The organism is Luteimonas sp. KH_071, from assembly GCF_057838005.1.
Genome location: NZ_CM174458.1, coordinates 3351032 through 3464490 on the forward strand (window position 1 = coordinate 3351032; position 113459 = coordinate 3464490).

At 69.3% G+C, this 113459-nt stretch carries 104 protein-coding genes, 1 pseudogene and 1 riboswitch (2 of these 106 running past the window's edge); of the genes and pseudogenes, 54 read left to right on the plus strand and 51 right to left on the minus strand.

Annotated elements, in window-relative coordinates; all coding sequences use genetic code 11:
• The 3 genes from AC3IRM_RS15435 to AC3IRM_RS15445 form a co-directional block, all read left to right on the plus strand.
• Nucleotides 1-642: the 3' end of a methyl-accepting chemotaxis protein gene (locus AC3IRM_RS15435; protein WP_489203967.1), read on the plus strand. It extends 1497 nt beyond the left edge of the window; 642 of the gene's 2139 nt are visible here — the last part of the coding sequence; the start codon falls outside the window, past its left edge; the stop codon is at nt 640-642.
• 32 nt (nt 643-674) lie between these two features.
• Nucleotides 675-1838, plus strand: a complete 1164-nt coding sequence (locus AC3IRM_RS15440; protein ID WP_489203968.1) for an OprO/OprP family phosphate-selective porin — start codon at nt 675-677, stop codon at nt 1836-1838.
• 148 nt (nt 1839-1986) lie between these two features.
• A complete protein-coding gene (locus tag AC3IRM_RS15445) occupies nt 1987-4632 on the plus strand; it encodes a hybrid sensor histidine kinase/response regulator (protein ID WP_489203969.1) in 2646 nt (881 codons plus the stop codon).
• A 45-nt stretch (nt 4633-4677) separates the two neighbouring features.
• Here AC3IRM_RS15445 and AC3IRM_RS15450 read toward each other — a convergent pair whose 3' ends face one another.
• The gene (locus AC3IRM_RS15450; protein ID WP_489203970.1) at nt 4678-5319 is read right to left on the minus strand and encodes a LuxR C-terminal-related transcriptional regulator; all 642 of its coding nucleotides are present in this window, start codon (nt 5317-5319) and stop codon (nt 4678-4680) included.
• A gap of 88 nt (nt 5320-5407) precedes the next feature.
• On the opposite strand from AC3IRM_RS15450, the gene AC3IRM_RS15455 reads away from it, so the two are divergent.
• Nucleotides 5408-8593 carry a diguanylate cyclase domain-containing protein gene (locus tag AC3IRM_RS15455; protein ID WP_489203971.1) on the plus strand — a complete coding sequence of 1062 codons (3186 nt, stop codon included), beginning with the start codon at nt 5408-5410 and terminating at the stop codon, nt 8591-8593.
• A 134-nt stretch (nt 8594-8727) separates the two neighbouring features.
• Here AC3IRM_RS15455 and AC3IRM_RS15460 read toward each other — a convergent pair whose 3' ends face one another.
• Both AC3IRM_RS15460 and rsgA read right to left on the minus strand, forming a co-directional pair.
• The gene (locus AC3IRM_RS15460; protein WP_489203972.1) at nt 8728-9954 is read right to left on the minus strand and encodes a peptidase MATCAP family protein; all 1227 of its coding nucleotides are present in this window, start codon (nt 9952-9954) and stop codon (nt 8728-8730) included.
• A 284-nt stretch (nt 9955-10238) separates the two neighbouring features.
• Nucleotides 10239-11393, minus strand: coding sequence for a ribosome small subunit-dependent GTPase A (gene rsgA, locus AC3IRM_RS15465; protein ID WP_489203973.1), 1155 nt, complete (start codon nt 11391-11393; stop codon nt 10239-10241).
• Between the two features lie 150 nt (nt 11394-11543).
• On the opposite strand from rsgA, the gene AC3IRM_RS15470 reads away from it, so the two are divergent.
• Genes AC3IRM_RS15470 through AC3IRM_RS15485 form a run of 4 tightly spaced genes read left to right on the plus strand, consistent with a single transcriptional unit; the run spans nt 11544 to nt 14675 of the window.
• Entirely contained in the window at nt 11544-12812 is a 1269-nt protein-coding gene (locus tag AC3IRM_RS15470) for an aminotransferase class I/II-fold pyridoxal phosphate-dependent enzyme (RefSeq protein WP_489203974.1), read from the plus strand.
• Entirely contained in the window at nt 12809-13429 is a 621-nt protein-coding gene (locus AC3IRM_RS15475; protein WP_489203975.1) for an SGNH/GDSL hydrolase family protein, read from the plus strand. The genes AC3IRM_RS15470 and AC3IRM_RS15475 overlap by 4 nt, the downstream gene beginning before the upstream one ends.
• Nucleotides 13426-14142, plus strand: coding sequence for a class I SAM-dependent methyltransferase (locus AC3IRM_RS15480; RefSeq protein WP_489203976.1), 717 nt, complete (start codon nt 13426-13428; stop codon nt 14140-14142). Before AC3IRM_RS15475 ends, AC3IRM_RS15480 begins: the two co-directional genes overlap by 4 nt.
• Nucleotides 14139-14675 (plus strand): hypothetical protein, encoded by a 537-nt coding sequence (locus AC3IRM_RS15485; RefSeq protein ID WP_489203977.1) that lies wholly within the window; start codon nt 14139-14141, stop codon nt 14673-14675. The genes AC3IRM_RS15480 and AC3IRM_RS15485 overlap by 4 nt, the downstream gene beginning before the upstream one ends.
• Before the next feature lie 214 nt (nt 14676-14889).
• Here the strand turns inward: AC3IRM_RS15485 and AC3IRM_RS15490 are convergent, their stop codons facing one another.
• The gene (locus tag AC3IRM_RS15490) at nt 14890-15654 is read right to left on the minus strand and encodes a polysaccharide deacetylase family protein (protein WP_489203978.1); all 765 of its coding nucleotides are present in this window, start codon (nt 15652-15654) and stop codon (nt 14890-14892) included.
• Nucleotides 15655-15780: 126 nt separating this feature from the next.
• Here AC3IRM_RS15490 and grxD point away from each other — a divergent pair, with 126 nt between their 5' ends.
• The 7 genes from grxD to AC3IRM_RS15525 all read left to right on the plus strand — a co-directional run bounded on the left by grxD (nt 15781) and on the right by AC3IRM_RS15525 (nt 25061).
• Nucleotides 15781-16710, plus strand: coding sequence for a Grx4 family monothiol glutaredoxin (gene grxD, locus AC3IRM_RS15495; RefSeq protein ID WP_489203979.1), 930 nt, complete (start codon nt 15781-15783; stop codon nt 16708-16710).
• Between the two features lie 345 nt (nt 16711-17055).
• Nucleotides 17056-18561 (plus strand): GGDEF domain-containing protein, encoded by a 1506-nt coding sequence (locus tag AC3IRM_RS15500; RefSeq protein WP_489203980.1) that lies wholly within the window; start codon nt 17056-17058, stop codon nt 18559-18561.
• 85 nt (nt 18562-18646) lie between these two features.
• Nucleotides 18647-22099 (plus strand): hybrid sensor histidine kinase/response regulator, encoded by a 3453-nt coding sequence (locus AC3IRM_RS15505; RefSeq protein ID WP_489203981.1) that lies wholly within the window; start codon nt 18647-18649, stop codon nt 22097-22099.
• 116 nt (nt 22100-22215) lie between these two features.
• Entirely contained in the window at nt 22216-22356 is a 141-nt protein-coding gene (locus tag AC3IRM_RS15510) for a hypothetical protein (protein ID WP_489203982.1), read from the plus strand.
• Between the two features lie 329 nt (nt 22357-22685).
• Entirely contained in the window at nt 22686-23624 is a 939-nt protein-coding gene (locus AC3IRM_RS15515; RefSeq protein WP_489203983.1) for a DegV family protein, read from the plus strand.
• Between the two features lie 407 nt (nt 23625-24031).
• Nucleotides 24032-24373 (plus strand): hypothetical protein, encoded by a 342-nt coding sequence (locus tag AC3IRM_RS15520; protein ID WP_489203984.1) that lies wholly within the window; start codon nt 24032-24034, stop codon nt 24371-24373.
• Between the two features lies 1 nt (nt 24374).
• A complete protein-coding gene (locus AC3IRM_RS15525; RefSeq protein WP_489203985.1) occupies nt 24375-25061 on the plus strand; it encodes a Dph6-related ATP pyrophosphatase in 687 nt (228 codons plus the stop codon).
• A 10-nt stretch (nt 25062-25071) separates the two neighbouring features.
• Here the strand turns inward: AC3IRM_RS15525 and AC3IRM_RS15530 are convergent, their stop codons facing one another.
• From AC3IRM_RS15530 to AC3IRM_RS15570, 9 genes are all read right to left on the minus strand, one after another.
• Nucleotides 25072-26115, minus strand: a complete 1044-nt coding sequence (locus AC3IRM_RS15530; RefSeq protein WP_489203986.1) for a L,D-transpeptidase — start codon at nt 26113-26115, stop codon at nt 25072-25074.
• Nucleotides 26116-26206: 91 nt separating this feature from the next.
• Nucleotides 26207-27043: an S-formylglutathione hydrolase gene (gene fghA / locus AC3IRM_RS15535; RefSeq protein WP_489203987.1), complete on the minus strand. Its 837-nt coding sequence runs from the start codon at nt 27041-27043 to the stop codon at nt 26207-26209.
• Between the two features lies 1 nt (nt 27044).
• Nucleotides 27045-27383, minus strand: a complete 339-nt coding sequence (locus AC3IRM_RS15540; protein WP_489203988.1) for a DUF3658 domain-containing protein — start codon at nt 27381-27383, stop codon at nt 27045-27047.
• The gene (locus AC3IRM_RS15545; RefSeq protein WP_489203989.1) at nt 27383-28492 is read right to left on the minus strand and encodes an S-(hydroxymethyl)glutathione dehydrogenase/class III alcohol dehydrogenase; all 1110 of its coding nucleotides are present in this window, start codon (nt 28490-28492) and stop codon (nt 27383-27385) included. The genes AC3IRM_RS15540 and AC3IRM_RS15545 overlap by 1 nt, the downstream gene beginning before the upstream one ends.
• A 22-nt stretch (nt 28493-28514) precedes the next feature.
• Nucleotides 28515-28790, minus strand: coding sequence for a formaldehyde-responsive transcriptional repressor FrmR (frmR, locus tag AC3IRM_RS15550; protein WP_489203990.1), 276 nt, complete (start codon nt 28788-28790; stop codon nt 28515-28517).
• 165 nt (nt 28791-28955) lie between these two features.
• Nucleotides 28956-29588, minus strand: a complete 633-nt coding sequence (locus AC3IRM_RS15555; protein ID WP_489203991.1) for a glutathione S-transferase family protein — start codon at nt 29586-29588, stop codon at nt 28956-28958.
• Nucleotides 29589-29661: 73 nt separating this feature from the next.
• Entirely contained in the window at nt 29662-30207 is a 546-nt protein-coding gene (locus AC3IRM_RS15560; RefSeq protein ID WP_489203992.1) for an NUDIX domain-containing protein, read from the minus strand.
• A gap of 73 nt (nt 30208-30280) precedes the next feature.
• On the minus strand, nt 30281-33004 hold the full coding sequence (gene ppc, locus AC3IRM_RS15565; protein WP_489203993.1) for a phosphoenolpyruvate carboxylase: 2724 nt from the start codon (nt 33002-33004) through the stop codon (nt 30281-30283).
• A 47-nt stretch (nt 33005-33051) separates the two neighbouring features.
• Nucleotides 33052-34416 carry a glutamate--cysteine ligase gene (locus AC3IRM_RS15570; protein ID WP_489203994.1) on the minus strand — a complete coding sequence of 455 codons (1365 nt, stop codon included), beginning with the start codon at nt 34414-34416 and terminating at the stop codon, nt 33052-33054.
• 171 nt (nt 34417-34587) lie between these two features.
• On the opposite strand from AC3IRM_RS15570, the gene AC3IRM_RS15575 reads away from it, so the two are divergent.
• The gene (locus tag AC3IRM_RS15575) at nt 34588-35298 is read left to right on the plus strand and encodes a VIT1/CCC1 transporter family protein (protein WP_489203995.1); all 711 of its coding nucleotides are present in this window, start codon (nt 34588-34590) and stop codon (nt 35296-35298) included.
• Between the two features lie 16 nt (nt 35299-35314).
• Here the strand turns inward: AC3IRM_RS15575 and yihA are convergent, their stop codons facing one another.
• Nucleotides 35315-35947, minus strand: a complete 633-nt coding sequence (yihA, locus tag AC3IRM_RS15580; RefSeq protein ID WP_489203996.1) for a ribosome biogenesis GTP-binding protein YihA/YsxC — start codon at nt 35945-35947, stop codon at nt 35315-35317.
• Between the two features lie 130 nt (nt 35948-36077).
• On the opposite strand from yihA, the gene AC3IRM_RS15585 reads away from it, so the two are divergent.
• The 4 genes from AC3IRM_RS15585 (at nt 36078) to AC3IRM_RS15600 (ending at nt 39432) form a co-directional block, all read left to right on the plus strand.
• Nucleotides 36078-36992, plus strand: a complete 915-nt coding sequence (locus AC3IRM_RS15585) for a c-type cytochrome (protein WP_489203997.1) — start codon at nt 36078-36080, stop codon at nt 36990-36992.
• A gap of 143 nt (nt 36993-37135) precedes the next feature.
• Nucleotides 37136-37795: a thiol:disulfide interchange protein DsbA/DsbL gene (locus AC3IRM_RS15590; RefSeq protein WP_489203998.1), complete on the plus strand. Its 660-nt coding sequence runs from the start codon at nt 37136-37138 to the stop codon at nt 37793-37795.
• 41 nt (nt 37796-37836) lie between these two features.
• Nucleotides 37837-38631 (plus strand): thiol:disulfide interchange protein DsbA/DsbL, encoded by a 795-nt coding sequence (locus tag AC3IRM_RS15595; protein ID WP_489203999.1) that lies wholly within the window; start codon nt 37837-37839, stop codon nt 38629-38631.
• A 27-nt stretch (nt 38632-38658) separates the two neighbouring features.
• Entirely contained in the window at nt 38659-39432 is a 774-nt protein-coding gene (locus AC3IRM_RS15600) for an endonuclease/exonuclease/phosphatase family protein (RefSeq protein ID WP_489205947.1), read from the plus strand.
• A gap of 336 nt (nt 39433-39768) precedes the next feature.
• On the opposite strand, the gene AC3IRM_RS15605 is transcribed toward AC3IRM_RS15600, so the two are convergent.
• The 5 genes from AC3IRM_RS15605 to purT form a co-directional block, all read right to left on the minus strand.
• Nucleotides 39769-42687 carry a TonB-dependent receptor plug domain-containing protein gene (locus AC3IRM_RS15605; RefSeq protein ID WP_489204000.1) on the minus strand — a complete coding sequence of 973 codons (2919 nt, stop codon included), beginning with the start codon at nt 42685-42687 and terminating at the stop codon, nt 39769-39771.
• 116 nt (nt 42688-42803) lie between these two features.
• Nucleotides 42804-43919 carry a PLP-dependent cysteine synthase family protein gene (locus AC3IRM_RS15610; RefSeq protein ID WP_489204001.1) on the minus strand — a complete coding sequence of 372 codons (1116 nt, stop codon included), beginning with the start codon at nt 43917-43919 and terminating at the stop codon, nt 42804-42806.
• 248 nt (nt 43920-44167) lie between these two features.
• Nucleotides 44168-45346 (minus strand): amidohydrolase, encoded by a 1179-nt coding sequence (locus AC3IRM_RS15615; protein WP_489204002.1) that lies wholly within the window; start codon nt 45344-45346, stop codon nt 44168-44170.
• 28 nt (nt 45347-45374) lie between these two features.
• Nucleotides 45375-46172, minus strand: a complete 798-nt coding sequence (locus AC3IRM_RS15620) for a sulfite exporter TauE/SafE family protein (protein WP_489204003.1) — start codon at nt 46170-46172, stop codon at nt 45375-45377.
• Nucleotides 46173-46528: 356 nt separating this feature from the next.
• A complete protein-coding gene (purT, locus tag AC3IRM_RS15625) occupies nt 46529-47722 on the minus strand; it encodes a formate-dependent phosphoribosylglycinamide formyltransferase (protein WP_489204004.1) in 1194 nt (397 codons plus the stop codon).
• 124 nt (nt 47723-47846) lie between these two features.
• Here purT and AC3IRM_RS15630 point away from each other — a divergent pair, with 124 nt between their 5' ends.
• Nucleotides 47847-49832 (plus strand): lytic transglycosylase domain-containing protein, encoded by a 1986-nt coding sequence (locus tag AC3IRM_RS15630; protein WP_489204005.1) that lies wholly within the window; start codon nt 47847-47849, stop codon nt 49830-49832.
• 7 nt (nt 49833-49839) lie between these two features.
• Here the strand turns inward: AC3IRM_RS15630 and AC3IRM_RS15635 are convergent, their stop codons facing one another.
• The gene (locus AC3IRM_RS15635; RefSeq protein ID WP_489204006.1) at nt 49840-51033 is read right to left on the minus strand and encodes a hemolysin family protein; all 1194 of its coding nucleotides are present in this window, start codon (nt 51031-51033) and stop codon (nt 49840-49842) included.
• A gap of 67 nt (nt 51034-51100) precedes the next feature.
• Between AC3IRM_RS15635 and AC3IRM_RS15640 the strand changes: the two genes are divergently transcribed.
• Both AC3IRM_RS15640 and bla read left to right on the plus strand, forming a co-directional pair.
• Nucleotides 51101-52324, plus strand: a complete 1224-nt coding sequence (locus AC3IRM_RS15640) for a multifunctional CCA addition/repair protein (protein WP_489204007.1) — start codon at nt 51101-51103, stop codon at nt 52322-52324.
• Between the two features lie 85 nt (nt 52325-52409).
• The gene (gene bla / locus AC3IRM_RS15645; protein ID WP_489204008.1) at nt 52410-53294 is read left to right on the plus strand and encodes a class A beta-lactamase; all 885 of its coding nucleotides are present in this window, start codon (nt 52410-52412) and stop codon (nt 53292-53294) included.
• A gap of 28 nt (nt 53295-53322) precedes the next feature.
• Here the strand turns inward: bla and AC3IRM_RS15650 are convergent, their stop codons facing one another.
• The 5 genes from AC3IRM_RS15650 to AC3IRM_RS15670 are packed head-to-tail and all read right to left on the minus strand — an operon-like array spanning nt 53323 to nt 57257.
• Nucleotides 53323-54162: a DUF72 domain-containing protein gene (locus tag AC3IRM_RS15650; RefSeq protein WP_489204009.1), complete on the minus strand. Its 840-nt coding sequence runs from the start codon at nt 54160-54162 to the stop codon at nt 53323-53325.
• A 26-nt stretch (nt 54163-54188) separates the two neighbouring features.
• Nucleotides 54189-54542, minus strand: a complete 354-nt coding sequence (locus AC3IRM_RS15655; RefSeq protein ID WP_489204010.1) for a bleomycin resistance protein — start codon at nt 54540-54542, stop codon at nt 54189-54191.
• A gap of 18 nt (nt 54543-54560) precedes the next feature.
• Nucleotides 54561-55586 carry an aminoglycoside phosphotransferase family protein gene (locus tag AC3IRM_RS15660; protein ID WP_489204011.1) on the minus strand — a complete coding sequence of 342 codons (1026 nt, stop codon included), beginning with the start codon at nt 55584-55586 and terminating at the stop codon, nt 54561-54563.
• Nucleotides 55587-55636: 50 nt separating this feature from the next.
• Entirely contained in the window at nt 55637-56062 is a 426-nt protein-coding gene (locus tag AC3IRM_RS15665; RefSeq protein WP_489204012.1) for a VanZ family protein, read from the minus strand.
• Nucleotides 56063-56072: 10 nt separating this feature from the next.
• Nucleotides 56073-57257: a class I SAM-dependent methyltransferase gene (locus tag AC3IRM_RS15670; RefSeq protein WP_489204013.1), complete on the minus strand. Its 1185-nt coding sequence runs from the start codon at nt 57255-57257 to the stop codon at nt 56073-56075.
• A gap of 196 nt (nt 57258-57453) precedes the next feature.
• Here AC3IRM_RS15670 and AC3IRM_RS15675 point away from each other — a divergent pair, with 196 nt between their 5' ends.
• A complete protein-coding gene (locus AC3IRM_RS15675) occupies nt 57454-58191 on the plus strand; it encodes a pteridine reductase (protein WP_489204014.1) in 738 nt (245 codons plus the stop codon).
• 117 nt (nt 58192-58308) lie between these two features.
• Here AC3IRM_RS15675 and AC3IRM_RS15680 read toward each other — a convergent pair whose 3' ends face one another.
• The 11 genes from AC3IRM_RS15680 to tsaD form a co-directional block, all read right to left on the minus strand.
• Nucleotides 58309-59142 carry a DUF6159 family protein gene (locus tag AC3IRM_RS15680; protein ID WP_489204015.1) on the minus strand — a complete coding sequence of 278 codons (834 nt, stop codon included), beginning with the start codon at nt 59140-59142 and terminating at the stop codon, nt 58309-58311.
• A 109-nt stretch (nt 59143-59251) separates the two neighbouring features.
• A complete protein-coding gene (locus AC3IRM_RS15685) occupies nt 59252-60514 on the minus strand; it encodes a glycosyltransferase (protein ID WP_489204016.1) in 1263 nt (420 codons plus the stop codon).
• Entirely contained in the window at nt 60499-61089 is a 591-nt protein-coding gene (locus AC3IRM_RS15690; RefSeq protein WP_489204017.1) for a hypothetical protein, read from the minus strand. The genes AC3IRM_RS15685 and AC3IRM_RS15690 overlap by 16 nt, the downstream gene beginning before the upstream one ends.
• A complete protein-coding gene (locus AC3IRM_RS15695) occupies nt 61070-62233 on the minus strand; it encodes a glycosyltransferase (RefSeq protein ID WP_489204018.1) in 1164 nt (387 codons plus the stop codon). Before AC3IRM_RS15695 ends, AC3IRM_RS15690 begins: the two co-directional genes overlap by 20 nt.
• Complete coding sequence (locus tag AC3IRM_RS15700; RefSeq protein ID WP_489204019.1) at nt 62221-63177, minus strand: NAD-dependent epimerase/dehydratase family protein; 957 nt, start codon at nt 63175-63177, stop codon at nt 62221-62223. Before AC3IRM_RS15700 ends, AC3IRM_RS15695 begins: the two co-directional genes overlap by 13 nt.
• Entirely contained in the window at nt 63162-64028 is an 867-nt protein-coding gene (locus AC3IRM_RS15705; protein WP_489204020.1) for an MBL fold metallo-hydrolase, read from the minus strand. Before AC3IRM_RS15705 ends, AC3IRM_RS15700 begins: the two co-directional genes overlap by 16 nt.
• Before the next feature lies 1 nt (nt 64029).
• Nucleotides 64030-65034: a 3-oxoacyl-[acyl-carrier-protein] synthase III C-terminal domain-containing protein gene (locus tag AC3IRM_RS15710; protein WP_489204021.1), complete on the minus strand. Its 1005-nt coding sequence runs from the start codon at nt 65032-65034 to the stop codon at nt 64030-64032.
• A complete protein-coding gene (gene folK / locus AC3IRM_RS15715; RefSeq protein WP_489204022.1) occupies nt 65034-65525 on the minus strand; it encodes a 2-amino-4-hydroxy-6-hydroxymethyldihydropteridine diphosphokinase in 492 nt (163 codons plus the stop codon). Before folK ends, AC3IRM_RS15710 begins: the two co-directional genes overlap by 1 nt.
• Nucleotides 65526-65592: 67 nt before the next feature.
• Nucleotides 65593-66915, minus strand: coding sequence for a mechanosensitive ion channel family protein (locus tag AC3IRM_RS15720; protein ID WP_489204023.1), 1323 nt, complete (start codon nt 66913-66915; stop codon nt 65593-65595).
• A gap of 56 nt (nt 66916-66971) precedes the next feature.
• Nucleotides 66972-67328, minus strand: a complete 357-nt coding sequence (folB, locus tag AC3IRM_RS15725) for a dihydroneopterin aldolase (RefSeq protein WP_489204024.1) — start codon at nt 67326-67328, stop codon at nt 66972-66974.
• Nucleotides 67329-67396: 68 nt separating this feature from the next.
• Nucleotides 67397-68431, minus strand: a complete 1035-nt coding sequence (gene tsaD, locus AC3IRM_RS15730) for a tRNA (adenosine(37)-N6)-threonylcarbamoyltransferase complex transferase subunit TsaD (protein ID WP_489204025.1) — start codon at nt 68429-68431, stop codon at nt 67397-67399.
• A 181-nt stretch (nt 68432-68612) separates the two neighbouring features.
• On the opposite strand from tsaD, the gene rpsU reads away from it, so the two are divergent.
• From rpsU to AC3IRM_RS15765, 7 genes are all read left to right on the plus strand, one after another.
• Complete coding sequence (gene rpsU / locus AC3IRM_RS15735) at nt 68613-68828, plus strand: 30S ribosomal protein S21 (protein ID WP_101926061.1); 216 nt, start codon at nt 68613-68615, stop codon at nt 68826-68828.
• Between the two features lie 144 nt (nt 68829-68972).
• Nucleotides 68973-69419, plus strand: a complete 447-nt coding sequence (locus AC3IRM_RS15740; protein ID WP_489204026.1) for a GatB/YqeY domain-containing protein — start codon at nt 68973-68975, stop codon at nt 69417-69419.
• Entirely contained in the window at nt 69419-69919 is a 501-nt protein-coding gene (locus tag AC3IRM_RS15745; protein ID WP_489204027.1) for a GNAT family N-acetyltransferase, read from the plus strand. The genes AC3IRM_RS15740 and AC3IRM_RS15745 overlap by 1 nt, the downstream gene beginning before the upstream one ends.
• A gap of 105 nt (nt 69920-70024) precedes the next feature.
• A complete protein-coding gene (locus AC3IRM_RS15750) occupies nt 70025-71008 on the plus strand; it encodes a YihY/virulence factor BrkB family protein (protein WP_489204028.1) in 984 nt (327 codons plus the stop codon).
• Between the two features lie 130 nt (nt 71009-71138).
• Nucleotides 71139-72869: a DNA primase gene (dnaG, locus tag AC3IRM_RS15755; RefSeq protein WP_489204029.1), complete on the plus strand. Its 1731-nt coding sequence runs from the start codon at nt 71139-71141 to the stop codon at nt 72867-72869.
• Between the two features lie 218 nt (nt 72870-73087).
• Nucleotides 73088-73723, plus strand: coding sequence for a hypothetical protein (locus tag AC3IRM_RS15760; RefSeq protein ID WP_489204030.1), 636 nt, complete (start codon nt 73088-73090; stop codon nt 73721-73723).
• Nucleotides 73724-73734: 11 nt separating this feature from the next.
• Nucleotides 73735-74025 (plus strand): hypothetical protein, encoded by a 291-nt coding sequence (locus tag AC3IRM_RS15765; protein WP_489204031.1) that lies wholly within the window; start codon nt 73735-73737, stop codon nt 74023-74025.
• A gap of 50 nt (nt 74026-74075) precedes the next feature.
• Here AC3IRM_RS15765 and cyoE read toward each other — a convergent pair whose 3' ends face one another.
• The 4 genes from cyoE to AC3IRM_RS15785 are packed head-to-tail and all read right to left on the minus strand — an operon-like array spanning nt 74076 to nt 77539.
• Nucleotides 74076-75011 carry a heme o synthase gene (cyoE, locus tag AC3IRM_RS15770; protein ID WP_489204032.1) on the minus strand — a complete coding sequence of 312 codons (936 nt, stop codon included), beginning with the start codon at nt 75009-75011 and terminating at the stop codon, nt 74076-74078.
• Nucleotide 75012: 1 nt separating this feature from the next.
• Nucleotides 75013-76212 carry a COX15/CtaA family protein gene (locus AC3IRM_RS15775; RefSeq protein WP_489204033.1) on the minus strand — a complete coding sequence of 400 codons (1200 nt, stop codon included), beginning with the start codon at nt 76210-76212 and terminating at the stop codon, nt 75013-75015.
• Nucleotides 76212-76808 carry a hypothetical protein gene (locus AC3IRM_RS15780; RefSeq protein WP_489204034.1) on the minus strand — a complete coding sequence of 199 codons (597 nt, stop codon included), beginning with the start codon at nt 76806-76808 and terminating at the stop codon, nt 76212-76214. Before AC3IRM_RS15780 ends, AC3IRM_RS15775 begins: the two co-directional genes overlap by 1 nt.
• Nucleotides 76805-77539 carry an SURF1 family protein gene (locus AC3IRM_RS15785; RefSeq protein WP_489204035.1) on the minus strand — a complete coding sequence of 245 codons (735 nt, stop codon included), beginning with the start codon at nt 77537-77539 and terminating at the stop codon, nt 76805-76807. Before AC3IRM_RS15785 ends, AC3IRM_RS15780 begins: the two co-directional genes overlap by 4 nt.
• Nucleotides 77540-77604: 65 nt before the next feature.
• Between AC3IRM_RS15785 and AC3IRM_RS15790 the strand changes: the two genes are divergently transcribed.
• Nucleotides 77605-77823, plus strand: coding sequence for a twin transmembrane helix small protein (locus AC3IRM_RS15790; protein WP_489205948.1), 219 nt, complete (start codon nt 77605-77607; stop codon nt 77821-77823).
• 54 nt (nt 77824-77877) lie between these two features.
• Here the strand turns inward: AC3IRM_RS15790 and AC3IRM_RS15795 are convergent, their stop codons facing one another.
• Genes AC3IRM_RS15795 through coxB form a run of 5 tightly spaced genes read right to left on the minus strand, consistent with a single transcriptional unit; the run spans nt 77878 to nt 82125 of the window.
• Nucleotides 77878-78759, minus strand: coding sequence for a cytochrome c oxidase subunit 3 (locus AC3IRM_RS15795; RefSeq protein ID WP_489204036.1), 882 nt, complete (start codon nt 78757-78759; stop codon nt 77878-77880).
• A gap of 48 nt (nt 78760-78807) precedes the next feature.
• Nucleotides 78808-79422 (minus strand): cytochrome c oxidase assembly protein, encoded by a 615-nt coding sequence (locus AC3IRM_RS15800; RefSeq protein WP_489205949.1) that lies wholly within the window; start codon nt 79420-79422, stop codon nt 78808-78810.
• Nucleotides 79423-79430: 8 nt separating this feature from the next.
• Complete coding sequence (locus AC3IRM_RS15805; protein WP_489204037.1) at nt 79431-79562, minus strand: hypothetical protein; 132 nt, start codon at nt 79560-79562, stop codon at nt 79431-79433.
• An 11-nt stretch (nt 79563-79573) separates the two neighbouring features.
• Complete coding sequence (gene ctaD, locus AC3IRM_RS15810; protein ID WP_489204038.1) at nt 79574-81199, minus strand: cytochrome c oxidase subunit I; 1626 nt, start codon at nt 81197-81199, stop codon at nt 79574-79576.
• 20 nt (nt 81200-81219) lie between these two features.
• The gene (gene coxB / locus AC3IRM_RS15815) at nt 81220-82125 is read right to left on the minus strand and encodes a cytochrome c oxidase subunit II (RefSeq protein WP_489204039.1); all 906 of its coding nucleotides are present in this window, start codon (nt 82123-82125) and stop codon (nt 81220-81222) included.
• 519 nt (nt 82126-82644) lie between these two features.
• Between coxB and putA the strand changes: the two genes are divergently transcribed.
• A complete protein-coding gene (gene putA, locus AC3IRM_RS15820) occupies nt 82645-85824 on the plus strand; it encodes a bifunctional proline dehydrogenase/L-glutamate gamma-semialdehyde dehydrogenase PutA (protein ID WP_489204040.1) in 3180 nt (1059 codons plus the stop codon).
• Nucleotides 85825-85942: 118 nt separating this feature from the next.
• The gene (locus AC3IRM_RS15825; RefSeq protein ID WP_489204041.1) at nt 85943-86857 is read left to right on the plus strand and encodes an AEC family transporter; all 915 of its coding nucleotides are present in this window, start codon (nt 85943-85945) and stop codon (nt 86855-86857) included.
• A 166-nt stretch (nt 86858-87023) separates the two neighbouring features.
• On the opposite strand, the gene AC3IRM_RS15830 is transcribed toward AC3IRM_RS15825, so the two are convergent.
• On the minus strand, nt 87024-88370 hold the full coding sequence (locus AC3IRM_RS15830) for an OmpP1/FadL family transporter (protein ID WP_489204042.1): 1347 nt from the start codon (nt 88368-88370) through the stop codon (nt 87024-87026).
• Nucleotides 88371-88594: 224 nt separating this feature from the next.
• Here AC3IRM_RS15830 and AC3IRM_RS15835 point away from each other — a divergent pair, with 224 nt between their 5' ends.
• The 8 genes from AC3IRM_RS15835 to AC3IRM_RS15870 all read left to right on the plus strand — a co-directional run bounded on the left by AC3IRM_RS15835 (nt 88595) and on the right by AC3IRM_RS15870 (nt 98801).
• Nucleotides 88595-89293, plus strand: a complete 699-nt coding sequence (locus AC3IRM_RS15835; RefSeq protein WP_489204043.1) for a rhomboid family intramembrane serine protease — start codon at nt 88595-88597, stop codon at nt 89291-89293.
• Nucleotides 89294-89398: 105 nt separating this feature from the next.
• Entirely contained in the window at nt 89399-89722 is a 324-nt protein-coding gene (locus AC3IRM_RS15840) for a DUF1820 family protein (protein WP_489204044.1), read from the plus strand.
• A 125-nt stretch (nt 89723-89847) separates the two neighbouring features.
• Complete coding sequence (locus AC3IRM_RS15845) at nt 89848-91533, plus strand: electron transfer flavoprotein-ubiquinone oxidoreductase (protein WP_489204045.1); 1686 nt, start codon at nt 89848-89850, stop codon at nt 91531-91533.
• Between the two features lie 98 nt (nt 91534-91631).
• Nucleotides 91632-92147 (plus strand): c-type cytochrome, encoded by a 516-nt coding sequence (locus AC3IRM_RS15850; RefSeq protein WP_489204046.1) that lies wholly within the window; start codon nt 91632-91634, stop codon nt 92145-92147.
• A 90-nt stretch (nt 92148-92237) separates the two neighbouring features.
• Entirely contained in the window at nt 92238-93980 is a 1743-nt protein-coding gene (locus AC3IRM_RS15855; RefSeq protein ID WP_489204047.1) for an ExeM/NucH family extracellular endonuclease, read from the plus strand.
• A gap of 318 nt (nt 93981-94298) precedes the next feature.
• Nucleotides 94299-94967 carry an alpha/beta hydrolase gene (locus AC3IRM_RS15860; RefSeq protein WP_489204048.1) on the plus strand — a complete coding sequence of 223 codons (669 nt, stop codon included), beginning with the start codon at nt 94299-94301 and terminating at the stop codon, nt 94965-94967.
• A 46-nt stretch (nt 94968-95013) separates the two neighbouring features.
• On the plus strand, nt 95014-96204 hold the full coding sequence (gene zapE, locus AC3IRM_RS15865; RefSeq protein WP_489204049.1) for a cell division protein ZapE: 1191 nt from the start codon (nt 95014-95016) through the stop codon (nt 96202-96204).
• 131 nt (nt 96205-96335) lie between these two features.
• On the plus strand, nt 96336-98801 hold the full coding sequence (locus tag AC3IRM_RS15870; RefSeq protein ID WP_489204050.1) for a mechanosensitive ion channel family protein: 2466 nt from the start codon (nt 96336-96338) through the stop codon (nt 98799-98801).
• A 13-nt stretch (nt 98802-98814) separates the two neighbouring features.
• On the opposite strand, the gene AC3IRM_RS15875 is transcribed toward AC3IRM_RS15870, so the two are convergent.
• Complete coding sequence (locus tag AC3IRM_RS15875) at nt 98815-99606, minus strand: hypothetical protein (protein WP_489204051.1); 792 nt, start codon at nt 99604-99606, stop codon at nt 98815-98817.
• Nucleotides 99607-100074: 468 nt separating this feature from the next.
• Nucleotides 100075-100287, plus strand: a riboswitch (cobalamin riboswitch).
• A gap of 185 nt (nt 100288-100472) precedes the next feature.
• Between AC3IRM_RS15875 and AC3IRM_RS15880 the strand changes: the two genes are divergently transcribed.
• The 8 genes and pseudogenes from AC3IRM_RS15880 to mntR all read left to right on the plus strand — a co-directional run bounded on the left by AC3IRM_RS15880 (nt 100473) and on the right by mntR (nt 107273).
• A complete protein-coding gene (locus AC3IRM_RS15880) occupies nt 100473-102977 on the plus strand; it encodes a ribonucleoside-diphosphate reductase subunit alpha (protein ID WP_489204052.1) in 2505 nt (834 codons plus the stop codon).
• Between the two features lie 223 nt (nt 102978-103200).
• The gene (locus AC3IRM_RS15885; protein WP_489204053.1) at nt 103201-104250 is read left to right on the plus strand and encodes a ribonucleotide-diphosphate reductase subunit beta; all 1050 of its coding nucleotides are present in this window, start codon (nt 103201-103203) and stop codon (nt 104248-104250) included.
• A 63-nt stretch (nt 104251-104313) separates the two neighbouring features.
• Nucleotides 104314-105324, plus strand: coding sequence for a TIGR02391 family protein (locus AC3IRM_RS15890; protein WP_489204054.1), 1011 nt, complete (start codon nt 104314-104316; stop codon nt 105322-105324).
• Between the two features lie 45 nt (nt 105325-105369).
• A pseudogene (locus AC3IRM_RS15895) lies at nt 105370-105863 on the plus strand (flavodoxin).
• A complete protein-coding gene (locus tag AC3IRM_RS15900) occupies nt 105835-106176 on the plus strand; it encodes a thioredoxin family protein (RefSeq protein ID WP_489204055.1) in 342 nt (113 codons plus the stop codon). Before AC3IRM_RS15895 ends, AC3IRM_RS15900 begins: the two are co-directional and overlap by 29 nt.
• Nucleotide 106177: 1 nt before the next feature.
• Nucleotides 106178-106618: an acyl-CoA thioesterase gene (locus AC3IRM_RS15905; RefSeq protein ID WP_489204056.1), complete on the plus strand. Its 441-nt coding sequence runs from the start codon at nt 106178-106180 to the stop codon at nt 106616-106618.
• Nucleotides 106615-106710: an MICOS complex subunit MIC10 gene (locus tag AC3IRM_RS15910; protein WP_236551074.1), complete on the plus strand. Its 96-nt coding sequence runs from the start codon at nt 106615-106617 to the stop codon at nt 106708-106710. The genes AC3IRM_RS15905 and AC3IRM_RS15910 overlap by 4 nt, the downstream gene beginning before the upstream one ends.
• A 77-nt stretch (nt 106711-106787) precedes the next feature.
• Nucleotides 106788-107273, plus strand: coding sequence for a manganese-binding transcriptional regulator MntR (gene mntR, locus AC3IRM_RS15915; protein WP_489204057.1), 486 nt, complete (start codon nt 106788-106790; stop codon nt 107271-107273).
• A 4-nt stretch (nt 107274-107277) separates the two neighbouring features.
• Here mntR and AC3IRM_RS15920 read toward each other — a convergent pair whose 3' ends face one another.
• Together AC3IRM_RS15920 and AC3IRM_RS15925 are read right to left on the minus strand one after the other, a co-directional pair.
• Nucleotides 107278-108090, minus strand: a complete 813-nt coding sequence (locus AC3IRM_RS15920; RefSeq protein WP_489204058.1) for a MipA/OmpV family protein — start codon at nt 108088-108090, stop codon at nt 107278-107280.
• Nucleotides 108091-108197: 107 nt separating this feature from the next.
• Nucleotides 108198-109091, minus strand: a complete 894-nt coding sequence (locus AC3IRM_RS15925) for a fructose bisphosphate aldolase (protein ID WP_489204059.1) — start codon at nt 109089-109091, stop codon at nt 108198-108200.
• A 175-nt stretch (nt 109092-109266) separates the two neighbouring features.
• Here AC3IRM_RS15925 and AC3IRM_RS15930 point away from each other — a divergent pair, with 175 nt between their 5' ends.
• From AC3IRM_RS15930 to AC3IRM_RS15945, 4 genes are all read left to right on the plus strand, one after another.
• The gene (locus AC3IRM_RS15930; RefSeq protein WP_489204060.1) at nt 109267-110274 is read left to right on the plus strand and encodes a methionine ABC transporter ATP-binding protein; all 1008 of its coding nucleotides are present in this window, start codon (nt 109267-109269) and stop codon (nt 110272-110274) included.
• Entirely contained in the window at nt 110271-110948 is a 678-nt protein-coding gene (locus AC3IRM_RS15935) for a methionine ABC transporter permease (protein ID WP_489204061.1), read from the plus strand. The genes AC3IRM_RS15930 and AC3IRM_RS15935 overlap by 4 nt, the downstream gene beginning before the upstream one ends.
• 235 nt (nt 110949-111183) lie before the next feature.
• Complete coding sequence (locus tag AC3IRM_RS15940; RefSeq protein WP_489204062.1) at nt 111184-111987, plus strand: MetQ/NlpA family ABC transporter substrate-binding protein; 804 nt, start codon at nt 111184-111186, stop codon at nt 111985-111987.
• A 113-nt stretch (nt 111988-112100) separates the two neighbouring features.
• Nucleotides 112101-112817 carry a superoxide dismutase gene (locus AC3IRM_RS15945; RefSeq protein WP_489204063.1) on the plus strand — a complete coding sequence of 239 codons (717 nt, stop codon included), beginning with the start codon at nt 112101-112103 and terminating at the stop codon, nt 112815-112817.
• 165 nt (nt 112818-112982) lie between these two features.
• Here the strand turns inward: AC3IRM_RS15945 and AC3IRM_RS15950 are convergent, their stop codons facing one another.
• Nucleotides 112983-113156: an oxidoreductase-like domain-containing protein gene (locus tag AC3IRM_RS15950; RefSeq protein ID WP_489204064.1), complete on the minus strand. Its 174-nt coding sequence runs from the start codon at nt 113154-113156 to the stop codon at nt 112983-112985.
• Between the two features lie 2 nt (nt 113157-113158).
• Nucleotides 113159-113459, minus strand: the 3' end of a protein-coding gene (locus AC3IRM_RS15955; RefSeq protein ID WP_489204065.1) for an acid phosphatase. It continues 566 nt past the right edge of the window; 301 of the gene's 867 nt are visible here — the last part of the coding sequence; its start codon lies beyond the right edge, outside the window; the stop codon is at nt 113159-113161.

A 113459-nucleotide genomic window follows, 5' to 3' on the forward strand; every position in this document is an offset into this window, starting at 1 on the left:
CAGAACGCCGACCATGCGCGCCAGGCCAACGAGCTGGCACGCAGCGCGGCCGACGTCGCCGGCCAGGGCGGCCGCGCGGTCGAGGAGGTCGTCGCGACGATGGCCTCGATCGATGCCTCGTCGGCACGCATCGGCGCGATCATCGGCGTCATCGACGGCATCGCGTTCCAGACCAACATCCTTGCGCTCAACGCGGCGGTCGAAGCCGCACGCGCCGGTGAGCAGGGCCGCGGCTTTGCGGTCGTGGCCAGCGAAGTGCGTACGCTGGCCCAGCGCTCGGCCGACGCCGCGCGCGAGATCAAGCAGCTGATCGGAGAATCGGTCAGCCGCGTGCGCGAAGGCTCCAGCCAGGTCGCCGTGGCGGGATCGACGATGTCGCAGGTCCTGACGTCGGTGGGTCGGGTGACGGAAATCATGGCCGAGATCAGCGCGGCCTCGCAGGAGCAGTCCTCGGGCATCGACCAGGTGAACCAGACGGTGATCCAGCTCGACGAGACCACGCAGCAGAACGCGGCCCTGGTGGAGGAAGCCACCGCCGCGGCGCGCAGCCTCGCCGACCAGGCCCAGCAGCTCACCCGCGCCGTCGCCACCTTCCGCCTGGCGCCCGCCCCGGCCGTCCACGCCTTCGCCGTGCCGGCATGACCGCGCGCCGCGCCACACAGGATTCCACCCCCATGCGTCTGATCACCGGTTGTTTCGCACTCTGGGCAGCGGCGTCGCCCGCCCTGGCCTACGACATCGAACAGTGGCCCATCAAGACCACGCTGTCCGACGGCACCGAGCTGGCGCTGACCGGCAACTTCGCCTGGGACACCGTGGATTTCAGCGGCGATCCACGCCTGGCCGACGACGAGGGCATGCGCCGCCGCGAATTCGGCGCCACGGTGAAGAAGGCCGGCGTCTGGGACGCGATGGTCTATTTCGACTTCGAGTCCAAGGCCTGGCTGGACGTCTTCGTGCGCTTCGACAGCAAGCACTTTCTCGGCACCGATGTCGGCAAGCTGCGCGTGGGCTACATCAAGGTGCCGGTCGGTCTGGAAGGCGTGACCAGTTCGCGTGCCGGCACGTTCATGGAACTGGCCGCGCCGATCCAGGCGATCTATCAGGGACGCCGTACCGGTGCGGAGTGGACGCTGGAGCGGCCGCGCGGCCTGGTCCAGCTGGGCGGCTACGGCGGCCAGGATCTGCAGGGTGACAACCCTGGCCAGACCTGGGCGGCGCGTGGCGTGTGGACGCCGCGCAAGGCTGCGGGCGACGTGCTGCACCTGGGCCTGGCGCTGTCGCAGGAACACCCGCAGGGCTGGACCGACGGCCGCGGCGTCGACTTCGCGCCGACCGCGCGCCTGCGTGCGCGTCCCGGCGCCGGACTCACGCCCGTGCGCCTGGTCGATTCCGGCAGCCTGGCCCCGGTCGACCACATCCGCCGCACGGGTCTGGAGGGCATCTGGATCCAGGGGCCGGTGTCGTTGCAGGGCGAGCTGCTGCGCGCCGACATCGCCCGCGAGGGCGGCCGCCCCGACTACAGCGCCGACGGCGGTTATCTCGCGGCCAGCTGGCTGCTGACCGGCGAAAGCCGCCCCTATTCGGCCGGCAACGTCGCCAACCCCAAGCCGGCGAACGGCTACGGCGCGGTGGAAGTGGCGGCGCGCTACAGCACGCTCGATCTCGACGACAGCCCGGTGGCCGGCGGCCGCCAGCACGACTGGACCTTCGGCGCGAACTGGTACCTGACCTCGCACTTCAAGCTGCAGGCCAACTACGTCCACGCAAATGCCACCCGCAACGGCGTGACCACACGCCCCGACGCGGTGGAACTGCGCGCGCAGGTGCAATTCTGAACCACGCTGCTGGTGATGCTCGCGATCGCTGCCGCGCTGTCCGGCTGTCGCGGCGACACCGAGCGCGGTGCAGCAGCGGCGATGCCGCATCGCGCGCGGACGCCGCCTCCACGCGGCGTCAACCACACGACACACCTACACTGGCGTGATGCGCACCCGACCGCGCCTGCGACGTCTTCTGCTCACCGTGCTCATCGCCTGCGGTGGTCTCGTGCTGGTCGCGGCGCTCGGCTATCGCGAAGGCGGACGGCGCGCGCTCGACGCGCAGTCGGTGCAGGCCGCGCAGCAGCTCGACCTGCAGGCCCAGGCGCTCGACCAGCGCATCGAACGCTACCGGGCCCTGCCGCAGGTGCTGGCGCTGGATCCCGACCTGCGCGCATCCGTCGCCGCGCCGGTCGACGCCGCCACCCGGGCGCGCCTCAACCGCCGCCTCGAAGATGCCAACCGCACCACGCGCGCCTCGACGCTGACGCTGATCGACGCGCGCGGCGTCGCGATCGCCGCGAGCAACTGGCGTGATCCCGGCAGCAATGTCGGCGAGGACTACGCGTTCCGTCCCTACGTGCAGCAGGCGCTGCGCGAAGGTCGCGGCCGTTTCTACGGCATCGGCGTGACCACCGCCGTGCCCGGTTACTTCCTGTCCGAAGCGCTGCGCGACGATGCCGGCCGCGCGGTCGGCGTGATCGTGATCAAGATCGAACTGGCCGCGATCGAACGCACCTGGCCCGACGACGGCGACCTGGTGCTGGCCAGCGATGCCCACGACGTGGTGTTCCTGGCCAGTCGCGCCGCGTGGCGCTATCGCGTGCTCGCACCGCTCGATGCGCAAGCGCGTCAGGAACTCGCTGCCACCCGGCAGTACGAGGGCCAGCAGCTGCGCGCGTATGCGGGGCAGGTGCAGCGCCGCGCCGATCCGCATGGCGCGGTGGTGCGCATCGACATGCCGGCGATGCCGGGCCAGTGGCTGTGGCAGCGTGTACCGGTCGCCGATACCGACTGGACCCTGCATCTGCTGCAGGACACCGCACCGGTCGCGGCCGCCAGTCGCGAGTGGGCCACGATCGCCGGCGCGACCTGGGCCGCACTGGTGTTCCTGACCCTGTTCCTGCAACAGCGCGTGCGCCTGGGGGCGCTGCGCCGGCGCAGCCGCGACGAACTGGAAACGCTGGTCCGCCACCACGCCGAGGAACTGCGCAGCGCGCGCGACGGTCTGGTGGCCGCGGCGCAGGAAGCCGACACCGGCCTGAGCCGGCGGCTGGCCCATCTGCCGCAGGGCGTGGTGATCATCGATGCGGACCAGCGCATCGTCGCGTGGAACGCGCGCTACATCGAACTGTTCCGGTTCCCGCCGGATCTGGTGCGCGTGGGCACGCCGATCGAGGAGATCTTCCGCTACAACGCGCGGCGCGGCCTGCTCGGACCGGGGCCGGTGGAAGAGGCGATCGAACGCCGGCTCGAACACCTGCGCAGCGGCAAGCCGCACATGCGCGAGAGCGAGAAGACCGACGGCACGGTGCTGGAGATCCGCGGCAACCCGCTGCCCGACGGCGGCTTCGTCACCAGCTACGCCGACATCACGACCTACAAGACCACCGCGCGCGAACTGCGCACGCTGGCCGACGCGCTGGAACAGCGCATCGCCGAGCGCACCGCCGACCTCGAACAGGCACGTGCCGAGGCCGAGGCCGCGAACCGCTACAAGGGTCGCTTCGCCGCCGCCGCGGTGCATGACCTGCTGCAGCCGCTCAATGCCGCGCGCATGTTCGCCGCCGGCCTGCGCGCGCGCCTGCGCGACGAGGAGACGCGGCGGATCGCCGACAACATCGACGGCGCGCTGTCGGCGCAGGACGGCATTCTCGCCAGCCTGCTCGACATCTCGCGGCTCGAGACCGGCACGCTGCGGACCGACATCCGCGAAGTCGCGCTGGGGCCGCTGCTCGAAGGCCTGGCGCGCGAGACCGGCGTGCTCGCGCAGGCGCGCGGCCTGCGCTTCGACCACGTGCCCACACGCGCCTGGGTGCGCAGCGATGCGACGCTGCTGCGGCGTCTGGTGCAGAACTTCCTGTCGAACGCGGTGCGCTACACCGCGCGCGGACGCATCGTGCTCGGCGTGCGCCGCGACGGCGACCGCCTGTGGATCGAAGTGCACGACACCGGGCCGGGCATTCCACCGAACCGCCAGCGCGAGATCTTCGAAGAATTCCGCCGCCTCGATGACGGCAATACCGGGGATCGCGGCGCGGGCCTCGGGCTCGCCATCGTCGACCGCATCGCGCGCCTTCTGGGCCATCGCATCGACCTGCGCTCGCGGCCCGGCGCCGGCAGCGTGTTCCGGGTGTCGGTACCGCTGACGGACGCGCCCGCACACCCATCTGCCGCAACCGTGACGCCCCACGCACCTGCGCAGGACGACGCACCGCTCCGCGGCTGTCGCGTCTGGGTGGTCGACGACGACCCGCAGGCGTGTGCCGCGACCCGGCAGCTGCTGCAGCGCTGGGACTGCGAGGTCCTGCTCGCGGACGGCCCGCACGCCGCGCTCGCCGCCGCCGTGCGCGGCGAAGCGCCGGACATCGTGCTGCTCGACGTGCGCGAGGGCGCACACCCCGGCCCGGGCCTGTTCGACACCCTGTGCGACCGCTGGAGCGCGGTGCCACTGGCGATCCTGGTCACCGCCGGATCCGACCCGGCACTGCGCGCACAGGCGCGTGACGCGGGCCAGGGCTTTCTGTCCAAGCCAGTGCGCCCGCCGGCACTGCGCGCCCTGATGATGCAGATGCGGCTGCGGGGGTACTGAGGCGGAAATACGCCCGGCCCCGCGTGCGGGGCGGGCTGGAAAAAACTACGCCTCGTCCTCCCGCTCCAACGCCTTCACCAGCACCGCCGCCTGCGTACGGCTGTGGCATTCGAGCTTCTTGAGGATCGCGGTCACGTGCACCTTGACGGTGTTCTCCGCCAGTCCGAGCTGATGCGCGATCTGCTTGTTGAGCAGACCGTCGGCGATGCCCAGCAGCACGCGGAACTGTTGCGGGGTGAGCTGGGCCAGGCGCGCGGCGAGTTGCGCATCCTCTTCCGAACGTTCGGCGGTCAGCGGCGGGAACCAGCTGCCGCCGTCGAGCACGTTCGCCACGGCCTGGCCGATGGAGTCTGCCGGCGCCGATTTCGAGATGAACCCCGACGCGCCGAACTGCTGCACACGGCGCACGGTGCGCGGGTGGTCGTTCGACGAGATCACCACGACCGGCAACTCCGGACGTTCGCCGCGCAGCCAGACCAGTGACGACAGTCCGCGTGCACCGGGCATCGTCAGGTCGAGCAGGACGAGTTCGATCTCCGGATGCGCGTCGAGCGCGGGCGCAAGTGCCGAGGCCGTCGCAGCTTCGATCACGCGGATCTGGCCGAGGCTGTCGCGCAGTGCATGCAGCACTGCGGCCCGCAGCAACGGGTGATCGTCGGCGACGAGAATGGTAGGCGCGGCGTCCATCTGTGCAGTCTGGCACGGACGGCGGAATGCAAACGCGGTCACGTTGGCATGGAATTCGCAGGCACACTATGCAAAGGGGGAAGACCAATTGCGCAACAGAGCCGTCGCCAGCGCGCACCTCGAGTGCCAGCCCGTGTGGGTCGCTGCATGCCGCGTCGGCAGGTTCGACCGCGCGCGCAGCGTGGCGAAGCGCCTGCTGGCCGGGACCCTGCTGGCGTGCGCGTCGTTCACGGTCTCGGCGCAGGTGCCCGACCCGGTCGACGATCCGCCCTTGAGCCTGGAGATGTACGGCCTCGATGAAGGCCTATCGCAGCTCACGGTCTCGGCGATGAGCGGCGACGACCAGGGCTTCTTGTGGGTGGCCACCCAGGATGGTCTGAACCGCTTCGACGGCCACCGGTTCCGTGCCTACCGCAACGCACCCGACCAGCCGGTCGGTGGCGCGAATCTGGTCAGCAGCAGTATCGACAGCCTGGCATTCGAGCCGGCGCGCACGCGCATGTGGCTGGGCACGAACGATGTGGGCCTGGAAGTGGTGCACCTGCCGACGTGGACGCAGCGTCGGCTCGACGTCGCCGACGGGCTGTCGCACGCCCGCGTGGCGCGCATCCTGCTCGACCCCGCGGGCGGTGCGTGGCTGGGCACCGAGGCAGGCGTGGACCATGTGGATGCCGAGATCCGCAGCGTGCGGACGCTGGGAGCGACCGGGGAGATCATCGGGCTGGTGTGGTCGGCGGCGCGCGGTCGGCCGATCGCGCTCGATGCGAGGTGCAGGCTGTGGTCGGTCGAGGCCGACAGGCTGGTCCTGCTGCCGACGCTGCCTGCCGCGCGGCGTTGCGTGTCGTTGCAGGCCGGTCGGGAAGGTCTGTGGGTGCTCGCTGCCGATGCCGGCCTGTTCCGGCTGGATACGGCAGGCCGCGTGCAGCGGCACTGGTCATTGGCCACGCTCGGCGTGGCACCGGCCGACGCGACCGCGATGATCCGGCTCGACGACGGGCGCGTGCTGACCGGCTACGGCAACGGCGCGGTGGTGCAGCTCGCTCCCGGCAGCGAACGACCGCGACGCCTGCGTTTCGACAATCCGCCGCGCAGTGCGATCACCAGTTTCCATCAGGGCGCGACGGGCGCGTGGTGGATCGGCACCTACACGTCCGGCCTGTACCGCGTGCGGCCGCTGGCCTCGGTGATCCGCTACGACGGCGCCGGCGTCGGCGCGATGGCCGACTGGGACAGCCACAGCATCCGCGCGATCCGCCGCGACGGCGCGCGCATGTTGATCGGCACCGACAGCGGCCTGCGGATGCGCGACGACCCGCGGGCCGCCTGGCGCGCGGTGCCGGGTCTGGTGGACATGTCGGTCCGCGCGATCGAACCGGCGCGCGACGGCGGCTGGTGGATCGGCACCCAGGTCGGACTGCGCAGGCTGCACGCCGATGGTCGCGTCGAGCGCTTCGACGGCCTGCGCGATGCGCGCATCGATGCACTGCTGGTCGAAGACGACATGCTGTGGGTGGGCACGCGCAGCGGCGTGCAGCGCCTGCTCGACGGCCGTTTCGACCCCGACCCGCGCTTCGCGCCGCTGGCCGGCACCATGATCACGGTGCTGTATCGCGACAGCGACGGCAGCTTGTGGATCGGCACCAACTCGCGCGGGTTGTGGCGTCTGCACGACGACGTGCTCGCCCAGGTCGCGCCATCCGGCGCGGGCATGCACCGTTCGGTGTGGGCCATCCACGGCGATGCGGACGCGATCTGGGTCGGTGCGTTCGCCGCCGGCCTCTACCGTATCGACCGCGCGACCGGCATGTCGTCGGTGCTGACCGAGCGCGACGGCCTGACCAACAACGTCGTCTACCGGATCCTGACCGACGCCGGGGGGCGCCTGTGGCTGAGCACCAATCTCGGCCTGAGTGTCTATGACCCCGGGACCGGCATCGTGCAGAACCTCGGCCGTCGCGACGGTCTGCGCAACCAGGAATACAACAGCGGCTCGGCCTTTGCCGGCAGTGACGGCCTGCTGTACTTCGGCGGCACGATGGGCGTGGACGTGATCGCGCCGATGCAGCTGCCGCGGCGCAGCGCACCCGCGCATCCGGTGCTGACCAGCCTGCAGTTGCTCAGCCGCCAGTCCGACAGCGACGCGCGCAGCAGCACCGAGACCGACATCGTCTACAGCACCGGCATCGACCTGGACGACGAGGACAGCGTCTTCACGATCGGCATGACGGCGATCGATTTCCTCGCCCCGGCCGCCGCGCAGTTGCGCTACCGCGTCGACGGCCTGCATACCGGCTGGATCTATCCGCACCAGGCGCGCACCGAGTTCTCGCTCAATCATCTGCCGGCGGGCCGCTACCGGCTGGAAGTGCAGGCTGCGGGACGCGACGGCCAGTTCGGCGAATCGCGCGTGCTGAAGATCGTGATGCCCCCGCCGCCGTGGCGGCATCCGCTGGCCTACGCGCTCTATGCGCTGATTGCGGTGCTGCTGGTGGCCTATTACGTGCGCCGCACGCGGCGCGCCGTGCAACGTGCACGCGAACGCGCGGAGTTGCTCGACCGTACCGTCGCCGAGCGTACCGCGCAGCTGGAACATGCCAACCGCCAGCTGCAGCAGAGCAATGCGCAACTGGATGTAGCCACACGCCTTGATCCACTGACCCAGGTGCCCAACCGCCGCGAACTTCAGGCATGGCTGGCCCGCGAAGCGGTGCGTGCACCGGGCCGGCGCGGCTCGGACGCGCTGTTTTTCTTCATGCTCGACATCGATGCCTTCAAACGCATCAACGACCGGCACGGCCATCAGGCCGGCGACGAAGCGCTGGTGCAGTTCGCTGGACGCATGCAGGCGCTGACCCGCGACGGCGACCTGCTGCTGCGCTGGGGCGGCGAAGAATTCATGCTGGTCGCGCGCCTCGACGACGCCGACGCTGCGGCCGGTCTGGCCGAACGCATGCGCAGCACCATCGCCGATACCCCGATCGCGCTCGCCCATGGCGCCACCCTGCGCATGACCTGTTCGATCGGGTTCGCGCCCTGGCCGTTCTCGTCGGCATGGCCGACGCTCGGCGACTGGCAGCAGACCATCGCGCTTGCCGACCGCTGCCTCTACGCCGCAAAGGACGCCGGCCGCGATGCGTGGGTGGGGCTGGTACCCGGTCTGGATGCGGATCGTCCGCAACTGCAGGCACTGCTGTCGGGCGCGGACCCGGTGATGCTGGGCGATGCGGTGCGGCTGCTGCATTCGACGGCCATGCCGCCGCGTTTCGAACGGTGAGGCAAACGCCTGGACGGGTTTCGCGTTGCGCGATCCGGTTGCGCATGCAGGCGCGCGCTTGCGCGCGATGGGCGTCACGGGGAACGCCATTTCGCGCGCAGGCGCGCGGCTGCATGTGACGCGTGGCCCGGTGGCTACAGCTGATCGATCCGGATCCGGTTGGCGAACAGCGAGAACGCCAGCATCCCGGCGAGCCCGCCGGTGCGCTCCATCCACGGCGGCAACCAGCGCGGGGCTGCGAGCGTGCCGTCGTCGAACAGCGGCGCAAGACGGCGCACGTCGTCGAGCGTCATCTTGCCGGCGAACAGGTGCCGGCACAGCGGCAGGCGATGCGCGGCCAGAGCCTGGCGGAAGAAGGTGTGCACGTCGATCAGCCCGCGCAGATACACCGCATCCTTGGTGAACGCATGGCCGCCGCCGAGCGGCACGCCACGGAACACGCGCTGCGCGGAGGCGAAGCTTTCCGCAGCCGGTTGTCCTGCCTCGTGGAAGTAGTCGAAGACCTGCAGAAAATCCGCACCGTCCAGCGCCCGCGCAATCGCTTCGATGCGCAGGCTCACGCGTTTCATCCGGCCGATGTCGATGCTGCCGGTAATCTGTTCGGCGAGCACGGCCAGCCCCTCCTGCGTACAGGTGGTCCGCGGCGAGGACATCGCGAGACTCGGCAACACCGCCTGCTCGCGGCCGTTGAGCGCGGTCAGCGAATGCACGAAGGCTTCGTGCTGCAGCAGCTGACCGCGGTCGTGGATCGAGTAGCGCGCGTCACTGCGCAGACGCAATCGATACGCGCCGGCCGCGGCCTTGGCGATCATGCCCGGATCGAGCTCGACCGCGACCACGCGCGTGCCGAAGTACGCGTCCAGATCGCCCTGCAACTGCGCCTGCAGAGTGGGCGCGTCGATCGTCGGATGTTCGACATCGGCGAGCAGGCCGGGATCGAGTTCGTCGGCGATGTGGATGAAATGCCGCGCGGCATCGCAGGTCGTCAGCGCGCCGCCGGGCAGGGCCGCATCGGGCCGGCCGTAGAGCGCGATCGCGTGGCCGCTGGCCGCCGCGGTGCCGAGCGATTCGAGCAGCTGCGCGGTCGCATCCCAGGCGCGGGTGGATTCGATGAGGTAGACGCCGAGCGGATGGTCGCGATCGGCATCGCTTGCGATGGAAGCGAGTGCGCGGCGGGTGTCGGTGAAATCCAGAACGGGATACGCGATCTCCGGCATCTCGCGCCGCCCGGCGGCGAACGCGGACAGGAACCGGTGCTGCGACTCGGGTGGCCAGCTCGCGAGACTCAGTACACGGAGCCCGCGCGCGGCGGCGACCATGCGCGCATCGAGCGCAGCGTGATGGGCGATGGCGTCGGGCATCGACGACTCCGGCGGGCGGTGCGGTCACGCTAGCGGATTGGGGCGGGGACTCAAAGCGGTGGACGGGCGGCGCGCCACTGCGCTGTGGATCGGGCGGGCTTGCGGTGGGTTGCCCGTGACCGGCTGCCCTCACCCCAACCCCTCTCCCGGAGGGAGAGGGGCTCGGAGTACGCGAGCGCCTGCTTCTTGAGCCCCTCTCCCCCTGGGAGAGGGGTTGGGGTGAGGGATGACGGTCGCAGCGATGTTTAAAAGAGCGAGACCCCAAGACGCTCCTGATTGAGCCCCTACTCCTCCAGCGTCCAGTCCGACCCACGCTTCGCCGGTTTCACCCCCGGACGCCCGCCCGTCTTCGCCGCCGGCTTGCCGGACGGCCGGCTTTCCACCTTCTGGGCCATACGCGTCGCGAGCTGACCCGCCGCGCCGGCGAGTTCGTCGCGCAGTTTCAGATAGCTGCCCAGGCGCCCCGGATCGAGCGTGCCCGCGTCGACCGCCTCCCACACCGCGCAGCCCGGCTCGTCGCCGTGCGTGCAGTCGCGGAACCGGCATTGCGCGGCGATGGCTTCGACATCGGCGAATCCGCCGCCCGACAGATCCTCCTCGCCGGTCGGCTTGAGTTCGCGCATGCCGGGCGTGTCGATCAGGCAGGCGCCCGATGGCAGTGGAATCAGTGCGCGATGCGTGGTGGTGTGGCGGCCGCGGTCGTCGGTCTCGCGCACCGCGGCGGTCTTCATGCGCTCGGTGCCGAGCAGGCTGTTGGTCAGCGTGGATTTGCCCGCGCCCGAACTGCCGACCAGCACCGCGGTCATGCCCGGCCCGAGCCAGCGGTGCAGCACCGCGGCGCTGCCCGGGTCACGCGCGTTCACCGGCACCACGGCGACGCCGAGCCCGGCGATTTCGGTCAATGCGGCCACGGCGGCGGCGATGTCGGCCTCGGGCTTGTCGGCCTTGGTCAGCACGATCACCGGCGTGCCACCGCCCTGCACCAGCAGCAGGTAGCGCTCGATGCGGCGCGGATTGAAGTCGGCATCCAGCCCGCAGACCACCAGCACGGTGTCGATGTTCGCCGCGATCAGCTGCTGCTTGTAATGCTCGCCGGCCGCGGCGCGCTTGATCGCACTGCGCCGGGGCAGCATCGCGACGATGCGCTTGCCGTCCTCGACCAGCACCCAGTCACCGACTGCGGCGCGGTCCTCCGGCGCGATCGTGCCCTTGCGGTAGCCGCTGCGGCGCAGCCAGTCAGGCAGGGATTCGACCGCGATCGCCTCGCCGGGTGCGCTGGCGACGAGATACCCGGAGCGGTGCTGCTCGACCACCCGCATCGGCAGCGCCTGCGGATGTTCGGCCATCGCGTCGCCCCAGGCGCCCGAGGGGGCGCCGTCGAAGGGCCAGCCGATCGCGCGCAGCGCGAGGTCGGCGGCGGTCGGGTCGGCGGGGTTCAAGCGCAGTGTCGGGCGATCGTCATGCGGCGGATTCTACGGGCGCCGGCCCCGCGCGCGTGAGCCGGACATCTGCGCCACTCATCGGCCCGGGCCGCATTCACCCGGTGTTTCCGCTAGCATCGGGCGACATTCCCGCGCCGAGCGCCGCTGATGTCAGCCCCTCTGAAGACCCGTGAACGCCTGACCGAAGTCCGGTACGAAATCCGTGGCGAGCTCGCGCGGCGTGCGCGGGAACTCGAAGGCCAGGGCCGCACGCTGATCAAGCTCAATATCGGCAACCCCGGCGCGTTCGGGTTCCGTGCGCCGGATCATCTGCAGCGGGCGATCGCCGAGCGCATCCACGACACCGATCCCTATACCCATCAGCAGGGCCTGCCGGCTGCGCGCGAGACGATCGCCGCATTCCATGCCGCGCGCGGCACGCAGGACGTCTCGGCCGAGCGTGTGTTCGTCGGCAACGGGGTCAGCGAGCTGATCGACATCGCCCTGCGTGCGCTGCTCAATCCCGGCGACGAAGTGCTGGTGCCCTCGCCCGACTATCCGCTGTGGTCGGCGGCGACGATCCTCAATGACGGGCGGCCGGTGTTCTACCAGTGCAAGGCGGGCAACGGCTTCCTGCCCGATCCCGACGAACTCGAAGCGCTGGTGTCGCCGCGCACGCGCGCGATCGTGCTGATCAATCCGAACAACCCGACCGGCGCGGTGTATCCGCGTGCGCTGCTCGAGCGCATCGTGGCGATCGCCGCCAAACATGATTTGCTGCTGCTGTGCGACGAGATCTACGACGGCATCACCTACGACGATGCGCCGTTCGAACCGATCGCGCCGATCGCAGGCCCCGTGCCCTGCGTGTCCTTCGGCGGCCTGTCGAAGGTGCACCGCGCCTGCGGCTGGCGCGTGGGCTGGGCGGTGCTGTCGGGCAACGAGGCGCGCAGCCGCGATTTCCGCAATGCGATGGATCTGCTCGGTGCGCTGCGCCTGTGCGCGAACGTGCCGGGGCAGTTCGCGATCGAGGCCGCCCTGACCGGCGTCGACACGATCAGCGCCCTGTGTGCGCCCGGCGGCCGTCTGCACGAGGCGCGCCGCGCGGTGATCGAAGCCTGCGACTCGAGCCCTTACCTGCAACTCGTCGCGCCGGCCGGTGCGCTGTACGCGTTCCCCGGCATCGCGGAAGAATTCACCCAGGGCTTCGACGACCACGCGTTCGCGCTGGAACTGATGGAAGCCGAAGGCGTGCTGGTGGTGCCGGGCAACAGCTTCAACGTGCCCTACCGCAACCATTTCCGCGTGACCCTGCTGCCCGAACCCGCGCAGCTGCGCGAGGTCTTCGCGCGCATCCATCGCGTGCTGGAAAGGCAGATCACCGACGTCCGCAAGGTCGTGCCGCTGGCCAAGCGCCAGATGCGCGTGGCCGGATGACCGCGCCGCGCCGCTATCTCGCGCTGGGCGACAGCTACACGATCGGCGAAGGTATCTCCGCCGAGGACCGCTGGCCGGTGCAACTGGCCGATGCCCTGCGCAGCGAAGGCATCGCGCTCGACGCGCCCGAGATCATCGCGACCACCGGCTGGACGACCGACGAACTCGACGCGGCGATCGACGCCGCGGCGCCGGTCGGCCCCTTCGATCTGGTGAGCCTGCTGATCGGCGTCAACGACCAGTACCGCAGCCGCGACGTGTCGGAGTACACGCCCGCGTTCGAGGCCTTGCTGCAGCGCGCGATCGGCTTCGCCGGCGGCGATGCAGCGCGCGTCTTCGTACTCGCGATTCCCGATTGGGGCGTGACCCCGTTCGGCGCACATTCCGGCCGCGACGTGGCCGCGATCGCGCGCGAGCTCGATGCGTACAACGCCGCGGCCGCGGCGATCTGCGCCGCACGCGGTGTCGCGTTCGTCGATATCGCGGCGGTCAGTCGTGCGCATGGCGGCGAGGCGGAGATGCTCGCCGACGACGGCCTGCATCCGTCGGCTGCACTGCATACCGAATGGATGCAGCTGGCGCTGCCGGTCGCGCGCGGCTTATTGTCGCGGGCATGACTGCGACCACTTCCGACACCACACCCCTGTCCACCGCCCCGTATCCGCGCGAGGACGCCCGCAACATCGCGCGCGCGTTCCTGCCGAAACACGTGCTGGGCAACCGCTACGACTACTACTACACGCTGACCAAGCTGCGCACCGATCCGCTGTATCCGGGCGTGCTGCAGGCACTGCGCCCGACCTCCGCACCGGTGCTCGATCTGGGCTGCGGCCTCGGCCTGCTCGCGCACGCACTGCGCGCCGATGGACAATCATTGCCGTTCACCGGCGTCGACATCGACGCGGCCAAGATCCGCCGCGGCCGCGAAGTCGCCGCACGCGCGGGCCTGGCCGACGTGCAGCTCGACGTGCTCGATCTCGGCGTCGGCCTGCCCGCGCACCAGGGCAGCGTGGCGATTCTCGACGTGCTGCAGTACCTGTCGCCCGATCGCCAGCGCGAGCTGCTCGACAACGTGATCGCGATGCTGGTGCCGGGCGCGCGCCTGGTGATCCGCAGCGGTCTCGCCGACGACACGCCGCGCAGCCGCACCACGCGCATCACCGATCGTCTCGCCAACTTCGCCGGCTGGATGCAGGAACGCGCGAAGAGTTACCCGACCGCCGACGGCCTGCGCGGCCAGCTCGAGGGCGCGGGCCTGCAGACGACGCTGCGCCCGCTCTACGGCGACACGCCGTTCAACAACTGGCTGATCACCGGCACCCGCACGTGACCGCCCGCGACGGCCTGCCGCACGCGCCGATGCTGGCGCTCGACGATCCGTCGTGGACCGCGCTGCGATGCGCCTACGGCGATGCGCGCGGCATTCCGGCGCTGCTGGCCCAGCTCGACGGCGCGCATGAAGACGGCTGGCAGAGCGAACCCTGGAATGCCTTGTGGTCGGCGCTGTGCCACCAGGGCACCGTGTACAGCGCCTCGTTCGCCGCGGTGCCGCACATCGTGGCGCTGCTCGCCGAGGCGCCGGAGCGCGCGACGTCGAGCCATTTCGTGCTGCCGGCCAGCATCGAACTGGCGCGCGCGGCGCACGATGCGGACATTCCCGAACACCTGATCGACGGTTACGTCACCGCGCTGGCACGACTGCCGCTGCTGGCGGGCCTCGTCGCGGCGCCCGACTGGAGCGAGCTGATGTGCATCGCCGCCCTGGCCGCGACCGCCGCGGCGACCGGACAGCATGCGGTGGCCGAACTGCTGCTCGAAGCCGACGATATCGACGCGACGCTGGCGTGGTTGCGCGCGGAGTAAGCCGGGTTTCGCGTTGAGCGATGACGTGTGCGAATGCTCCGCGACGGTTTTCGCTGCGCTCTGGCCATCCTACGCAGCCATCTTCGATCCGTCGGCAGTGCGCGCGCAGCCCAACCCCTGAGGGAGAGGGGCTCGATCCGCACGATGCGGTATTCGTAGGATGGATAGAGCGCAGCGAAACCCATCCAGCATTGCAGACTGCTTCGCCTGATCGTCAGAGATGATCAGGCAATACCGCCCGCAGACCCTTCGCCCGCATCCGCGCGAGCACACCCTCGACCATCGCGACATTGCGGCCGTGCTTCGCACCTTCGTGCAGCAGGACGATCGCGCCGGGTGCGAGGTCGGCGTCGATCCGCGTGACCACGTCATCGACATCCGCCTTCACCGCATCGAACCCGCGCGCAGTCCAGCCGACGCGCGCCAGTCCTGCTGCATGCAGCGGTGCATGCACGAATGGATTGGTATGACCGACCACGGAGCGGAACCACACCGGTGCATGCCCGGTGACGCCGGTCAATGTGCGCTGGCAGTCGAGAATCTCCCGCCGCATCCGCGCCGGACCGAGCGCCCAGAACATCGCCTGCGGATGGGTCTGGCTGTGGTTGCCGATGCCGTGGCCGCGGGCGGCAATCTCGTGCACCAGATCGGGCCGCGCGGTCGCGCGTTCGCCGACGAGGAAGAACGTCGCTTTCGCATCGTGCGCATCGAGCAGCTCGAGCAACGCGCGGGTGTCATCGGACGGGCCGTCGTCGATCGTCAGCCACACGCCGTCGCCCGGCAGCCGCGTCAGCACAGGGCCGTAGAGCCGCGACGCCGGCGCCAGCACGCCCCACAGGCACACCGCATGGCTGGCCAGCAGCAGCGGCAGGCCGAGCGCCCAGCCGAACTGCCACCAGAGCAGCGCGATCAGCACCTGCGAGGCGATCAGCAGCGGCAGCCACAGCTGTGGACGACGGGGCGGGCTGTGCACGGACATGGCGCGCATGATGCCATCGCCGTCGGCGCGCAACGCGGCGTTCCGGGCGCACACACCGCAGCATCAGGCTTGCATCAGCGACCGCGCGGTACCATGTGGATCGTTCCCGCACCCCGGATGCCTGCCATGTCCCTCGACCCCGCCCTCCGCACCCGCATCGACACCCTGCTGCAGGGCAACCGGGCCGTGTTGTTCATGAAGGGCTCGCCGACGACCCCGCAATGCGGCTTCTCCGCCAAGGCGATCTCCGCGCTGGACGCGGTGGGCATCGAATACACGACCGTCAATGTGCTCGAGGACGGCGAGATCCGCGAAGGCATCAAGGTCTATGGCGACTGGCCGACGATTCCGCAGCTCTATGTCGACGGCGAACTCGTCGGCGGCAGCGACATCATCGAGCAGATGGTCGGCAGCGGTGAGCTGCACGGCCTGTTTGGTGTCGCCCCGCCCGACCGCACGCCGCCGTCGATCTCGATCACCCCGGCCGCGCGCGAGATGATCGCCAAGGCCGTCGGCGATGCCGGTGGCGACTACGTGCTGCAGGTCGACATCGACGGCAACTTCCGCACCCGTCTGCAGCTCGCGCCGCGCAGCGCGTCGGCGATCATCGCCCAGGCCGACGGCATCGACGTGCAGTTCGACCTCGCCGGCGCCCGCCGCGCCGAGGGGATGACGATCGACTTCGCCGACGACATCCGCGGTCGCGGCCTGGTGATCGACAACCCGAACGCGCCCAGGCCCGTGCAGGAGATCAGCCCGGCCGATGCCAACGACCGCCTCGCGGCCGGCACGCTGACCCTCGTCGACGTCCGCCCGCCGGACGAGCGCGCCACCGCCAGCGTCGCGCGTCCGTTCGAGGTCCTCGACGGCGACGCGATCACCCGCCTGCAGCAGCTGCCCAAGGACACGCCGCTGGCGTTCCTGTGCCACCACGGTGGCCGCAGCCAGCAGGCCGCCGAGCATTTCCGCAACCAGGGTTTCACGCAGGTCTACAACGTCGTCGGCGGCATCGATGCCTGGAGCGACAGCGTGGACGGCGGCGTGCCGAAGTACTGAGTCCGCGCCGCATGCAGCGCACACGGGCAACCCCGTCCGCAGGATGGTGGAATGGCGTTCCGTCCGCGGTGTGTCGCTCACGCATGCGCAGTCGCATCGTGGGGAGAAGGCAGTGCGGTGTTCCGGCTGCGCGCGGCGCGCGCGAGGACCGCAAGACTTTCCAGCGACTGTCAGGCGCCGGCCACGGCCTGCGGCGGATGGAAAGCATGTCATGGCGCAGACCAGCTGAATCACGCACCGCGCGGGCGAGCGCGCCTCAAGTGATGGGCGAGACTGCCGATAGGACATTGTCCGCATCCGGGCGCAGGCGGCGCACCCGCGCCGCCGCCCACTTCTGGGAACTCAATGCCCACACCGACCGTTCCAGACGCCACTGCGCGCGTGCGTGACACGCCGGGCGGCGGCGCCATGGGCGCGATCGATTCCGAGGCGCTGGTGGCGTTGTTCTCCGGCGCGAACGATCCCTTGCAACTGCTGTCGGCCTTCGCCGACGGCGTGGCCGGTCTGCATGACGAGCTCGGTGGGCTCGGCCGCTACCTGCAGTCGGCCCGCCGTGCGGAGGACTGGCCGGCCTATGGGCGCGCCATGCGCCAGCTCATCGACAAGTACATCCGCACCGTCGAGCTGGAAGCGCCGCCGCCGTCCGATGCCCGGCTCCTGCGGCTGCGCGATCTGCTGCAGCATGCCGTCGGCAGCGGGCTGGTCGCGTTGCTGCGCAAGGAACCTGCGCTGGCCAATGAAGCGACCGCGCTGGCGGAGGCATTGGGCAAGTGGACGCCAAGCCAGGACCTCGGCACGCTCTCCTGGACGCTGACCGACCTGTGCACCCGCATCGACGAGCACGCCGAGGATGCCGAAGAGCACTTCTCGCTGCTGCTCGGCCTGTTCGATCTGCTGCTGGAAAACATCGGCGAACTGCTGGACGAGAAGAGCTGGCTGCATGGCCAGATCGGCCAGATCCGCGGGCTGCTTTCAGGGCCGATGAGCCGCTCGGCGATCGAGGATGCGCGCAACGAGCTGCGTCAGATGCTCTACCGGCAGACGCTGCTCAAGAGCGGCATCGAAGAGTCGCGCACCGCGTTGCGCACGATGATGGGCACCTTCGTCGAGAACCTCGACGGCATGGCCGCGGAGACAGGCGAGTACCAGGACCGCCTGGCCGGCCATGCAAGCCGGATCCGCGAGGCGCGCAGCATCGCCGAGCTCAACGGACTGCTCGATACCGTGCTCGAGGACACCGGGCGCATCCAGGCCCGTGCACTCCGCGCGCGCGATGACCTGGTGGAAGCACGGCGCGAGCTCGAGGAGAGCGAACAACGTCTTGCCCAGATGGAGCAGAAACTCAGCGACGCCGCCGGACTCGCCCGCGAGGACGAACTGACCGGCTGCCTGAACCGCCGGGGCTTCGACGAGGCCTTCGCACGCGAGGCCGCGCGCGCGCGCCTGGACCGGCCGCTGTGCATGACGCTCGTCGACCTTGATGATTTCCGTCGCCTCAACGCGGTCCATGGCCATCTCGGCGGGGATGCCGCGCTGCGCCACTTCGTCGACATCACGCGCTTGACCCTGCGCGACGACGATGTCATCGGGCGCTTCGGGGGCGAGGAGTTCGTGATCCTGATGCCGGCCACGACGCTGCCGCACGCCGTTGCCGCGATGGTGCGGCTGCGCAGCGTGCTCTCCCACCGCCCGCTCGTCTACGAAACGACCCGGATCGCGGTCTCGTTCAGCGCTGGTGTCGCCCTGCGGCGCGCCTCCGAATCCTTCGAATCGCTGCTCAAGCGCGCCGACCAGGCGATGTACCGGGCCAAGCGCGCAGGCAAGGATCGCACCATGGCGGCCATGACCTAGGCAGGCGTGCTTCGGTCCGGCGGCGGTCGGATCGTGCCGTGCGCGCGACCCGCTACACTCCGGCGTCCGCAACGAAGGGAACCGCATGCTGCCGGGCTGGGTACTGCTGCTGGTGTCGCTGGGCTATGCCGCATTGCTGTTCGCGGTGGCCTGGTACGGCGACCGGCGCCCGCTGTCCCCGGAGCGGCCCTGGCTGCGCACGGCGGTCTACAGCCTGGGCATGGCGGTGTACTGCTCGTCGTGGACGTTCTACGGCGCGGTCGGCAGCGCCGCGCGGCAGGGGCTGGGCTATCTGCCGATCTATCTCGGGCCGCTACTGCTGCTGCTGTTCGGCTGGCGCATCCTCGAACGGCTGGCATTGATCGCGCAGTCGCAGAACACGGTGTCGATCGCCGACTTCATCGCCTCGCGCTACGGCCGCTCGCAGCGGCTGGCGGCGATGGTCGCGGTGATCGCGCTGGTCGCCGCCGTGCCGTATCTGGCGCTGCAGTACAAGGCGGTCGCGATCAGTCTCGGTGTGCTCGGCGGGCCGGACGATCCGGTCACCCCGTTCGGCGACCCGGCGTTCTACGTCGCCGCGCTGATGGCGCTGTTCGCGATCCTGTTCGGCACGCGCCAGGTCGACGCCACCGAGCATCGCCCCGGCATGATGCTGGCGGTTGCGCTGGAATCGCTGGTCAAGCTGGTCGCACTGGTCGCGGTGGGCGTGTTCGCGATCGCGTGGTTCGACAGCAACGACCTCAAGCTGGTCGAGGCGACGCAGGCGCTGGTCAAGGATGCGCCGCCGAGCAGTTTCGTCGCGCAGTGCCTGCTCGCATTCGCGGCCCTGATCTGCCTGCCGCGCCAGTTCCACGTGGCGATCGTCGAGTGCGGCGACGTGCGCGACATCCGCCGTGCGCGCTGGCTGTTCGGTGGGTACCTGGTGATCATCTGCGTGATGGTGCTGCCGATCGCCAGCGCGGGTGTCGCGCTGTTCGGGCGCGACGGGCCGGTGGCGCCGGACAGCTTCGTGCTGGCGCTGCCGATGGCGATGAACGCCGATTCGCTGGCGCTGTTCGCCTACATCGGCGGCTTCTCGGCGGCGACCGGCATGGTCATCGTGTCCTCGGTCGCGCTGGCGACGATGGTCAGCAACGATCTCGTGATGCCGCTGCTGCTGCGCCGCGGCTATGCGGAGCGTCACGGCGGCAACGTCGCGCGCACGGTGCTGTGGATCCGCCGGATCGCGATCGTCTGCCTGGCGGCGATCGCTTACGGTTATTACAGCGTCAGCGGCACCGACACCACGCTCGCATCGTTCGGCCTGATGGCCTTCGTCGCGGTCGCGCAGTTCGCGCCTGCGCTGATCGGTGGCCTGTACTGGCGCGGGGCGAGCCGGCGCGGTGTCGAGGTCGGCCTGCTGATCGGCTTCGGCGTGTGGACCTACACGCTGCTGCTGCCGTCGTTGACCCAGTCGGGCTGGCTCGATCCGCAATGGCTGACGGCGGGCCCGTTCGGCATCGACTGGCTGCGTCCGCACGCGCTGTTCGGCCTCGCCGGCTGGGATCCGCTGACCCACGGCACGTTCTGGTCGCTGCTGCTCAACGTCGGCGCGCTGCTGCTGGTGTCGGCGCGCTGGCGCCCCACCCTCGACGAGCGCCTGCGCGCGGCGCCGTTCCTCGATCCCTATGCCGAACGCCGCACGTTCGCGTCCGAGGACTGGAGCGGCACCGTCGGCATTCCCGATCTGCTGACATTGACCGGGCGCATCGTCGGCGAACGCACCGCGCGCGCGGCGTTCGACGAACACGCCCAGGTGCAAGGCAAGCCGCTCGCGCTCAATGCGCCTGCCGACCGCACCTGGCTGCAGTTCACCGAGCGCCAGCTCGCGGCAGCGGTGGGTGCGTCGTCGGCGCGCCTGCTGATGACCAGCGCGCTCAAGGGCTCGGGCATGGAGGTCGACGAGGTCGTCGCGATGCTCGACGAGGCCGGCCAGGAGTTGCGCTTCAACCGCGAAGTGCTGTCGTCGACGCTGGAGAACATCGACCATGGCGTGAGCGTGGTCGACCGCACGATGCGGCTGGTCGCGTGGAACCGCAGCTACCAGCGGCTGTTCGGCTATCCCGACAACATGCTCTACGTCGGCCGCCCGGTCGCCGACCTGATCCGCTACAACGCCGAACGTGGCGAACTCGGCCCGCGCGATGTGATCGACATCGATACCGAGATCGACAAGCGCATCGCCTACATGCGCGCCGGTTCGCCGCACGTGTCCGAGCGCGTGCTCGGCAACGGCCAGGTCATCGAGCTGCGCGGTCAGCCGTTGCCCGGCGGCGGCTACGCGACCAGCTACAGCGATGTCACCGACTACAAGCGCGTGGAACGCGAACTGCGCGACATCAACGAGACGCTGGAGCAGCGCGTCGCCGATCGCACGCGCGAGGCCGAGGCCGCGCAGGAGTCGCGTTCGCGCTTCCTCACCGCGGTCAGCCACGACGTGCTGCAGCCGCTCAACGCCGCGCGCCTGTTCACCTCGGCGCTGCGTGAAACCCAGGACGGCGCGGAACAGAAACATCTCGCCGAGCGCGTCGACACCTCGCTGCGCGCGGCCGAGGAACTGCTCGACGGTCTGCTCGACGTCTCGCGCCTCGATGCCGGCGCGCTGAAACCCGAGATCGTCGATCTCGACGTGTCCGAACTGATGCGCCAGCTCGCCGGCCAGTACGCGCCGATGGCCAAGGCACGCAAGCTCGACATCCGCCTGCACGCGCTGCCGATCGCGGTGCGCAGCGATCGCCGGTTGCTGCGCCGCGTGCTGCAGAACTTCCTCGCCAACGCGCTGCGCTATACCCGCACCGGACGCATCGTGCTCTCGGCGCGCCGCCGCGGCGACCAGGTCGCCCTGCAGGTCTGGGACACGGGGCCGGGGATTCCCGAGCACCATATGAGCCAGATCTACGACGAGTTCCATCGCTACGAGCAGAACTTCGACTGGGACGGCCGCGGCCTGGGGCTGGGCCTGTCGATCTGCCAGCGCATCTCGCGCCTGTTGGGCCACACGCTCGACGCGCGCTCCAGCGTCGGCCGCGGCAGCATGTTCTCGATCACCGTGCCGCGCAGCGTCATGGCGACATTGCCGCCCACCGCGACGCCCGCGCCGCTGCACGACGAATCCCTGCAGGGCCTGCGCGTGCTGTGCGTCGACAACGACGACGACATCCTCGCCGGCATGCGCGCCCTGCTGCGCCGCTGGGGCGTGGAGCCGCTGTGCGCGAAGACCATCGACGAAGCGATCGCCTGCATGGACGAATCGCCCGACGTGATGCTGGTCGACTACCACCTGCACGACCGGCTCGACGGGCTCGACACGCTGGATGCGCTGCGCGGCATCTCGCCCGATGTCCCCGGCGCGCTGCTCACCGCCGACGGCAGCGACACGCTCAAGCAGACCGCGCGCATCCGCGGCTATCGCGTGCTGACCAAGCCGGTGAAGCCGGCCTCGATGCGCGCCTTCCTCGGTGCCCAGCGCATGGCTGCGAACCGACGCGCAGGCGCCTGACGGGCTCGGTTGCCGTTGCGCCGCACGGCTGCACGCCACGCGGCGCATGCCGGCACACCGTTCGCGTCACATGTGGAGGCCTAGGATCGGACGCTCCTCCCTGCCCGGATACCGCCATGAGTTCCAACGAGAAGACCCCCAAGCCGCCCATGACCAGGCGCCGCCGCGTGTTCCTGTTCGGTGCCGTGGTGGCGATCGTGGTACTGCCGCTCGTCATCTACATGGTGGCGATCGGTATCGGTGGCGGCGTGGAGTAAGCGCATCGCAGACCGGCGACACCGGTTGCCGGGAGGTCGAGGCGCACACACGGACTGGAACCGGCACCGTCACAAACGGCGCGTGCCATGCATGCAGTCGGGTACCTCGACGTGGTGTCACCCCGCACGTACGTGCAGCGGCACCGCTTGCGGTGCCTGCTCGACACGCCGTAGATGCAGCGCCTCTCGCAGCTGCCCGTCGGCGCCGCACGGGGCCGAGATGCGGGCCACGCCACCGATCGCGTAGAGTGCGAGCGGGCGCCGCGCGCGTCCGATCCGCGACCCGTCGGCACAGACGGACGCCGGCCACGCGATAAGGGGGAGCACACATGCGCATTGGAATCGTCGTCGACTCGGCCTGCGACCTGCCGCCCGACTGGTTGGCCGCTCACGGCATCCATCTGCTGCCGGTCACGGTGAAGATCGGCGAGTCCCAATTCGTCGACCTGCGCGACGAACGCGCGACGCTGGATTTCATCGAAAGCCACGTCACCGGCCGCCACACCGCCGAAACCGCGGCGTTTCCCGCCGACAAGATCAAGGCGCTGTTCCTCGAGCAGCTGGTCATCGACTACGACCACGTGTTCTGCCTGACGGTCACGCGCAATCGCAGCCAGATCCACGACAACGCCACCCACGCCAGCTTCGCGATCCTCAACGAGTACAAGCCGATCCGTCTGCAGGCCGGCCGCACCACGCCGTTCGCGCTGCGCATCGTCGATTCGCAGCAGGTGTTCGCCGGCCAGGGCATCCTGCCGGTCGAGGCGGTGCGCCTGCGCGATGCGGGCGCGAGCGCGCCGGAGATCCGCAGCCGTTTGGAGTTCCTGGCCGAACGCAGTTACGCGTACATGGTGCCGCGCGATCTCGGCTACCTGCGCGCGCGCATCAAGCATCGCGGCGACCGCAGCGTCAGTCTGCTCGCGGCCCTCATCGGCGGCGCGCTCGACATCAAACCGGTGCTGTACTGCCATCGCGGCGATACCGGCCCGGTCGGCAAGATCCGCGGCTTCGAACCGGCTGCCGAAAAACTGTTCGCCTTCGCCGTCGAACGCGTACGTGCCGGCCTGCTCACGCCGACGCTGTGCCTGAGCTACGGTGGCGAGCTCGAGCAGATGCGCGCCCTGCCCGGCTATGCCGCGCTGGTCGCCGCCTGCGAGGAGCACCATGTCGAACGCTTCGAGACGGTGATGAGCCTCACCGGCATGGTCAACGTGGGCGCCGGTTCGCTGACGCTCGGCTTCGCGGCGCCGCCGCACGCGTTCGCGTAGCGCTGGACAGCTGCGCGACTGGCGCGACCGGGATCGTCCTGCGGATCGGACAACGCGGTGGCGTCGCGGCCTTTGCCCGTCATTCCCGCGCAGGCGCCCGTCATTCCCGCGTAGGCGGGAATCGCTTCGCCAGCGACCGTATGGCCGGTCATCCATGGACGTTCCCGGCCGTCAGGCCGGACTGCATCCATTGCGCGGGGGGCTGTTTGAGCGCCGGTGTAGAGACAGACAGCAACGTCACTGGATGCCCACCTGCGCGGGAACGACGTCTTCGATGACGCCGGTGTCGAAGACGCCCGCCTGCCCGGACGGGCAGAGCGCACCTCGTCCCGCACCCCACATGACGGATTTCTAACGCGCCCGGTTGCTAGGCTGACGGCCTTCCCCTGTCGCCGAATGGATGTCGCATGAGCACCCGCTACCTGATCCGATTGCCAGAACCCGAACAGGCGCGCGCCTCGGGCGAATATGCCATCCGTGCGCAGGGCGCAGCCGGCATCGCCGCCGAGCTGCAGGACGCGCTGCGTGGCGACACGTTGTTCGCCCGCTGGCGCGACCAGCAGCCGGATCCGGACGAGGTGGATCCGGCGCTCGGCATCACCGATCCGGCGGCGCAGGTCAGCGGCGAAGACCGCGACCTCGGCGTCGACCTCGTCGTGACCACCGCGATCTCCAGCACCGTGCTCAAGCACCGTCTGCGGCTGCTGGCCGGCAGCGCCTGGGAGCTGCGCGACGTCCGCGCCGGCTGACGTGGCCACCGCGCCCACGCCGGTGCTCCTGTCCTGGAGCGGCGGCAAGGACGCGGCCTGGGCACTGCATGTGCTGCGGCAGCGCGACGATGTCGACGTCGTCGGCCTCGTCACGACGATTACCGAAGGGTATGAGCGCATCTCGATGCAGGGCATCCGCGTCGAGGTGCTGCATGCACAGGCGCGCGCCGCAGGCCTGCCGGTGATCGAGGCGCGGATGCCGCAGGCCGCCGACAACACGATCTACGAAGCCGTCTTTGCCGAAGCACTGGCCACGGCGCGCACGCGCTGGCCCACGCTGCGCACGGTCGCGTTCGGCGATCTGTTCCTGGACGACATCCGCGCCTGGCGCGTGGCGCAGTGCGCGAAGCTCGACTGGGAGGCGGTGTTTCCGCTGTTCGGCCGCGACACGCTCGCGCTCGCCCACGAGATGCAGGCGCAGGGCCTGTGCGCCGCGCTGTGCTGCGTCGACACCACGCAGCTCGATGCACGGTTCGCCGGCTGCATTTTCGACGGCGTGCTGCTCGAGGCATTGCCCCCGCAGATCGATCCCTGCGGTGAGCACGGCGAATTCCATACCTGCGTCTACGACGGACCGATGTTCGCCGCGCCGCTGCACCTCGCGCAGGGCGGGACCGTGCTGCGCGACGCGCGATTCGCCTACACCGACTTCCGTCTGCGGGCCTGAGCGGCGCCGGTCATCGTTCGGGCGGCAGTGCGTCGAGCACGCGCTGGCCGCGACCGGTGGTCTCGGGCAGCACATGCGCATCGGTGGCCACCAGCACGGTGCCCGCGCGCAACCGCGGCAGCACGCGTTCGACGAATCCGGGCGGCACCTGCACGCCGGCGAGCAGCGCGGGATCGAGCGCCTGGCCGGCGTCGGCCTCACGGCCGGGTACCGCGATCGCCTGCCACTGCGGCAGCTGCCCGTCCGGCACGCCGTCCACGTGCACCGGCAGTGTGCCGGTCCCCATCACGTAGACGTGGGTGCCGCGCGCGGCGTCTCGCGTCGGCACGACGACACGCGCGCGTCCGACCTCGCGTCCGTCGCCGAGTGCGATCAGCCGCTGGTCGCTGCGGCTGAGCACCAGCGACAGCGCGCCGGTCGCCGCGGCGTCGCCGGTCCAGCGCCAGGGCTGGCCATCGTCGAGCGGCAGCACCGTGACCGCAGCGCCGCTGGTCGGATCGACCGGCGCGAGCAGGCCCGGATGCACGGCGTCGGCGGACGCATGACCGTCCTCGGCGATGACCACGGTCATGCCCAAAGTCGTCGCGGCGAACAGGCGACGCGCGAACTCGGTCGGCAGGTGCACGCAGCCGTGCGATTCCGGATAGCCCGGCAGTCCGCCTGCATGCAGGGCGACGCCGTCCCAGGTCAGCCGCTCCTGGAACGGCATCGGGGCGTTGTTGTACGTGCTCGAGTGGTGGTCCCGATCCTTCTGCAGGATGGTGAACACACCGGTCGGCGTCGCATGCCCGGGTTTGCCGGTGCTGACCGTGGTCACCGCGATCCGCAGGCCGTTGCGATAGACGTAACCGCGCTGCTCGTCGAGGCTGACGACCATCACCATCGGCCCCAGTGCGGGATCGTCGCCCGCCCAGATCCAGTCGCCGGGCTTCAACTGGCCGGGCGGCGTGTCGACCGCGCTGGACGCATCCGCGCCCCAGTGCGGTGTCGCCGCCAGTCCGGGCAGCGTTGACAGGGCCAGACAGCACAGCAGCAGCATCCTTTGCAGCGTCATGGTCGATCTCCCGGACAGGTCGGGGCGACGCTAGCACGCACGCCGTGCGGGGCCGATACACGCACCCCGCACCGCATCCCTGGACGGGCCGTCAGTCGCGCAGCGCCTTCGCGTGATGCGCGATGTGCGCGCCGATGAAGCTGGCGATGAAGTAGTAGCTGTGGTCGTAACCGGGCTGCAGGCGCAGCTCGATCGGGTGGCCGGCCGCCTCGCACGCCGCCTGCAGCAGCTGCGGCTTGAGCTGGCCATCGAGGAACTCGTCGGCATCGCCTTGGTCGATCAGCAGCGGCAGGCGCTCGGTCGCGTGTTCCACCAGCGCGGTCGCATCAAAGGCACGCCATGCCGCGGAGTCGTCGCCGAGGTATGCGCCGAAGGCCTTTTCGCCCCACGGCACCTGGCTGGGCGCGACGATCGGCGAGAACGCCGACACGCTGCGATAGCGGCCGGGATTCTTCAGCGCGATCACCAGCGCGCCATGACCGCCCATCGAATGACCGCTGATCGCGCGCGCGCCATTCGCAGGCAGTTCGGCCTCGACCAGCGCCGGCAGTTCGTGCACGACGTAGTCGTACATGCGGTAGTGCGTGGACCAGGGCTGCTGCGTCGCGTCGACGTAGAAGCCGGCGCCCTTGCCGAGATCGTAGCCCTCGGCATCGGGCACGTCGTCGCCGCGCGGGCTGGTGTCGGGCGCGACGAGGATCACGCCGTGCTCGGCCGCATAGCGCTGCGCGCCGGCCTTGGTGATGAAGTTCTGCTCGTTGCAGGTCAGGCCCGACAGCCAGTACAGCACCGGCAGCTTCGCGGTCTCGGCCTGCGGCGGCAGGTAGACCGCGAAGCGCATCGTGCAGCCGAGCGTGGTCGATGCGTGTTCGTAGACGTCCTGCCAGCCGCCGAAGCAGGTGCGGTGTTCGATGCGCGCGAGCGTCATGTCAATGGACCTGCTGATCGTCGGAGAGACGGATCTCGTAGGTCTTGAGCACCTCCGGATCGCCCTTGCCTTCGATGCGTCCGGCCTGCGCGAGCGCGCGGATGCGCAGCACGTAGACCACTTCCGGCAGATCCTCGTAGGCGTCGGGTGCGGCGATCATCACGCCGGAGGCGATGAAGCCGGCCTTCTTCCAGCTGCGGTCGAGCGCCGAGAGGATCGCCTGGTCGATCTGCATCAGATCCCCGTCGTCGAGGGCCGCGATCGCGTCGCGTGCGTCCTCTTCGAGATCGAGATGCGCGACGGCGGCTTCGAGTGCGGACTTGTCCATGAAGGCGGCCATCAGAAATGCACCACGGTGCGGATCGACTTGCCGGCATGCATCAGGTCGAAGGCTTCGTTGATGTCGTCCAGCCCCATCGTGTGGGTGACGAAGGGTTCGAGATCGATACGCCCCGCCATCGCGTCCTCCACCATGCCCGGCAACTGGGTGCGGCCCTTGACCCCGCCGAAGGCCGACCCGCGCCAGACGCGCCCGGTGACCAGCTGGAACGGACGCGTGCTGATCTCCTGGCCGGCGCCGGCGACGCCGATGATGACGCTCTCGCCCCAGCCCTTGTGGCAGCACTCGAGCGCGGCGCGCATCACGTTGACGTTGCCGATGCACTCGAACGAGAAGTCGACGCCGCCGTCGGTCAGCTCGACGATGACCTCCTGGATCGGCTTGTCATGGTCCTTCGGGTTGATGCAGTCGGTCGCGCCCATCGAGGTCGCGAGTGCGAACTTGCCGGCATTGGTGTCGATCGCGAGGATCCGGCTGGCGCCGGCCTGCACCGCGCCCTGGATCACCGCGAGGCCGATGCCGCCGAGTCCGAACACCGCGACCGTGTCACCGGCCTTGACCTTGGCCGTGTTGTGCACCGCGCCGATACCGGTGGTGACGCCGCAGCCGAGCAGGCAGACCTGCTCCGGGTTCGCCTCGGGGTTGATCTTCGCCAGCGAGATCTCGTTGACCACCGTGTATTCGCTGAACGTGCTGCAGCCCATGTAGTGGTAGATCGGCTCGCCGTTGTAGGAGAAGCGCGTGGTGCCGTCCGGCATCAGGCCCTTGCCCTGGGTGGCGCGCACCTTCTGGCACAGGTTGGTCTTGCCCGACAGGCAGAACTTGCACTCGCGGCATTCGGCCGTGTACAGCGGGATGACGTGGTCGCCGGGCGCGAGCGAGGTCACGCCTTCGCCGACCTCGACCACGATGCCCGCGCCCTCGTGGCCCAGCACGCTCGGGAAGATGCCCTCCGGATCGTCGCCAGACAGCGTGAACGCATCGGTATGGCAGACGCCGGTGTGGGTGATCTTCACCAGCACCTCGCCCTTCTGCGGCGGGGCGACGTCGATCTCGACGATCTTCAGCGGTTCGCCAGCGGCGAACGCGACGGCGGCACGTGACTTCATAGGAAACTCCGGGAAACGATGGTTACTTGAGATAGGTGCGCACGAGCGCGACGGCATCGTCGACGCTGGCGCGGCGGTGTTCGGGCGAGTCGCTCGGCTGGCCGAGTTCCTCGCGCAGGTGGCTTTCGAGCACGCCGGACATCAGGCCGTTGACCGCGCCGCGCAACGCGGCGAGCTGTTGCAGCACGGGACCGCATTCGGCGCCGGCTTCCAGCGCACGCTCGAGCGCATCGAGCTGCCCGCGCATGCGGCGCACGCGCAGCAGGACACGCTTTTTTTCCTCGGGCGAATGCGGCATGGCAGGGGTCCGGCGCTATACTCTGGGGGAGTATAACGCGCCCTGGAGCAGGCGGTCGTGACAGGGCGCTGCCCGCACCGTGCAGCGCCCTCTGCCAGACGACATCGGTATCTGCGAGGTGTCGCGCTGCCCACACAGCGACAACGGCACGCTCACGCCGGACGCTCAGTCCCGTTTCGGCATCGCCGCATCATCGAGCGCATTCGCGCGCTGCCACGCCGGGCGTGCCTGCAACCGCTCGACATAGTCCACGAACGCCGGACGCGCCGGGAGCGACTTGAACATCAGTCCCCAGGCGACCTGGCTGCCGACGTAGACATCGGCCGCGGTGAAGCGCGGCCCGGTGAGCCAGGGCGTCGCATCGGAGACCGCGCGCTCCAGCGCATCGACCGTCTGCTCGAAGCTGCCATATCCGACCATCTGCGCGCGCTCTGCCGGCGCCAGCAGGCCCAGCGATTTCGCCGTCACCGCGGCTTCCACCGGTCCCGCGGCGAAGAACAGCCAACGGTAATATGCGGCGCGCGCCGGTGGTGCGTCGTCGGGCAGCAGGTCCGCCTCGGGAAAGGCATGGGCCAGATACGCGCAGATCGCGGCGGCCTCGGTCACCACCGCCTCGCCATGCACCAGGGCAGGCACCTTGCCCATCGGATTGAGCGCCAGGAACGCCGTCGACTTCATCGCGTCGCCATAGTCCAGCACCTCGGTGCGGTAGGGCTGGCCGGTTTCCTCGAGCATCCAGCGCGCGATGCGCCCGCGCGACATCGGATTGGTATAGAGCACAAGATCGTCAGAAGCCATGACGCACACCGTAGATGGAGACGATGCGAGTGTGCACGCCTGCCAGCGACGGCGGCAGACCCCACGTGCCGTTTCAGCCGGACGCGGGCGTCGCGGGCGTGGCGCCGCTATTGGCCGCGACGTGCTCGAGCACGAACGTCTCGCGGTGGATCGACAGGCCCATACGCGGATCCGCGCGCTGCAGCACCGCCCGGTTGTGGGCAATCGCGTCCTGCAGGTTCACCCAGACCGGGCGCATGCCGTTGGCCTGCTCGTAGGGCTCCATCCGGACATCGCCGAGCGTCGCATCGATCGCACAGTCGTAGAAATGGGACGTCATGTGCATCAGGTCGTAGACCGGGGAGCGGTCGGGGCGGTACTCCTCGACGATGCCGTACTCGCGCAGGATCCGGATACGCGTGGCGCCCGTCTCCTCCGACAGTTCGCGATGCAGCGCCGCCACAGGTGTTTCGCCGTCGGCGATGCCGCCGCCTGGAAAGCTGAAATCGTCGTAGCGCTCGGTGTACAGCAGCAGGATCGACGTCTCGCGCTGCACGATGGCGCGCGCGGCATGGCGGCGCAGCACGCGCCCCTCGCGCGTGGTAAGCGCGGGGTGGACCAGTTCGGTGATCAATCGCATCGTCAGACTCCGGCGGAACGGCGCGCAGTGTGACCCGGGCGCCGCCGCCCGGGTAGCCGCATCCGCGCGGATCTCAGCCGGTGTTCTGGATGCCCGCCGCGATGCCGTTGACCGTGGAGACCAGTGCGCTGAGCAAGGCCTCGTCCTCGCGGTCGCTCGCGCGCCAGCGACGCAGCAGTTCGACCTGCAGCAGGCTGATCGGATCGACATAGGGATTGCGCAGGCGGATCGACAGCTGCAGGCGATAGTCGTCGGCCAGCAGTACGTCCTGTTCCTTCAGCAGCAGGATCGCATCGCGCGTGCGCAGACATTCGTCGAGGATGCCGGGAAAGAACGCGTCGTGCGCATCGCCGGCGAGACGCGAGTAGCGCTCGAAGATCGCGATATCGGTCTTGGCCAGCAGCATTTCCACGTCGTCGAGCGCGGCGCTGAAGAACGGCCAGTCGCGCGCCAGCTCGGTCATCGTCTGTTGGCCGTAGGTCTGGATGCCGTGCTGCAGCGCGGTGCCGAGTCCATACCAGCCGGTCAACCCGGAACGGTTCTGCGCCCACGCAAACACCCACGGAATCGCACGCAGGTTGGAGATGCCGCCATCGCGCCGGCGCGACGGACGCGAGCCGATCTGCAGGCGCTCGATGACGTCGATCGGCGTGGCCGCGCGGAAGTAGTCGGGGAAATCGGCGCGCTCGTGCACCAGCGCGCGGTAATGCGCACGCGAGACGTCGGCCAGATCCGTCGCGATCGCGCGCCAAGTGTCCTCGCGCGGATCGGGCGCGCGTGGACGCAGCGTCGCCTGCAGCACGGCCGCAGTCGACTGCTCGAGATTGCGCAGCGCCAGCGCGCGGATGCCGTACTTGCGATGGATGACCTCGCCCTGCTCGGTCACGCGCAGGCTGCCGTCGACGGAGCCGCGCGGGGCGGCATTGATCGCGCGTCCGGTCTTGCCGCCACCGCGGCTCACCGAGCCGCCGCGGCCGTGGAAGAACACGATGCGCACACCCGCATCGCGGGCCAGCGCGGTGAGTTCGACCTGGGTGCGCTGCAGCGCCCAGCGCGAGGCCAGCAGACCGCCGTCCTTCGCGCTGTCGGAATAGCCCAGCATCACCGTCTGGCGTTCGCCACGGGAAGCCAGATGCGCGCGATAACGCGGGTCGTCGAACAACGCGCGCATCACCGCCGGCGCGGCCTGCAGGTCGTCGACGGTCTCGAACAGCGGTGCCACGTCGAGCGGCACCTGGCCGTCTTCGATGCAGCCCGCAATGCGCGCCAGCGCCAGTACCGCGAGCGCATCGGCGGCGCTGCGCGCCATGGAAATGATGTACAGGCCCGTCGCCGATGCGCCATGACTGCGGCGCAGGTCGGTCACCGCATCGAACACGCCGAGCGTCGAGGCGACGCTGTCGTGCGACAGCGCCCCGTTGGCTTTCGGCGGTGCGTCGAGCATCGCGTGCAGACGCTCGACGCGTGCGTCGACATCGAGTCCGGCCCAGTCGCTGCCGTCGATCTGACCGAGCACATCGTCGTGCACCGCCGAATCCTGGCGCAGGTCGAGCGCGGCGAGATGGAAGCCGAACGTGCGCGCGCGCCACAGCAGGCGATCGAGCGCGAACAGGCCGGCGTGCGCACCGCGATTGCCGCGCAGGCTCGTCTCCATCAGCTCGATGTCGGCAAGAAACGCATCAGCATCGGCGTAGCCGGCGCGATGGTCGGCATCGGTCAGGCGCAACCGCAGCTGCATCAGGTCGAGCAGGCGCCGATAGGGCATGTCGGCGTGCCGCGGGTTGAGCGCCGCGTCGGCGTCGGGAAGCCGGCGCCTGTAGTCGTCGACGCGGGCGTTGATCGAATCGTCGATCGTCGCGCGGCCCAGGGTCTGGGTCAGCACGTTGCCGAGCCCGCGCAGGTCGCGGCGGTACTGCGCCAGTGCCTGGCTGCGCTGCGCGCCGAGAGCGGCGCGCATGGTGTCGGCGTTGACGTTCGGATTGCCGTCCATGTCGCCACCGACCCAGGTGCCGAACCGCAGCACCTGCGGCAGCGACGGGCGCGCGCCATAGACGGACTCGATCGCATCCCCGAGCGCCTCGTAGAACACCGGCAGCACGCGATACAGCACGTTCGACAGGTAATAGCCGACGTGCTCGACCTCGTCGGCGACGGTCGGCTTGCGCGCAGGGGATTCGGAGGTCTGCCACGCCGAGGTCAGCGCCAGCACGATGCGCGCATCGTCGGCGCGGCGCTCGGTCGGCGTGCGCTCGCGGTCGATGTCGGCGATCAGGCGCTCGACGATCGTGCGTTCCTTCTCCAGCAGTACCCGCCGCACGGCTTCTGTCGGATGTGCGGTGAACACCGGCTCGATGTGCAGGCGCGCGAGCGTCGCTTCGAGCTGCGGCAGGTCGACGCCGGCAGCCTTCAATTCGTGCAGTGTCGATTCCAGCCCGCCTGGCTGCGGCGCATCGCCGGTGCGCTGGTAGTCGCGACGGCGGCGGATGCGGTGCACGTGCTCGGCCAGATTGATCGCGCCGAAATACGCCGCGAATGCGCGCACCAGCGCGTCGGCATCGTCGAGTGACACATCGGCCAGGCCATCGGCCAGCGTGTCGACCGGCGCACCGGTTTCACGCCGTGCGATCGCCGCGCGGCGGACGGCTTCCACCTGGTCGAGCAAGGCAGGTGAGACCTGCTCGGACAGCATGTCGCCGACCATCGCGCCGAGGCGGCGGACGTCGTCGCGGAGCAGGGTGTCGGTCTTCGCAAAGCCGACTTCGCGCAAGGAAGTGGGGTGTTCGTCGTGGGCATTCATCCGACCACGTTACACAAGCCCCGCGTGACTGTCGTGCAAGCCGTGCGTCAGTACGCGAACTCGCGGAACACGCGGTCGATATCGCCCTGCCAGGGCCCGTGATACAGCGCGAGCTTGCGTTCGGCTGGTGTTTCGCCGGACTCCACGATCTCGATCAACGCATCGAGAAACACCCGCTCGTCCTGGCCGCTCGAATTGCGCCTGGCGCGGCGCTGCAGCCCGGCGGCCGCGATCTTCAATGCCTCGATCGCCAGGTCGCGCAGGGTGCCGTCGCGGAACGGAGTCTTGAGCGCGTGCCGCGGCACGTCGTCGCGCAGCGCGTTGCGCTCGACCATCGTGAAGTCGCGCACCAGATCCCAGGCGGCATCGAGGGCTGCATCGTCGTACAGCAGCCCGGTCCAGAACGCGGGCAGTGCGCACAGCCGGTTCCAGGGACCGCCATCGGCGCCGCGCATTTCCAGATACTTCTTCAGCCGCACTTCGGGGAAGGCGGTGGTCATGTGGTCGTTCCAGTCGCGCAAGCTCGGCAACTGGCCCGGCAGCACAGGCAGTTCGCCGCGCATGAAGTCGCGGAAGCTCATGCCGGCGGCGTCGTGATAGACGCCGTCGCGGTAGGAGAAGTACATCGGCACGTCGAGCAGGTAGTCGACGTAGCGCTCGTAGCCGAAGCCGTCCTCGAATACGAAGTCGAGCATGCCGGTGCGGTCGGCGTCGGTATCGGTCCAGATGTGCGAGCGGTAGCTCAGGTATCCGTTGGGCTTGCCCTCGGTGAACGGCGAATCGGCGAACAGCGCGGTCGCGACCGGCTGCAGCGCCAGCGACACGCGGAACTTCTTCACCATGTCGGCTTCGGTCGCGTAGTCGAGGTTGACCTGGACCGTGCAGGTGCGGGTCATCATGTCGAGGCCGAGATCGCCGACCTTGGGCATGTAGTCGCGCATGATCCGGTAGCGGCCCTTGGGCATCCACGGCATCTCGTCGCGACGCCACTTGGGCTGGAAGCCCATGCCCAGGAACCCCAGGCGCAGTTCGTCGGCGACGCTCTTGACCTCGAACAGGTGGGCGCCGACTTCGCTGCAGGTCTGGTGGATGGTTTCCAGCGGCGCGCCCGACAGCTCCAGCTGGCCGGCCGGCTCCAGCGTCACCGACGCCCCGTCCTTGAGCAGGGCGATCGTGTGGCCGCCTTCGTCGACCGGCTCCCAGCCGAAGCGGGTCAACCCGCGCAGCAGCGCCTCGATGCCGCGGTCGCCCTCGAACGTGGGCGCGTGCAGATCGTCGAGCCGGAAGCCGAACTTCTCGTGCTCGGTGCCGATCCGCCAGTCGCCGATCGGCTTCTCGCCCGAGGCCAGCACCTCGACCAGGGTGTTGCGGTCGGTGATGGGGGATTCGCTGACGTGGCTGGGACTGGACACGGACACTCGCTGCGGCGAAGGAAGAAAGCGCCGGCTTGCCGGCCCGCGCACTATAGCGGCTGGCCCCTTCCTCCAAAGCGACGCCGGCGCGCCCGCTGTGTTCCGTGGCGCGGCACCGCGCAGGGCTACACTCGCTCGACCACCGCTCCCCCGCGGGACGGGGAAACGGACATGACCGATCGCCTCGCGACGCCGCATCCGCGTGAGGACCACCGGACCATGCGCTCGGGCTGGCTGCGCGCCGCCGTGCTGGGCGCCAACGACGGCATCGTGTCGGTATCCGGCCTGGTGGTCGGCGTGGCCGCTGCCGGCGCGACCCAGCCGGTGCTGCTGATGACCGGGATCGCCGGCGCCGTGGCAGGCGCGATGTCGATGGCTGCAGGCGAATATGTCTCAGTGCAGTCGCAGGCGGATACCGAGCGGGCCGACCTGGCCCGCGAAGCCGACGAACTGGCCAGCCAGCCGGCGTTCGAACACGAGGAACTGGCCGCGATCTGGGTGCAGCGCGGGCTCGACCCCGCGCTTGCTCAAGAGGTGGCCACGCAGTTGACCGCGCACGACGCGTTGCGCGCGCATGCCCGCGACGAACTCGGGATCACCGACACCCTGCGCGCCCGCCCGGTGCAGGCCGCGCTTGCATCGGCGGCAGCCTTCATCGTCGGCGCGGCGCTGCCGCTATTGGCTGCGCTGGCCGCGCCGCCGACCCGGATCGTGGCGGTGATCTGGATCGCCACACTGGCCGCGCTGCTGCTGTCGGGCGCGGTCGCCGCGCACGCAGGAGGCGCGAGCAGCTGGCGCGGTGCACTCCGCGTGGCGTTCTGGGGCGCGCTGGCAATGGCCGCGACCAGCGCGATCGGGCGCCTGTTCGACGTCGCGATGTAGCCCGACGCCGATCGCCTCAGGACGAGGGCTTGGCGACCGGTCGCCCGATCTCCAGCCAGCGCGCGATGACCCCACGGGCCTCGTCGATGCCGATGTTGGTTTCGCCGGAGAAGGTCTGCACGCTGACCTTGTCGCCGTGCAGGGCCAGCAGTTCCTTGCGCACCGCCTGCAGAGTGTTGCCGGCCGCGCCGCGCCCGAGCTTGTCGGCCTTGGTCAGCAGCGCGTGCGCCGGCATGCCGTGTTCGACCGCGAACGCGATCATCTGGCGGTCGTATTCCTTCAGCGGATGGCGGATATCCATCACCACCACCAACCCCTTCAGCGCTTCGCGTTCGCGGAAGTACTGCGCCAGGAACGCCTGCCAGTGCGCCTTCAGATCGCGCGGCACCTTGGCGTAGCCGTAGCCGGGCAGGTCGACGAGGAAGCGATTGTCGTGCGGCGGGAAGTCGAAGAACACCAGCTGCTGGGTGCGGCCTGGCGTCTTGGACACGCGCGCCAGCGCGTTCTGCTGGCACAGCGCGTTGAGCGCGCTGGACTTGCCGGCGTTGGAGCGACCCGCGAACGCGACCTCGAATCCGCCGTCGGGCGGAAGCTGCTGCGGGGTGTGGGCGGCCAACAGGTATTTGGCGCGTGCGAAGGGATTGGACATCGCAATAGCTTGGCACGACCCGCGTCGGCTTGCCCGAGCGGTTTGACCCGCCCGGTGCGGGCCAACATAATCCGACGGACTTGCGGCCGGCACCTGTCGGACCGGCATTCAAGGATCTCGGAGCCCAGCAATGCGCCACGCTCGCGTCATTGGTATCGCCGGTCTTGTCGTCATCGCCGTGGGCGCAGTCGCGTTCGCGCAGTCCACCGTGCAGCCGTTGCCGGACGCGCCGGCAGTGGAAACACGGAACATCGACGACAACGCCGTCGCCGAACTCGCCAAGACCACACACGGGGATCCGCTCAAGGGTGCCCAGCTCGCCGGCGCCTGCGCCGCGTGCCACGGCCTCGACGGCAACGCCGACGCCGACCCCAGCCTGTATCCGCGCATCGCCGGCCAGAGCGAGCGCTACATGGCCCGCCAGCTGGCGCTGTTCAAGAGCGGCGAGCGCGTCAACGCGATCATGCAGCCGTTCGCGATGCCGCTCAGCGCGCAGGACATGCGCGATCTCGGCGCGCACTTCGCCCAGCAGACCAGCGGCGCCGGCATTGCCGACGATGCCGTGGTCGAAGCCGGCCCCTACGAGGGCATGAAGTTCTTCGAGGTCGGCCAGAAGCTGTTCCGCAGCGGCGACACCGAGCGCGGCATCCCGGCCTGCATGGCGTGCCATGGCCCCGCGGGCAGCGGCAATCCGGGCCCGGCGTATCCGCATGTCGGCGGCCAGCAGGCCTGGTACAGCTCCGGGCGGCTCTACGCCTACCGCGAAGGCCAGACCAGCGAAGCCGACAAGCATCTGTTCAACGTCATGGCCGCGGTCGCCAAGACGCTGACCGACGAAGAGATCGAAGCCGTGTCGAGCTACATGCAGGGCCTGCATGCGCGCCCCGATCCGACGATGCTGGCCGCGATCGAGGCCCAGGCCGCGTCGATGCCGGCGCCGGCGGTGCCGGCCGAAGCCCAGGCCGTGCCGGCCACCGATGCGACTGCCGATGAAGCGCTCGACGCCACGGAACCCGCGCCGGCACCGGCGCCCCAGACGCCGTGATGCGATCCCCGGTGCCGGTGTCCGGCACCTTGTCGACGTGAGCCCGCATCTCCATCTTTCACGCCGTGCCGATGGCGGTCCCCGCGGTTCCGCGCGCAGTGGCCGACGCGGGCACGGCGTCAGCTTTCCGGAGTAACCCGACGATGCCGTCCCTGCCCCGCGCCTGGCGCCACCTGTTCGCGATCGCCGCGCTCGCTGTATCCGCGTGGCTGCCGGCCGCCGCGCAGACCACGGCGCCGGTCGAGGGTGTCGACTACGCGGTGATCGCCGACGGCCAGCCCTGGCAGCCGCTCGACGGCAGGATCGAAGTCGTCGAAGTCTTCTCCTACGGTTGCGTGCACTGCTTCCACTTCCAGAAGCTGGTCGACACCTGGCGTGCGAAGGCGCCGCGCGACGTGCGCTTCACCTATCTGCCGGCGGCGTTCTCGGCCGGCGACAACTTCGCCCGCGGCTTCTTCGTCGCCCAGGCCCAGCGCATCGATGCGCGCAGCCATCACGCGGTGTTTTCGGCCGTGCACGAAAGCGCCGTGCTGCCGCGCAGCGGGGCGAGCATCGAGGCGATCGCCGCGTTCTATGCCACCCAGGGCGCGCGGTCGCAGGCGCGCTTCGCCGAAGCGATGGCCAGTCCGGCGACCGACGAAAAGCTGAACGCCGCGCGGGCGTTCGCAGTGCGCAGTGGCGTGGAAGGCACGCCCACGCTCATCATCAACGGCCGTTACCGGGTGATGGGTCGGCGGCTGGAGGACATCCTCGTGATTGCCGACCAGCTGATCGCACGCGAACGCGACAGCGCCCGGCGCTGACGCCCGCCGCCCATCGAACGATTTCCTTCGAGAGACCGACCATGAAGATCCGCCACACCCTGCTCCTGATGCTCGCGCCCGTCCTGCTCATGGCCTGCAGCCAGCAGCCGGATCCTGCGGCCGCGCCGGACGCCGCGTCCACGATGCCGGCCCAGACCGCGCCTGCAGCGCCCGCCGCCGATGCCGCGCCGGTCGGCGATGCTGCCGCGCCGACCGATCCGCAGGCCGAGGCGCCCGCCGCCAACAGCAATCCCGTCGTCGCCCCGCAGGGGCCGGCGCCGGTCGCCGGCACCGACTACGTCGAGATCCAGGGCGGTCAGCCGTTCGCCAACGCCTCGGGCGAGATCGAAGTCGCCGAGGTGTTCGCCTACTGGTGTGGCCACTGCGCCGCGTTCGAGCCGCTGGTCAATGCGTGGAAGGCGCGCCTGCCGGGTGACGTGAACTTCGTCGCGCTGCCGGCCGTGTTCGACGACAGCGACAACTTCCCGCGCGCGTTCTTCGCCTCCGAGACGATGGGCACGCTGGCGCGTACCCACAACGCCACGTTCAACGCGATCCACATCGAGAAGACGCTGCGCCCGAACGCCGACGCCGCCGCGATCGCCGCGTTCTACGGCTCGCTGGGCATCGACCAGGCCCGCTTCACCAGCACCATGCAGAGTTTCGCGGTCAACGCCAACCTCGGCCGCGCCCGCCAGTTCGCCGTGCGCAGCGGTGTCAACGCGACGCCGACGATCGTCGTCAACGGCAAGTACCGCGTGATCGGCGGCAAGTCGCTGGAAGACATCCTGCGCATCACCGACCACCTGGTCGCGATGGAGCGTGCGGCGCAGTAAGCGTCCGACGTTGTGAAACATTCCGATATGCAGGCCTCCGCCGAGGCGTCGCGCACGCTCAAACTGCTGAGCGCGAACATCCAGGCCGGCTCCAGCACGCGTCGCTACAGCGACTACGCGACGCGCAGCTGGTCCCACGTGCTGCCGGCCGGCAAGCGCACGGCGCTCGACGCCATCGCCACGCTCGCCGGCACGCACGACATCGTCGGGCTGCAGGAAGCCGACCCGGGCAGCTGGCGTTCCGGGTTCACCAACCAGACGCACTACCTCGCCGAACGCGGCGGCTTCGAGTACTGGACCCACCAGCCGAACCGGCGCGTGGGCGCGGTCGCGTCCAGTGCCAACGGCCTGCTGAGCCGGCTGGAGCCGATCGAAGTCGTCAACCACGCCCTGCCCGGCCGCATTTCAGGCCGCGGCGTGCTGCTGAGCCGTTTCGGCGAGGGCGACGAGGGTCTGGTGGTCGCGGTCGCGCATCTGTCGCTGGGCGCGCAATCGCGACTGTCGCAACTGTCGTTCATCGCCGAAGTGCTGGCCGATCACCCGCATGCAGTGCTGATGGGCGACTTCAACTGCACCTCGGACCGGCCGGAGATGTCGGTGCTCTATCGCCAGACCGGCCTGCAGCCGCCGGCCTGCGCGGTGCACACCTTCCCCAGCTGGCGCCCGCAGCGCGCGATCGACCACATCCTGGTCACCGGCAATCTCAAGTGCGCCGAGATGAAGGCGCTGCCGGCTGCGTTCTCGGACCATCTGGCGCTGTCGACCGAACTGCAGGTGCCCGAGGCGGCGCTGCGGCGTTAGGGGTTCGTCACGTTCCGTAGGATGGGTAGAGCGCAGCGAAACCCGTCATTGCGGTGCTGCCGCTCGCGATCACAGCGCGCGGAATCGGCATGCGCGAACGGAGAATCTCGCGACCTACTGCCCTCACCCCAACTCCTCTCCCAAAGGGAGAGGGGCTTTGATCCCATGCCCTCCCGGATGCAGGCAGCGGCGATGACGACGTTGGGTTTCGCTGCGATCTACCCATCCTGCGACTGCAGAAAAGCCCGCCCCCGTTGAACCGGGAGAGGGCTTGATGGCGCAATCCGGCAGGGCGCTTCGCGCAGATCTGCCGGTTTCAGCGACGGTCGAACCCGATCAGAAATCGATACCCAGCCGCGCGTAGATGAAGCGGCCCGGGAGGTCGTAGGTCGAGGCGTCGTAGCCGTTGAGGCTGCAGCTCAGGCACACCGGCGGTGCCTTGCCGGTGACGTTGTTGACGCCCAGCGCCAGACGCGTGCCCTTGAGCCAGGCGGTGTTGCGCCAGGACAGCTGCAGGTCGTGGTAGGTGGTCGAGCCCAGGCCGTTGAGATCGTTGTCGCTGTCGTCGCAGATCGGGAAGCCGTTGGCGCCGCCGCAGGATTCGACGAGGCTGTCGATGTAGCGCACCGTCCACGCCAGAGACCAGGGACCGCGGGTCCAGTCGGTGACCAGGGTGCCGCTCCACTCGGGAATCGCGCTGTTGTTGACCTCGATGCCCGGGCGACGCGGCTCGAGTTCGCCGGTCTCGTTCGCCAGTTCGTAGCGCGTGACCCACGTGGTCTTGGCGTCGAAGCGCAGGCGGCCCCAGTCGCGCTCGGGCAGCGTCCAGCCGGCGGTGAAATCCCAGCCGTCGGTCTTGATGGTGCCGAGATTGGCCAGGATGTCGTCGAAGCGGATGATCTGGCCACGATCGCTGCGGTCGTAGGACGCGCAGGAGAACGGATCGCGCGTGGCGATGCAGCGCTCGAGGATCGCTTGCGCATCGGGCGCCTGGATCGCATCGTCGATGTGGTGGCGATAGAAGGTCACGCCGAGATCGACGCGGTCCGACCACCACACTTCGTCGGCGAACGACGGGCTCCACACCGAGCCGATCATCAGGCTGCGGCTGCGCTCGGGTTCGAGGTCCGCATTGCCCGAGGTCACGACCGAGATCTGCGAATTGGTCTGCTCGTAGCCGGCCGGCACGCCGTCGGCGGCGCAGGCGGGCGACAGCACGGCAGCGCCGGAACACGGATCGACCAGGGTCGCGTCGAAGCGGCTCAGCGTGCCGTAGAGCTCGCCGATCGACGGCGCGCGGAAGCCTTCTGCGTAGCTCATCCGGAACAGCAGTTCGTCGACCGGCTGCCAGCGCAGGCCGACCTTGCCGGTGGTCTCGCCGCCGAAGGTCGAATAGTCGGAATACCGGCCGGCGATGCTGAGGTCCAGCGTCTCGCCGAACACGGTGTCGCGCATCAACGGCACGCTGAACTCCGCGTAGGCCTCGTTGACGTCGTAGTCGCCGCGGGTGATGCCCGAGGGCACGCCGTTGTACTCGCCGGCGACGGTGATCGGATCCGGCGTGTAGCTGCCTTCGTACTTGCGGTACTCGACGCCCGCCGCGAACGCCAGCGGGCCGGCCCACATCTCGAACAGGTCGCCGGTGACGTTGGCCGAGGCCAGGGTGAGCGTGTTGCTGCTTTCGTCGCGGACCACCGGCTGGATGAAAGCGAGCATCTGCGGCGTGATCGTGCCTGGGCCACCGAACAGATCGAGCGGCGTGCAGCCGGCGATCGCCGCGCACGCGGCCGGATCACCCAGCGCCTCGTTGATGCGGCGGATGTTGTAGCTGCCGGTATTGGTCTGCTCGGCGCGGCTCTGGCTGCGCACCAGGTTCACGTCCCAGTTCCAGGTGCGCACGCCGACCCCGAACGTGCCTTCGAGGCCGCCGGCCGCGTACCAGGTCTCGACGTCCTGCCGGTAGCGACGCGGGCCGCCTTCGACCGGACGGCGCGCGAGCAGGAACAGGTTCGGGTTGTCGCCCTCGGTGGTGAGGTCGAAACCGAACGGATTGAACGGATTGAGCGCGGAGATGGTGAGCGTGCTTTCGGCGAACGGGTTGTACACGCCGGCGTCGGTGCCGAGGAAGATCGGCTCGGGCGCGGCCTGGTTGGCCGAGGTGCGTTCGTTGTAGAGCACGCGCGCGTAGGCCGAGACCTGCGGCGTGAACTCGAAGCGCACCTGGCCGAACACCGACTTGCGCTCCGACGGCGTCAGCAGCAGGTTGTTCGGCGCGAAGTTGTAGCGGTTAGCCGTGGTGAACGGGATGTAGTCCTCGATCGTCGTGCCATTCGGAAAGCTCGCCCCGTTCGGCAGCGTGATGTTGCATGTGGCCGAGCCCGGAATCGGTGCCCCACTGTCGTCGGTCCCCAGAGGGCACCGCCCCCCGTACGTGTTGTTGCCGTCCACGGGGGCGAAAACGAATCGCCCGCCTGGCGTCGCCGAGCTGCCGTTCGCGAGCCCGGTGCCAGGCACCGGCACGCTGGCGTTGGCGAACTTCGACGAGGCGATCTCGCGTTGCTTGTAGTACGAGGCGCCGAGGAACCACTGCGCGCGTTCGCTGCTGCCGCCCCAGCCCAGGTCCGCGCCCCAGGTCGCGCCGCCGAGATCGTCGTACTCGCCGTAGTGCAGGTCGAGCGTGCCGCCTTCGGCATCGCGCCGGGTGATGATGTTGACCACGCCGGCGATGGCGTCGGAGCCGTAGATCGACGAGGCGCCGTCTTCCAGCACTTCGATGCGGTCGATCAGCGCGAGCGGGATCGTATTGAGATCGACCGCCGAGCCGACACCCGAGGCCGAGGATTCGTTGACCCAGCGGATGCCGTCCACCAGCACCAGCACGCGCTTGGCGCCCAGATGCCGCAGATCCACCGTCGCCGCGCCCGCGCCCACGCCGCCGCCATCGGGCGGGAATCCGAAGTTGCCGCTCGAATTGAACTTGGTGTTGAGCGCCGCGCCGCTGGCGGTGAGGTTCTGCACGATGTCGGCGACCGAGGTGAAACCGCTGCGGTCGATGTCCTCGCGCGTGAGCACCTGCACCGGCACCGCGGTTTCCAGTTCGGCCTTGCGGATACGCGAGCCGGTGACCTGGACCGTATCGAGCGTACGCGCCTCGGGCTGCGGGTCCGGCGTCTGGGCGGAAGCGGCGGCAGGCAGGGCCAGCAGCAACGACAGCTGGACCGCGGCGGCCAGCCGGTGGCGGGGGATCGACGTCATGTGTGAGCTCCAGTGGTGCGGATGGTCTGTCGGCGCCCCCGTGCCGCCGACGCTTCCTTGTAACGAATCGTTAACCTGGCCGCACCTGGGGTCAACCCCAGCTTGACTGCAGGCGGTCAGTCCGGGATGTCGCCTGCGGTCGCGAGGACCGGCAACGCCGCCGCCTGCTCGGCCACTGCGCGCACCCGCGTATCCGCGGCGTCCATGTCGAAGCCGTGCGCCACGTACCAGTCCGGGTTGTAGTAGCTGTGCGCGTACCGCTCGCCGCCGTCGCACAGGATGCTGACGATCGAACCGCTGCGACCCGCGGCGCGCATCGCGTGGGCGACATGCAGCACGCCGATGACATTGGTGCCGGTGGACCCGCCGACGCGACGGCCCAGGCGCGTATTGGTCCAGCGCATCGCCGCGAGGCTCAGCGCGTCGGGCACCTTGAGCATCGCGTCGACGCAGCCGGGAATGAAGCTGGCTTCCGCGCGCGGACGCCCGATGCCCTCGATGCGCGACGAGGGCGCAACGGCATCGGCATCGCCGGAGGTGTCACCGTCGATGCAGCGCGTGTAATGGGCGAAGAACGCGGAATGCTCGGGATCGGCGCACAGCACGCGCGTGTCATAGCCGCGGTAGCGCGCGTAGCGGCCGATCGTCGCGCTGGTGCCGCCGGTGCCGGCGCTGCAGACGATCCAGCGCGGGACCGGATGCGCTTCCTGCGCCATCTGCTTGAAGATCGATTCGGCGATGTTGTTGTTCGCGCGCCAGTCGGTGGCACGCTCGGCGTAGGTGAACTGGTCCATGAAGTGACCGCCGGTCTCGCGCGCGAGCTGCATAGAGGCCTCGCCGATGCCGCAGGCGCTGGGCACCAGATGGCAGCGGCCGCCGTGGAATTCGATCGCGGCGATCTTCTCCGGCGAGGTCGACGCCGGCATCACTGCGACGAAGGGCAGCCCCAGCAGCCGCGCGAAATACGCTTCCGAGACTGCAGTCGAACCGCTCGACGCCTCGACCACCGTGCTGCCCGCATGCAACCAGCCGTTGGCCAGCGCATAAAGGAACAGCGAGCGCGCGAGCCGGTGCTTGAGGCTGCCGGTCGGATGGCTGGATTCGTCCTTGAGATAGACGTCGATGCCGGGAAAACCCGGCAGCGCCAGCGGAATCAGATGGGTGTCGGCCGAGCGGTTGAAATCGGCTTCGATCTTGCGGATGGCCTGGGCCACCCAGTCGCGCTGGGACATGGGGCACTCGCGGAAGACGTCGACGCGCCGTAGTGGGCCTGCGGCGCGGCGCACAGCTTACGCCGGGCGGTGGGAGTGCGCTCGGAGGTGCAGATCACGACACAGGATTCCGGCGCCTCCTAAGGGTGTTGAGCACGAGGCCCCGCCCTCACCCGACGCGCTGCGCGCGTCGACCCCGGATCGAGTCCGGGGCAGGCTCTCTCCCGGAGGGAGAGGTGCTCAGTGACCGATTGATCAGACTGCGCCGCTCAACCCAGACGACGCCGCACGATGCGGTCGAATACCGCCGCCGCGACCGGCAGCAGGCCGTCGTCGAAACGGAACGTCGGGTGGTGGCACATCGCGCTGTCCATGCCGAGGAACAGGTAGGCGCCGGGCCACTGTTCGAGCATGTAGGAGAAATCGTCGGAAAACGGATACGCGCGCAGGTCGGTCTTCACGTGCTCGGCGCCGAGCACGTCTGCGATCGCATCGGCCGCGAGCGCAGCCTGCTCCGGCGCGTTGATGCACGGCGGGCAGGCATGCGGAATCTCGAGCGCGATGCGGCAGCCGGACATCTGCGCATGGCCCTCGCACAACGCGCGCAGGCGCTTGAGCAGTTCGTCGTGCACGTCCTTCGACAGCGAACGGATCGTGCCGCTGAGCGTGGCCGTCGACGGGATGATGTTGTGCGTGGTGCCAGCCTGCAGCGAGCCGACGTTGATCAGCGCCGCTTCCATCGGATCGATGTGGCGGCCGACGATCGCGCCGATGTCCACAGCCAGGCGCGCCGCGACCTGCAGCGGATCGTTCGCGCGATGCGGCGCGGCGGCGTGACCGCCGACACCTTCGATCGCGATCTCGAACACCGCCAGCGACTGCAGCGTGGCGCCGCTGCGCACGCTGGCCTCGCCGGTCGGCAGCGCCGGCATGTTGTGGAAGGCGTAGACCTCGTCACAGGGCCAGCGCGCGAAGAGGCCGTCTTCGATCATCCGGATCGCGCCGCGTCCGCCTTCTTCGGCCGGCTGGAAGATCAGCACCACGCGGCCGCTGGCCGGCGGATGCGCGACCAGGTGCCGCGCGGTGCCGAGCAGTGCGGACGTGTGGCCGTCGTGCCCGCAGGTATGCGCCACGCCCGGCCGCTGCGAGCGATACGGCAGTTCGCCCCGCTCGTCGGCGACCTCGTCCATCGGCAGCGCGTCCATGTCGGCGCGCAGGCCGATCGACAGGCCTGGTTTGCCGCTGTCGATCACCGCGACCACGCCCGTGCCGCCGAGGCCCGTATGCACGTCGAGGCCCAGCGCGCGCAATTCACGGATGACCAGCGCCGAGGTCCTTTCTTCCTCGAAGCCGAGCTCGGGCCACGCATGGATCTCATGGCGCCACGCAGTCATCTGCGGCGCCAGTGCGGCGATGGAATCGGGAATGGCGGGGGCGGCAGTGGTCATGGACGGTCCAACGAAAAAAGGGAAAGAATCACAGGAACAGCAGGCTCGCGCCGATGCAGTACAGGAACACCGCGAACACGCGCTTGAGCGCGGCGCCGCTGATCGCATGCGCCAGCCGCGTGCCGTACGGCGCGGCGATCACCGAGGCGAGTGCGATGCCGATCGCGCCCGGCAGATACACATACCCCCACGACACGCCCGGCAGCACATCCGCCGGCGCCTGCAGCGCGTAACCCGCGGCCGCGGCGAAGGCGATGAAGACGCCGCAGGCCGACGACGTGCCGACCGCGCGCACCGGCGACACGCACCGCCACACCAGCAGCGGCACGGTCAAGCCGCCACCCCCGATGCCGACGATCGACGACAGCACGCCGATGCCGACACCCGCGCCCGACAATCCGACGCCGGTCGGCACCACCGTATCGCCACCAGCCGGCGGCGTGCGCGACAGCAGCAACTGCGTACCGACGACGCCGCAATACGCGATGACGCAATAGCGCAGCACGTCGCCGTCGAGCAGCACCGCCAACCAGCTGCCGATCCAGCCGCCGAGCATCATGCCCGGCACCATCCACGCGACCGTGGGCCACAACACGCTGCGTCGCAGGTGATGCGCGCGCGCCGACGACAGCCCGGTCAGGATGATGCTCGCCAGCGCCGTTGCGAGCGCGGTGTGCATCGCCGCGTCCTGCGGCACGCCGTAGAGCGGCAGCAACCAGACCAGCGCGGTCACCAGCACCAGCCCGCCGCCGATGCCGAGCAGGCCGGCGAGCACGCCCGCGACCGCACCGAGCAACGGGAAGCAGAGCATCGACCAGGTCAGCATTTTTCGAAGACGCCTTGTGCAGCGGAACGCCGTGTGCGACGCACGCAGCGCACTGAAGCCCTCCCCGCGCGCGCGGGGTGAGCGCGATCCTCTTGCGCGGTACTGCCGCGCGGATCGAGCGAGCGACAGGCGCGCTGATCGAGCGAGCGACGGGCGCGCGGCGGCGGGCCGGACGGGTTGAGTGGGGGCCAAACCATCAGATCGAATGGAACGTTCGACTTGAGCGGAATGACGCTCCGGGAATCACGCATCTCTGCACACAGACCGTTCGCCCCCATCCCAACCTTCCCCCGTATACGGGGGAAAGCGGTGAGCTTCGCTCGGTCGTAGTGGTGAATAAAACGCCACGAATCCGATCAAGTCCACTCGATCGCAATCGCAGCAGCCGCCTCACGCGCCGTTGCCCGCGCCGCATCCACATCGGCGCCACGCGCGAGCGTCACGCCGACCCGACGCTGGCCTTCGACGCGCGGCTTGCCGAACAGGCGCAGCGCGCTATCGGGCGACTGCAGCGCGGCATCGATGTTCGAGAACACCGGCACGCCGGTGCCCTGCGCCAGCAGCGCGCAGGACGCCGCGATGCCGTGCTGCACGACGTCGTCGGCATCGACCGGAATCGGCAGGCCGAGAATCGCGCGCGCATGCAGCGCGAATTCGCTGAGATCCTGCGAGGCCAGCGTCACCAGACCGGTGTCGTGCGGACGCGGCGAGACTTCGCTGAACCAGACGTCGTCGCCCTTGACGAACAGTTCGACGCCGAACACGCCGCGGCCGCCGAGATCGTCGGTCACCGCACGCGCCACGTCGCGCGCACGTTGCAGCGCGGCCGGTGACATCGGTTGCGGCTGCCAGCTCTCGCGGTAGTCGCCGGCGATCTGCACATGGCCGATCGGCGCGCAGAACGCGGTGCCGCCGGCGTGGCGCACGGTCAGCAGGGTGATCTCGTAATCAAAATCGATGAAGCCTTCCACGATGCAGCGGCCCGCACCGGCGCGGCCGCCGGTCTGCGCGTAGTCCCACGCGGCGTCGATGTCGGCATCGGAGCGCACCGTGCTCTGGCCCTTGCCCGACGAGGACATCACCGGCTTGACCACGCACGGCAGGCCGACAGCGTCGATCGCGGCGCGGTATTCCTCGCGCGTGTCGACGAAGCGGTACGGCGACGTCGGCAGGCCCAGCGTCTCGGCGGCGAGCCGGCGGATGCCTTCGCGATCCATCGTCAGGCGCGTCGCGCGTGCGGTCGGCACGACCTTGAGTCCTTCCTGCTCGAGCGCAACCAGGGTGTCGGTGTGGATCGCCTCGATTTCGGGCACGACCAGATGCGGCTGCTCCTGCGCGATCAGCGCGCGCAGTGCGGCCGGATCGAGCATGTCGAGCACGTGGCTGCGATGCGCGACCTGCATCGCCGGCGCATCGGCATAGCGGTCGGCCGCGATCACCTCGACGCCGAAGCGCTGCAGCTCGATCGCCACTTCCTTGCCCAGTTCGCCCGAGCCGAGCAGCAGCACGCGGGTGGCGGAGGGAGACAGCGGCGTGCCGAGAGTGATCATGTGCGCGGGCCGGGAAGCGTTTGGGGACGACGATTCTAAAGCCTCGGCGCCCGCGGCTCCGGCGCAGCGCGCCTGCGAAGGGCGCTTCAGCCCGCCTCCGCTATAGTCGACCGCCGCTCTCGACATGCCCATGCCGATGCCGCAGACCTGCCGCGACACCCTGCCCGCCGCCCGTCCGAAGCGCGCCCGCGCACTGCGCGCCCTGCTGCCCGCACTTGCGTTCGCACTGCCCGCTGCGGTCTTCGCCCAGGCGCTCGACGATTCGGCATTCCGCGTCGCGATGCAGGCAGCCGAACGCGGCCAGCCGGTCGCGCCGGCGATGCAGTCGCATCCCGCAGGCGCGTGGCTGGAACTGGCCGCGCTGCGCCGCAATCTGGACACGCTGCCGGTGACGCAGGGTCGTGACTTCATCACCCGTCACCAGGGCCAGCCGGTCGCCGAGGTGTTCCGCGAAGGCTGGCTGCGCGCACTGGCCAAGCGCCAGGAATGGGCCGCGGTGCGCGAGGCCTGGGCGCCCGGCACGACCAACGCGACGCTGCGCTGCATCGAACTCGACGCGCGTGCCCGCACCGGCGCCACCGATGCGCAGTGGACACGTGACGCGCAGGCGCTGTGGCGCAGCAGCGGCAGCTCGTTGCCGAACGAATGCGATGCACCGTTCGCCACGCTGGCCGCGCGCGGCGGTCTCGGCGATGACCTGCGCTGGGAACGGTTCGATCTCGCGGTCGCCGAACAGGACGTCGGCGTGATGCGCACGATCGCGCGCGGCCTGTTGAGTGGCCAGCAGGCACTCGCCGAAGACTACGCCGCCTACATGACCGCACCGCATGCGCGCGCGCTGCAGTGGCCGAAGACCGCGCGCAGCCGCCTCGTCGCCTCGCACGGCCTGGCCAAGTTCGCCAAGGCCGATCCGCTGGCCGCGGAACGCCAGCTGCCGGCGCTGGCCGATGCGCTCGGCTTCGGCGAAACCGAGAACGGCCGCGTGCTGTACCAGGCCGCGCTGTGGACGGTGGCATCCTATCTGCCCGATTCGGCGCGCCTGCTCAATCGCGTGCCCGAGAGCGCCTACGACGACCGTCTGCACGAATGGCGCGTGCGCGAAGCGCTCGCCCGCAAGGACTGGACCGCCGCGTTGACCGCGATCCGCAAGATGGGCGACAGCCAGCGCAGCCAGTCACGCTGGACCTGGTTCCAGGCGCGCACGACCGAACTCACCGGCGATCGCAGCGCCGCGCAACCGCTGTTCCGCGCTGCGGCGAAGAATCCGGATTTCCACGGCTTTCTCGCCGCCGACCGCGTCGACCAGCCGTACGCGCTATGCCCGCTCGATTTCTCGCCGTCGACCGATGCACGCGCGAAGGTCGCCGCCGATCCGGGCCTGACACGCGCACTGGCGCTGTACCGCATCGACCGCCCCGGCTGGGCGACGCGCGAATGGACCGCCGCGCTGCGCAACTTCGACGACACCCAGCGCCGCATCGCCGTGCAGGTCGCGCAGGAGAACGGCTGGTACGACCGCGGCGTGTTCGGCCTCGGCCGCCAGCCGGAAGAGACGCGTCTGTACACGCTGCGATTCCCGCTGACCCAGCAGGCGCTGATCGAACGCGAATCGCAGCGCCACGGACTCGATCCGGCCTGGGTCGCGGCCGAGATCCGCGCCGAGAGCACGTTCAATCCGAATGCGCGTTCGCCGGCCGATGCGCGCGGACTGATGCAGGTGATGCCGGCCACCGGCGCCGCCGTTGCGCGACGCCTGGGCCTGGCCTGGAGCGGCCCCGACGCCCTGTTCGATCCGGCGACCAACGTCGCCATCGGCACCGCGTACCTGCGCGAGAAGAAGGACATGTACACCCTGCCCTACGTCGCGATCGCGGCGTACAACGCGGGCCCGACCCCGACCGGCCGCTGGCTCGCGCAGCGCCCGGACATGGATCCGGACATCTGGATCGAGACCATCAGCTATCGCGAAACGCGCGAATACGTCGCGCGCGTACTCGCCTTCAGCGTGCTCTACGACTGGCGCATGTACGGCCAGGCCGCGCCGCTGGAACCGCGGATGCGCGGGGCCGAGGCCCAGCGCAACAAGCGTTTCGCCTGCCCGAGCGCCTGACCCGGCGTCAGTCCGGTTTCGCGGGCGTCTTTGCGTCTGCGTCGTGGTGGGACAACCCGTGCGCGGCAGCGCGCTGTTCCCAGCGGCGCCGTGCGAGGCGCTGCAGGTCGGAAACGCGGTCGCTCTCGTCGATGATCTCCTGCCCCAGCAGGGTCTCGACGACGTCCTCCATCGTCACCACGCCGCTGGTCGAGCCGTACTCGTCGACCACCAGCGCGATCTGCTGGCGGCGGTCGAGCAGGAACTCCAGCAGCCCGGTCAGCGGCATGCTCTCGGGCACGCTGCGCATCGCGCGGCCCAGCGTGCGCAGCGGGACGTCGCCATCACCACGCGCCTCGGCCTGCAGCATCTCCGAACGCAGCACGAACGTCGTCGCATCGTCGATGTCGTCGGTGTAGACCGGCACCCGCGAGAACGGCGCCGTGCGAGCGTCCTGCAGCGCCCGGGAAACCGGGGTGCTGTCGCGCAGCGCGGCAACGACGGTGCGCGGCGTCATGACGTCGTGCGCGCGCAGTTCCGACATGCGGAACAGGTTGCGCAGGATGTGCGATTCGCGCGGCAGGATGCCGCCGCTTTCCTCGCCGACGCTGGCCATCGCGATGAACTCCTCGCGATTGAACACGTGCGCCTGCTGTCCACCCGAGATCAGCCGGGTCAATAGCTCGGACAGGCGGATCAGCGGATACAGCACCACGATCAGCACGCGCACGAAGACCGCCGTCGGCGCGGCCAGCCGGCGCCAGTACTGCGCGCCGAGCGTCTTGGGCACGATTTCCGACAGGAACAGGATCAGCAGCGTCGCCACGGCCGAGAACACGCCGACCCAGGCGCTGCCGAAGGCGTCGGACGCCTTCGCGCCCGCGCCGACCGCGCCGGCCGTGTGCGCGATGGTGTTGAGCGTCAGAATGCCGGCCAGCGACTGGTCGATGTTCTCGTGACGCAGGCGCTGCAGCGTCGCGGCGAGTGCCGGGCGTTCGGCCTTGAGGCCGGCGATGAACGACGGCGTGATGCTCAGCAGGACCGATTCAGCGACCGAGCACAGGAACGACAGCAGGATCGCCGCGCCCAGATAGACCAGCATCAGGATCACGTCCATCGAGTCGCCGGACGGCGCGGTGCCGGTCACGGCGGCGAGCAGCGGCCACGGCGCGAGCGTCAGGGCGAGGACAGCGAGGGTGAGACGGCGTCGGGCGGCAGCCACGGGGTGACCTGTGCAGCGGCGCGCCAGTATAGGCGGTCGACTTGAACGGCCATGGCATCATCGCGGCATGAAGATCTACCTCGTCGGCGGCGCGGTCCGCGACCGCCTGCTCGGCCTGACGCCCGGCGATCGCGACTACGTCGTCGTCGGCGAGACCCAGGCCTCGATGGAAGCCGCGGGTTTCCGCGCGATCGGCCGCGATTTTCCGGTGTTCCTGCACCCCAGGACGCAGGCCGAGCACGCGCTGGCCCGCACCGAACGCAAGTCCGGCCGCGGCTATCGCGGCTTCGTCGTCGATGCCGATCCGTCGGTGACGCTGGAGCAGGATCTCGGCCGACGCGACTTCACGATCAACGCGATCGCGGAAGCGCCGGACGGCACCCTCGTCGATCCCTACGGCGGCGCGCGCGACATCGAGGCGCGCGTGCTGCGTCACGTCGGCGCCGCATTTTCCGAGGATCCGCTGCGCGTCTTGCGCGCCGCGCGCTTCATGGCCCGCTTCGCGCCGCTCGGCTTCACGATCGCAGCCGAGACCATGGCGTTGATGCGCGGCATGGTCGAGGCCGGCGAACTCGAGACCCTGACGCCCGAGCGCGTGTGGCAGGAACTCGCGCGCGCACTGGCCTCGAAGCAGCCGTCGGCGTTCCTGCGCACGCTGCACGACTGCGGCGCGCTCGCCGTGGTGCTGCCGGAAGTCGACGCGCTCTACGGCGTGCCGCAGCGCGCCGAATTCCATCCCGAAGTCGACACCGGCGTGCATCAGGAACTGGTCAGCGACATGGCCGCGCGGCTGGCACCCGGCGATGCGGTGATCGGGTTCGCCGCGCTGACCCACGATCTGGGCAAGGCGCTGACGCCGAAGGACGCACTGCCGCGCCACGTCGGACACGAGCACGCGGGGCTGGAACCGCTGGATGCGCTGTGCACGCGCCTGAAGGTGCCCGCGGCCTGCCGCGAGCTGGCGGTCGTCGCCTGCCGCGAACATCTCAACGTGCATCGCATCGCCGAACTGCGCGACGACACGCTGCACGACCTGATCGCCCGCTGCGACGGCTTCCGCAAGCCCGAACGCATCGCGCAGCTGGCGCTGGTCTGCGAATGCGACAAGCGCGGGCGTCTGGGCAGCGCCGAGGCCGCGTACCCGCAAGGCGACCTGCTGCGCCGCGCACACGCCGCGGCGAGCGCGGTCCATGCGCGCGACCTCGCCGATGGCATCAGCGGTCCGGCGGTCGGCGAGGCGCTGCGCAAGGCGCGGATCGCGGCGATCGCGCAGGCGCGCGGGCCGCGCTGAGGGGTGTCGGCTGCAATGCGCGCGCAGGCAGGGCCGATCGCGCGCATTGCTTAGACTGCGTCATCCCCCCAGGACATCGACGCCCATGCCCACACGTCGTGATCTTCTGCTCGGCACCGGCAGCCTGCTGCTGGCCGCCGCCGCATCCCCGCTGCGCGCCGCCACCGGCGATGCATCACTCGACGACGCGCTGGCTGCGCTGGAACACGCCGCCGGTGGCCGGCTCGGCATCGCCCTGCTCGACACCGGCACCGGCCGCCGGTTCGGACGGCGCGATGAGGCCCGCTTTCCGATGTGCAGCACGTTCAAGGCACTGCTCGCAGGCGCGGTGCTGCAGGCGGTCGATCGTGGTCGTGTCCGACTCGACCAGCGCGTCGACGTGGGCGCCGACGATCTCGTCGCGTATTCGCCCTACGTGGAAACGCGTGTGGCCGACGGCCATGCGCGGGTCGACGACCTGTGCCGCGCGACGGTCACGCTGAGCGACAACGCGGCCGCCAACCTGCTGCTGCCGCTGGTCGGCGGACCGCCAGGCCTGACCGCGCTGCTGCGCGAGCTGGGCGATCCGGTCACGCGGCTGGACCGCTGGGAACCCGAACTCAACGAAGCGGCTGCGGGCGACCCGCGCGACACCACCAGCCCGCGCGCGATGGTGGACAGCCTGCAGCGGCTGCTGTTCGGCGACGCACTGCGTCCGCCCTCGCAGGCGGTGCTGGCCGCGTGGCTGATCGAGAACCGCACGGGCGATGCGCGCATCCGCGCCGGTGTGCCGGGCGACTGGCGCGTGGGCGACAAGACCGGGACCTGCGGCGCGGGCACGGCGGCCGATGTGGCCGTGCTGTATCCGCCCGACCGGGCGCCGCTGCTGCTGGCGATCTACGTGCATGGCGCGCGCACGGACGGCGCGGCGATCAATGCCCTGCACGCGGATGTGACGCGCCTGCTCGTCGCGGCGCGCGGCCAGTCCTGAGCGCGCATGCGCCGCGCGCCGCGGCGGGTCAGCGCTTCGCGGCGGCCAGCCGCTCCTGCAGGGCCATCGCCGCGGCGGGGTTGCGTTCCTTCGCCGCCGAGATGAAGAACACGAAGGTGTCGCGCGGCGTGACCGGCGCCGCATCGCGCGCGCCGGCATAGGGCAGATCCGAAGGCGCCTCGCCCTGCGACCAGTCCAGCGCGCGCCGGGCCCAGGCGTCGAGCTGCAGGCCGGGATAGCCGGTCGCGCTGGACGCGCGGCTGGCCATCAGCCGGGCGTAGACGAAATCGCCGGTGATGTCGGCGAAGGACGGGTAATCGGTGGAGTCGGTGAACACCGTCGCCACGCCGCGCGCACGCGCGAGCCGCAGCCAGGCCGCGCTCTGGAACGCGGGGTGCCGCACTTCAACCGCGTGGCGCAGCGGCAGCCCGTCGACGGTATCGGGCAGCAGGTCGAGGAAGGCTTCGACGTCATCCGCATCGAACCGGCGCTGCGGCGCGAACTGCCACAGCAGCGGGCCCAGATGGTCGCCGAGTTCGGCGATGCCGCCTTCGACGAATCCGGTGATCTGTTTTGCAGTGCCGGCCAGCGCGCTTGCACCGACGATGTGACGCGGCGCCTTCAGCGAGAACACGAAGCCCGCCGGTGTCTCGCTGCCCCACTTTGCATAGGTGGCCGGCTTCTGCGCACCGTAGAAGGTGCCGTTGATCTCGATCGCGGTCAGCCGGCGGCTGGCGTATTCGAGCTCGCGTTTCTGCACGAGGCCCTTGGGATAGAAGTTGTCGCGCCACTCTGGATACGTCCAGCCGCCGATGCCGGTGCGGATGCCGTGGACGGGCACGGGTACGTCAGCAAACAGGTCGTCCATCGGAATCTCCTCGCGCCGCGGCGCGATCAGTCGGGGTGCTGCGCGAACCGCAGGCGATTGTGGTCGGGATCGACGAGCACCATCTCGCGCGTGTCCCAGTCGGTGTCCCAGGGCGGCTGCACGATCGGCACGCCGGCCGCGGCGAACGCGCGCGCGCAGGCGTCGACGTCGCGCACCTTGAAATACACCGCCCCGCCCGGTGCGCAATCGCCGGCATGGGCGGTCAGGAACAACGTCTGCCCGTCGCGGGTGAGTTGCGCGAACAGCGGCATGTCCGCCTCGAAACGATGCGCCCAGTCGACGGTGAAACCGAGCGCGGCGTAGAACGCGAGGCTGCGATCGGCGTCGGTCATGCGCAGCTGCGGGATCACGGTCTGCATGGCGCTGCGGCCTTCGGCTCAGCCCGCGGCGAGGCGCGGACGCACGTGGTGGTCGAGCAGCGTACCCAGCGGCGCGAGCGCCGGGTCGGTAGGTACGACCGCATCGAGATAGGCGAGGAACCGCGGCGCATCGGCGAGGTACTTCGGCTTGCCGTCGCGGTGGTGCAGGCGCGCGAAGATGCCCATGACCTTGAGGTGCCGTTGCACGCCGGTCAGCGCGACGTCGCGCACGAACTGCGCGTGCACCGGCACAGGCAGGCCGGCGGCCTGGGCGCGGGCGTGATAACGCGCCAGCCAGGCGTCGGCCTGCGCTTCGGACCAGCTGTGGAAGGCATCGCGCAGCAGGCAGGCCACGTCGTAGGCGATCGGACCGGTCACCGCGTCCTGGAAATCCAGCACCGCGACACCGCCTTCGACCGGCATCAGATTGCGCAGCATGTAATCGCGATGCACCAGCACCTGCGGCTGCGCGAGCATCGTGCCGACCAGATGCGCCTGCACCGATTCCCAGCCGGCGCGCTCGTCATCCGACAGGCTCACGCCCAGATGCCGACCGAGGAACCAGTCCTCGAACAGCGCGAGTTCGCGGCGCAGCATGGCCGCATCGAACGCCGGCAGATCGTCCGGTGGCGCGATCGCCTGCAGACGCAGCAGCTGTTCGAAGGCCGCCTCCATCAGCGCGTCGGCATCCAGCGAGGCCAGCGCCTGCAAGCAGGTCTCGCTGCCGAGATCCTCGAGCAGCAGGAAACCCGATTCGACCTCGCGCGCCCGCACGTGCGGCACGCGCACGCCGTGCAGTTCCAGCAGATCGCGGATGCGCAGCCACGGGCGCACATCCTCCAGAGCCGGCGGCGAATCCATGACGATGCGCGACAGGCCGTTCGCCTCACCGCGCCAGTAGCTGCGGAAGCCCGCATCCATCGACGCGCGCACGAGCGTCAGCGTCGCGTCGCCGCTGGCCTCGCGGGCCCAGGCCAGGCGGGCTTCGGCGCGTGCGGCATCGTCGGCGAGCGCGGACGCGTTGGGAGGCAGGACAGCGGACATGCGGTGGGCCAGTTCGAAAGTGGGGGATTATCGGGCAATCGGTGCGGTGCTCAGCGCCCGACCCCGTCGAGCCCGCGCGTGTCGAACTGCAGCAGCACGTCGCGGAACGGGGTGAGCCGTGTGGACAGACCGACGATCACGCCGAGCGTGTTGGCGAATGCATCGGCGGCATCCTGCATCCGCGTGCCGGTCAACGCGCCCTGCGCGTATTCGAGACCGATGCCGAGCAGCACCAGCCCGATGCCCGCGCCCAGCAGCGACGGCCAGCGCGCGTAGAGCTGCACCGCGGCCGCGGCCAGGGTGAAGTAGGCGAGGAAATGGCCGAGCTTGTCGCCATCCGGGACGTCCGGCATCGGCACCGACGGCGCCAGCGACAGCACCACGACAGCCGCGATCGCCGCGATCCACAGCCCGCCCCACAGCACGGGACGCCGCAGCGGCTTGAACGCACGGCCGAAGCGCGGACGCCGGCTCACGCGTGCGTGCTCACAGACGGTGGCTCATGTCGCCGATCAGAAAGGCGTGATCGAACTCGACATCCTTCGCGAATCCGATCGCCTGGAAGGCCTCGCCCATCTCGCCGGGCAACGTGAGCCGCTTGGCCTGCTGGCGCAGCGCGTAACGGCCGGCCTCGTCCGTCGCCAGTGCCTCGTGCGCGGCCAGGCGCTGTTCGAGGCGGTTGCCGAGCAGCAGCGAAGTCTGGTTGCAGTAGCCTGCGAATTCGAAGCCGGCATGCGTGCCGGCCTCGGCCAGCGCGGTGAAATCGACCGAGGCGGTCAGATCCTGCAGGCCCGGCAGCGCGAACACGTCGCCGGTCACCTGATGGCGATGGAAGGCGCGCAGGGTGCCGGCGTCGCGATCGTCGCGGTAGAACTCGCGCCGCGCGTAGCCGTAATCGACGAACAGCATCGCGCCGCGCGTGAGACCACCGGCGACCGCCTGCACCCAGTACGGCAGCTGCGGCAGCAGTTCCGAGCGATAGCCGTCCGGCAGCGGCCCACCGCGCTGGCGCTCCACGTGACGCACCGCCGAACCGAGCAGCGCGTCCGCCGGATGCACGGTGCGGCCGAAACCGTCGCCGTCGCGGGTGACGTATTCCTCGAACACCTCGCCCTCGCCGATGACGAAGCGCGGCGTCGGCAGCGCATCGACGACCTCGTTGGCGAACAGCACACCCTGCCAGTCGCCGGGCATCGGGCCGTCGACCCACTCGACGCGCGCGAACAGGTCGGCCGGCAGGCGCTGCTGCAGATGGTCGCGTTGGCGTTCGCGCAGATCGGCGCTGGGCTCGAGGATCGCGTAGCGCGCCGGTACCGCCTCGAGCGCCGCCAGATGCGAGAGCGCATCGCCGGCGAACGCGCCGCTGCCGCCGCCGATCTCTAAGAACTGCGCATCGGTACCGATCTCGCGCAGCACCGGCGCGAACGCCTCGGCGATGCACTCGGCGAACAATGGCCCGAGTTCGGGCGCGGTGACGAAATCGCCTGCAGCGCCGAACTTTGCCGCACCCGCGCTGTAGTAGCCCAGGCCCGGCGCATACAGCGCCAGCTCCATGAATTTCCAGAACGGAATCGCCCCGCCCGCTTCGGCGATCTGGGCGTGGATCAGGGCGCGCAGGCGCTCGCTGTGGGCGAGCGCGTCGTCACTCGGGGCGTGGGCTTGGCTGGACATGCAGAAGTTCCGGAACAGACCCGGATCAGGATACGCGAGCCCGCCTGACGGCCTGCCGTCACACGCCCGCCAGGCGCGCCAATCCGGGTCACGCGCGCAGGATGCGGGCCGGACGATCACAGCGGACGCGAGGTGCACGGAACGCGGACCGGCAGGTGACGTAAGGTGACGTCCCGTCGCCCGATCACGCACCGGCATGTCCGCATCCGCATCCGCTCCCGTCGTCCTCGTCACCGGCGCTGCCCGTCGCATCGGCGCAGCGATCGCGCGTCGCCTGCATGCCGACGGTTACGCGGTGGCGTTGCACTGCCATCGCTCGCGCGACGACGCCGATGCGCTGGCTGCTGAACTGGATGCACAACGACCGGGCAGCACGCGGGTGCTGCAGGGCGATCTGGCCGATGCCACGGTGTTGCCGACGCTCATCGAAGGCACCATCGCGCACTTCGGCCGGCTCGATGCACTGGTCAACAATGCGGCGGCGTTCGCGCCGACAGCGTTCCACGACACGGATGCCGCCGCCTTCGATGCGCTGATGGCGACCAATGCACGGGCACCATTCCTGCTGGCGCAAGCCGCGGCGCCGCATCTGCGCGCGGCACGCGGCGCGATCGTCAACATCGGCGACCTGTACGCCGAACGCCCGCGCGCGGATCTGGTGGCCTATGCGGCGTCGAAGGCCGCGCTGCTCGGCCTGACCCGCGGGCTCGCGGTCGCGCTGGCGCCGGAGGTGCGGGTCAACGCGGTCTCGCCCGGGGCGATCCTGTGGCCGGAGGACGGCGCGAACGCCGCGCAGCAGTCACGCATCCTCGAAGCGACCCCGCTGGCCCGGCTCGGCAGCGCGGACGAGATCGCTGACGCCGTGGCCTGGCTGCTGCGCGGCGGCTTCACCACCGGCGAAGTGCTGCGGCTCGACGGTGGACGTTCGCTCTAGGGCCCGTCCGCTCTGCATCACGGGCGTCTTCTGCAGGCACGCGCCTGCGTGCGGACAGGCGCTCCAGCCAACGGCGATCGCGCGCAAGCGCGCGCCTACATGCGCTGCGGCATGCGTCTAGCGCTTCGCCTCGAACGCATGCGCCAGCTGCGCGCCCGAGAACCCGTCCGGCACGTCGTGCGACACCGCGTAGCGGTACAGCGCGGCCGAATAGATGCCGGTCAGCGCCGCCTGGTAAACGCCCAGCAGCAACACGCCCAGCACGCACACCACGCCCACGCCGATGCCCAGCGGGACAGAGGTCTGCAGCGCGATGAAGGTCAGGCCGACGCCGATCATCGCGACCAGCGTGGTCAACAGACCGAAGGCCGCGCCGATACCGACATTGCCGATCGCGTTCTCGCCCCAGGTGCGCTTGAGCAGGGTCACGCTCTGCTTGAGGGCGTCGATCGGGCCGATGTCGCGGCTCACCAGCACCGGCACCACGAGGAAGGTCGCCAGCGTCCACGCGACGCCGAGCCCGCTGCCGAGCAGGCGCACCAGGAAGTTGTTCTCGTTGTGCTTGAGCGACTGCAGCACCACGCCCACGGTCGCCGCGATCGCCGCATAGCCGAGGATCGCCGGCAGTCGACGCCTCGCCGCCGCCAGACCGTCGGACAGCGTCGGGTCGCCCCCGTCGAGACGGATCATCGCCGCGCCGACCAGCGCGCAGTTGAAGAACACGATCACCGTGTACTGGCAGAAGTAGAAGACGAAGGCGAGCAGCAGGCCGGCTAGGCCGATGCCGTGCTCGAAGACGCGGAGTGCGAACAGCGGCAGCACGAAGGTCGCGAGCACTGCCAGCGTGGCCAGGCCCGACAGCACCGGGAACAGCATCAGTTCCTTGTCCGAGCGCAGCACGGCCGCGCTCGCCTTCACCAGATCCCAGCTCCGCGACAGCTTGTCGAACATGATCGGTCTCCCCTGTGTGTATGCGACGCCGGCACGCAGGCGTCGATTCGATGGTGTCGCCCGGCAGGCGCGTTGCCCAGTGACAGACGTCATCTTCGGCGGTCGGGCACTACCACGACGTGTCGTCGGCGACCAACGTGACCAGCGGATGCGCACCGGTGGTCGCGCACACCGCCGCCTGCAGTGCGGGCAGCCCGTCGAACAGTTCGGGGTCCGCGAATGCGCGCCGCACCGCAGGCTCCAGTCCCGCGGGATCGCGCAGCCACAGCGCGGCGCGGGCACGCTGCAGCCGCGCGGCGTGATCGAACTGGTCGTAGTCCTGCGGGCAGACGATCGCCGGACGCCCCGCCGCCAGACACTGGTAGAGGATGCCGGCGCCGCCGTGATGCACGACGAGGTCGTAGCGACCGATCCAGCGCGCGTAGTCGACGTAGGCCAGGCGCTGGTAGTTGCGGGCGTGCGCGTGATGTGCCGCCGCGGCATCGCCATCGCTGAAGTGGAATTCCACATCCGGCATCGCCGCGGCCAGCGCGCGCAGCCGCATATCGAACGCGTCCTTGGCCCAGCGCAGATGTGTGCCCAGCGTCACCAGGACATGGCGGCGGCCTGCGACGAAGCGCGGCGCCGGGCGCGCTGCCAGCCACGGCGTGTCGCTGCCGGGCGTCGGCAGCCGCGGCCCGATGAAACGCAGCGCGGCCGGCCAGCTGCGCGGAAATTCCAGCGCTTCGATGCCGAGCGCGAGAATACGTTCGGGCGAGTACACCGCTTCGCTGCCGTCGTCTCGATACAGCCGCGGCAGGCCCAGCACGGTCATGCGGTGTCGATACGCGCGATGCACGCCGCGCTTGAATCTGCGCACCGCCAGCCGCGCCAGCGCGTGCTGGAGATGCTGGCCCGCATGCGTGGCCGGCGACAGGCCGCCCATATAGGCCGGCGGTCCATCCGGCGCTTCGAGCACGCTTGGCGACGGCAGGCTGGTCCACCAGCGGATGCCGAGCGACTGCGCGACCGCGCCTGCAGCCGGCACAGTGAAGTCGGCGATGACGAGCCCAGGTCGCGTGGCCGCGTCCGCATACGTCTCGCGCAAGGCCTGTGCGAAGCGCGCCATGACGTCGAGCGCGGCGCGCAGTTGCCGGTGCATGCGCAGCGGATGGTTGCGCACCGCGTAACGTGGATCGGAGATCGCATCGAGCACGCGCTCGGCGTCCGCATCGAGCAGCGGCACGCCGACCAGACCGGCGCGGGCGACCTGCGCCATCGCCGACGGGGTCGACAGCACCCGCACCTCGTGCCGCGCGGTGAGTTCGCAGGCCATCGCGAGCACCGGATGCAGGTGGCCGCTGTAGGGCGGTGCGATCAGGTCGATGCGCATGGCGTCGCCGCGATGAACGCTTCGCACAATGCCTGCACCTCGGGCTGCCGCAGGTACGCCATGTGTCCACCGTCGAGGCGGCGCACCGGCCCGCGCCAGCCGACGCGCGAGATCCAGTCGCTGCGGCCCTGCACGCACAGCAGCCGGGCGACGTCCGGTGCGTGTCGCGCGACCGGGCCGTAGGCGAAGACATGCAGACGCGCGCGTAGCGAGTCATCCAGGTGCAGGTTCGACAGCAGTTCCAGCCCGCAGCTGCCGGCCAGCAGCACGACGTTGTCGGCTCCTTCGAACGTCGCCGTCACCGATGCGCGGTGCTGCCGGGCAAACGCGGGGCGGCGCGCACCGATGTAGTCGCCGAGGTTGCGCCACGCCGCCACCGGCAACGGGACAGCGATGTGTCCGTGATCTGGCGCGGCATACGGAAAATTGCAGTCGACGAGCTCGCGGCCGGGTGCACGCAGCGCCTCGAGAAACGCCTGTTGCTCCGGACTCAGACCGCAGCGCGACCGATCGCTGCGGCCGGTCAGGAACGCGATGCGGATCGGCGCGGCAGTTTCAGGCGACATGGAAGCCACCGTCGGCATGCACGCGATAACGCCGGTTGCGCCAGCGCACCGTGCGCACGCAGCTCGCGTGCAACAGATGCAGCGGCTGCAGCAGCTCGGCCAGCAGCGAGAGCAGCGGGCGCTGTGGCACGGACACGCCGAGCCTGCGCTGCAACCATGCGGGCACAGCTGCACGGACCCCGAGCACGCCGACGACCCAGAGCGCACCCCCAAGCGTGGGTTGCATGCCCAAGGCCACGCCCATCGCCCACAGCAACAGCGGCGGCAGGCCATGCAGCAGCGTGATCAGGACCCGCATCCGCAGTGGCTGGCGCCGCAGCAGCAGCGTCGCGAACAGCATCCAGCGATGCATCTGGCGCAGGTAATGCGCAGGGCCGTCGATGCTGGTGCGCACGCACACAGGGGCAATCGTCTGCGCGATGCGGCCGCCGTGCGCGCGCACCTGGTCGGCCATCGCCAGGTCGTCGGCCAGCGCGCGCAACAGCGGCGCGAAGCCGCCGAAGGCGCGCAGGCGTGCGGTGCGCAGCGCGTAGCACATGCCGTTGATCGACACTGGCGGCGCCCAGGCCAGCGGCGCGAGATAGGTCAGCGCCGCGTTGTCGTTGACGAACTGCGCCAGCAGCCGACCGGGCAGGCGCTCGCCGTCGTCGACATAGCCCGGCAGCGCGGTCGCGATATCGGCGGCCTCGAGCGCCGCGACCAGACGCGCGAGTGCGCCTGCGGTCAGCGTGGCGTCGTCGTCGAGCACCAGGCACACCGGCGCGTCGACCGCAGCCAGCGCGCGGTCGAGCTTGAAGCTCTTGGGGTTTACCCCGTCGGGCGCGGGCGTATTGACGTGCACGGCGATGACAGCGTGCGGATGCGTGGCGCGCAGCGATGCGATGACCGAGTCGGCGTGCATGTCGCCAGCGTCGACGAGCCAGTGGAAGCGTGCATCGGGCAGTGCATCGAGCGTCGCGCCCAGCACGTCGATCAGCCGCGGGTCGCCACCGAGGATCGGCTGCAGTACCGCGACCTCGTGCATCGCGAATGCGGCATCCGACGCAGGCACCGCTGACTGCAGGCGGATCTCCCGCCACGCACAGACCGCGCGCAACGCCAGCAAGGTGCCATAGGCGCAGGCCAACACCGCCGCGACGCTCAGGCCGCCCACTGCGCCCGCTGCCAGGCGATGAAACCCTCGATGCCGGTGTCGATCGACACACTCGGCGGGCCGAGATCGGCGAGCATCCGCGCGGGATCGAAGGTCTTGGAGTACGCGAACACACCGACACCGAAGCGCGTCAACGGCGGCTCGCCGCGCAGCCGCAGGCGGCGCCACAGCCATTCGGCGACGGTCGCCATGCGCAGCGCAGCGCCGATGCGCACGCGCCGCGTCGGCGCTGGCAGATCCAGACGCGCCAGCACGTCGAGGAGCAGGGCCTGGATGTCGACCGGCTGCGCGTTGGTCAGGTTGTAGCTGTCGGCCGGGCGGTCCATCGTCGCGACGCGCAGCAGGTAATCCGACAGCGTGTCGATCTGGATCAGGTCGCCGACAACGGGCCGGTCCTGTCCGGTGAACAGCGGCAACGCGCCGCGACGCGCGGCTTCGAGGATGCGCGGAAACAGCACGGTGTCGCCGACGCCGAACACCGCGCGAGGCCGCACGATCACGTGCGCGCCGGGATAGTCGCGTACCAGCTGTTCGCCGGCGTACTTGGTTTCGGCATAGGTGTTGACGAACGTCGGGCCGACCGGGCTGTCCTCGCACAGGTCGTATTGATGCGCCTCGCGATAGAACACCGAACTCGACGACAGATAGACCAGCCGCGGGTTGCCGTTGCGACGGCAGAAGTCGATGACGTGCCGCGTCGCGTCGACGTTCTGCGCGATGTACTCGGCGCGCGTGCCCCAGGGCGATGAACGCGCGGCGGCGTGGATCACCACGTCGGGCCGCACCGGCAGGTCGAAGGGCTGGCTGAGATCGCAACGGATGTAATGCGGCAGATCGGTTGCGCGGCGCCCGGTGCCAACGAGCTGCAGATCGGTGCGCCCGGCATGACGCCGCAGAAACGCGCCGCCGACGAAGCCGGACGCGCCGGTCACCAGGATGCGCATGCGGGACCTCCGCGCGTCGCCGCGCGATACGTGTCGAGACTGGCCTGGCAATGCGACGGCAGGATCGCGACATCGGGGGCAGTGACCGCGAGCGTGTGCAGGCGCTCGACGGTGCGCACGTAGGCCGCCCAGTCGTGGGTCACCAGCCGTGCCGGCCAGGTCGGCAGGCGCCGCTCGCGGAACGTCAGATGCGACCAGCAGGCGTCGGCGCACAGCAGGACCGCGCGGTCCTGCGCATCGCGCAGGCACAGCCCCATCTGCCGCGGCGCGTGGCCCGGCATCGGGACCGCGAACAGGCTGCCGTCGCCGAACAGGTCGACGCCGTCGCCCAGGCTTTGCCAGGGCGCCGGCAATGCACGTGCGACGCCATCGCCCGCATAACGCACGCGTGCATCGAAATCGGTCGGGATCAAAGCCGGCAGCCAGCCGTTGCGCAGGCCGCGCACGCGCGACATCGCGCGCATGGCCTCCAGATCCTCGCGCATGCACAAGAAGCCCGCGTTCGGCAGGTCGCGCAGGCCGGCGATGTGGTCGGCATGGAAATGCGAGACCAGGCACCAGCGGATATCGGCCGGTCGCAGGCCGTGCGCGGCGAGCTGCACCTCGAGCCGCTGCGCTTGCGGCAGCTCGACCGGCGTCGCCCAGCGGTACAGGCGCTCGGGGAATCCCGCGGTCGCGTCCATGAAATGCGGCGCGTAGCCGGTGTCGTAGAGCATCGCGCCCTCGGTCGGATGCACGATCAGCGCGACCATCGACGGAAACGTCACGTTGCCCCAGCGCCCACCGGCCAGCGTGACGCGCTCGCAGTGGCGGCACTGGCCGACATCGAACAGGGTCAGATCGACGCGCACGTCAGTACCGCAGCACCGCGCCGCCGACCGACAGGCCAGCGCCGGTGCCGAGCAGCAGGCAGGTATGGCCGCGCTGGAGGCGCCCGGCATCGATCGCGTGGTGCAAGGCATGCGGCAGCGAGGCGGCGACCTGGTTGCCGTGCTCGCCGAGAATGCGCACCGTGCGCGCCTCGGGCAGTCGCAGCGCCTGCACGATGCGGTCGAGGCCGCCGCCCGAGGCCTGGTGCGGCACGATGCAGTCGAGCGCGTCGAGCGTGACACCGGCCGATTCGAGCAGGCGCGTCAGCAGCCGCGGCAGACGGCGACCGGCCATGCGGAACGTCGCCGGGCCATCCATTTCGAAACGGTAGGCATCGCGGTCGTCGTTGCGCGGATCGCCCGGCGCGATGCGCGTGCCGCCGCCGCGGATGCGGCAGGCGTCGGCACCTTCGGCGAAGGTCTCCATGCGCCAGGCCAGCAAGGCCGAATCCTCACCGGAGGCCGCGGCGCCGAGCACGACCGCCGCCGCGCCATCGCCGAACAGCGGCGCGGTCACCGGATCGTCCGCGCGCAGCCCGCGCGAGGGCACTTCGCTGGCGACGACGAGCACGCGTCGATACCGGGCCGTCGCAATGGATGCGGCCATCAGGTCCAGCGCGACCAGAAACCCGAGGCAGGTCGCATTGAGGTCGAAGGCGGGAATACCGGAATCGCCCAGTCCCAGCGCGCGTTGCACCAGCGCGGCCTGGCAGGGAATCGGCTGCTCCATCACCGCGCAGGTCGAGACGATCGCATCGAGCGCGTTGCCGTCGATGCCGGCCGCCTGCAGCGCGCGCTCGGCGGCGCGCGCCGCCATCCAGGAGGCGGTCTCGTCATCGCCGGCGACCCCGCGCATCGTCACGCCGGTCGCGGCCTCGCTGCTGCCTGGCGCAAGACCGAGTCGCGCATCGAACACCGTCGAGGCCACGCGATGCGCCGGGTGATGGCAGCCGGTGCCGAGGATGCGCAAGCCCGCAGGCGCGTCCATCAGCCGTCGAGCCCTTCCACGCGCTCGAACGGCGTATCGCGATCCGCATGCGCGTCCCACAGCTGCCCGAGCAGCACCCCGTCGACGGGATGTGTCCAACCGGGTGCGATCTCCGCCGCGGGTCGCAGCACGAACGCGTGGCGCAGTTCGTCGCGCGGAATGCGGAGGTTGCCGGCGCCGCTCAGCACCGCGTCGTCGAACAGCACGATGTCGATGTCCAGCGTGCGATCGCTGTAGCGCGGACCGCTGCGATCACGCCCCTGCGCGTCCTCGAGCGCATGCAACCAGTCGTTCAATGCGGCGGGCGCGAGATCGGTGCGAAGCGTCGCGGCCGCATTGAGGAAATCCGGGCCCGTATAACCGACCGCCGGAAAGCGGTAGACCGGCGACACCACCACGTCGTCGAAGCGCGCCCGCAACGCGGCGATCGCCGCACGCAGATGGGTCTCGGGATCGACGTTGCTGCCGAGGCTGAGCAGGGCGATGGACATGGCGCGCTCCGGTGGGGGCGCCATGATCGCCGATTGCCCCGCGTCAGCGCGAGGCACGGCGCGTGGTTCAGCCCGCGTCGGGGGCAGCCAGAGGCGGCGCGGCGCGCGGACGTGGACCGTCTGCGGCCGATGCAGGATCGGTGTCGTCGACACGTCGCAGATTGACCTCAAGCGGCGCATCGCTGTGCGCCTGGAACACGCGCAGGCCGAACTCCGGCAGGATCGCCAGCAGGTGATCGAAGATGTCGGACTGGATGCCTTCGTAGACACCCCACGCGGTGTCGTTGGTGAACGCGTAGATCTCCAGCGGCAGACCCGCCTCGGTGGGCTGGAGCTGACGCACCAGCAGCGTGAAGTCCTGATGGATGCCGGGATGGTGACGCAGGTAGTGCTCGATGTACGCGCGGAACGTACCGAGATTCGTGACCCGGCGATGGTTGACCGCCTCGGCGCCGCGCTCGGCGAGCTTCGCGTTCCAGGCCGCCAGTTCCTGGTCCTTGCGGTCGAGGTAGGCGTCGAGCACGGTGAAACGACGGAATTTCGCGATCTCCGACGGCTCGAGAAAACGCACGCTGTGCTGGTCGAGGTGCAGCGCGCGCTTGATCCGGCGGCCACCGCCTTCCGACATCTGGCGCCAGTTCTTGAATGCATCGCTGACCAGCTTCTTGGTCGGCACCGTGGTCACGGTGCGGTCGAAGTTCTGCACGGTGACCGTATGCAAGGCGATGTCGATGACGTCGCCATCGGCGTTCTGGCTGGGCATCTCGATCCAGTCGCCCACGCGCACCCGGCCGTCGTTGCTGATCTGCACGCTGGCGACCAGCGACAGGATGGTGTCCTGGAAGATCAACATCAGCACCGCGGTCATCGCGCCAAGACCGGTGATGATGTGCAGGAACTCGGCACCGATCAGCGTCGCGACGACCGAAATGCCGACCAGCACGAACATGATGATCTTGACGACCTGGAAGTAGCCCTTGATCGGCTTGTTCTGCGCGCCGGGTCTGCGCTCGTAGCCGCTGTTGACCGCATCGAGCGCTTTGGAGACCGCCAGCGCGATCGTCAACACCACGAACACCTGGCAGAAGCGCTCGACCAGCATCACCAGTCTGGGTGGAAGATCCGGGACCACGGTGATGCCCCAGGCGATCACGAGCGCGGGGACCACGTTGGCCAGCCTCGGGATGACCTGCAGCCGCACTTCGTGATCGTGTTCGGCGCCGCCAAGCGGGGTCTTCATCAACAACTTGCGCAGTCCCCGCAGCAGGACGCGCTTTGTCACGAAATTCGCGATCCACGCCAGCAGCAGCAACCCGCACAGCACCGTGACGGTATAGGCCCAGGGATAGGGCTCAAGGACGTCACGGAGGCGTTCGAGCTGGGTCTGCATCGGGCGGGAATCTCCTGGTCACGCGCCACGCAGGCGCTGCGCCAGGCCGCGGAACATCAGGCCTGGCGCGTACGTTCGATATGGACGCCGACCGCGCGTGCACCACGCACCGCGCCCGGCTTGCTGAGCTTCAATCGTACCCAATCGACCTTGAACTCCTCGATCACGATCGCCGCGCAGCGCTCGGCGAGCGTCTCGACGAGACCGAATTCGGAGGCGGAGACATAGTCGATCAGCCGCTTGCTGACAGCCTTGTAGTTCAGCGTGTCGTTGATGTCGTCGCTGGCCGCGGGCACGCGGTTGTCGAACGCCATCTCGACATCGAACACCAGCGGCTGGCGGATCCGCCGCTCCCAGTCGTAGATGCCGATCAGCGCCTCGATCTCGAGGCCTTCGATGAAGACTTTGTCCATGGCGGCGATTGCATGCGGCGGAAAGTCCGCAGCTTAGCGGCAGCGATGCGACGGCGTCGCCTGACTGGTCACGCCGCCGTGAGCGGCGGCAGCGACGCCATGTCCCAGCGCGGTACCACGTGCACGGCGGCATCGCCGTGCTGGCCGGCTTCGAGACGCAGCGCACCGGCGAAGGCGATCATCGCGCCGTTGTCGGTGCACAGCGCGGGGCGCGGAAAGCACACGCGGCCGCCGCGGCGCTGCGCATCGGCGCGCAGCTTCTCGCGCAGTCGCGTGTTCGCGCCGACGCCGCCGGCGACGATCAGCGTGTCGAAACCGGTCGCATCCAGCGCGCGCGCGCATTTGATCGCCAGCGTGTCGACCACCGCATCCTCGAACCCACGCGCGATGTCGGCCTTGGTTGCGTCGGTCTGGTCGCTGCCCTGCCAGGCCAGCAGCACCTGGGTCTTGAGCCCGCTGAAGCTGAAATCCAGGCCCGGGCGCGTGGTCATCGGCCGGGGAAACTTGAACACGCCGGGGGCGCCGTGCTCCGCCAGCGCTGCCAGCTGCGGGCCGCCGGGATACGGCAGCCCCATCATCTTCGCGGTCTTGTCGAAGGCCTCGCCCGCGGCGTCGTCGAGCGTCTCGCCGAGCAGGCGATAGCTGCCGATCGCGTCGACCGCCACCAGCTGCGTATGCCCGCCCGACACCAGCAGGGCGACGAACGGCGCGGCCGGCGGATCGTCTTCCATCAGCGGCGCCAGCAGATGGCCTTCCATGTGATGCACGCCGATCGCGGGCACGTCGAGGCCCCAGGCCAGTGCGCGGGCGACGCCGGCGCCCACCAGCAGCGCGCCGACCAAGCCGGGACCGGCGGTGTAGGCCACCCCGTCGATGTCGTCGGTCGACAGGCCCGCCTCGTCCAGCGTCTGCCGCACCAGCGGCAGCAGTTTGCGCACGTGGTCGCGGCTGGCGAGCTCGGGCACCACGCCGCCGTATTCGGCGTGCAGCGCGATCTGGCTGTAGACCGCATGCGCACGCAGACCGGCGGCCCCGCCGATCGCGGTGTCGTAGACGGCCACGCCGGTTTCGTCGCAGGAGGTTTCGATGCCGAGGACTTTCATCGGGGACTGCCTTCGAAGCGGAACGGAAGGCCGCGTCGGGCGCGGCGCCCCCACGGCTTGCACACCGCTGCGGGGGACGGCTATGATACGCGGCTCGCCGGGGCTGAGCCCGGTGGTATCGCATTCGAAATTCGATTCGAGCCGGCCGTCAGGACCGGACGATCAGATCCCCGGAGATTCCATGCCAAGCGTCAAAGTCCGCGAAAACGAGCCCTTCGAGTTTGCGCTGCGTCGATTCAAGCGCACCTGCGAGAAGGCCGGTGTGCTCGCTGAAACCCGCAAGCGCGAGTTTTACGAGAAGCCGACCCAGGAACGCAAGCGCAAGGCTGCTGCTGCAGTGAAGCGTCAGTCGCGTCGCGTGTCGCGCGACGTCACCAAGCGCCAGCGCCTGTATTGATCGGCACGGGCCGGGGTTTCCCCGGTTCGACCGTTCAGTGACGCGAAAAGCCGGCAGCGCATTGCGCCGCCGGCTTTTTGTCGTTTCCGCCGTGGGCCGGCCCGGTCCCGGCGCCTCCCGCACCCGTTGCACCCGGAGCCCGACATGACCCTGAAGCAGCAACTCACCGAAGACATGAAGGCCGCGATGAAGGGCGGCGACAAGCACGCCCTCGGCGTGATCCGCCTGATGCTGGCCGCGGTCAAGCAGCGCGAAGTCGACGAGCGCATCGAACTCGACGACGCCGCCGTGCTGGCCGCGCTCGAGAAGATGGTCAAGCAGCGCCGCGATTCGGTGAGCCAGTACGAGGCGGCCAATCGCGAGGACCTGGCCCAGGTCGAGCGCGAGGAGATCGTCATCATCGAGCGCTACCTGCCGGAGAAGCTCGGCGAAGACGAGATCCTGGCCGCGATCGCCAGTGCCAAGGCCGAAACCGGCGCCGCCGGCCCGGCCGACATCGGCAAGCTGATGGGCGTGCTGAAGCCGATGCTGGCCGGCAAGGCCGACATGGGCGTGGTCTCGCGCCTGGTGAAGCAGTCGCTGTCGAACTGATGGCGCCTGCCGACGCCGGCATCGTCCTGCGCCCGGCACGCCCGGACGACGTGCCGCTCGTACTCGCGCTGATCTGCGAACTGGCGGACTACGAGCGCCTGTCCGGTGCCGTCGTCGCCGATGAGGCGCTGCTCGCCGACGCCCTGTTCGGCGACGCGCCCGCGGCCGAGGTCGTGATCGCCGAAGCGGAGGGCGCGCCTGCCGGCTTCGCGCTGTTCTTCCATACGTTCTCGACTTTCCTCGGCCGCCGTGGCCTGTACCTGGAGGACCTGTTCGTGCGGCCCGCGTATCGCGGCCGCGGGATCGGTCTGCAGCTGATGCGCCACTTGGCCGCACTCGCGATCGCGCGCGATTGCGGGCGTTTCGAGTGGACAGTGCTCGACTGGAACGCACCGGCGATCGGCTTTTACCGCGCACTTGGTGCACAGCCGCAGGACGGCTGGACCGTGCAGCGACTCGAAGGCGGTGCATTGCGCGCACTCGCCGAGACGCAGCGCTGAAGCGTCGCGATGCTTCACGCGCCGATACGACCTCGTGCATAAGGTGACGGCAACGCCGCAGTGGACGCATGCGTTCCACACATCGGCCCTCTCGAATTCCCCCGCATGAGCACGTCACCAGAGAACACCCAGGACCCCGATGCCCCCGTGCGCCACACGCGCTGGGGCCGTCTGCGCACCCGCGTCGACAAGGGCGTCTCCAGATTCGAGGAGAGCCTGCCTGCCGCACTGGTCAAGCGCTTCGTCGATGCCGACCTGCTGACCCAGGCCGCGTCGCTGTCGTTCTACACGCTGATCTCGCTGGCGCCGATGCTGGTGCTGGTGTTGTGGATCACCGCATCGCTCTACCCCTCGGCGCAGGAAGCCCTGCTCGCGCAGATCGGCGCGCTGGCCGGCGATGGCGCGCGCGATGTCGCCGGCACCGTGATCCAGAACGCCACCGAGCAACCCGACATCGGCTCGCTGGCCGGCATGTGGAGCACGCTGCTGCTGTTCGTCGGTGCGACGGTGGTATTCGCCCAGTTGCAGGGGACCTTGAACCTGATCTTCCGCACGGACGGGGACCGCCTGCCCGGCGGTCTGATGGTGTTCCTGCGCAAGCGCGTGTTCTCGGCCGGCGTGGTGTTCGCGCTCGGCTTCCTGGTGCTGGTATCGACGCTGATGACGACGGCGGTCGAGTTCATTTTCGCCAACGTGCCGTCGATCCTGCCGCTGGTCGGCAACACGCTGATGCTGGTGCTCTACTCGTTCGCGTTCGCCGTGCTCTACCACTACCTGCCCGACCGCCGCGTCCGCTGGCGCCAGGCCCTGTTCGGCGGCGTGGTGACCTCGGTGCTCTTCGTGATCGGACGCTGGGGCATCGGCATCTACATGACGCACGCCGCACCCGGCAGCGCCTACGGCTCGTTCGGCACGCTGGTGATCCTGCTGGTCTGGATGTATTACGCGGCCACGATCTTCTTCGTCGGCGCGCTCATTACCGCGGTCATCGACGAGCGTGTGCGCCGCAGTTCGGTCGACCGCGCCCTGCGCAAGCGCGCCGAGCGCCAGGCGGCCGCACTCGCGAAGACGCCGCCGCCGGCGAGCTGAGTTCCAGGCGCGGCATTGGGCGTGGCGCGTGGCATCCTAGCGTCTGCATGATCCGCGTCGTTCCCGCCCCGTCCCGCCTGCCTCGCCTCCGCCTTGCGGTCGCGCGTGCACACCTGCGCGGGGCCCGCTGATGGCGCGTATCCCCGACGCGTTCATCGACGACCTGCTGGCGCGCACCGACATCGTCGAAGTGATCAATGCGCGCGTGCCGCTGAAGCGGCAAGGCAAGGAGTATTCATCGCGCTGCCCGTTCCATGACGAGCGCTCGGCGAGCTTCACCGTGTCGCCGACCAAGCAGTTCTATCACTGCTTCGGTTGCGGGGCGCACGGCACCGCGATCAGCTTCCTGATGAATTACGACCGCCTCGAGTTTCTCGATGCGGTCGACGAGCTGGCCAAGCGCGCCGGCATGGAGATTCCGCGCGACACCCAGCAGCGCGAGGCGCGGCCCGACAGCGCGCCGATGTACGACGCGCTCGATGCCGCGTCGCGCTTCTTCGTCCGCGAACTCGCGGGCAACGAGACGGCGCGCGCCTATCTCGACGGCCGCGGCGTCGACGCCACCATCCGTGACCAGTTCGCGATCGGCTACGCGCCCGACGGCTTTTCCGCGCTGAAGGACGCGCTGGGCAAGGACGACGCACGCCGCATCGCGATACTCGAAAAAGTGGGGCTGCTGTCGAAGAACGACCGCGGCCACAGCTACGACAAGTTCCGCGACCGGGTGATCTTCCCGATCCACGACCGCCGTGGACGCGTGATCGCATTCGGCGGCCGCGTGCTCAAGCCCGAGGATTCGCCCAAATACCTCAACTCGCCGGAGACGCCGCTGTTCCACAAGGGCCGCGAACTCTACGGCCTGTGGCAGGTGCGCCAGGCCAACCAGAAGATCGAGCGGCTGGTGGTGGTGGAGGGCTACATGGACGTGGTGTCGCTGTTCCAGTTCGGCGTGCCGCAGGCGGTCGCCACGCTGGGCACGGCGACCACACCCGATCACGCCGAACTGCTGTTCCGCAACGCGCCCGACGTGTTCTTCTGCTTCGACGGCGATGCCGCCGGCCGCCGCGCCGCGACGCGTGCGATGGAATCGGTGCTGCCGCGCATGCGCGACGGCCGCCAGGCGTTCTTCCTGTTCCTGCCCGACGGCGAGGATCCCGACACCATCGTGCGCAGCGAAGGCGCCCCCGGTTTCGAGGCGCGCCTGGCGCAGGCGACCCCGCTGTCGACGTTCTTCTTCGACACCCTGGGCGATGGCATCAACCTGTCGACGCTGGACGGCAAGGCGCGGCTGGCGGAACGCGCCAAGCCGATGCTCGCGCAGATTCCGGATGGCGCCTTCGCCGACCTGATGCGTCAACGCCTGAGCGAGCTCACCGGCATCGGTGGCGCGGCGACGCAGGCCCAGCAGGCCGCACCGCGCCGCATGCTGCGCGGCGGCCGCGGCGCGCCGCCACCCAAGCGCAGCGTGGTACGGCACGCCATCGCCCTGTTGCTGCAGAAGCCCGGCCTGGCCGCGCATCTGCCGCCACCCTACCCTTTCGTCGCCCTGCGCCAGCCGGGTATCGAACTGCTGACCGAGCTGATCGCGATCGGCAGCGTGCGTCCCGACATCACCACAGGCGTGCTGCTGTCACAGTTCGAGGAACGCGAGGAAGCGCCGGCGCTGCGCAAGCTCGCGACCCAGGCGCTCGCCGGCGACGAAGCCTCCTGGGAACAGGAATTGCGCGACGCGATCGGGCAACTCGACCGCCAGGTGCTGCAGCAACGTATCGACGACCTGCTGGGCCAGCAGCGCGAGGGCACGCTCGACGCGGCGGGCAAGCAGGCGCTCCGCGAGCTGCTGCTCCAGCGCGCCCGCTGACGCCGGAATGTAAGCGTTTTCAAGCACATGGCGCTTACACGCCGGTGACGATTCCTTAACCTTCACGCTGTTCTGATCCCTGCAGGGGGATCGACCGGTACGAGATGTCGCAGCTGCGTCAGGTCGACCTGTCCGTCCAGCACCACGCGTCCGCCGAGTCCGCACAGACGGTCCGGCGCGGTGCCCCCGTCCTTATCCTTCCCCGACAGGTCGTCACCATGAACCGAACCACCCGCCTCCCGTCCGGCCGCCTCGGCGCCGGTCTCGTTGTCTCCGCCGCGCTGCTGCTCGGCGCCTGCGCCAAGATCGACACCACGCCGCCGCTGGCCAAGCCGCTGCATATCGATCTCGCCGCGCCGGTCGCCGAACAGGTCGATCTCGCCTGGCCGCAGACGGACGGTGCCCTGGCTGCCGAGCACACAATCACCCAGACGCGCGACGTGACCCTGCGCCTGCCCAATGGACAGCAGATCCTCGTGCCGGCCGACCGCGTCGCGTTCAAGCAGCAGGGCGGCCTGCTGGTCGGCGTGAACATCCAGCCCGGTGGCGGTGCACTCGATCATCCCGATGCGCTGGCGCAGACCCGTGAGCTGCTCGACGCGAACCGCCTCCTCGACCCCGCGCTCGCCCATACGCTCGATGGCTGGGCCACGCGCGACGACGCGCAGCAGACCGCGCGCGTGACGATCCGCGATGTCGACGTGCAGGTTGCTCTGACCCCGGATACCCGCGCCGGCTGGCAGGCCACGCTGGACTTCGAACCGCGGGGCTGCGAGATGCCGGCCGGTCTCGACGGCGATCCGGACGCCTGCCTGCGGGCTACGCCCACCTCGACGGTGGTCGCGGGCGGCTGATCGATCACGGCGTGTCGCTGCATGCCGGAGACCCCGGCTGCAGCGACGCACGCGCGCATCGAAACGCGCGGATCGACATCACCGACGATGGGCGCCTCGAACGACTCGGCGTAGGATGCGTCGTGATCCGGCAGCGGCATGCCGGATCAGACCCGGCACGGAACCTGCGTTCCTCGCCGCCCCAACGATCACAGTGGAGCGCGACGATGGCCAAGAGCCTCGACAAGAAGAAAGAAACCAAGAAAAAGCCGGTCAAGACCCTGAAGGAAAAGCGGGCCGACAAGGCCGCGAAGAAGTCCTGACCCGACTGCGCCGGCGGGCCTTGCGCCCGCCGGAGCGAATGCGGCGATCATCAGCCCATGCGCTGGAAATCCAGTCCACCAGCCGCCGCGGCGCCGGCGCCCGGCAACCACGGCAGCAGCCAGTGGTCGACGAGCAGAAACGCGAACAGCGCCATCAGGTACACGACGGAATAGTTGAACATCCGCATCGCGAAGAACTCGTCCGGCGGGTCCAGCAGACGCCATGCGTACCAGAGGAACACCAAGCCCAGCACCACGGCGCCACCGAGATAGAACACGCCGCTCATGCCGATCGCGACCGGCAGCAAGGTGATCACCACCAGCAACACCGTGTAGATCAGGATCTGCCAGCGCGTGTACGCCACGCCGTGGGTGACCGGCAGCATCGGCACCAGCGCGCGTGCGTAGTCCTCGCGGCGGAAGATCGCCAGCGCCCAGAAGTGCGGCGGCGTCCAGACGAAGATGATCAGCACCAGCAGCAGCGCATGGGCCCAGTCCCATTGGCCCTGCATGTTGGTCACCGCGGCCCAGCCCAGCAGCGGCGGGGCTGCGCCGGCCACGCCGCCGATGACGATGTTCTGCGGCGTCGCGCGCTTCAGCCAGCCGGTATAGATCACCGCGTAGCCGATCAGCGAAGCGAAGGTCAGCGCGGCGGTCAACACATTGACCAGCAGCACCAGAATCGCCATCGACAGCGCGCCCAGTGCCAGCGCGAACACCAGCACCTGCACCGGACGCAACGCGCCGGTCGCGAGCGGCCGGTGCGCGGTGCGCGCCATGACCTTGTCGATGCGCTGGTCGATCAGATGGTTGATCGCCGCGGCCGAAGCGGCCGCAAGCCAGATGCCGAGCAGGCCGAACACCGTTTCCTTCCACGGCGGCAGTCCCGGCACGGCGAGGAACATGCCGACCAGTGCGGTGAACACGATCAGCGCCACCACGCGTGGCTTGGTCAGCGTCCAGTAGTCGCGTGCCTGGATCGCCACGTCAGTCCGGCCGCTTGAGGCGCGCGAGCAGCGACACCAGCACGAACAGCAGCAACGCAGCGCCGCCGTTGTGCATGACCGCCACAGACAGCGGCAACGCGAGCTTGACGTTGAGAATGCCCAGCGCGACCTGCGCGCAGGTCAGCAGCGCGAGCGCCACCGCCCATCCGCGCAGGCCGGGCGTGCGCAGCAGGCGCGCGGCGAATGCGATCAGATAGGCGAACACCGCGATCGCCATGACCCGGTGCGCGAGCTGGATCGCCACACGCGCGGCTCCGTCGAGCACGCCGCCTTCGTAATCCACGCCGACGCCGCGCCACAGCACGAAGCCTTCGCGGAAATCGGCCTGCGGCCACCACTCGCCGACGCACCTGGGGAAATCGACGTAGTGATGCGCGTCGGTGACCCAGCCACCTGCGCCGCACGCGAGCGCGGCGTAGTTCGCGCTGACCCAGCCGCCGAGCGCGATCTGCACGCCGACCAGGACGAGTGCGCCCAGCGTCCAGCGTCGCAGTGCAGGCGCGTCGACCAGCACGATCGGCTGCACCGTCGCCCGCCACGCCATCCACAGCAGCAGCGAGAACGTCAGCATGCCGCCGAGCAGATGCCCCATGACGATGACCGGCTTGAGCAGCATCGTGACCGTCCACTTGCCGAGCAGCGCCTGGAAGATCACCACCGCCAGTGTCAGCGCCGCCGCGCGGGCGAGATCGACGTTCGACCAGCGCAGCGCGGCGATCAGCAGCATCGCCTCACCCAGCGCGGCGATGCCGAGTGCGGCCATCACGTGACCCTGCATGTACAGCGGAATCGCGAGCGCCACCAGCGCCGACGCGCCGATGATCTGCAGCATGCCGAAACGGCGGCGACGCGCGGCCAGCAGCGCGAGACCGAGGACCAGCACACCCAGCGTCGCGGCGAGATGGCGGTGCACCTGCTCGCGCCAGGCCTTGTGCCATTCGAACTCGCGGATCGCGCTCGCCGCGTGGTCGACGACCTCGGACGCAGCTTGCGGCCACGCCGCGCGGCCGTAGCACGTGGGCCAGTCGGGACAGCTCAGCCCGGCGTCGGACAGGCGCACGAAGGCACCGAACACGATCACGCACAGCGTGAGTGCGGTGGCGAGCCAGGCGATGCGGTGGAAATGCTTGTGGGTGGCCGGGCGGAAGGGCGTGGCGCGCGCAGGAGGCGTCTGGGTCATCACTTGAGCTTCAGCAGCTTGGCCATGTCCGCGCGCAGATCGCCCGGATCGAAACCGGGGGCGTAGCGCAGGATCACGAACCCGTTCGGATCCACGACGTAGGCCGGGACGCCATTGTCCGCTTCGCCGGGGCCGCCGTCGATGCGCGCTAATGTCGCACGCAGCGCCGGGTCAGCTTCGACGACACGCCAGGCCGTGTTGCGGACCACGCCATCGGGCACCGCACCCGCCCAGAGGATGTCGACGTGATCGGCATTACGGCCGAACAGCTGCCAGACCAGATCAAGCTGCCGCGACAGATCGACGCAGGCCTGCGCGCAATCGCGCGGCGGCGCGACGAGAATGCGCCAGCGCCGCTCGGCAGGGCGCCAGTCGTAGGTACCGCCATCGATCAGGCGCAGCGGATGCGTGCGCAGGTCCCCGGGCGGGTCGAGCAGTTCGCCCTTGTTCTGCATGCCGGCAGGGCGCCAGCCCGAGAAGCGCAGCGCGCCGGCGACCAGGGCGCTACCGAGGAACAGCACGATGATCAGCACCAGCAACATCCGGTTGCGGTTGCGCTGCGCGGGCGGCAGCGTCGACGCGGGAGACGGATTCATCGGCGGCGGGTCCTGAAGGTGAGCACGAGGGCGATGGTGAGCACCGCGAGCGCCAGTCCGAACCACTGCACGGCGTATCCGAGATGCTTGTCGGGCGTGAGCGTGTTGGGCAGCACGTCGAGATCGCGGAGATAGCCGACATCGAGTGCCGGATCGAGCCGCAGCACGCGTGGCGGCAAGGCCGGCAGATCTGTTTCGGCTGCGATCGCGGCGATGTCGATGCGGGTCATCAGCACCGCGTCGCCGGGCGTCAGCGCCGGGCCGAGCGCGAGGCCGGGCGACGGCGGTGGCGCAAGCAGGCCGCGCAGGTCGAGATCGCGACCGAGCAGGCCTTCGCCGCGGACGATGGCGGCATCGGGGAGGCGCGTCGTGCGATCGACGAGCGCGGTCCAGCCCAGATCGACCAGCAGCGGCGGCGCATCGTCCGGCGCGAACAGCCGGTAGACGCGCAGGCCCGGCACGCCGGCCTGGATCTGGTTGTCGAGCACGAAGGCCGGACGGTCGACGAAACGGCCGCGACCCGCGCTCCAGTCGTAGTCACGGGCGCGTGCGCCATCGCCGGCAGCGGCCAGCGACACCGGCGTGCGGGCGTCGAGCGTCGATGCGACCGCATCGAGCATCGCCTGCTTCTGGCTCATCCGCGACAGCTGCCACTGGCCCAGTGAGACGAACGCTGCGATCGTGAGCACGGCCAGCGCCCAGCCGATGATGCGGGTGCGGCGCAGACTCACGCGCGACCCGCCGCAGACTGCAATAATCGCCGCACATACCCCGTGTCCCGGAGCCTGCGATGGTGATGAACGATTCGCTGAAGTTGCTGCTGATCATCGCCTTCGTGCTGCTGATCCTGTGGAACCTGGGCAGCGCGCTGTATTACATGATGACCGACAAGGGCACGACCGACCGCACGGTCCAGGCGTTGACCCGCCGCATCGGTCTGTCTGTCGGACTGATCCTGCTGGTGCTGCTGGCGATCTGGATGGGCTGGATCAAGCCGCATGGCGTCTACGGCTGAGGCCGGAAGTGGGAAGCGGGCGGCGACGAAGCGCCGCCCGGCGTCGACGCGTCGTCAGACGACGTAGACGAACAGGAACAGGATCAGCCACACCACGTCCACGAAATGCCAGTACCAGGCGACGGCTTCGAACGCGAAGTGGTTCTCCTTGTTGAAATGGCCGCGGTAGCAACGCAGCCAGATCACGATCAGCATGATCGTGCCGAGCGTCACGTGCGCGCCGTGGAAGCCGGTGAGCATGAAGAACGTCGAGCCGTAGATGCCCGAGCCCATCGTGAGGTTCAGATCACGGTAGGCGTGCACGTATTCCTCGGCCTGGAAGAACAGGAACACGCAGGCGAGCAGGATCGTCGCGCCCAGGAACACCAGCAACTGGGTGCGGTGCGCGGCGCGCAGCGCGTGATGGGCGATGGTGATCGTGATGCCCGATGCCAGCAGGATCAGCGTATTGAGCAGCGGCAGGCCCCAGGCCGGAATCGTCTGGAATGCGCCACCGACGTCGCCCGGACCGGCCGACGGCCACGCCGCGCTGTAGCCGTCCCACAGCACCGCATTGGTCATCGCGCCCGAGCCTTCGCCACCCAGCCACGGCAGCGACAGCGTGCGCGCGTAGAACAGCGCACCGAAGAACGCGGCGAAGAACATGATTTCCGAGAAGATGAACCACACCATCCCCATGCGGAACGACAGGTCGACCTGCTTGTTGTAGTAGCCCGATACCGATTCGAGCACCACGTCGGCGAACCACTTGAACAGGATCAGCGCCAGCACCGCGATGCCGACGAAGAACATCGGGCGGCCCCAGCTGGCTTCGTTGAACCAGCTGGCCAAGCCCAGCATCGTGACGAACAGCGCGACCGACGCGAACACCGGCCACTTGCTGTCATGGGGCACGAAATAAAGGTCGGGGTCCTGCTCGGGCTTGGCGTGGGCCATGGCGGTGTCCGGATCGTCGATGGTGTTTTCGGAAGGCGTGGTGCGGGCTCAGGGCGCCGCGGCCACACCCGGAGTGCCGCGTACCGGCGCCGCATGGGCGCTCAGACGCGAAGTGAGGACATCGTTCTTGAAGAAGGTGTAGCTCAGCGTGACCGTGTTGACCTCGGGGGGCAACGACGGATCGATGATGAAGCGCACCGGCATGTCGCGGGTTTCGCCCGCCTGCAGCGTCTGCGCGGTGAAGCAGAAGCATTCGGTCTTCTGGAAAAAGCCCGACGCGCGCGCCGGCGCCACCGACGGCGTGGCGCTGCCGACGACCGGTGCGGTGCTGTCGTTGTGCGCGTAATACGTGGTTTCGTACTGCTCGCCCACGCGCACCCGCATGCGGGTCTCGTTGGGGCGGAACGACCACGGCAGCCGTGAATTCACGGTTGCGTCGAACTCCACCGTGACCCAGCGCTCGGCGGGCGTCGCACTCGTTGCCGGTGCCGCGACCGCGCTGTTTTCCAGGCGGATGCCGAACACCTTCTCGCAGGCGATGCGGTACAGCGGCACCAGCGAAAACGTAAACGCGAACGCGACGATCGACACGCCCACCAGCTTGCCGATTCCGAAGGTCTTCGACGCCGGCCGGGTATCGGTGCGCGCCTCGGGCGCGCGCAGTTCCTCGCTCACGACAGCAGCACCCCGCGCGCGATGAAGCCGATATAGACCAGCGCCGCGATCGCCGCGACGACCACCGCGGTGCGCCGCGCACGGCGGCGGCGGACGGCGAGGTCGGAATCTGGATCGGGGGTGGTCATCGCGATCGGCATCAGTGGCTGATGTCGTCGTGGGCCAGATCGCCCGGCTTGATCACCGGCGGCTTGGCGAAGGTGTGGTGCGGCGCCGGCGACGGCACTGTCCACTCGAGCCCCTTCGCACCTTCCCACGCACGTGCCGCGGCGGGCGCGCCGCGCAGCTTCGAATGCAGCAGGATCGCGAACATCATGAAGGGCGTGACGAACATGCCGAACGCGCCGATCGAGCTGATCAGGTTCCAGTCCGCGAACACGACGTTGTAGTCGGGGATGCGGCGCGGCATGCCGGCCAGGCCGAGGAAGTGCTGCGGGAAGAACAGCAGGTTGACGAACACGATCGTCCACCAGAAATGCACCTTCGCCCAGAACTCGCTGTACATCCGCCCCGTCCACTTCGGCCACCAGTAGTAGGTGGCCGCGATGATCGAGAACAGCGCGCCGGTCACCAGCACGTAATGGAAGTGCGCGACGACGAAATAGGTGTCGTGGTACTGGAAGTCGGCCGGCACGATCGCGAGCATCAGGCCGGAGAAGCCGCCGATGGTGAACAGGATCACGAACGCGATCGACCACAGCATCGGCGATTCGAACGTCATCGAGCCGCGCCACATCGTCGAGACCCAGTTGAACACCTTCACGCCGGTCGGAATCGCGATCAGCATCGTCGCGAACATGAAGTAGATCTCGCCGCCCAGCGGCATGCCGACGGTGAACATGTGGTGCGCCCACACGATGAACGACAGGAAGGCGATCGACGCGGTCGCGTAGACCATCGCCTGGTAGCCGAACAGCGGCTTGCGCGAGAACGTCGGCAGGATCTCCGAGACCACGCCGAATGCCGGCAGGATCATGATGTAGACCTCGGGATGCCCGAAGAACCAGAAGATGTGCTGGTACATCACCGGGTCGCCGCCGCCGGCCGCGTTGAAGAACGAGGTCATGAAGAACTTGTCGGTCAGCAGCATCGTGACCGCGCCGGCCAGCACCGGCATCACCGCGATCAGCAGGAATGCGGTGATCAGCCAGGTCCAGCAGAAGATCGGCATCTTCAACAGGTCCACGCCCGGGGCGCGCATGTTGAGGATGGTCGCGATGACGTTGATCGCGCCCATGATCGAGCTGATGCCCATCATGTGGATGGCGAAGATCGTCAGCGACACGCTGCTGCCGCCCTGCAGCGACAGCGGCGGGTACAGCGTCCAGCCACCGGCCGGGCCACCGCCGGGCAGGAACAGCGTCATCAGCAGCAGGGTGAACGCGAACGGCAGGATCCAGAACGACCAGTTGTTCATGCGCGGCAGCGCCATGTCCGGCGCGCCGATCTGCAGCGGGATCATCCAGTTGGCGAGGCCCACGAAGGCCGGCATCACGCCGCCGAAGATCATCACCAGCGCGTGCATGGTGGTCATCTGGTTGAAGAACTGCGGGCTGACGTGCTGCAGCCCCGGGACGGCGAGCTCGGTGCGGATGATCACGCTCATCGCCGCGCCGATGATGAACATCAAAAAGGAGAACAGCAGGTACAGCGTGCCGATGTCCTTGTGGTTCGTGGAGAAGAACCAGCGCTGGACGAAACCTTGCGTATGGGCATGGTGATCGTCGTGGTGCGCGTCAGCGGTGGCGGGGTGCGTCGTCGACATGTGCGGTGTGCCTCGATCGATCAGCCGGCCGCGGGCGCGGCAGGGGCGGACGGGGACTGCGCGGCGGAGGCGGCAGCCTCGGCGGGCGCGGCGTCGGCAGGTCCGGGTTCGCCCGGCACGGGAATGGCCGGCGCGTTCTTCGCCTTCTCGGCGGCGAGCCAGGTCTGGAATTCCTCCGGCGGCACGGCGCGCACGACGATCGGCATGAAGCCGTGGTCCTTGCCGCACAGTTCCGCGCACTGGCCGCGGTAGACGCCCGGCTCGAGGATCTCGGTCCAGGCCTCGTTGACCAGGCCGGGGATCGCGTCCTGCTTCCAGCCGAAGGCCGGCACCCACCAGGAATGGATCACGTCGTCGGCGGTGACGACGAAGCGGATCTTGGTATTGGTGGGCAGCACCAGCTGGTTGTCGACGTCGAGCAGGTAGTGGCCGTGCGCGTCGAGCTCGGCGCGCGTGGTGTCGCGGCTCTGGCGCAGGCGGTCGCTCTCGCGGTCGAGACGGCTGGTCAGCACGACGTCCTCGCCGAGGTACTCGTACTTCCACATCCACTGCACGCCGGTGACCTTGACGGTCATCTCGGAGTCGCGGGTGTCGTACATCGCGATCAGTTTCTGCGTGGCGGGCACCGCCATCAGCACCAGGATGACGATCGGGACGACGGTCCAGATGATCTCGGCCGTGGTGTTGTGGCTGAACTGCGCTGCGGTGACGCCGCGCGACTTGCGGAAGCGGAACATCGCCACCGCCATCGCACCGAACACCAGCACACCGATCACCACGCAGACCCACAGCGCGAGCATGTGCGCGTCGTAGGCATGCTGGGCGGACGTGGTGACGCCCCGGCCCATGTTGAGCTGCCACGGTTTGGGATCCGCGGACTGCGCCAGAACGTTCGTCGATGCCAGAAGCGCGGCTGCGCCCCCCATCCACAGTCTGGACGCGTACCTGTTGGAACAAGCGCCTTGCTTCACATCGGACCCCATACCTGAGCTGGCCTTGGTGCTGGCGGGAACGCGTCCGTCCTCACCCGGCGATGGAAACCGGGCGAACACGCAGGAGCGGCGGCGTACTGCGAATAACGCATGAATGGTAGCTGTCGGCGTTCGACAGGAGCAAGCCGCGCTGCCACAACCTCGTGATCCGTCGGGTCGAGCCGGGGATCGACTGGTGCTGGAGCGGGCAGAAACCTGTCGGACGCGGTCGAGGATACCCCCATGACCCGCGGTTCTCCCGTTTCTCCGGCGAATCCGATCCCTTGGGGCGTGCGCCGGTGGTGCACCTCACGGCGGACAGCCCCCTGCAACCCACCCGTCGACGCGGCGCCGCCCCTCGATGCATGCAGTCCATCCCGTCAACGCACCGCGCGTCTTCGGGCGGGTTGCGCACAGTGGGCAGCCGGGGCGGCAGGCTAGAATTCCGCTTCTGCCCCAGCCGGTCGTCCCCCCTTGAACGCCAGTCCGTCGCCCGCCGCGCCCGCGGCCTCCCTTCAGCCGCAGCGCGACGCGATCACCGCCGCCTGGACCGGCGATGAAACCGAGCGCGTGCATGCGCTGCTGACGCAGGCCCGCCAGCCCGACGCCGACCGCGCCGCGATCCAGGCCACGGCCGCCGACCTGGTGCGCCGGGTCCGCGCCCGCGCGCAGGACCAGGGCGCGATCGAGGCCTTCATGCAGCAGTACGACCTCGGCAGCGAGGAAGGCGTGCTGCTGATGTGCGTGGCCGAGGCGCTGCTGCGCATTCCCGACCAGGACACGGCTGATGCGCTGATCCGCGACAAGCTGGGCGAGGCCAACTGGCGCAAGCACATGGGCCAGTCGGACTCGGTGCTGGTCAACGCCTCGACCTGGGGGCTGATGCTGACCGGCCACCTGGTCGACCTGGCCGACGACACCAAGCGCAACGTGCACAACGCGTTCCAGCGCCTGATCGGCCGGGTCGGCGAGCCGATGATCCGGCTCGCGGTGCGCCAGGCGATGCGGATCATGGGCCACCAGTTCGTCATGGGCCGGACGATCGGCGAGGCGCTGACGCGCTCGCGCAAGGGCGACAACGCCGCCTACCGCTACTCGTTCGACATGCTGGGCGAGGCCGCGCTGACCCAGGCCGATGCCGACCGCTATCTGAAGGCCTACCGCGATGCGATCGACGCGATCGGTCGCACGGGCCCGTTCGGGGACGCGATCACCGCGCCGTCGATCTCGGTCAAGCTGTCGGCGCTGCACCCGCGCTACGAACACGCCAAGCGCGAGCGCGTGCTGGCCGAACTGGCGCCGCGGGTGCTCGATCTCGCGCAGCGCGCGAAGGGTCATCGGATCGGCCTGACGATCGACGCCGAGGAAGCCGACCGTCTGGAACTGTCGCTCGACGTCATCGAAGCCGCGTGGACCGATGCCGCGCTGGCCGGCTGGGACGGATTCGGGATCGTCGTGCAGGCCTACCAGAAGCGCGCGCCGTTCGTCATCGACTGGATCGCCGCCCTCGCCCGCGCGCATGGCCGCCGGATCCCGGTGCGTCTGGTCAAGGGCGCGTACTGGGACAGCGAGGTCAAGCGCGCCCAGGTCGAAGGCCACCCGGGCTATCCGGTGTTCACCCGCAAGCCGAACACCGACGTCAGCTATCTCGCCAACGCGCGCCGCCTGCTGTCGGCGACCGATGCGATCTATCCGATGTTCGCGACCCACAACGCGCACACCATCGCCGCCGTGCACCGCATGGCGACGACGCTGCTGCCGGCCGCGGGCGGCGCCAAGCCCTACGAGTTCCAGAAGCTGCACGGCATGGGCGACGATCTCTACGCCGAGGTGATCCCGGCCGACCGCCTCGACGTGGCCTGCCGCGTCTACGCGCCGGTCGGCTCGCACGAGGACCTGCTGCCGTATCTGGTGCGGCGCCTGCTCGAGAACGGCGCCAACTCCAGCTTCGTCAACCGGATCAGCGATGAGGACGTCGCGATCGACGACCTGATCCGCGATCCGGTCGAAGTCGTGTCCGGTTTCGAATCCATTCCCCACCCCCGCATTCCGCTGCCGGTCGACCTCTACCGCAGCCAGTCGCACGACAGGAGCAATTCCATGGGCGTCAATCTCGCCAACGACGCGCAGCTCGCCGCACTCGCCGAACAGATCCAGGCCCATGCCGGTCCATGGACCGCCGGTCCGCTGGTGCCGGGCGCGACCAGCAGCGGCGAGACGGTCGAGGTCACGAACCCGGCCGACCGCCGCGTGCGCGTGGGCCAGTGGCAGGCCGCCGACACCGCGACCGTCGAGCAGGCACTGCGCAACGCGACCGACGCGCACGCCGACTGGAATGCGATGCCGGCTGCCTCGCGCGCGGCGATCCTCGAGCACGCCGCCGACCTGCTGGAAGCGCGCATGCCCGCGTACATCGCGATGTGCACGCGCGAAGCCGGCAAGACGATTCCCGACGGCGTCGCCGAAGTGCGCGAGGCGGTGGATTTCCTGCGGTATTACGCCGGCGAGGCGCGCCGGTTGTTCATCGTCGAGGCGCTGCCCGGCCCGACCGGCGAATCCAACAGCCTGCAGCTGTCCGGCCGCGGCGTGTTCGTCTGCATCAGCCCGTGGAATTTCCCGCTGGCGATCTTCGCCGGCCAGATCGCCGCCGCGCTCGCCGCGGGCAATACCGTGATCGCCAAGGCCGCCGAGCAGACCACGCTGGTCGGCCATGCCGCGGTGAAGCTGCTGCACGAAGCCGGCGTGCCGGAAGCGGTGCTGCAGTACGTGCCCGGCGATGGCGCCAGCGTCGGCGCCGCGCTGACCTCGGATGCGCGCGTGGCCGGCGTGGTGTTCACCGGCTCCAACGCGACCGCGCTGGCGATCAACCGCGCGCTCGCCGCGCGTGACGGCGCGATCGGCACGCTGATCGCCGAGACCGGCGGCCAGAACGCGCTGATCGCCGATTCTTCGGCGCTGCCCGAGCAGCTGGTCAAGGATGCGCTGGGTTCGGCCTTCACCTCGGCGGGCCAGCGCTGCTCGGCCGCGCGCGTGCTGTTCGTGCAGGACGACATCGCCGACAAGGTGCTCGAGATGCTGGCCGGCGCGATGCAGGAACTCAGCGTCGGCGATCCGGCGCTGCTGTCGACCGACGTCGGCCCGGTGATCGACGCCGACGCGCTTCGCATGCTCGACGTGCATGCCGAGCGCATGGCGAAAGAGGCGCGCCTGATCGCGACCACGCCGGTCGGCGAGGCCACCGCGCACGGCACCTTCTTCGCCCCGCGCGCCTGGGAGCTGCAGTCGCTGTCGCAGCTGCAGCGCGAGAACTTCGGCCCGGCGCTGCATGTGATCCGCTGGAAGTCCGACCAGCTCGACGCGGTCATCGACGCGATCAACAACACCGGCTACGGCCTGACGCTGGGCATCCACTCGCGTATCGACGAGACGGTGGACAGGATCACCGCGCGCGCGCGGGTCGGCAACGTCTACGTCAACCGCAACCAGATCGGCGCCGTGGTCGGCGTGCAGCCCTTCGGCGGCCAGCGCCTGTCGGGCACCGGCCCGAAGGCCGGCGGCTCGCACTACCTGCCGCGCTTCACCACCGAAAAAACCGTGACCATCAACACCACGGCCTCGGGCGGCAACGCCTCGCTGCTGACGCTCGGCGAGTAAGGTCTGCGATGCGGCCGGCACGCGCCGGCCGCATCCGACGCAGTGTTCTTCCCGCGTGGCCGCGAACGCCACGCGCGTCCGCTAGGATCACGCGCTCCCCTCGTGACGTCCGGCCCCGATGGCCTTCGATGCCTTTGCCCTGATCCTGGCCATGCTCGCGCTGGGCATGCTGTTCGCCCGCCTGCGGGTGATGCCGGCCAATGCCGCCGAGGTGCTCAACCTCGTGGTGCTCTACGTGTGCCTGCCGGCCGCGGTGCTGGTGCACGTGCCGAAGCTCACCTTCGACGCGACATTGCTGGGCGTCGCGGCGACGCCGTGGCTGCTCGCGCTCGCGACACTCGCGCTGGTGCTGCCGCTGGCGCGCTGGCTGCGGTTCCGGCGCGACGAGACCGCGGTACTGCTGCTGTGCGTGGCGCTGTGCAACAGCAGCTTCATCGGCTATCCGATGATCGCGGCGCTGCTCGGCGAGGATGCGGTCGCCTACGCCGTGGTCTACGACCAGTTCGGTACCTTCGTGCTGCTGTCGACGTTCGGCCTGACAATCCTCGCGCGCTACAGCGGCGACACGCCGCCGGGCTGGCGCGACATCGCGCGGCGGATCGTGCGCTTTCCGCCGGTCTGGGCGCTGGTGTTCGGGCTGACGCTGATGCCGGCCGAGCCGCCGGCGTGGATCGCATCGGCACTGGAGAATCTCGCCGGTGCGCTGCTGCCGCTGGTGATGCTGGCGGTCGGCCTGTCGATCCAGCTGCGCATGCCGCGCGACGAGCTCCGCCCGCTGGCGATGGGACTGGTGCTGAAACTGCTGGTGATGCCGGCGATCGCGCTGCCGCTGTCGCTCGTGTTCGGCATGTCGGGCACGATGCTGCAGGCGAACGTGCTGGAGTCGGCGATGCCGAGCATGATCACCGCCGCCGCGCTGGCGATCGCCGCCGGCCTTGCGCCGCGGCTGGCGGCGGCGCTGGTCGGTTACGGCATCCTGTTGTCGCTGGTGACGCTTCCCGCGTGGGCATGGGTGCTGGAGCGGTTCGTCTAGCGTCGACGCGGGCATCGCGCGCCGCGGGTGTCGCTGCGCTCCACCCGGCCCTGCCGGGCGATTGCGTGCGATTCGCGACTGTATGTGTTTCGCCGATTACGCCGGAGAATCCACAAAAAAAAGCCCCGCCGAAGCGGGGCTTTTTCCTGTCGCGATGTCGCGTGGATCAGAAGCGGTACTGCGCCGACACGCCGAACAGGTTGGCGTTGCCATCGAAGGTGCCGGCGACGCGGCTGCCGCCGCTGGTGGTGTCGATCTTCGGATCGCGCGGTTCGATGCGGGTGTAGGCGAAGTTCACGTCGAACGCGTCGCTGAGCATCCAGGTCGCACCCACCGAATAGAAGATGCGGTTCGCATCGGGCAGGCGCGGGGTGCGGTGCTCGAGGCTGGTCGGGGTCTCGTCGTACGCGACGCCGCCACGCAGCTTCCAGCTGTCGTTGAGCTTGTACTCGGCGCCGAGGGCGGCGAAATACGTGTCCTTCCACTCGAAGGGCTCGACCGAGTCCGGATCCGGGTTGTCGAACTGGATGCGCACTTCGCGCAGCGACGACCAGTTGGTCTCGGCGTAGGTGGCCGACAGCATCAGCGCGTCGTTGACCTGCCAGGCGGCGCCGATGTTGAGGATCGACGGCGTGGTCAGTTCGGCGAACACGGTGCCGTCCTTGAACAGCGCCGACGTGGCGGCGCTCGAGCCGAACACGGCTTCAACGTTGCCCGGGACGGTCCAGTCGGCAGTGCCGGTCAGCTCGTAATCGATCTCGGAGCGGTAGCTGACGCCGATCGACACGGCATCGGTCGGACGGAAGTTCGCGCCGAGGATGTAGCCGAAGCCGTTGTCGTCGCCCTGGACGACCGCCAGGCCGTCAGCGGCCTGCGGACGCGCGAACGGCAGCGCACGGGTGGCCGGGTTCGCGAACAGCAGCGAACCGAAGTCCACGGCCTTCGACAGCGTGACGTCGGCGCGCGAGGCGATCACGCCCAGACCGACCGAGAAGCGGTCGGTGATGTCGATCGCGCCCGACAGCGTCAGGTCGATGATCTCGACTTCCGAAGTCTGCGCGGCGTAACGGCCGACCCAACCGGCGTCGTACTCGGTCTTCAGACCGAACGGCGCGCTGACCATCGCGCCGAGCGCGACACCGTTGTCGAGCTTGCGCACGACCGACATGGCCGGAATCGGGGTCACGTCGCCGGCGTTGCCGCCATTGCTGCCCGTCAGCGGACGGCCGAGAGCGTCGGTGCCGCTGCCCTGGAATTCGTAGTTGAGGTCGATGACGGACAGGTCGACCTGCACCGTGGTGCCTTCGAACTGGGTCATCATCGCCGGATTGTTGGTGACGACCGAGCTGTCGCCGGTCTTCGCGGCGGTGCCGGCGAAGGCGCTGCCCATCGACTTGACGCTGTTTTCCTTGAGCTGGAAGCCGGCCGCGTTGGCCTGGCCTGCGAACGCCAGCGCGGCGGCGATGCCGACAGCGAGGACGGTGCTCTGCATGTAGCGGGGGGTGGTAGCCATGTGTTGCGTTCTCTCCCAAACAGGTGTTGTTGTGATGCTTCGCCTGGCGTGGACGGGGCCCCCTCCGTCCGCCACCACCTGTCGGAATTCCCCTCCCGAACGCGCGTAGCGGGGCGCACTATACCGTACGATTGCGTGTGGAAAACTTGCTGCGATGCGGCATTAGCGGCGTCTTCCCGGCGCGCTTTACCGGCCCTGCGACGGCCCTCGACAATGGTCGCCCGATGTTCGTCTCGATCCCCAACCGCCATGCCCGCACCCCGTTCCGCTGGGCGGTGCCGATGCTGTGCGGGCTGCTCTGGCTGACGTTCCTGTGGGCCAGTACGCGGTCGGCGAACGAGCACTACACGCTGCTGCTCGACTGGGGTGCGCTCTACGGCGGACCCGTCGGCACCGACGGCACGCTGGCGAACTGGCGCGACGCCGGTCCGTGGCTGCGCCTGATGACCGCGCTGTTCCTGCACGCGGACTGGGCGCACCTGCTCGGCAACCTGGTGTTCCTGCTGATCTTCGGCCTGCCGGCCGAACGGCTGATGGGCGCGTGGCGATTGCTCGTGCTCTTCATCGTCGGCGGCGCGCTGGCGAACCTGTCGGCGGTGCTGGCGATCGGCACACCCGACCGGCTGATCATCGGCGCCAGTGGCGCGGTGTCGGCCTTGATCGGCGCCTATCTGGCGCTGTTTCCGCGCGCGCGGCTGGGCGTCGTGGTGCCGCTGGGCCTGTTCCTCGAATTCGTACGCGCACCGGCGTCGCTGCTGATCGGCATCTGGGCGGTGTTGCAGGTGTTCTTCGCCTACATCGGCCCCGCCTACGGCGCGGTCGCCTGGACCGCGCATCTGGCCGGCTTCCTGTTCGGCGTGATGTTCGCGCTGATCTCGCGGCATGCGATCGGCCAGCGGCTGCGACGGCTGAAGGGGTATTGAGACGCGGTCACGTGTGATGGGTGATTGGAGTAGGCGGCCCTGCTCGTGGGCCCGGCTCCGAATCACCCATGCCGGATTTCCGACGACGGCTCTTACAATCGCCCCATGACACCCAAGACACTCTTCAAGGTCACCTTCCTCAATCACGGCAAGGTCTACGCGCTGTACGCGCGCCAGGTCGAGAGCGGGCGGCTGTGGGGCTTCGTCGAGGTCTCCGAACTGGTGTTCGATGTCCACGACGGTGTCGTCGTCGATCCGACGGAAGAACGGCTGCGCGACGAGTTCGCCGGCACCCGCACGCTGCATCTGCCGATGCAGAGCGTGCTGCGGGTGGAGGAAGTCGAGAAGAAAGGCCAGTCGGCGATCCGCGACGCGGCCACCGGCGAGGCCGTGGTCACGCCGTTTCCGCTGCCGGCGCGACCGCGCTGAGACCGCCGCGCTGCGCATGAAGGGCTGAAACGCCGCGTTACACTCCCCGGCCCACGCGGCCATCGCGCGCGGACTGCGATGCTGGCTCCACTTCCCGTCACCCGGGCACACCGCCCAAGGCAACGATGACCACTCCCCAGGCACTGCTCGACACCCACGGCCCACGCGAATCGATGGAGTACGACGTCGTCGTCGTGGGCGCAGGTCCCGGCGGCCTGGCGACCGCGATCCGGCTCAAGCAGCTGGCGGCCGAAGCGGGGCGCGAGGTGTCGGTGTGCGTGCTGGAAAAGGGCTCCGAACCGGGCGCACACATCCTGTCGGGCGCGATCATCGACCCGCGTGCGCTGACCGAACTGATTCCGGACTGGAAGGACAAAGGCGCGCCGCTCAAGCAGGCGGTCACCCGCGACGAATTCCTGTTCCTCGACGAGACGGGCCAGAAGTCGACGCCTGATTTCTTCCTGCCCGACTGCTTCAAGAACCACGGCAACTACATCATCAGCCTCGGCGCGCTGGTGCGGTGGCTGGCCACGCAGGCCGAGGCGCTGGGCGTGGAGATTTTCCCGGGCTTCGCGGCGGCCGAAGTGCTGTATGCCGACGATGGCCACGTGCGCGGTGTCGCCACCGGCAACCTCGGCATCGGCAAGGACGGACAGCCGACCGGCGAATTCCAGCTCGGCATGGAACTGCTGGCCAAGTACACGATCTTCGCCGAAGGCTCGCGTGGCCAGCTCGGCCGCGAGCTGATCGCGAAGTTCGCCCTGGACGCAGGCCGCGACCCGCAGAGCTACGGTCTCGGCATCAAGGAGCTGTGGCAGATCGATCCGGCGAAACACGAGCCCGGCCTGGTCGTGCACACCGCCGGCTGGCCGCTCGACGACGACACCTACGGTGGCTCGTTCGTCTATCACGCCGAGGACGGCAAGCTGGCGATCGGTCTCGTCGTCGGTCTCGACTACAAGAATCCCTGGCTGAGCCCGTTCGAGGAATTCCAGCGCTTCAAGACGCATCCGGCGATCCGCAAGTATCTCGAAGGCGGCAAGCGCATCGGCTATGGCGCGCGCTCGATCACCGCCGGCGGGCTGCTGTCGATTCCCAAGCTCGTGTTCCCGGGCGGCGCCTTCGTCGGCTGCGAGGCCGGCACGCTCAACGCCAGCCGCATCAAGGGCAGCCACGCCGCGATCAAGACGGGCATGCTCGCTGCCGAGGCCGCATTCGCCGCGCTCGGCGAACACCGCAGCGGCGACGAACTGGCCGCATATCCGGTCGCGTTCGAGGCCAGCTGGCTGCACGCCGAGCTGTCGCAGGCCAAGAACTTCAAGCAGTGGTTCAAGAAGGGCCGCACCACCGCGACGCTGATGACCGGCATCGAACAGTGGCTGCTGCCGAAGCTCGGCATGCGCGTGCCGCCGTGGACGATCCACCGCGACCGGCCCGACCACGCGTGCCTGGAACCCGCCGCGCAGCACACGAAGATCGACTATCCGAAACCCGACGGCGCGCTGACCTTCGACCGGCTGAGCTCGGTGTACCTGTCGAGCACCAATCATGACGAGGACCAGCCGGCGCATCTGACGCTGAAGGATGCGTCGGTGCCGGTCGACGTGAACCTGGCGACCTACGCCGGCCCCGAGGCGCGCTACTGCCCGGCCGCGGTCTACGAATACCTCGACGGTCCCGACGGCCCGTTCCTGCGGATCAACGCGCAGAACTGCGTGCACTGCAAGACCTGCGACATCAAGGACCCGACCCAGAACATCGTCTGGGTCGCGCCGCAGGGCGGTGGCGGGCCGAACTACGCGGGAATGTAAGCCGTTGCCGGCTTTCCGGCCGGACGCAGCATTCTTGAAAACCTCCCCGTATACTCGGGCGCAGCTGTGGCCGCGGGCCATGTCGCCAAAGGTGCTTCGTGCGTAATTACGATCTCGAGTTCCTCAAGCGCTTCTCGATGGTGTTGGGTTTCCTGACCATCGTGACGCTGGGCCTGATGGTGGGGGCCTGGTACCTGCACAACTCGCTGCCGACGGACGTGCCGCCGAATGTCGCCAAGCGCACCGAAGCGCGCATCGCACCGGTCGGCGCGGTCTACGCCGGTGCGACCGGTGCCGCGTCGCAGGCCGCGGCGACCGCCGCAGCGGCCGCGGCTGCCGCTGCGCAGGTCGCCTACGGCGGCACACTCGACGGCTCTGTGATCTACCAGAACCTGTGCGCGGGCTGCCACACCTCGGGCGCCGGTGGCGCACCGACGCTCGACCACCAGCACTGGGATGCGCGCCTCGCCCAGGGCACCGAAACGCTGTACCGCCATTCGATCGAAGGCTTCACCGGCGCCGCCGGCGTGATGCCCGCGCGCGGCGGCAATCCGGCGCTCAACGACGAGCAGATGCACGCCGCGGTCGACTGGATGGTCGACAACCTCAAGTAACGTTCGTCGGGTACCTTGCCCGCCCCAGACGCCGCCTTATCCGGGCGGCGTCTTCGCGTCAGGCCGTCGAGGCCGATGGAGACCCGCACGATGCCCCTGCCGACCCGCTCCACCCGCCTGCTGCCTGGCCTGCTCGCCTGCGCCCTGCTCGCTGCCTGTCGCACGACGGCGCCGGGCCCGGACGCGACGCCGGTCACGGCGCCCTCACCGGTCGTCAATGCGCCCAGCGCGGCCGTCACGGTGCGCGACGTGGTCGTCGACGGCCGGGTGACCGGTGCGTTCGCCGACGGCCTGGGCGGGTGGTTCCTGCAGTCCGCGACGTCGGGCCGTGACCAGCCCGCCGCGGTGTTCGTGGAGGCCGTCGCCGGGGGGGCCGCACCTCCGGCCGGCGCCCATGTCCGCGTGCGCGGCACGCTGCGCAGCGTCGACGGCCTGCCCACCCTGCAAGCGGCACACGTCGACACGCTCGCCACCCCGGCACCTGCGCTGGCGCCGCTGCGTCTGGCCGGCGCGCCAGACGACTGGTCGCGACTCGCCGGGCAATGGGTGCGGATCGACGCACCGCTGACCGTCAGCGGCCAGCACGAAAGCGCACGGCGCGGCACCCTGGTGGCCAGCTTCGACGGCCGCCTGTACGTGCCGAGCGAGATCGGCTGGCCGGGCGCGCAGGCCGCGATGGTCGCGGCCGCCAACGCCGAGCGCCGCATCCTGCTCGACGACGGTCGCGACGACGCGCCGGCGGACGGCGCGCCCTGGTATCTGCCCGAGACCGCGCGTGCGCTGCGCAGCGGCAGCGTGCTGACCGGCGTCGAGGGCATCGTCGATCACCGCCACGGCGCCTGGCGCCTGCAGCTGACCACGCCCGTGCAGGTGCAGCCCGCGCCGCGACCGGCCCCGCCGCAGGTGGACGGCGACGTGCGCATCGCCGCGTTCAATCTCGAGAACCTGTTCAACGGCGATGGCCGCGGCGGCGGCTTTCCGACCGCGCGCGGCGCCGAGACGCCGGCGGACTACGCGCGCCAGCTCGAGGGCCTGGTGGCGACGATCACCGCGCTCGATGTCGACGTGGCCGCGCTGATGGAGCTGGAGAACGACGGCTACACCCCGGATTCGAGCATCGCCCATCTGGTCGACACCCTCAACGCCGCCGGCCCGGCGCGCGACTGGCGCTTCGTCGGCACCGGCGAGGGACCGGGCACCGATGCGATCCGGGTCGGCCTGATCTACCGCAGCACCCGGGTGCGTCCGCAGGGCGCGCCGGCCACGCTCGGCGGTGGCCCCTTCGAACGCTCGAGCCGGGTCCCGTTGGCCCAGGCCTTCGTGCCGGTGCGCGACGGCCGGCCCGACGGCGCGGACTTCAGCGTCGTCGCCGTGCACTTCAAGTCCAAGGGCTGCGGCAGTGCCGCCGGCGCCGATGCGGACCGCGGGGATGGCCAGGCCTGCTGGAACGCGACACGCACCGAATCGGCCCGCCGCCTGCTCGACTGGCTGGCCCGCGCCCCGACCGGCGCCGGCGAACGGGTCGCGGTGGTCGGCGATTTCAACGCCTACGCCCGCGAAGATCCGCTGCGCCTGTTCTACGACGCGGGCTGGCGCGATCCCTTCGCCGCGGGTCCCGGCGCGCCGCCGCACAGCTTCGTGTTCGACGGTCAGGCCGGGCGCCTGGATCACGCGCTGCTGAGCCCGGCGCTGGCCGCGCGCGTGGCCGGCGCGGCGAAGTGGCATACCAATGCCGACGAGCCGGCGGACATGCGCGAGCGCGAGGCGGCCGGCCCGTGGCGCAGTTCGGATCACGACCCGCTGGTGGTGGGGCTGCGCCTGCGCGGGCGCTGAAGCTCAGGGCCGGCTGATCGCGCCGACGTCCGGTCGCGACGTCGCCCACCCCGCGTCGCGCGATCGTCGTTTCGACTTCTTGAAACCGGCACCTCTTCTTCCGGAAGAGCGCCTGCCCCGGACCCGATCCGGGGTCGACGCGCGCAGCGCGTCGGACGAGGGTGGAACGGGCGCGCGGATTTCTCCACTGCATCCCGACAGCGCGCCAGCCTTGCTGAAGCGTTCGCGTCTCCAACGGCTCGCCCCCACCCAACCCTCCCCCGCACGCCGGGGAGGGCTCAAACAGTCCCGTCGCAAGCGCCCCGGTATCATTCCCGCATGACGTCCCCCACGTTCCCCACGCAATCCGGGCCGCTGGTGCTGCCCGGTCCCGCCGGCGACCTCGAAGCCGCGATCGACCTGCCCGACGCCGACGTCGCGGCATTGCCGGTCGTCGCCGTGGTCTGCCATCCGCTGCCCACCGAAGGCGGCACGATGCACAACAAGGTCGTCACGATGGTCGCGCGCACGGTTCGCGAACTCGGCGCGGCCGCGGTGCGCTTCAACTTCCGCGGCACCGGCGCGTCCGGCGGCACCTACGACAACGGTGTGGGCGAGCTCGACGACCTGGCCGCGGTGGTCGAGTGGGTGCGCCGTGAGCGCCCCGGCCACGCACTGTGGCTCGCCGGCTTCAGCTTCGGCGCCTACGTGTCGCTGCGCGCCGCCGATGCCCTGCAGCCGGATGTGCTGATCTCGGTCGCACCGCCGGCCGGTCGCTGGGATTTCGAGTCGATCGTGCTGCCGACCTGCCCGTGGCTGGTGATCCAGGGCGAGGCCGACGAGATCGTCGATCCGCAGGCCGTCTACGACTGGCTCGACGACAGCGGCGCGCAGGCCGAACTGGTGCGCATGCCCGAGACGAGCCACTTCTTCCATCGCCGCATGATCGATCTGCGCGGCGTCGTGCGGCACTGGGCCGAACCGCACCTGCCGCGGGCCGCGGGCTGATGCGCGTGGTGCCGATCCGGGTGCTTGCGCCCCGGATGCCCTGCGCATGAGCGCGCTGCCGACGCCCTCCGCACGCTATGCCGCCGGCGTCGCACGCGGCGACTGGCAAGCCGATCCCGCGCAGCAGCCCGCACTGGTCGAACTCGACCGGCTGCATACCGCGCTGATCCAGCCGCCCGCGCGGCGCGGCGTGCTCGGTCGCCTGTTCGGCGGCGGCGACGCGCCCGATGTGCCGGCCGGCCTGTACCTGTGGGGCGGCGTGGGTCGCGGCAAGACGTTCATGATCGACCTGTTCCACGACGGCCTGCCCCTGCAGTCGATGCGCCCCGCGGCGTCCGACGCCGCGACGCCTCCGCCGGCGAAGGATCCCGCACGCCACGCGACGCCCGATCCGAAACTCGGCCGCAAGCGCCGCACCCATTTCCACCGCTTCATGCGCGAGGTCCACGCGGCGCTGCGCGTGCATGCCGGCGAACGCGATCCGCTCGCGGTGATCGTGCGCGGCTGGCGCGATGCCGGCCTGCGCGTGCTGGTGCTCGACGAGTTCTTCGTCAGCGACATCGGCGACGCGATGCTGCTCGCGCGCCTGCTCGACCGCATGTTCGCCGACGGCATCGTGCTGGTGACCAGCTCGAACGTCGATCCCAGGGATCTTTACCGCGACGGCCTGCAGCGCGTGCGCTTCCTGCCGGCGATCGCATTGCTGCAGCGGCATTGCCAGGTCGTGCACCTGCGCAGCGACACCGATTACCGCATGCGTGCCCTCACACGCTCGCCGGTGTACCGCACGCCGCTCGATGCCGACTCGGACGGCTGGCTCGACATGCGCTGGCACGAACTCGGCGGCGACGACGACCACCGCGATGCCGGTGTCGAGATCGACGGCCGACGCATCTGCGTGCGGGCGCGCACGCCGGGCATGGCCTGGTTCGATTTCGACGCGCTGTGCGAAGGCCCGCGCGGCGCCAGCGACTACATCGAGGTCGCGACCGAATTCCACACCGTGCTGCTCGGCGGCATCCCGCACATGGACGCCACCCGCGACGATGCCGCGCGCCGGTTCGTGACGCTGATCGACGAGCTCTACGACCGCAACGTCAACTTCGTCTGTACGGCCGCCGCCGAACCGCCGGCGTTGTATGGCGGCGAGCGCCTGACCGGCGCGTTTGAACGCACTGCCTCGCGGCTGATCGAGATGCGCAGCGCCGAATACCTGCAGCGCGAACACCGCGGCTGAGGATCGGCGGCGTCGCGCGGATCGCACGATCGGTCCATGCGCGCGCGGCCCGACGATCCACTGGCGTGCCGCGCAGTCGACCGGTCGGCAGGTAGCATGTGGACATCCGCCTGCTGCTTTCCGGGTGCGTCATGAGTGTCGTCCTCCGCTTCGCATGTGTGCTGCTGGCGAGCCTCTCGCTGGCGCAGCCGGTGTCCGCGCGCGCACCGCTGCTCGCGGGCGCCGCCGCGGCGACCCAGGCGGCCGGGCCTGCAGCCGCCGAGGTGCCGGCTGGGGCCGCGGCAGCGGCCGTCGATGTCGCCGACATTCCCGCACAGGCCGATGTCGACCAGCGCCTCGCCGAACGCATCCGCGCGACGACCGGAGAGGCCGGCGCCGCGACGCCCGTCACCGCCTATGCCACGCGCCTGGCGCGGATCGAAGCCTCGGTCGAGGACCCGTTCTGGCGCTTCACCAGCGCCGAGATGCGCACCCTGCCGATCCCGCGCCTGGAGAGCCTGTCGCGCCACTGGGCCTTCCAGGCCCACCGGCTCGCGCAGTGGCAGGCGGACCTGCGGCAGACCACGACGCACCAGGCCGGTGATGCGGCCGGACTGGCCGCGCGCCGCGCGGCATGGGAAGCCACCGCGGCCGCGGGTCAGGAATTACCGACTGCACTGCGCCAGCGCGTGGACGAGGTGATCCGCGCCCTGGCGCAGGCCGAAGCCGCGCTGTCGGATCCGCTGGCGCGGCTGATCGCGCTGGGCCGGCGCGGCAACACGGTGGATGCGCGTATCGAGAGCGCGCGCAGCCGCGTGACCGATGCGGTGGCCGCCTACGACGCCCGCCTGCTGCACGCCGATGCGCCGCCGCTGTGGCGGTTGAACGCTGCGAGCGTCACGCCCACCGCAGACACCGGCGACGTGATCCGCAGTGGTCTGGAAATCGAATCCCGCTTCGCCACCGAGTACACACAGGGCGATGCCAGCGGCCTGCGCGCCCTGCAGACGCTGCTGAGCGCCTCGCTGCCGCTGCTGTTGTGGCTGGCCTGGCGCAGCCGCGCGCCGATCCGCACCGGCCAGGTCAGCCGTACCGAAGCGACCGTGCTGTCGCGTCCGATCTCGTGCTGGCTGCTGGTGGTGGTGATCGGCGTGTTCGCGTTCCAGCCCGACGCGCCGATGCTGACCCACCAGATCGCGCTGCTGGCGGCGGTGGTGCCGGTGCTGCGCCTGTTGCCGGCCTCGTCGCGGCATCTGCTCGGCCCGGCGCCCTACGTCGCCAGCGTGCTGTTCCTGCTGCTGCGCCTGGGCTTCGTGTTCCTGTCGAGCGCAACGGGATACCGCCTCTACATCTTCGCGCTGGCACTGCTGGGCCTGGCCGCAGCCGGCTGGCTGCTGTGGCGCGCGCGCCGGCATGACCATGCAGCCCATACCGGCCGCCTGGGCCAGGCGCTGCGGGTGGCGGTGCACGTGGGCGCAGCGCTGCTGGCGGTGGCGCTGCTCGCCAATGCACTGGGCAACGTGTCGCTGGCCGAAACCCTGACCGGCGGCGTCATCGACAGCCTGTACTTCGCACTGCTGCTCGGCGCGGGGTTCACGGTCGTGGCGACCTGGGTCCAGCTGCTGCTCAAGCGGCCCGGTGTGTCGCGCTTCCGGCTGGCGCGCGACCATGCCGGCCCCGCGGTGCAGATGCTGCTCAATCTGATGGCGGTCGCCGCGGTGGTCGGCTGGATCGTCTACGCGCTCGACCGGTTCCGCGTGCTGTCACCGGTGCACGCGTCGCTGTCGGCCCTGCTGGGCTACAGCTGGGCGCTGGGCGACCTGCGCCTGAGCCTGGGCCATGTCCTGCTGTTCGTGCTGACGGTGGTGATCGCGTTCTGGCTGGCGAAGACCGTGCGCCTCGTGCTCGACGGCGAAGTGCTGTCGCGGATGTCGCTGCCGCACGGCGTCGCCAACAGCGTCGCCTCGCTGAGCTACTACGCGGTCCTGCTGCTGGGCCTGGTCGGCGCGCTGTCGGCGGCCGGCTTCAAGGCCAGCCAGCTGACCTTCGTGCTCGGCGCACTGGGTGTCGGCGTCGGCCTGGGCCTGCAGAACGTGGTCAACAACTTCGTCTCGGGCCTGGTACTGATCTTCGAGCGGCCGTTCCAGCCCGGCGATGTGGTCGAGGTGGGCGGCACCACCGGCCGCGTCGTCGACATCGGCATGCGTGCCACGCGGGTGTCCACCTTCGACGGCGCCAGCGTGATCGTGCCCAACGGCCAGCTGATCTCGCAGCAGCTGGTCAACTGGACCCTGCGCGACCGCAGCCGACGGCTGGAAGTGCGCGTCGGCGTGGCCTACGGCAGCGCGCCTGAAGACGTCGAAGCCGTGCTGGCCGGAGTGGCGGCGGCCACCCCCGGCGTGGCGGCCTCACCGGCGCCGGTGGTGCTGTTCGACGGCCTGGGCACGGTGGCGATGGAATTCGTCGTGCGCGCCTGGACCCACGAGTACGAGGACGCCGGCACGATCCGCAGCGCCCTCGTCGCCCGCGTCTACGACGCCCTGCTCGCGCGCGGCATCGGCCTGGCGCACGGCGCGGCGACGGTCTATCCGCCGCCGCCTGCGCCCGCAGGGACCTGACCGCAGCGCCGCGTCAGCGGCAGTTGGACGCGTCGACCGGGCGGATCGATTCGATGCGGCCGTTGCCGGTGGCCACGTGCACGCACTCGCGGGAGCGCGCGTTCCACCAGGTCACGATGGAACGGCCGTCGCGCTGCTGGGCGTCGCGATCGACGAAGCCGCGGGCGCGCAGCTCGGTATCCGCGCCGGCCGCCCGTGCACCGACCAGATCGTCCAGCCGACGCCCGCTGGCGCCACCCGTGTTGCCCGACTGCCACGGCACCTGCGCCGAACGCTCGCGCATGCCGGCACCGTACCCGTCGCTGTAGGCGCCGCGGTCGGAATCGGCGCGATAGCCGTGCAGGGCATCGCGGTAGCCGCGCTCGTAGTCGGCCTCGTGGCGACTGTCGTCGCGATGATCGCCGTCGTCGTGGTGATGCGACTGGTGCGCGAGTGCGGCGATGCCGAGGATCGCCGCGGCCGCGACGGCCGCCTTGGCGCCATCGCTCATGCCCTCGCGGCCCCCGCCGGCCGTCTGCCCGCAGTCCGGCGCCGGCGCGGTCACCACCGAGGCCACGCGCCCGCGATCGCTGCGCACCATCACGCAGCGCCGGTCGCGCGCGTTCCACCAGCTGCCGTACTCGCCCGAGCCCGATTGCCGGGTGTAGCCCCGCGCGCCCAGCGTGCGGGACGCGGCGCGGTCGTCGAGCCCCTGCAGATCACCGAGTCCCGGCGCAGGCTCCTGGGCGGACACCAGCGGGGACGCGAACAGGGCGGACAGGGACAGCGTGGCAGCGGCCAATGCGCTGCGGCGGTTGACGCACATGCGGCACCTCCTGTTGTGCCGGCCGGACCGGCCGCGCTCGACGCAGATTGCGCCGGAATTTGTGCAGGGTGTGTGGCGGCGTTGGGTTTCTTGAGTACGGATGCGGACGCCATCCCGCGCACAGCTTTGGAGCCCTCCCCCGCGCGCGGGGCATTGCGCCCTTTACGGGTGGAGGGCCTCAAGCGCTTCGCCCCCTACGGATGGATGGTTTCGCCAAAGGACTGGGGACAGCCGCTCTCATCCGCCCCCGCCAGACCAGCCGTCCGGCCGTTGAAAGCCGCGGCAGGCGCGCCGCGCACCTTCCTCAAGAGGCGGGAGAATCAGGAAAAATCACCCCGAAGGGCTTGCCCTTCGCACCCCGATCTGCATCCGCCGGCCCACCGATGGGGCTTGACGAACGCCGATGACCGTCAGGATGCGGCTTGCCGCCTGTTCACTACATTTAGCGTTGACGCTGCCAGGGCACCCCACTATCTTGGGTCCGTCGGTTCCGCGCCCCCAGGGGCTGTGGATTAAAACGGGAAGCCGGTGACGCCTCGCGCCACTCCGGCACTGCCCCGCAGCGGTAATTGGGAACGAACCCGCCACCAGCACTGGAGCGATCCGGGAAGCGGCGGGGGAGGAGAAGGCGCCGCCTTCGTGCCCATGAGTCCGAAGACCTGCCGACAGCCGCGTGGCGCACACCACGCGGTGCCGGCTGCGGACGTCCCGTGGGGGGCGGGTTTGCGGAGTGGGAGCGATGGCGCTGTGCGCCCGATCGCGATTCCTGCGACGCCGCCCGATCACTCTCGGAATCTCCAAGGCCGCCGGACCCGACGCGGGTGGGCCGGTCGTGTGCGCGAATGCACTGGACACAGAGAGGACGCATGACCAGCCCCGAGACCCTCGCGACCGACACCCCGGCCGCCGCCGCAAACGCCACACCGGACACCGTCACCGCGCCTGCCACACCCACCATTTCCGTTGCGCCGCCTGCCGTCGAACCCGACGACGTGGTGCCGCCACCCCCGAGTGCCGCCATGAACACCGCAATTGCAGAAGTCTTCGACGCCGATGCCGGCGTTTCCAACTGGATCACCAAGGAAGCCGGCAACCGCCGGATTCCGTACGACCGCGCGCGCCTGGAGCGCAGCATCGACCGCACCCATGCCGAGTTCCCGCAGCTCGACATCGCCGACTACAAGCGCAGCGTGTTCGGCTTCGTCGAGCGCAAGGAGGCCGTCAACGCCGACGACCTCACCGACCATCTGATCCGCGAGGCCGAAGCCCGCGTCGATGTCACCGCGCCGGAGTGGGAATTCTTCGCCGCCCGCCTCTACCTGCACCGCCTGTACAAGCGCGCCAGCCGCAACCGCTTCTACGACGCCGAGCAGAAGTACGGCTCCTATGTCGGCCTGCAGGAGTCGCTGGCCGACCGCAACATCTATTCCAACGACATCCTGCGCGCCTATTCCAAGGAAGAGCTGCAGGAAGCCGGCCGCATGATCGAGCCCGAGCGCGACACGCTGTTCGCCTACAACGGCCTGTACCTGCTGGCCACGCGCTACCTCGCCACCGACACCTCGCGCGCCGTGTTCGAGCTGCCGCAGGAGCGCTGGCTGACCATCGCCCTGTACCTGATGCAGAACGAGACCAGGGGCGGCCGCGAGCGCCGCATGCAGCTCGTCGGCGAGGCCTACTGGGCGCTGTCGAACCTGTACATGACTGTCGCCACGCCGACGCTGCAGAACGCCGGCAAGGTCGGCGGCCAGCTGTCGTCGTGCTTCATCGACACCGTCGACGACAGCCTGCAGGGCATCTACGACTCCAACACCGACATCGCCCGCGTCTCCAAGGGCGGCGGCGGCGTGGGCGCGTACATGGGCTACGTGCGCTCCAGCGGTTCGGCGATCCGCGGCGTGCCCAATTCCTCCGGCGGCGTGGTGCCGTGGATCAAGCAGCTCAACAACACCGCCGTGTCGGTGGACCAGCTGGGCCAGCGCAAGGGCGCGGTCGCGGTCTACCTCGACATCTGGCACCGCGACATCGAGAACTTCCTCGATCTGCGCCTCAACAACGGCGACCAGCGCCTGCGCGCGCACGACGTGTTCACCTCGATCTGCATCCCCGACATCTTCATGGAAGCCGTCGACCGTCGCGGCGACTGGTACCTGTTCGACCCGCACGAGGTCCACAGGATCAAGGGCTTCTACCTGCAGGATTTCTTCGACGAGAAGAAGGGCGACCCGAACGGCAGCTTCCGCCGCAAGTACGAGGAAGTCGTGGCCGACGAGCGCATCTCGCGCAAGACCGTCAAGGCGATCGACATCTTCAAGCGCGTGATGGTGAGCCAGCTCGAGACCGGCAACCCCTTCATGTTCTATCGCGACGAAGTGAACCGGAAGAACCCGAACAAGCACGTCGGCCGCGTGTACTCGTCGAATCTCTGCACCGAGATCCTGCAGAACATGAGCCCGACGAAAATGATGCAGGAGATCATTTCCGGCAATCAGATCGTCACCACCAAGCAGGCCGGCGACTTCGTCGTCTGCAACCTGTCGTCGGTGAACCTGGGCCGCGCGATCGTGCCGCAGGCCGGCCAGAGCGATCTGATCACCGACGTGCTCGAGCGCCTGATTCCGATCCAGGTGCGCATGCTCGACAACGTGATCGATCTCAACATGCTGCCCGTGCCGCAGGCCACGATCACCAACCAGAAGTACCGGGCGATCGGCCTGGGCACCTTCGGCTGGCATCACCTGCTGGCGCAGAAGGGCATCCAATGGAACGACGCGCAGGCCGAGGACTTCAGTGATTCGCTGTACGAGCGCATCAACTTCCTCACCGTGCAGGCCAGCATGGAACTCGCGAAGGAAAAGGGCGCCTACCCGGTGTTCGCCGGCAGCGACTGGCACACCGGCGCGTACTTCAGCGACCGCAACTACAACTCGCCCGAGTGGATGGATCTGGCCGCGCAGGTCGGCGTCAACGGCATGCGCAACGGCTGGCTGATGGCGGTTGCCCCGAACATGTCCACCGCGCAGATCGCCGGCTCCACCGCGTCGATCGACCCGATCTACTCCGCGTTCTATTACGAGGAGAAGAAGGACTACCGCCGCCCGGTCGCCGCGCCCGGCCTGTCGCTGGAAACCTGGCCGTACTACGAGAAGGGCGCCTACAAGGTCGACCAGTTCGCCTCGGTGCGCCAGAACGCCCGTCGCCAGCGCCACGTCGACCAGGCGATCAGCTTCAACTTCTACGTGCCCAGCACCATCCCCGCCCGCACCCTGCTCGACCTGCACATGACCGCGTGGAATCTCGGCATGAAGACCACGTACTACGTGCGTTCGAACGATATCGATATCGCGGAATGCGAGTGGTGTTCGAGCTGAGGGAGCGCCGCGCCGCGTTTGACCGTTATCCCCGCTTTTGATCGTCATCCCCGCGAAGGCGGGGATCCATGGACGTTGTTCTACTGGAGTCAGGTCCATGGATTCCCGCCTGCGCGGGAATGACGGTCGAAAGACCCAGCGCGTTTCCAGATCGCGCGCGACCCAACTGCCCAACCCGCTCCTACAGGAGAGGGCTCAAGACCGAATTCCGAGACAGACATCCATGGCCGCGACTGCTACCCCACTCGACCGCATCAAGATCCTCGAGCCGCGTCACCCCAACCGCTCCACCGGCATCATCAACGGCCAGACCAGCGGCATCCTCAACTGGAACGACATTCCGTATCCGTCGTTCTACCGCGCCTACAAGGAACTCACGACCAACTTCTGGATTCCGGACGAGGTCGACATGAAGAGCGACGCCAAGCAGTACGGCGAGCTCTCGGCGCGCGAGAAGAATGCCTACGATTCGATCATCGGCCTGCTGGCCACGCTGGATTCGCCGCAGACGCGCTACATCTACAACGTCGCCGAATACATCACCGACCCGGCCGCGCACGCCAACGCCGCGATCATCGGCCAGCAGGAAGTGATCCACAACGAGAGCTACAGCTACGTGCTGGCCTCGATCACCGGCCTCGCCGATCAGAACCGCGTGTTCGAACTCGCGCGCACGCATCCCACGATCATCGCGCGCAACCAGCCCATCATGGAGTCCTACAACGATTTCATGCGCGAGCGCAGCGCCGAAACGCTGATCCGCTCGCTGGTGCAGTCGTCGATCCTCGAAGGCATCAACTTCTATTCCGGCTTCGCCTACTTCTACAACCTGGTCCGCCAGAACCGGATGACCGGCACCGGCAAGATCATCAGCTTCATCAACCGCGACGAACTGGCGCACAGCAAGTTCATCAGCGAACTGATCCGCGCCATCGTCGGCGAGAACCAGACCTTGCAGGGCGACCAGCTCACCCAGTACGTGCACGACGCGTTCGAACACGCGATCCAGCTCGAGACCCGCTGGACCAGTGAGGTGCTCGACGGCATCGACGGTATCGACGTCGACGAGATGGTCCGCTACGTGAAGTACCGCGCCAACAAGATGGCCGGCATGCTGGGCATCGAGAAGCTGTACTCCGACACCACCGACAACGTGATGCCGTGGATCAAGGCCTACGCCGACAATTTCACCGAGACCAAGACCGACTTCTTCGAGATGCGCAATGCGTCGTACAAGAAGACGAATTCGGATAACGGGTTCGACGATCTCTGAGTAGTACAAGCCGTCGAGCAAACTTGCCGACACCCAGTCTCATTGGTTTAGCTAGGTGGCTGGATGGACATTTCTGAGAACAACGACGGATATCAATACGCCTGGGTGATGTTTCGAGTCCAGACCGTGAAGTTCCTCATTCGTGCGATAGACCTTTACTTGTCGCTTCTAGGCGATGAAGAGAAGGAGCTTGCAGACGACCCGGAACTCGCCGCATTAGTCACGGATGACACGCGTCGCGAGCTTGGAATCGATAACGAGAAGCAACGCGCCATACGAATTAGAGAGTGGTTTTCCGAGAAGATCGAAGGGCGTGACCAGTTCGATACAGTCGCTCTAAGTCTGTCGCACTGGCTCGTGCGCTACATGAAGTCACTGGCATTTCTTTACCTTAAGAGCCTCAAGCAAAGACGGAACAAGTTAGCCAGCCGTAAGGCCATCACAAGTTTCACACTCTCCGCGGTAGATCGCGAAATTTCCGCTGCTGAAGAGATGTTTCAGAACTCTGGTGTATTTAAGCAAGCGTCCACTCTGGATCTACTGGCTTCGTATTCCGATCTAGGCGAAGCGCCTGTTGAGCAAACCTCACTTCCCTTGGAGCTTAGCCAACGCCCGCGTCCTGTAATGGTCAGGTCCATCGAGATCTTGGATCACGAGTTGCGGGCTCGCTGCTTAGATCTTTTCAATCAGTTCCAAGAGTCTGGGCAATCCGACCGTAACGACACGGTCGTAGCGGAAGCATCACGAATTTTGGAGAACAGACTCAGAAAGGTTCTAGGCGCTGAAGATGGAAAATCGGCTAAGCAGCTTGTTAGTGATGCATTCAACGCCAAGTCTCCTCGGCTGCTTGTAAGCAACGTACCCGCTGAACAAGAGTCGGCCCAACTATTGTTTTTAGGAACGTTTGGATTCATCCGAAATTCGGTACAGCACAAGCTGCTGGAGAACATGCCGGCTGAACGCGTACTGCAAATCTTGGGCTGGACCGACTATCTCCTGTCAGTCATAGACCAGTCCCAGACACGGACGGATTCCTCCGGAAAGCCTGGGTCAGAGTCGATCTCAGATCAGTGACCTCCGCCACCTGAAGTTGTATTGATACAGAACAAGCCTGCCTCCATGCGCATCCTCCTCGCCCACACATCGCTCAGCGGCAACACCCGCGATGTCGCGCGTGCGATTCATGCGCGGTGCGAAGCACTGGGCCACGCCGTCACCTGGATCGATGCCGACATCCAGACGCTGGCGAAGGCCTGCCCCGAAAGCGCCGAACACGATCTCTACATCCTCGGAAGCTGGAGCATCAACGCCGGGCGCACGCCGCCGGAGATGAAGCGCTTCATCGCCGAACTGGTCGACGCGGTCGGCAAGCCGGAGCGGGTGGCGGTGTTCGGCACCGGCGAAACGCAGTGGGGCGAAGAGAACTACTGCGGCGCGGCGCGGCGCATCGCCACATTCTTCGGCACGCCCTACCCGCGGCTGGAGATCGAACAGATGCCGCACGGCGAGCGCGACGCCACCACGATCCAACGCTGGACCGACACCATTCTTGCCCTCGCGGGCACACCGCTCGAGACCCCCCCCATGCAGACGCTCCACGCCTCCACCCCTGACGACTACGCCGCAGCACTGGCCGCACATCCGCGCCTGCTGGTGGACTACTACAAGGACGATTGTCCGGGCTGCAAGATGCTCGACATGTCGCTGGCGAAGTTCGCCGCAAGCGCGGATGCCGAAGGCGTCGCGCTGCTGAAGGTGAAGATGGAAACGATCGGCGAAGACTTCTTCCGCGGCTTGAACCTGCGCCAGACGCCGACACTATCGCTGTTCAAGGACGGCGCCGAGGCTGCGCGCCTGCCGGGCTTCCAGGCACCGGGCCAGATTTCGCAGGCCGTGGGTCTGCACCTCGCCACCGCGGACGCCTGAGATGACGTCCCCGTCCGGCGTGGTGGCCGTTACGCCCGTCTCCGATACGCCGACGACCGAAGCCCGCATGCTGGAGATCGTGTTTCCCGATCACACCAACCATCTGGGCACGCTGTTCGGCGGCACCGCGCTGGCGTGGATGGACAAGGCGGCCTTCATCGCCGCGTCGCGCTATGCGCGGCGCACGGTGGTGACCGCGCGTTCGGAGCAGGTCGACTTCAAGCTGCCGATCCGGCAGGGCCAGCTGGTCGAGACGATTGCCCGCGTGGTCGAGGTGGGCCGCACGTCGATGCAGGTGGAAGTGGAACTGATCGCCGAAGACCTGCTCAGCGGCGAGCGCGAGCTGTGCACGCGCGGCCGCTTCGTGATGATCGCGCTCGATGCGCGCGGCCGTCCCGCGCAGGTGGCGCAGCTGCCGCAGGCCTCGGGTGACGCGGCGTGAGCGACATCACGCTGCTGCAGTGGATCGGCCTGGGCCTCGGCATCGGCATCGCCTACGCGGCGATCCGCGCGGTGTTCCGGCGCAAGGACTGATGCACGCCTCGCCGGCGCTGCCGGACCGTCGCCGCACGATCGGCGACACTACGCAGGTTGCCGCCGGAACCGCGCCCATGTCGAAACGCAAGCAGATCGCCGCCCAGGCCGCGCGCGACGCGGGACTGCCGGACGCGCAGGTGCACGTGGAGAATTTCCGCCAGGTGCGCGAGGCGCGACGCGCCGAACTGGTCGAGGACTACGTGGAACTGATTTCCGACCTGCTCGCCACCACCGGCCGCGCGCGCCAGGTCGACATCGCCGAACGCCTCGGCGTCGCCCAGCCGACGGTCGCCCGCACGCTGCAGCGCCTGGTGCGCGACGGCCTGGTGCTGCAGAAGCCCTACCGCGGCGCATTCCTCACCGAGGCCGGCGAAACGCTGGCGCGTGCCAGCCGCGCGCGACACCAGACGGTCGAATCCTTCCTCGTTGCGCTGGGCGTACCGCCCGACATCGCGCGCCGCGATGCCGAGGGCATCGAACATCACGTCAGCCCGGAAACTCTGGCGGTGTTCGAAGCCTTCGTCGCCCGCCACGCGGACATCGACACGCCGCGCGACTGAGCGCTCAGAAGCGGGTACTGAGTCCCACGAACAGCGACGGCACGCCGCGCGCATCGCGCTCGAGCAGCGGGCTGTCGGCCAGCGCATCGGGCAGGTGTTTGTACTGCAGGCCGAGAATGCCGCTCCAGCGCGGTCCGAACGCGCGCAGCGCCGTGACCCCGACACGCGGCACCACGGCGGCACCGGGCCGGTAGGCGGGCACGCCGCGCGCTTCTTCGGTGGGCAGCGTGCCGTAGTAGTAATCCGCCAGATCCGCCGACAGCCAGCTCACGCCGACACTGGGCAGCAGCGTCCACGCGCCCGCGGGCACCGCGAAGGTGTATTCGACGCCGGCTTCCTGGCCGCCGCTGGCGCCGGTGACATCGGTGAGCGCATGCACGCGCACGCGCCCGAACCCGCCGGTCCAGGCCGCGCCCATGCCGACGTCGAGTCCATGGTCGCGATCGTCGAGCCGCGACGCGTCGAGCCCGTTGGCGGCCAGGCCCGCGGCATCGAGATCCTCGATGTCGAAGCCGTCGAGCCGTGCCGAGGCCAGTGCGTCGAGCTGGAAGCCACCGGTGTCGAGCAGATGCACGCCGCCCGAGATGCCGCGCAGGAAAACGCGCTCGCCCTCGTAGGCGAAAATCGGGAACGGCTGCACGCGCGTGCCTTCGCCGACATACGGGCTGTCGGAGGCCGCGACCGCGACCCCCACCGACCAGCCGTCATCCCCGCGCTGGGCCGCGGGGCCGTCGCCACGGACCTGCGCCGACACGAGGCCGGGCAACAGCAGCGCCGCGCACGCGGCGGCCAGGCAACACAGCGGCGAACGACGCATCGGAGACTCCATGGCAGGGCGGATGTCGCCGGCCGCTACCCGCGGCCGGATGCGGCGCGTGCGGTCACGCGCCGCGTCCGAGCCTACACGTCGACCGGATCGCCCGCTCAGGCGACCGACGCGCGATAGATCGACTCGATCGCCTTGTCGAGCGATGCGTTGAAGTCGTCGTCGCTCTGCTTCGCGCTCAGGCCTTCGGTCAGCGCGCGGCTGAAGCTCGCGACCACGCCCGGGTTCTTCGCCAGGCGCGCATTCGCGTCGTCGCGGGCGTAGCCCCCCGACAGGGCGACGACCTTCAGCACGCTCGGGTGGTCGACCAGTTCGCGGAAGAAGCCGTCGACCTCGGGCAGGGTGAGCTTAAGGATCACCGGCGTCGCCGGGTCCACCCTGTCGAGGCGCTCGAGCAGGCCCTGCTTCAGCGTGGTTTCGATGTCGGCCTTGTCGGCGGCATTGATGTCGACTTCGGGCTCGATGATCGGCACCAGGCCGGCGTCGAGCACCTGCTGGCCGAGTTCGAACTGCTGGTCGAGCACCGCGGCGATGCCGGCGGCATTGTTCTGCTTGATGACCGAGCGTTCCTTGGTGCCGAACACGCCCTTGGCCTTGGCGCGCGCGAGCAGATCCGACAGGCCCGGAATCGGCTTGAGCATCTGCACGCCGTTGGCCTCGTCTTCCAGACCCTTGTCGATCTTCAGGAAGGGCACGACGCCCTTGGTCTTCCACAGGTATTCCGCGGCGCCCTGGTCTTCGAACTGATCGTCGAGCGTGCGCTCGAACAGGATCGCACCGAACACGCGCTCGCCGCTGAAGGCGGGGCTGGTGACGATGCGCGTGCGCATCGCGTGGACGAGGCCAAACATTTCCGCGTCGTTCGCGTACTCGGTTTCCTCGATGCCGTAGAGCTTGAGCGCCTTGGGCGTGCTGCCGCCGCTCTGGTCGAGTGCGGCGATGAAGCCCTGACCCGACTTGATCCTGTCCAGCTGTTCCTGATTCACGGCCACGTGCGTACGTCCTATGCGATCGGTGGAGACCCGGGCCCGCGATGATACCGCCACGCGCCGTACGGGGCCGCCCGCGCGGGTGGCCGCCCGGTAGCGGGACGCTGCATTCGTGCGGGCGCAACGCCGCCACCACGGTGCCCTGCTAGGCTGCGCGGCCGCCCGAACGCACGCCGCCGTGATCCATTTCGAAGGCATCCACAAGTCGTATTCCGCCGCCGGGCGCGAGACCGTCGCGCTGCATCCGCTCGATCTCACGATCGAGGCCGGCGAGGTGTTCGGCATCGTCGGCCATTCCGGCGCGGGCAAATCCACGCTGCTGCGGCTGATCAACGGGCTGGAAACGCCGAGCGGCGGCCGCCTGACCGTCGATGGTCAACGCCTCGACACGCTCGACGGCGCCGGCCTGCGCACCCTGCGCCGCCGCGTGGGCATGATCTTCCAGCACTTCAATCTGCTGTCGGCCAAGACCGTCATCGACAACATCGCGTTTCCGTTGCGCCTGGCCGGCGTGTCGAAGACGCAGGCCCATGCACGCGCGCAGGCATTGCTGGTGCGCGTGGGCCTGGAGGCGCATCGCGACAAGTATCCCGCGCAGCTCTCCGGTGGGCAGAAGCAGCGCGTGGGCGTGGCGCGTGCGCTCGCGACGGAACCGAAGATCCTGCTGTGCGACGAGGCCACGAGCGCACTCGATCCGCAGACCACGGCCTCGGTGCTGCAGCTGCTCGACGGCATCAACCGCGAGCTGGGTCTCACCATCGTGCTGATCACCCACGAGATGGATGTCGTGCGCCGCGCCTGCGACCGCGTCGCCGTGCTCGATGCCGGCCATCTCGTCGAAAGCGGCCCGGTGACCGACGTGTTCCTGCATCCGCAGCACCCGACGACGCGGCGGTTCGTCGCCGAATCCGAAGACGTGGACGAGGCGGCGCAACGCGACGACATCGCCCACGTCGAGGGCCGCCTGCTGAAACTCACGTTCACCGGTGATGCGACCTGGCAGCCGATGCTGGGCCGCGTGGCGCGCGAGACCGGCATCGACTACACCATCCTCTCGGGCCGCGTGGACCGCATCAAGCGCATGCCCTACGGCCAGCTGACGCTGGCGGTGACCGGCGACCGCTTCGACGAGGCTGCGCGCAGTTTTTCCGCGGCCGGCGTGCACGTGCAGGAGCTGCCGCGATGAGCACACCGTTGCTGCCCAACGTCGATGCCGGCAAGTGGGTCGAGATCGGCCAGGCCACGGTCGACACGCTGCTGATGCTCGCCGGCTCGCTGCCGCTGACGCTGCTGATCGGCCTGCCGCTCGGCGTGCTGCTCTACCTCACCGCGCCGCGCCAGCTGCACGCGCGGCCCGCGCTGTATGGGGGCCTGTCGCTGGTGGTGAATCTGCTGCGCTCGGTGCCCTTCATCATCCTGATGATCGTGCTGATCCCGGTCACGCTCAAAGCCATGGGCACGTCGCTGGGCGTGCGCGGCGCGATCCTGCCGCTGGTCGTCGGCGCGGCGCCGTTCTACGCACGACTGGTGGAAACCGCCTTGCGCGAGATCGACCGCGGCGTCGTCGAAGCGAGCCTCGCGATGGGCGCGACCACGCGCCAGCTGGTCACGCGGGTGCTGCTGCCCGAAGCGCTGCCCGGCCTGATTGCCGGCGCCACGGTGACGACGATCGCGCTGATCGGCTTCACCGCGATGGGCGGCGCGATCGGTTCGGGCGGCCTCGGCGATCTGGCGTACCGCGACGGCTACCTGCGCTCGCGCACGGATGTGGCCGTGGTCACCGTCGTCGCGCTGCTGGTGATGGTGCAGGTCCTGCAGATGGTCGGCGACCGGCTGGTGGCGCGGTTTTCGCGGCGGTAGGCCTTCATTCGGGGCCCCGCCTGATCCCGTCATTCCGGCGAAAGCCGGAATCCAGCGACGTGTGCGTTTTGCTGCAGAGCCTGAAGACACTGGATTCCGGCGTTCGCCGGAATGACGGAGAACGTTTCGCACCCCCAGCGTGATCCGCGCCCGCCGCACACTGATTTCCACCTCCGTACTCGATCCCCACGCGCGGACCCCGATACTGGTCGGCCCTTCGTCACCCGGATCCGCCATGGCCCTGCTGCCCCGTCTCGCCACCGCCGCCTTGCTGCTGTCCGCCCTCGCTGCCTGCGGTGGCAGCGGATCCGGCGCGAACGGCGAACGCCTGACGATCGCCGCGACCGCGGTGCCGCACGCCGAGATCCTAGAAGTGGTCAAGCCGTTGCTCGCCCAACAGGGCGTCGACCTGCAGGTGCGCATCTTCAACGACTACGTGCAGCCCAACGACCAGGTCGCGCAGGGCCAGATCGACGTCAACTATTTCCAGACTGAGCCGTATCTGGACGCCTACAACCGCGACCGCGGCACCGACCTGACCACGCTCGCCGGCGTGCACATCGAACCCTTCGGCGCGTACTCGCGCCGGTTCGACTCGCTGGACGCCGTGCCGGCCGGGGCCGACGTGGTGATTCCCAACGATCCGAGCAACAACAGCCGCGCCTTGATCCTGCTGCACAAGAGCGGCGTGATCACGCTGCGTGATCCGACCGACGCGATGGCGACGCTGCGCGACATCACCGCGAATCCGAAGAACCTCAGGTTCCGCGAGCTCGACGCCGCGATGCTGCCGCGCGTGCTCGATCAGGTGGACCTGGCGCTGATCAACACCAACTACGCGCTCGACGCCGGCCTCGATCCCGGCAAGGACGCGCTGGCGATCGAGGGCCGGGATTCGCCGTACGTGAACTTCCTCGTCGGCCGCCCCGACAAGCAGAACGACCCGCGCGTGCAGAAGCTGATTGCCGCGCTGACCAGCGACGAGGTCCGTAGCTTCATCCAGGCCACGTACAAGGACGCGGTGATTCCGGCGTTCTGAGCCTCGGTCGCCGCGGCCCCGGGTCGCATGCCCGCCTGCATCCGCTCGAGCCGGGCTCGACGTATGCCCACGACACCTGCCGCATCCCCGCGGCACCCGCTGGAGGTCCGAACATGCTCCGTGCTTCGCTGCTGTCCCTCGCCTGTGCCGCCCTCGTTGCCGTCGCGCCCACGGGCGCGCAGGCCGCCGAACCCGCCGCCGCGCCGTTCACCCTGCCCGCCCTGCCCTATGCGGCCGACGCGCTGGCGCCGGTGATCGACGCGCGCACGATGGAGATCCACCACGGCCGCCACCACAAGGCCTTCGTCGACACCCTCAATGCGAAGGTCGCCGAATTTCCCGCGCTGGCGAACACGTCGATCGAGGACGTGATGGCGAACGTCTCCGACTACGACGCCGCGGTGCGCAACAGCGGCGGTGGCCATTACAACCACAGCCTGTTCTGGACCGTCATGGCCGCACCGGGCCAGGGCGGCGCGCCGTCTGCCGCACTGGCCGCGCGCATCACGCAGGATTTCGGTTCCGACGCCGACTTCCGCAAGGCTTTCACCGATGCGGCAACCAGACAGTTCGGCTCGGGCTGGGCGTGGCTGATCGTCAAGCCCGACGGCAGCCTCGCGGTGACTTCGACGCCGAACCAGGACAACCCGCTGATGGACGTCGTGGAGACCCGCGGCACGCCGGTGCTCGGTATCGACGTCTGGGAGCACGCGTACTACCTGCAGTACCAGAACAAGCGCGCCGATTACGCCAAGGCCTGGTGGGACGTGGTGGACTGGAAGGCGGTGAACGCGCGCTACGAGGCGGCGCTGCAGGCCCAGGCCGACTGACGGCGTCGTCCGTCCGACTGACCGCGATACATGCGCACGGCACCGCCAACGCGCCGTGCGCCATTTCGTTCGCCGATCGCTGCATCGGCAACGTGCACCGGATCCAGCTGGCGGCGGCCCACGGCCGCCTGCCGAACACCGTTCACCGCAGACGACGCGCGTCGCTCAGTCGGCGTCCGGATGCCGTGCGCGCCAGGCCGCGAGCTGTTCGCGGTAGTACTGCAGATCCTCGGCGTAGCTGTCGTGCACGCAGACCGCGCAGCCACTGTCGCAACAGTCGCTGGGCAGCGGCGGTTCGGGCGGCTGCGGCCGCGGATCGGGATCGGCCACGCTCGACACGGTCAGTCGCGTGCGTCCGCGGCCGGAATCGGCGACTGGCGCAGGCCGATGGTCTCGGCATCGCAGTGGGCCGGTGTCGCGCCGGCGGCGCGCTGCGCGGCGATCTCGTCGCGTGCGGCGTCAAGATCGCCGCGGAAATCAGCCGAGGTCTGCAGCCGCGCATAGGTCGCCGCGCCGACGCGCTCGCCTTCGCCGATGTCGCTGTACCAGTGCAGGTTGCAGACCAGCCGGCTTTCGCCGAAGTCGCGACCGCGTTGCAGCAGCGCATCGCTGCGCTCGGGCGCGAGTTCGATCAGGGCGAGC

What these genes read in the sequence shown, in the direction of transcription:
- AC3IRM_RS15685 (WP_489204016.1), bottom strand. Translation starts at nt 60,514, where the DNA reads ATGCGCATCGACCTGATCGCACCGCCCTACAGCGGCCACCTGCATCCG.
- AC3IRM_RS15775 (WP_489204033.1), bottom strand. Translation starts at nt 76,212, where the DNA reads ATGACCCAGACGCCTCCTGCGCGCGCCACGCCCTTCCGCCCGGCCACC.
- AC3IRM_RS15860 (WP_489204048.1), top strand. Translation starts at nt 94,299, where the DNA reads ATGACGTCCCCCACGTTCCCCACGCAATCCGGGCCGCTGGTGCTGCCC.
- AC3IRM_RS15880 (WP_489204052.1), top strand. Translation starts at nt 100,473, where the DNA reads ATGACCAGCCCCGAGACCCTCGCGACCGACACCCCGGCCGCCGCCGCA.
- AC3IRM_RS15875 (WP_489204051.1), bottom strand. Translation starts at nt 99,606, where the DNA reads ATGTGCGTCAACCGCCGCAGCGCATTGGCCGCTGCCACGCTGTCCCTG.
- AC3IRM_RS15590 (WP_489203998.1), top strand. Translation starts at nt 37,136, where the DNA reads ATGCCGTCCCTGCCCCGCGCCTGGCGCCACCTGTTCGCGATCGCCGCG.
- AC3IRM_RS15470 (WP_489203974.1), top strand. Translation starts at nt 11,544, where the DNA reads ATGTCAGCCCCTCTGAAGACCCGTGAACGCCTGACCGAAGTCCGGTAC.
- AC3IRM_RS15660 (WP_489204011.1), bottom strand. Translation starts at nt 55,586, where the DNA reads ATGTCCGCTGTCCTGCCTCCCAACGCGTCCGCGCTCGCCGACGATGCC.
- AC3IRM_RS15605 (WP_489204000.1), bottom strand. Translation starts at nt 42,687, where the DNA reads ATGACGTCGATCCCCCGCCACCGGCTGGCCGCCGCGGTCCAGCTGTCG.
- ppc (WP_489203993.1), bottom strand. Translation starts at nt 33,004, where the DNA reads ATGAATGCCCACGACGAACACCCCACTTCCTTGCGCGAAGTCGGCTTT.
- ctaD (WP_489204038.1), bottom strand. Translation starts at nt 81,199, where the DNA reads ATGTCGACGACGCACCCCGCCACCGCTGACGCGCACCACGACGATCAC.
- fghA (WP_489203987.1), bottom strand. Translation starts at nt 27,043, where the DNA reads ATGACGCTCGCGCGCATCGAACACCGCACCTGCTTCGGCGGCTGGCAG.
- AC3IRM_RS15445 (WP_489203969.1), top strand. Translation starts at nt 1,987, where the DNA reads ATGCGCACCCGACCGCGCCTGCGACGTCTTCTGCTCACCGTGCTCATC.
- AC3IRM_RS15710 (WP_489204021.1), bottom strand. Translation starts at nt 65,034, where the DNA reads ATGGACGCGCCTGCGGGCTTGCGCATCCTCGGCACCGGCTGCCATCAC.
- AC3IRM_RS15940 (WP_489204062.1), top strand. Translation starts at nt 111,184, where the DNA reads ATGGCCCTGCTGCCCCGTCTCGCCACCGCCGCCTTGCTGCTGTCCGCC.
- AC3IRM_RS15760 (WP_489204030.1), top strand. Translation starts at nt 73,088, where the DNA reads ATGAACCGAACCACCCGCCTCCCGTCCGGCCGCCTCGGCGCCGGTCTC.
- bla (WP_489204008.1), top strand. Translation starts at nt 52,410, where the DNA reads ATGCCCACACGTCGTGATCTTCTGCTCGGCACCGGCAGCCTGCTGCTG.
- AC3IRM_RS15555 (WP_489203991.1), bottom strand. Translation starts at nt 29,588, where the DNA reads ATGGCTTCTGACGATCTTGTGCTCTATACCAATCCGATGTCGCGCGGG.
- AC3IRM_RS15530 (WP_489203986.1), bottom strand. Translation starts at nt 26,115, where the DNA reads ATGACGCTGCAAAGGATGCTGCTGCTGTGCTGTCTGGCCCTGTCAACG.
- AC3IRM_RS15610 (WP_489204001.1), bottom strand. Translation starts at nt 43,919, where the DNA reads ATGTCCCAGCGCGACTGGGTGGCCCAGGCCATCCGCAAGATCGAAGCC.
- AC3IRM_RS15835 (WP_489204043.1), top strand. Translation starts at nt 88,595, where the DNA reads ATGTTCGTCTCGATCCCCAACCGCCATGCCCGCACCCCGTTCCGCTGG.
- AC3IRM_RS15905 (WP_489204056.1), top strand. Translation starts at nt 106,178, where the DNA reads ATGACGTCCCCGTCCGGCGTGGTGGCCGTTACGCCCGTCTCCGATACG.
- folK (WP_489204022.1), bottom strand. Translation starts at nt 65,525, where the DNA reads ATGTCCATCGCCCTGCTCAGCCTCGGCAGCAACGTCGATCCCGAGACC.
- AC3IRM_RS15920 (WP_489204058.1), bottom strand. Translation starts at nt 108,090, where the DNA reads ATGCGTCGTTCGCCGCTGTGTTGCCTGGCCGCCGCGTGCGCGGCGCTG.
- coxB (WP_489204039.1), bottom strand. Translation starts at nt 82,125, where the DNA reads ATGGGGGGCGCAGCCGCGCTTCTGGCATCGACGAACGTTCTGGCGCAG.
- AC3IRM_RS15540 (WP_489203988.1), bottom strand. Translation starts at nt 27,383, where the DNA reads ATGGCCGCCTTCATGGACAAGTCCGCACTCGAAGCCGCCGTCGCGCAT.
- AC3IRM_RS15560 (WP_489203992.1), bottom strand. Translation starts at nt 30,207, where the DNA reads ATGCGATTGATCACCGAACTGGTCCACCCCGCGCTTACCACGCGCGAG.
- AC3IRM_RS15640 (WP_489204007.1), top strand. Translation starts at nt 51,101, where the DNA reads ATGAAGATCTACCTCGTCGGCGGCGCGGTCCGCGACCGCCTGCTCGGC.
- folB (WP_489204024.1), bottom strand. Translation starts at nt 67,328, where the DNA reads ATGGACAAAGTCTTCATCGAAGGCCTCGAGATCGAGGCGCTGATCGGC.
- AC3IRM_RS15615 (WP_489204002.1), bottom strand. Translation starts at nt 45,346, where the DNA reads ATGACCACTGCCGCCCCCGCCATTCCCGATTCCATCGCCGCACTGGCG.
- AC3IRM_RS15515 (WP_489203983.1), top strand. Translation starts at nt 22,686, where the DNA reads ATGCGCATTGGAATCGTCGTCGACTCGGCCTGCGACCTGCCGCCCGAC.
- AC3IRM_RS15440 (WP_489203968.1), top strand. Translation starts at nt 675, where the DNA reads ATGCGTCTGATCACCGGTTGTTTCGCACTCTGGGCAGCGGCGTCGCCC.
- AC3IRM_RS15655 (WP_489204010.1), bottom strand. Translation starts at nt 54,542, where the DNA reads ATGCAGACCGTGATCCCGCAGCTGCGCATGACCGACGCCGATCGCAGC.
- rpsU (WP_101926061.1), top strand. Translation starts at nt 68,613, where the DNA reads ATGCCAAGCGTCAAAGTCCGCGAAAACGAGCCCTTCGAGTTTGCGCTG.
- AC3IRM_RS15935 (WP_489204061.1), top strand. Translation starts at nt 110,271, where the DNA reads ATGAGCACACCGTTGCTGCCCAACGTCGATGCCGGCAAGTGGGTCGAG.
- AC3IRM_RS15680 (WP_489204015.1), bottom strand. Translation starts at nt 59,142, where the DNA reads ATGTTCGACAAGCTGTCGCGGAGCTGGGATCTGGTGAAGGCGAGCGCG.
- AC3IRM_RS15790 (WP_489205948.1), top strand. Translation starts at nt 77,605, where the DNA reads ATGAACGATTCGCTGAAGTTGCTGCTGATCATCGCCTTCGTGCTGCTG.
- AC3IRM_RS15520 (WP_489203984.1), top strand. Translation starts at nt 24,032, where the DNA reads ATGAGCACCCGCTACCTGATCCGATTGCCAGAACCCGAACAGGCGCGC.
- AC3IRM_RS15595 (WP_489203999.1), top strand. Translation starts at nt 37,837, where the DNA reads ATGAAGATCCGCCACACCCTGCTCCTGATGCTCGCGCCCGTCCTGCTC.
- AC3IRM_RS15745 (WP_489204027.1), top strand. Translation starts at nt 69,419, where the DNA reads ATGGCGCCTGCCGACGCCGGCATCGTCCTGCGCCCGGCACGCCCGGAC.
- AC3IRM_RS15825 (WP_489204041.1), top strand. Translation starts at nt 85,943, where the DNA reads ATGGCCTTCGATGCCTTTGCCCTGATCCTGGCCATGCTCGCGCTGGGC.
- purT (WP_489204004.1), bottom strand. Translation starts at nt 47,722, where the DNA reads ATGATCACTCTCGGCACGCCGCTGTCTCCCTCCGCCACCCGCGTGCTG.
- AC3IRM_RS15500 (WP_489203980.1), top strand. Translation starts at nt 17,056, where the DNA reads ATGCCCACACCGACCGTTCCAGACGCCACTGCGCGCGTGCGTGACACG.
- AC3IRM_RS15805 (WP_489204037.1), bottom strand. Translation starts at nt 79,562, where the DNA reads ATGACCACCCCCGATCCAGATTCCGACCTCGCCGTCCGCCGCCGCCGT.
- AC3IRM_RS15870 (WP_489204050.1), top strand. Translation starts at nt 96,336, where the DNA reads ATGAGTGTCGTCCTCCGCTTCGCATGTGTGCTGCTGGCGAGCCTCTCG.
- AC3IRM_RS15845 (WP_489204045.1), top strand. Translation starts at nt 89,848, where the DNA reads ATGACCACTCCCCAGGCACTGCTCGACACCCACGGCCCACGCGAATCG.
- AC3IRM_RS15600 (WP_489205947.1), top strand. Translation starts at nt 38,659, where the DNA reads ATGCAGGCCTCCGCCGAGGCGTCGCGCACGCTCAAACTGCTGAGCGCG.
- AC3IRM_RS15885 (WP_489204053.1), top strand. Translation starts at nt 103,201, where the DNA reads ATGGCCGCGACTGCTACCCCACTCGACCGCATCAAGATCCTCGAGCCG.
- AC3IRM_RS15675 (WP_489204014.1), top strand. Translation starts at nt 57,454, where the DNA reads ATGTCCGCATCCGCATCCGCTCCCGTCGTCCTCGTCACCGGCGCTGCC.
- tsaD (WP_489204025.1), bottom strand. Translation starts at nt 68,431, where the DNA reads ATGAAAGTCCTCGGCATCGAAACCTCCTGCGACGAAACCGGCGTGGCC.
- AC3IRM_RS15490 (WP_489203978.1), bottom strand. Translation starts at nt 15,654, where the DNA reads ATGTCCGTGCACAGCCCGCCCCGTCGTCCACAGCTGTGGCTGCCGCTG.
- AC3IRM_RS15460 (WP_489203972.1), bottom strand. Translation starts at nt 9,954, where the DNA reads ATGCCCGACGCCATCGCCCATCACGCTGCGCTCGATGCGCGCATGGTC.
- AC3IRM_RS15830 (WP_489204042.1), bottom strand. Translation starts at nt 88,370, where the DNA reads ATGGCTACCACCCCCCGCTACATGCAGAGCACCGTCCTCGCTGTCGGC.
- zapE (WP_489204049.1), top strand. Translation starts at nt 95,014, where the DNA reads ATGAGCGCGCTGCCGACGCCCTCCGCACGCTATGCCGCCGGCGTCGCA.
- AC3IRM_RS15840 (WP_489204044.1), top strand. Translation starts at nt 89,399, where the DNA reads ATGACACCCAAGACACTCTTCAAGGTCACCTTCCTCAATCACGGCAAG.
- AC3IRM_RS15450 (WP_489203970.1), bottom strand. Translation starts at nt 5,319, where the DNA reads ATGGACGCCGCGCCTACCATTCTCGTCGCCGACGATCACCCGTTGCTG.
- AC3IRM_RS15855 (WP_489204047.1), top strand. Translation starts at nt 92,238, where the DNA reads ATGCCCCTGCCGACCCGCTCCACCCGCCTGCTGCCTGGCCTGCTCGCC.
- AC3IRM_RS15750 (WP_489204028.1), top strand. Translation starts at nt 70,025, where the DNA reads ATGAGCACGTCACCAGAGAACACCCAGGACCCCGATGCCCCCGTGCGC.
- AC3IRM_RS15890 (WP_489204054.1), top strand. Translation starts at nt 104,314, where the DNA reads ATGGACATTTCTGAGAACAACGACGGATATCAATACGCCTGGGTGATG.
- AC3IRM_RS15620 (WP_489204003.1), bottom strand. Translation starts at nt 46,172, where the DNA reads ATGCTGACCTGGTCGATGCTCTGCTTCCCGTTGCTCGGTGCGGTCGCG.
- AC3IRM_RS15545 (WP_489203989.1), bottom strand. Translation starts at nt 28,492, where the DNA reads ATGAAGTCACGTGCCGCCGTCGCGTTCGCCGCTGGCGAACCGCTGAAG.
- AC3IRM_RS15475 (WP_489203975.1), top strand. Translation starts at nt 12,809, where the DNA reads ATGACCGCGCCGCGCCGCTATCTCGCGCTGGGCGACAGCTACACGATC.
- AC3IRM_RS15505 (WP_489203981.1), top strand. Translation starts at nt 18,647, where the DNA reads ATGCTGCCGGGCTGGGTACTGCTGCTGGTGTCGCTGGGCTATGCCGCA.
- AC3IRM_RS15795 (WP_489204036.1), bottom strand. Translation starts at nt 78,759, where the DNA reads ATGGCCCACGCCAAGCCCGAGCAGGACCCCGACCTTTATTTCGTGCCC.
- AC3IRM_RS15575 (WP_489203995.1), top strand. Translation starts at nt 34,588, where the DNA reads ATGACCGATCGCCTCGCGACGCCGCATCCGCGTGAGGACCACCGGACC.
- grxD (WP_489203979.1), top strand. Translation starts at nt 15,781, where the DNA reads ATGTCCCTCGACCCCGCCCTCCGCACCCGCATCGACACCCTGCTGCAG.
- AC3IRM_RS15480 (WP_489203976.1), top strand. Translation starts at nt 13,426, where the DNA reads ATGACTGCGACCACTTCCGACACCACACCCCTGTCCACCGCCCCGTAT.
- AC3IRM_RS15720 (WP_489204023.1), bottom strand. Translation starts at nt 66,915, where the DNA reads ATGCAGACCCAGCTCGAACGCCTCCGTGACGTCCTTGAGCCCTATCCC.
- AC3IRM_RS15630 (WP_489204005.1), top strand. Translation starts at nt 47,847, where the DNA reads ATGCCCATGCCGATGCCGCAGACCTGCCGCGACACCCTGCCCGCCGCC.
- AC3IRM_RS15780 (WP_489204034.1), bottom strand. Translation starts at nt 76,808, where the DNA reads ATGAATCCGTCTCCCGCGTCGACGCTGCCGCCCGCGCAGCGCAACCGC.
- dnaG (WP_489204029.1), top strand. Translation starts at nt 71,139, where the DNA reads ATGGCGCGTATCCCCGACGCGTTCATCGACGACCTGCTGGCGCGCACC.
- mntR (WP_489204057.1), top strand. Translation starts at nt 106,788, where the DNA reads ATGTCGAAACGCAAGCAGATCGCCGCCCAGGCCGCGCGCGACGCGGGA.
- AC3IRM_RS15585 (WP_489203997.1), top strand. Translation starts at nt 36,078, where the DNA reads ATGCGCCACGCTCGCGTCATTGGTATCGCCGGTCTTGTCGTCATCGCC.
- AC3IRM_RS15900 (WP_489204055.1), top strand. Translation starts at nt 105,835, where the DNA reads ATGCAGACGCTCCACGCCTCCACCCCTGACGACTACGCCGCAGCACTG.
- AC3IRM_RS15510 (WP_489203982.1), top strand. Translation starts at nt 22,216, where the DNA reads ATGAGTTCCAACGAGAAGACCCCCAAGCCGCCCATGACCAGGCGCCGC.
- AC3IRM_RS15670 (WP_489204013.1), bottom strand. Translation starts at nt 57,257, where the DNA reads ATGTCCAGCCAAGCCCACGCCCCGAGTGACGACGCGCTCGCCCACAGC.
- AC3IRM_RS15945 (WP_489204063.1), top strand. Translation starts at nt 112,101, where the DNA reads ATGCTCCGTGCTTCGCTGCTGTCCCTCGCCTGTGCCGCCCTCGTTGCC.
- AC3IRM_RS15650 (WP_489204009.1), bottom strand. Translation starts at nt 54,162, where the DNA reads ATGGACGACCTGTTTGCTGACGTACCCGTGCCCGTCCACGGCATCCGC.
- yihA (WP_489203996.1), bottom strand. Translation starts at nt 35,947, where the DNA reads ATGTCCAATCCCTTCGCACGCGCCAAATACCTGTTGGCCGCCCACACC.
- AC3IRM_RS15700 (WP_489204019.1), bottom strand. Translation starts at nt 63,177, where the DNA reads ATGCGCATCCTGGTGACCGGCGCGTCCGGCTTCGTCGGCGGCGCGTTT.
- frmR (WP_489203990.1), bottom strand. Translation starts at nt 28,790, where the DNA reads ATGCCGCATTCGCCCGAGGAAAAAAAGCGTGTCCTGCTGCGCGTGCGC.
- AC3IRM_RS15740 (WP_489204026.1), top strand. Translation starts at nt 68,973, where the DNA reads ATGACCCTGAAGCAGCAACTCACCGAAGACATGAAGGCCGCGATGAAG.